This window comes from Pseudoalteromonas sp. 2CM39R (assembly GCF_023161845.1).
Map to the genome: position 1 here is coordinate 135,632 of NZ_JALNTM010000012.1, position 115,343 is coordinate 250,974.

The window sequence follows — 115,343 nt, forward strand, 5'->3', positions numbered from 1 at the left end:
TATATTTAACCCTGCAGTAGCCACAGCGCCAGTTGCCGTAGCAAGTGGCGCTGTTTGTGTTGCAACAGCACCCAGTAAAGTACTGTTTCCTTTTACTTCATATGCACCAATAGCATTGGCAGCAACATTACGTAAGCTTACATTAATGGTTTCATTCGCATTTGCACCTACCTGAAACTGTTTAGTACCAAATGTACCGTCAAGTAAGCTGGTCCCACCAAATTTGGTGGTGTCTGCGATACGAGTAAGCTCTTGTTGCAGGGCTGCGACTTCTTTTTGTAGGGATGCACGGTCAACTGCACTGTTCGAACCATTCGCTGATTGCAGTGATAAGTCACGCATACGTTGCAGAATGTTTGCAGACTCTTGCATCGCACCTTCAGCAGTTTGCGCCATAGAAATACCATCATTGGCATTACGCTGAGCTACTGTTAGACCATTTACCTGAGACGTTAGTCGGTTGGCAATTTGTAAACCTGCAGCATCGTCTTTTGCGCTATTAATACGCAAACCAGATGATAGTCTCTGCATTGAGGTTTCAAGTGCCATGCTAGATTTAGATAGATTGCGTTGCCCATTAAGTGATGCAACATTTGTATTTACGCTTAAAGCCATTTTACCATCTCCTAGTTTCAATCAGAATGTGGTTCAAAATATTTAAGCAAAAACCACACTTTCTATGACTAGCTAAATGCATTAGTTGTGCCAACTAACAAAAAAAAGTTAAACCCCTGTTTTATAACAACTAAATCGGTTTTATTGCGGCTTTAAATTGAGGGCTAGCGTTTTTTTGACAGAAGAGAAAAAAGGGGTGACAGTTTTTTGCCGCCTTGTTAAGGCAAGTTATTACCTATTTTTGTTAAAGTAATAACCTGCCTTGGATGGTATTTATAAATAATCGAATAATGAAAGTTTAGCCAAGCGACCAAAAGTCGCCATCGATCTGTCTAAACCTGCCTCCTGTTTAGCGAGTTCACTAATGGCTGCAGCAGGATCAATTTCAATTAAGCTCGCTCTGTTGTCTTGATTATTAATATCTAAAGCACTGTTTGAATCGGTCACACGCTCCACCACGTTCATACGCCCACCAAGACCAGCCTGAGTAAACACAATTTGCTCACTGGCATTTTTAAGCTGAATTAACCCATCCGATAACGCTTGGTTAATTTGCGCTCCATCAAGTTGTTTGTTATTTAGACTAGTGATCAGATCTTCCAGCGTATTAAGTACATTTTCTTTACCTGGCTTTTCAAGGGTAAAATCAAGTTGGCCGGGGGCTACACCTTCAAGTTGAATTTCCATACCGGCAAATTCAATCGGCTCATCGGTTACTTCACCAGTAACAGGTGGTACTAGAGGATTACCATCGCGTAATATTTCATATTGATCAGGCGCTGAAGGCGTTGCACCAGGGATAACATTAACGTTATAGGTATTGATCGTTGGAGAAATAAGCGGATTTGGGTCTGAGTTATAATTATCTTTATGAAAGCGATCAAACTCGCCTTGGTTTTCAACATAAACAGTCCCTGCGGTAATGCCGCCTGATGGCGCTCCATCATTCGACACGACATCAAGACGTGCATCTACGCGTTCAAATACATTAAAACCATTATCACTTGACTTGATCTCAACCCCTTTTGCGATCGTCACTTCATGCTGGCCTTGATCGCCTTGGTATTCGTATTTGCCATTAGTGCTGTTAAATGTATAGGTTTGAATATCGTCTTGATAGCCAGAGAATAGGTATTTCCCCCCTTCTGATTGACTATTCATTAAGTTAAGCAGCGATTTTTGCAATTCTTTTAGTTCACTGGCAACTGAAGCCAAATCACTTTGACCTAACGAACCATTGCCCGCTCGTATGGTTAGCATTTGCGCCTCTAAAATAGTGTCGTTCATACCTTTAAGTATGCTTTCTTCGGTTGATAAGCGACCATTTAGCTGCTTTATATTTTTAGTTAACTGCTCATTGGTTTCTATTTTATTGGTGTACAACATCCCTTGCGATATAGCAGCTGGGTTTTCAGAGGTACTCAAATACTTTTGACCTGTGTTTGCTCGCTCTAAAGCGCCTGCAACGCCCTGTTGATTATCTAAAATTTTATTAATTTGACTTTGATACATTAAATTATTTGATAAACGCATAATTACCTCGCCGCACTCAATAAGGTGTCAAAAATAGCTCTCGCTGCAGTTAATACTTGAGCTGATGCAGCATAAGATTGCTGGAAACGCAGCAAATTAGCCGCCTCTTCATCTAAGTTTACGCCCGACAACGATTCGTACCAGGCTTCTGATTGTTGTGCTAAAGCGTCGAATGCAGCCCCGTTGGTTTTTGCTTGACTGGTTACTACACCAACATCGGTTACTAACCCAGCATAGGCTTGATTCAACGTTTTATGATTATCAGCTGAGGCGCTCGCCACTACATTTTGACGTACTAAATCGGTGTTTTGTAAGTCAGCAAGTTTTTGACCATTGCGGTTATCATCAAAACCGCCTTCATTAAATTCTAAATTAAAGGTATCGCCCGTTGCTGGTACGCCTTCAATATTAAAATCAAAGCCATAACCATCGTATGGTGGCCCGGCTTGAGCGAGTATATTGTTAGCAGGCGGTGTAACCGTAAACGTAGTTGTGCCATTACCATCAGTAAGTTGATATTCGTTAGCATTGGCTGTTTTAACAATGCTTATAGGGCCATTTGCTAAATCCAAAGGATTACTAAAACTGCCAGTAGTTACATCGCTCACATTACCCGGTGAAATACTGCCTGTGCCTGTATTATCAAGGCCGTCTGCTGTTCTAATTGGAGAGGCCAATGCAATGTCTTCGCCCCGACCTGTTGTCAGCGATATATTACCTGCCGCGCCACTATTAAGTTTTACCTGAAATTGGTCACCGACATTACCGGCTCCGGTTACGTTTAGCTCTAAACCAAACGACTCCCCGCTGGTGATAGCTGCTGAATCGATAATGCCACTGGGTGGGATAGTTGCTAAAGAGGCTGTGCCTAAAGGTTCACCTTTATTATCAATTGGCTGAATACTTACTTCGTTAGGATTACCTGTATATGTAATCACAAAGTCACTGGCTGGCAGTTCACTGCCTTTACCTGCCTCAACGGTTGCTGACATATTAGCTGTTCCGGTGTTTGCTTGATAAACAAAAGCACTGACCGTTGGGATATCAAAAATATCCCCTCCGAGCTCACCGTTTGCATCCATACCTAAACGGTTTTGCTGATTAAACGAATCAGCAAGCGCAATACCCATCTGGCCTATTTGATTTTGTGCAGGCACCAAAATATCGTCTCTAAATGCCAATAAACCGCCAATTTTACCTTTGAGTTTAGTAGGGTCTATATCTAATGGCACAGCCTTACCGCCATTTACATCTAAACGTAGCTCTTTAAAGTTAGCATCAGGATCGCCACTGATCGAAAATAAGTTAAATGACCCATTTTGCATAACAACCGCTTCACCTGTACCCATAAACACTTGTTTTTCACCATTAGGGCCATCAAGTGTTTCTATATCAATCAGCTCAGATAAATCACGTACTGCTTTATCACGCTCATTGTAAGCTGAGCTCGCATCGGCTTCGTTTTTAGTACCATGAACACCCGCAATTTCTTGATTTAACGAACTAATACTTTCGATTAACGTATTCGCCTCTTCTGAAAAAATCTCTAATTGCTCATTAACCACCGCTTTTTGCTCTGAAACAATACCTGCAAGCCTGTCCATTTGATCAATCAGGTTTTGCGCATCACTCATCACCAACGAACGAGCAACTGTTGATGAAGGTTGATTAAGAGCTTCTTGCACGTTATTAAACATTGAGTTGATACTAGTTGATAAGCTGTTTGATTTTTCTGAAAAAATTTGATCAACCCGACTCGCTTCACTAACAAATTGATCAAAAAAACTTTTATTTGAAGTATCTCGGTTTAATTGCTTTTGCGCAAACTCATTCAATAAACGATACGTTTGACCACGGCCTACCTGATTATCAATCATGGTGGTAAATTCGGTGCGCTCACGTACATACCCTTCGGTATTAACATTTGCAATGTTTTTACTTGTCGTTTGCAATAACTCAGAGTTTGCTCTTATTCCTGAATTAGCAATGTTTAATAAATTAAACGACATGTTACTCTACTCCCTGGCGGATCACGCTTGTGGCGATATTCTTCAATTCGTTACTGTTCAGCACTCTTTTTATTTTGTCTGCATAGTTAGGATCGGTTGCATAACCAGCTTGCTGTAAAGAGTCTAAAAATTTATGCGGCTTTGCCGTATTGTTTAATGCATCTTGATAGCGCGGGTTCTGTGTTAAAAAATCCACAAAATCATTCACGCTATCTTTTATCGAATCATACGCTCTAAAGCTTGCTTGCTTTTTAACAGCAGCACCTTGCTCAAACTCTAAAGTGACTTTACTGGCCTTTTCACCCTGCCAACTTTTATCTGACTTAATATTGAATAAATTGTTTGAGCTATTGCCATCACCTTTACTAATAATATGTTTACCCCAGCCAGTTTCTAATGCTGCTTGTGCGACCATAACCGCCGGATTTAAACCAATTTTTTTAGCCGCTGTTTTTGCGTGTTCCCACACGGTGCTTACAAATTCCTCAGCATTTTCAAATGTGCCAGACGCTATGTTTTGTTCACTTTTTTCAGCTGAATCAACGAGCGGTACTTTTTCAGTGACCTTTTGGTTTTCATGATGAGGTAAGGTGCTACCCGCACGTTGGTCACTAAAGAAATCTGACGTTGTGCGAAGAACAGAGCCTGGCATAAAGTTTTTTCCATCTGGCGATAGTTGCTGCACAATTAAATCTGCAAGACCTAAAGAGCCATTTGATGAAAGCTCTGTAGCCATCTGTTGGTCGTGCATTTCTTCAAAAAACTTAACGCCACTAGCATTAAACGGGCTTTCTTTATCTTCAAAAGCCTCGTTGGCTTTACGCATACTTTTAAGCAGCATTTGGGTGAAAATAGCTTCAAATTGTGCCGCCGCTTTTTTTAACGCCGCTTTAGATGCATCGGTTGATGCATCACCGCTGTTTAAAGCATCTCGACGCAAAGAGTCTAAGTTGCCTAAATCAAAAAAGTTTTGCTTATCTAGATGATTTGTTTCCATCAGCTTTTTGACACAATAATTAATAATACCTAAAGCAATGCAATAATTGAGCCAGCGAGACTTTCAAGGGTAGGAGTAAGAAGGAATAAAAAGTAAAAAACACCGCAATAAAATTTTAAACGGTGTTTTTTAAAAAGATTAAATTACAACAAGTTGACCATTAATTGCACCGGCTTCTTTGAGCGCTTCAAGAATCGCCATTAAATCACCCGGGGCAGCTCCTACTTCATTAATAGCACGTACTAAGTCATCAAGACTTACACCAGGGTCAAATACAAAAGCGCGTGAATCATCTTGATTAACGTCAATAATACTTTGCTGAGTAACCACGGTTTCACCCTCTGCTAAAGGATTTGGCTGCGCTACATTTTGTTGTTCCGCAATCGTTACTGTTAAACCACCATGGGTAATTGCCGCAGGTTGTAATTTTACATTTTTACCTATAACAATGGTGCCGGTACGTGAGTTAACAATTATTTTTGCCGAGGTATCCGCTGGTTTAAACTCTAAGTTTTCAAGGGTTGATAAGTACGATACGCGCTGAGAGGCATCACGTGGGGCAATAACGCGAATAGAGGCTGCATCGAGTGCTTGAGCACTATTTGGACCAATTAAATCATTAATGGTTTTCTCTAAACGTTTAGCAGTAGTAAAGTCAGGACGGTTTAAATTAAAAGTAATATAGTCGTTTTGCATAAATGGGCTTTTAACAGCACGTTCAACGGTTGCACCATTTGGTACGCGTCCTACCGTTGGCGTATTAATAACAACGCGACTGCCATCAAGCCCCTCAGCACCTAGGCCACCTACAATTAAACTGCCTTGAGCGATGGCGTAAACATTACCATCAACCCCTTTTAAGAATGTTTGTAGTAATGTGCCACCGCGCAAGCTGCCTGCACTGCCAATCGATGATACGGTTATATCTATGGTTTGCCCTGGCTTTCTAAATGGAGGGAGTTCAGCATGAACAGCAACCGCTGCAACATTTTTAATTTTTGGCTTTAAACTAGAAGGTAACGTAATACCAAAACTATTGAGCATGCCTTTAAAGCTTTGCTCGGTAAAACGGCTTTGCTCACCGGTACCCGGTAAACCAACAACTAAGCCATAGCCCACTAATTGGTTTGAGCGCACCCCTTCGACCATAGACACATCTTTAATTCGCTCAGCACTGGCAGTAAATTGCCAGCCTAGTAGCACCATAAAACAAAAAACTTTAAAACCATTCATGTCGAATGTCCTCTAAAAGGGAAACAATGAGCTGCTAAAGAAACGCGTTAACCAACCCGGGCTTTGTGCCTCTTGAGTTTGACCCTTACCTGAATATTGAATACGTGCATTCGCAATTCGATTAGACTCAACAGTATTATCGGCATTGACATCTTGCGGACGCACTAACCCTTCTAAGCGAATAAATTCTTCACCGGTGTTTAACGTTAGCCATTTTTCACCGCGAATTACTAAATTACCATTTGGTAGTACTCGCATCACGTTAACCGAAATATCGCCAACTAAGCTGTTTGATTGATTTGATTTTGAGTCACCTTTAAATGAGGAGTCACTACCAATACCAAATTGAATACTATCGCCACCAATATTTACCGGTAAACCACCTAAGCCAATAACAGGGTCGAGGCTGGCATCAGTTTCTTTATCTGTTTCAGTTTTAGCTGCTTTAGTCGCTTGGGTCGACTCTTGTAATTTAACAGTAATGATATCGCCTGTTCGCAGTGCTTTTTTATCGGCATATAGGTCATTCGATAATTGTGTGCTGAACAAAGAGCCGGTTGCGACTACTGGCTCCATATTAGGCTCTGGATACATAGGTGCATAATAGGGATCGTCTTGTACTACCTCATTATTTTGTGTAGCTACACAACCACTTAATAGTAAAGTCCCTACTGTAAATAACATAACATTACGCATACAACCCCCCAAAACTATAACTGTTGATTGATATAACTCATCATTTCATCAACGGCTGAGATCACTTTTGAGTTCATCTCATAAACGCGCTGCGTTTCAATCAAATTAACTAATTCTTCGGTCACATTTACATTTGATGTTTCCAGTGAACCTTGAATAATCGTGCCTAAACCTTCAACACCCGGGTTACCTTGAACAGGCGCACCGCTTACCGCGGTTTCGGTATATAAGTTTTGCCCTATAGGCTCAAGGCCCGACGGATTAATAAAATCACTAATCGTGATCTGACCAATAACCACGTTTTCGGCCTGACCTTTAACGCGAACTGACACTTCACCATCTTGAGATACGGTGATCGACTGTGCATCATCAGGTACATTCATTTCAGGCTGAACAACATAACCAGCGCCCGAGGTGACAACACGCCCGTCGCCGTCGGTAGTAAACTGGCCATTACGCGAATAAGCAATATTGCCATCTGGTTGCAATACTTCAAAAAAGCCAGGACCTGAAATCATCCAATCTAATGAATTTTCAGTGGTGAGCATATTACCTTGCGAAAAGTTTTTTTGGTTAGCCACCACCTTAGTACCCGCGCCAAGCATTAAGCCTGACGGCATTTCGGTGTCTTGCGATGAGCGACCGCCTGGTTGATTAATATTTTGGTAAAGCAAGTCTTCAAAAATAGCGCGGCTTTTTTTGTAACCCACTGTACTGGCATTCGCTAAGTTATTTGATATAACCGATATATCAGTTTGTTGAGCGTCAAGCCCTGTTTTACTTATCCATAATGCTGGATTCATAATAATATCCTCACGTTAAAGTTAAACGATGCGCATCAGCTGTTCTTGACGTTCGTCAATCTCTTCAGCTGTTTTCATCAGTTTTACTTGTAATTCAAATTGGCGTTGGTGACTGATCATATCGACCATTTCATGCACAGGGTTTACATTCGACTTTTCTAATGTGCCACCTAATACTTGTACATTGGCTGATGTTTCAACTATTTGGCCTGGTTTAGCTCTAAATAAGCCATCGTTACCCTTCTCGAGCGTGGCGTTGTTTGCATCAACCACTTTTAGCCGATCAACTTCTTCTAAAAAGTTAGCCGGTGCACCTTGAGGGCGTACTTGAATAGTGCCATCTTTGCTAAATTCAATTTTTTCAATCGGTACAGGTAATATGACAGGCCCACCTTCGCCAATAACTTGACGACCGTCGCTGGTAGTCAACATACCTTCAGCAGTGATATTTAACGAGCCCACTTTTGTATAGGCTTCATTACCAGAGGCATCCTGAACACTCAGCCAGGCGTTATCGCTCATAGCGATATCAAGGCTGCGACCTGTTTCCACAATACCGCCCGATGTCATGTTAGATCCTGGGCGCTCTTGCATAGCAAAAACACGAGTCGGCAAACCTTCACCGAAAGCCTGCATTGATCGCGCTTGCGCAAAATCAGATTTAAACCCAGTGGTATTCGCATTTGCCAAATTATTGGCTTTAAGAGCAAGCCCTTGCATGCTTTGTTTAGCGCCAGATGCCGCTATGTAGACCATTTTATCCATAACATCGACTCATTAAGAAATCTATATACGGGTAAATGCAATATAAGTGCCAGATTAAATTAAAGCATAAATAAGATTATAAGAGAGGAATAAAAAAGGCTGCATTAAGCAGCCTTTATAAATCAAAATATGATTATCGGATCTGTAAGATATTTTGTTGAAGTGTTGAATTCACTTCAAGCGCACGAGAGTTTGCTTGGAAGTTACGCTGCGCACTAATCAAATCAACCAGCTCTGTGGTTAAGTTTGTATTTGATTGCTCGAGCGCTGAAGAATTGACTTTGCCTAAAGTTCCTGTTCCCGGTTCTCCTGCTATAGGCTCACCTGAGGTTAAACTTTTTTTCCATGAAGTATCACCCACCTGTTGTAAACCTTGTGAGTTTGCAAATCTAACCATGGCTACTTGACCCAAATATGAAGTGTCGCCATTACTGTACGATGCAACGACTTTTCCATCAGTACCAATGTCAATACCCGCTAAGCGACCCACTGTCGCACCATCTTGCTCTAGTGCTTTTACTTCAAATCGATTTGCATATTGAGTAGGTATTTTACCTGCAGTACCTGCCTCGTCGCGCCACTGAATTGCAATGTCATTAAACTGTGCACCGTTGGTTAATAATCCTGAAAAGTTAGCAGTATTTAAATTTACATCATCAAAGGTACTTCCTGTAATAGGTGCGCCATTGGTTGTTTCTGGCGTACCGCTTGCGTTAAATCCAAACGTACTAAGTGGGCTTGGAGTTGCCGTTGCGGCACCGGTAGCATCAAATGGTTTTTGATCCAATGTACCATGCACTTGCCATTCGTTTGGTGCAGTTTTAACAAAATAAAACTGCATTACATGCGGCTCACCTAGTGAGTCGTAAACTGTGGTTGAAGTCGAAGAGTTATAAGTAGTGCCATCTGTTGCATCAAATGGCACAGCTATAACATCGTCACGCGAATCAACATTGAACGACGTATAAACGTTTGAAGTAGAGCGCGGAGAGCCTGATGAATCAGGTATTTGCAATGCAGAAGATGTACTTAAACTAACCGAAGTGGTACTGCCTGTAACCTCATTCACCGGAAAACTCTGTAAGAAGTTTCCTTTAGCATCAACTACAAAGTTGTCTTTATTAAGCTTAAACGCACCTGCGCGAGTATAACTAAAATCTAAAGAGCCTAAGTCATTACTTGTTGCAAAGTAACCCTCACCTGTGATCGCTAAATCCAGAGAGTTATTAGTAAACTGCAGCGACCCTTGATGAAACTGCTGGGCAACCATGGTGGTTTGCACACCATCACCATTTTTCGTTTTACCTGCGCTAAATACCGAAGATGCGTATACATCAGCAAATTCAGCGCGAGACTCTTTAAAGCCCGTGGTATTTACGTTGGCAATGTTATTGGCGGTAACATCTAAATCTTTTTGTGCGGCAGCAAGGCCTGTTAATGCAATATTGAAGCTCATAATTAACCTCTAACCTAAAAGTATTTAGCCCGATGGCTAAAAAATACATAAAATCTATTACGCGATTTCTGCGACATCAGTCAGCCTAACCGCACCTTCTTTTGTGTTAATAATAATGCCGCTTGAGCCATTAATATTAACACTTTCAATATTTTTGAATGTAGCTAATGGAAGGCTTGAAAATTCCCCATTTGTGCTACCTTCTGCTTTGATGTTGTATTCACCAGGTGGTAGCCGTTCACCCGCTTCATTTTTACCATCCCATGCAAAGCGAATGGCTCCTGCGGGCTGAGTGCCTAAATCTATAGTTTTAACCAACTGCCCGGATGCATCTTCAATGCGGATCATTAAACTATCGACTGGCTTTTCAGCTACAACAGAACCTCTTGATTCACCCGACTCATTAAGCTCAAGTGTATTCGATTCCAACAGCGCTTGTTTGCCAACCAGTGTTGATGCTTGCAATGCCGAATTTGATGTCATCGACGCAGCTAAAGACTCAAAATTAGAGTTTAAATTTGATATTCCTTCAGCCATGGTAAAGTTTGTCATTTGTGCAATCATCTGATCGTTATCAGCTGGTTTGCTGGGATCTTGATATGACAACTGCTGTGTTAACAACGAAAAGAAATCTTCTTGGGTTAACGCATCACTATCCTCTTTTTGTGGCACTTGCTTATCTTGCCAACGTAAAGAGTCCATGTAGGATGAAGAAGTACTAATATCGTTACTCATGAGCTACCCTCAGTTACCGCTGACCTAACAGCAGTGTTTTACTTAACATTTGCTTAGCTGCATCAGCAACTTGAACATTTGTCTGATAAGAGCGAGACGCAGAAATCATATTTGCCATCTCCTCAACAACATTCACGTTGGGTTTATAAATGTAACCATTTTCATCCGCACTCGGGTGGTTTGGGTTATATTCAATTTGTAGTGGTTTATCACTCTCAACCACTCCTAACACTTTCACACCAACGGCAGAGCCCTGTGGGTTGCTTGCTGACGCTGACGCTTTTGTTAGCTCCGCAGCAAATACAGGTTGTCGCGCTCGGTACGTTTCATTTTGTGAAGAGCTAATTGTATTGGCATTAGAGATATTACTTGCGGTGGTATTTAATCGCACGTTTTGCGCGCTCATACCCGAACCTGCAATATCAAACACATTATATAAACTCATAATTAGGCTCCTTGACTACCGAGGGCTTTTTTCAGGCCTTTAAATTTACCATTAAGAAACTGGACACTGGCCTGATACTCCATAGCATTCTGTGTATACAAGTTCCGTTCCACTTGTATATCAACAGAGTTACCATCACCTGTATCTGTTTGATTTGGCGTACGAAATAGTTCATTTCCACCTACACTACGAGTACCACCGGCAATGTGTTTTTCGTTGGTTCTTACCATCGTATTGCCGCTTAGTTGGTTAGACTTTGCCGTTTTTAATGCTGAGGCAAAGTCGATATCTTTTGCTTTATAGCCGGGCGTATCAGCATTTGCGATATTAGTAGCGAGCATTTCTGCTCTTTGCGAACGGATTAACATCGCATGCGGATGCACGCCTAATGCTTTATCAAAACTGATAGCCATAACTATCTCCAAAAAATTGACTTAGTACCAATAAAGCAATAAGTAAGCCAGCAATGAAAATAGTGACGATAAAAACAAAAAACGACGCTATAGCGCCGTTTTTAGGAGGGGGGGGGGTGTAAACGGTAGTTATTTTTTTTGATAAATAATCCCGGGGTTACAACGCACCATATCAAATTCGGTACTCAAACCAGACATAGATTCCGACGCACCTAAAAATAAATACCCCTTAGGGTTAAGTGCTTGAGAAAATTGTGCAATTATTTTGGCTTTCACCTCAGGTGAAAAATAAATTAAAACATTACGGCAAAATATAATATCGAACTTACCCATCAAAGCGTACGAGTCGAGTAAATTTAAATGCCTAAAGCTCACTTGCTTTTTCAATGAGTCAACCACTTGTGCCATACCATTGCCGCTATCTTTAAAAAACTTCTTACGACGCTCAGCAGATAGCCCACGGGCCAGTGCCAATGCATCATATTCAGCGTGTTTACACATATCCAGCATGGTATTTGAGATGTCAGTACCCACTATTTGTGCACCCATTTTTAAAACACCAGGACTACTTGATTGAAACTCAGCAACCGACATAGCAATTGAATAAGGTTCTTGCCCTGAAGAGCTCGCAGCAGACCATATTTTTAATGGCCTATTTAACGCTTTAAATTCAGGGAATAATCTGGTTTTGAGCAACTCAAATGGGTATTGATCTCTAAACCACAATGTTTCGTTGGTTGTCATGGCATCAACAACAGCAGCGCGCAATTGACGCTCATGCACGCCAAGTGTTTTGCTAACCAGTTCAGATAACGATTCAACATTAAATCGAGACATTAATGGTGCCAAGCGACTTTTAACCAAATACTGCTTATTTTCACCTAAAACAATACCGCACTGTTGTTCTAAAAATAAGCGAAATTGATCGTATTCTGTTTGCTGCAAATCTTTATTAGTCAAATCAATAACACCTATGTTTATTAATCACAATGAACCCACTTATTAACGGCTGTAGCAAGCTCGTCTGGATTAAATTTTGCAATAAAATCGTCAGCCCCTACTTTTTCAATCATTGCTTGGTTGAACACACCACTTAACGATGTGTGTAAAATCACATGCAATGGTGCAAGTTTGGGATCTGCTTTAATTTCTGCAGTGAGTGTATAACCATCCATTTCTGGCATTTCTACATCTGAAATAAGTAACCCTACTCGCTCTGTAATATCGTTAACACAATCAAGCTCTGCAATTTCTTTTAGTCTTATTAAAGCTTCTTTACCATTTTTAGCAAGTTCAGTAGTTACACCTAAAGGTTCTAACGCTCGTTTAACCTGATTTCGTGCCACGGCCGAATCATCGGCAATAAATACAATTCTTTCGCCTAAATCTTTTTGTATATTACCTTGCGAGGCAACATCATCACTCACGGTAGTATTGACAGGACAAATTTCGTTTAGGATCTTTTCTACGTCGAGTATTTCAACCAGCTCATTTTCAATTTCAGTTACGGCAGTTAAATAAGAATAGCGGCCCGCTCCTGATGGCGGTGGCATTATTTTTTCCCAGTTCATATTAACAATCCGCTCAACACCACCAACTAAAAAGCCCTGCACTGTACGGTTATATTCTGCAATAATAATAAAGCCATCTTCTATGCTTTTAATAGGACGACCACCTACTGCCATTGATAAGTCAATTACCGAGATTGTTTGGCCACGGATATGTGCTACACCACGAATGTAAGCGTTAGATTTTGGCATGCTGGTTAATGGCGGGCATTGAAGAACTTCTCTTACCTTAAACACATTAATGCCAAAGCGCTGACGTCCGTTAAGCTTAAATAACAATAACTCTAAGCGGTTTTGCCCAACCAACTGAGTACGTTGGTTTACTGAGTCTAAAATACCGGCCATTTAAATCTCCTAAGAAAACAAATATAAGGAACGATAATTGCTTTCAATTAATAAAGCGTCATAACACAACGGGGGCGTCTAAATTCTGACGCAAAATATTTATACCCTGTTTGCAACCATAAGCATAGTCGAAACATTATGAGTTTGTTAAAAAAAACCAGAAGATACAGTGTTTTTTATTTTCTTGCTAGCCTCTGCTTCACTTTGCCACTGAAGGCTCAAGTATTTAGTAAAGAATCACTACAGGAAATGGCTGTATCTTATGTTGCTCAAAAAGCAGTAACTACAAATGACAACAAAATACAGTTTAGCGCGTTACCGCTAGATACCCGCATACCCGATCGCCAGTGTAACTCTGAGCTAGAGCTAGTAACGCCAAGTGAGCCCCCATTTAATCGTCAGGTCACCATTCAAATAAAATGTAACGATAGTGACAACTGGGCACAATACGTTCATGTGAGAATCACTGAATCAGCACCTGTTGTAGTTGCTACTACCAATTTAGCACGAGGTGAAGTGATTACTCCATCCCATTTAAGTATTGATATGCGCCCTGCGCACTTTATACGTGTTCAGTATCTTGATGATCCTGCGCAACTTATTGGTAGCCGCAGTAAACGTAATATTCGTGAAGGTATGCCTGTACTACTCAATCAAATTTGTATGGTTTGCAAAGGCGACTCTGTCAATATTTTTGCCAATATTAAAGGGTTAAGAGTAAAAACCACGGGTGTTGCATTAGAGGATGGAACCTTAGGTGAACAAGTACGAGTTGAAAACAAAAAAACAGGTAAAGTTTTAAATGCGCGAGTAGATGGTGTAGAGTCTGTGCAGGTAAATATTTAATGTAAATTTATGCTAAAGTATCTTTAGTAAATGCCGATATAAAGGCATCAGTTGGGTAATAAACGGGTTTTTATCATGGTCGGTCAAGTAAACAAATCAAATCAACAGCCTGGTGTTTTAACAAACACTCAACAGCAAAAAGTTGATTTAAAAAGAGATAATGCAAATACGCAGGCTGCGCAAACGCCTTCGCCTAAAGCTGCAAGCGATTCGGTGAGCCTAACACCGCAAGCCAAGCAATTAAAATCTTTACAAGAAAAAGCAGAGCAGTCTTCTGGTTTTGACAGCAACAAAGTTGCTGAGCTTAAAAAAGCAATTACCGAAGGCAAGTATCAAATAGACAGTGAGAAACTTGCCAAAAATTTAGCAGACTTCGAGTTTAATGTTTATGGCTGATCACAATAGTTTAATTACGATTAAACTAAACGAACAAATAAATTGTTTAACAACCTTGAGTGAGCTTCTTACTCAAGAACTTGATGCTATTGCCTCACGAAGAGGCGAAGGTTTAAAAGAAATTGCCCAACAAAAAATGTCTTTTTTAACCAGCATAAGCACCCTAGATAAAGAACTCAGTAAACTGATTGCCAGTAATGATCAGCAAACAGATGAAAACGCTGACTTAATAAAGCTAACTCGAGAAAAGCTTGAGCAGTGTCAAAAACAAAATGAAGTTAACGCTCATGCAGCGCACCAGGCGCAGTTAAGTGTAAAGCAATTAAAGGGTATTTTAATTGGCGCACCTTCGTCTATGACCTACGATCAAGCCGGTAGCGTAGTTAATACTGACAACAGCATTGTGCGTAACCTAAAAGCCTAAAGAATACTCATAAAAAAACGCCTAAACGATTATTCGTTTAGGCGTTTTTTTATGAGTAATAATTTGTCGGTTAGTAATAACTTGTCGCTTAGTAATAAGTGACTTTTTTCACTTCCCGTGGTTTTATCTCACCGATGTACAAGTCGTGTACGCGCTTCATATTAAGCTCAAGCTCAGTAATATACATATCATTAACGGCATAGGTTTTTATAATTTGCGCGCCTTTTATAATACCTTGCACTTTACTCTGTAAATAATCATCTTGGGCAACAGAGCCTGCGACGGTTGTGCCTGCGGTAATTTTTTGCCCGTACACTTGTTCCGTTAGTTCGCGGTATGCTTCTAGCTTGGAGGCTTTAATTGCCATAAGCTGTTTTTGAGTGTCATTACTTCCCGACTGCAAACTAATGGGCGCGTACCCTATTGCTTTTAATACAGGGTAATTATTTGGCTCAACATATTTATATTCAACGTGCTTATCAAATATATTGCTACAACCGCTTAACGTTAAGCAGCCTAATGTGATCATTAATGGCATTACTCGCATCATACAGGGCCTTTAAAAACTAATTAAACTCAGTTATGCACGTTTAATGCCAGTGATACCTATATTCTGTAACAACAAATAATAGTGGTACATTACTTGCTGAGACTCATTAACGCTAACGTTTAATTGGAGTAAGAGTATGAAGTCGTTTTTAAAAGCAGTATTGGCAGGATTAAGCACCACTGCTGTATTAACGTTTTCACCTTTTACCCACGCTCAGTGGTATGAGTCTACAGGCCATGCGGTTATTCAAAATAGCGACATTCCCGGTGCAAAGGCCGCTGCAATAAAAGATGCGATTACCCAAGCCCTTGTATTCTCTGGTGCGCGGGTGAGCTCGGTGCAAACACTTGTTGATGGTGTTTTAACCCAAGATCAGCTAAAAATAAGTAGCCAAGGCGAAATTCAAAAAATAGAGCTCGTTAGCGAAAACCGCAGCAATGATGAATTTGCGATTACCTTACGCCTAGATATTTTTGCACAAACCGAGCAATGCCCGCAAAGCAACTTCAATAAATTTATAGCTGTGACGCAAAGTCAATTAACAAATCGCGAACACGCTAGAATGGGTCAAATATTTGACATTAATAAAGCAGTAAGCAAAAACATCTACACGTCACTGCAAAAATCAAAAATGAGTGCTATACCGGTTGCCTATTTCAATAAAGCGATAAAAGTCGATACCTATTTTAATCAACAACATGACTACTCTAACAGCCAGTTAGAGGAAATTTCATCGCGCAGTAACGCACAATATGTGCTACTGAGCCAAATTACCAGTTTATCCACCAGCGATAAACTCAATAGCGACTATGCATTTTGGCAAGATGAAAGCTATCAGCGTCACTACCGAATAGAGTTTAGTTTATTTAATGGCACTACTTATGAGCCCTTGTGGCAACAAAGCTATCAAAGCCAAGCTATCTGGCCATTTGAAAAAACAGCTATTATTGATGTAAACAGTAATCGTTTTTGGCAGTCACCTTTTGGTCAAAGTATTAGTGAGATAAACCAAACCCTAAGTTACGATTTGCAAGCAGCCATGGCGTGCCTACCCACCCAAGGCAAAATTTTGCACATGGAAAATAATAAACTCGTCATTAACTTAGGAAAGGCACATGGCTTAGAAAAAGGCCAACAACTGAGTATTGCTCATCATAATTATTTAACAGACGCGCAAGGCAACACCATGCCGCATACTATAACCACTTTGAACCGTATTCGTGTAGAGCAGCTATATCAGCATAGCGCCATTGCCGTCAGTATTAATGATCAGCCTTTACCGGGCGTACAAATTAACGATATTGTGGAAGTTGCAACGCCCTAAAGTACTTGGGTTAGCTTAACTTTTAAATTATTGTGAGCGCTTAACCAATCTGCTAACTGCTCAACTCCAGATAAATGCGGGTAGTGCTTTCGACAGGCCAATACAATATTACGTTGCTGATTAGGAAAAATAGGCAAATAATGAATTCCCTCTCGGGGGATTGCAGCAAGTTTTGGCACAAACGTAACCCCATCGTCCATCGCCACCAGCGCTAATAAGGTTTCTAAGCTATTACCTTGATACTGGCTAGAAACATCCACTCCTGCCGAAAAACAAAACTGCTGGGCTTGATCTTTAAAGCAATGACCATCACTTAACATTAATAGGTTACTACCTTGAAGATCTTGCAGTGCTACCTTTTTATTTACAGCTAAAGCGTTATCAGCAGATACCGCAACTAAAAAGTCTTCTTTATATACATTAATAGTATGGTAATTTTTTAGCTCAGGCACATCCGCTAAAATTGCAAAATCCACCTCGCCACTGTCTAGCGCAGCTAAAATGGTAGAAGTTTGCATTTCAATAAACGAAAACTGACTTTGAGTAAATGCCGCTTTCATTGATGTAAGCAGTGTAGGTAGTAAATACGGGGCAATAGTAGGAATAATACCAATACTTAGTTTGCCCTGTAACGGCTGGTTAGAAGTAGCAGCCAGTTCTTTTAATATTTGAGTTTGCTCTAATATAAGGGTGATTTGTGTCAACAAACGTTCACCTTGGGTTGTTAAGGTAACGTGCTTAGTTGAACGGTCAAATAAGATAACCCCTAATTCTTGCTCCAGCTTTTTAATTTGCCCACTTAAGGTAGGCTGGCTTACAAAGCAGGCATCAGCCGCTTTACGAAAATGTTTAAAATGTGCAACGGCTTTTACATATTCTAAATCTTTTAAGTTCATATTCACACCCAACCTGATAGCTTATACCTATCAGTTTAATACAAACAAACGATTGGAACTATATTTAATTGTTCGCCATAATGGCTATCAACAAATCAAGAGGAACTAAAAACATGTTAAACAATATTGAAGGTCAAACAATCCCTAACGTTACATTTGCAACGCGTCAAAACGACGAATGGAAATCAGTAACTACTGATGACATTTTTAAAGGCAAAACAGTCGTTGTGTTTTCACTACCTGGTGCATTTACACCAACGTGTTCATCAACTCACCTACCACGCTACAACGAGTTAGCTGGTGTACTTAAACAAAATGGCGTTGACGACATTGTTTGTGTATCAGTAAACGATACCTTTGTAATGAACGCATGGGCTGAACATCAAGAAGCGCAAAACATTACCTTACTACCAGATGGTAACGGCGAATTTACTGACGGCATGGGTATGCTAGTTGATAAAAACGATTTAGGTTTTGGTAAGCGCAGCTGGAGATACTCTATGCTGGTTAAAGATGGCGTAGTAGAGAAGATGTTCATCGAACCAGATTTACCAGGCGACCCGTTTGAAGTATCAGACGCTGACACTATGCTTGATTACATCAACCCAACTCAAGTAAAACCAGAGGCGGTTACTCTATTTACTAAGCCTGGCTGCCCTTTCTGTAAAAAAGCAAAAGAGCTACTTACAGCTAAAGGCTTTGCTTTTGAAGAAATCGTAATGGGTGCTGGCGCATCACTTACCAGCCTTAAAGCGGTATCGGGCCGTGAAACCGTACCACAAGTATTTATTGGCGGTAAGCACATTGGCGGCTCAGACGATTTAGAAAAATACTTTGCTTAATTAAGTAAATAAGACAGGGGCTGCAACGCCCCTGTTTATTAAAGGAAAAACACTATGAAAGAACTGCAAACCGACGTTGTTGTTATAGGTGCAGGTACTGCTGGTTTAAGTGCCTACCGTAATGCAAAACAATTTACTCAAAACGTACTTATGATTGAATCAGGCCCATACGGTACAACCTGCGCACGTGTTGGTTGCATGCCAAGTAAGTTATTGATTGCTGCAGCAGAAGCCGCGCACTCAATAGAAATGGCACCTGCCTTTGGAGTTCACAGCTCAAAACCTGTTATTGACGGTAAAGCCGTTATGGCACGAGTTAAAAGTGAGCGCGATCGCTTTGCAGGATTCGTAGTAGAAGCCGTAGATGAAATACCTAGCGAAGATAAAATTCGTGGCTATGCACAGTTTTTAGACGCCAACCGCGTGCAAATAGATGAGCACACCATTATCACTGCTAAACGCTTTGTAATAGCAACAGGTTCACGCCCATCTTACCCTGGCGTATTTAATAACTTTGGCGACCGACTGATTATTAATGACGATGTATTCGACTGGGATGATTTACCAGAATCAGTAGCCGTATTTGGCCCAGGCGTTATAGGCCTTGAAATTGGCCAAGCGTTGCATAGATTAGGGGTAAAGGTAAAACTCTTTGGTGTAGGTGGTGCCATAGGCCCATTAACCGACCCAGTAGTTAAAGATTACGCTAATACTGTATTCGCAGAAGAATTTTGTGTTGATACCGACTCAAACGTTTCAGATATGAAACAAGTAGGTAATAAAGCAGAGCTAACCTATACCGACAAACAAGGTGTTAAACACACCGAGCAGTTTGACTATGTTCTGGCTGCAACCGGGCGAGTACCTAACACCGATAAACTAGGGTTAGAAAACACCGGCATAGAGCTTGATGAACGTGGCGTACCACTCGCTGATGCCCACACTATGCAATGTGGCAACTCCCACATATTTATTGCTGGCGATGCTAGTAACATGATCCCTTTGCTTCACGAAGCATCCGATCAAGGAACAATCGCAGGGCAAAACGCAGGCCGCTACCCTCATGTACGTGCGGGTTTACGCCGCGCTAAAATTGCCGCTGTGTTTAGCGACCCACAAATAGCCATGGTTGGTGAAAGCTTTAAAGAAATTAGCCAACGATTAGGCAGCTGTGAGTGCTTTGAAATAGGCGAAGTCAGCTTTGAAAACCAAGGCCGTAGCCGCGTTATGCTAAAAAACAAAGGCCACATGCGTGTGTATGCCGAGCACGGCACAGGCTTATTTTTAGGTGCTGAATTTATTGGCCCTCAAGCAGAGCACATTGCTCATTTATTAGCATGGGCTGTACAAAACAAAATGACTGTACCACAAATGCTTGATATGCCTTTTTATCACCCTGTTATTGAAGAAGGCCTACGCACTGCACTACGTGATTTAAACGCTAAATTAAAATTTGGCCCAGACATTATTAACCATTGTATGGAATGTGGCCCAGGCGCATAACACATCACTAATACACACTTGCAACTCAAAGCCAAAACCATTGTTTTGGCTTTTTTTATGTTAAAAACTGGTATATAAAATGGAGTTTAAACTGCTACACTCAGATTAATAAACAAACAAAAATGGACCGAAAATGAGCAATAATAAATATAGACTTGTCACTCGAAGCGATTTTGACGGCCTAGTGTGTGCCGTATTACTTAAAGATTTAGATTTAATCGACGATATTTTATTTGTGCATCCAAAAGACATGCAAGACGGTAAAATAGCCATTACCAGCAACGACATTACCACTAACCTCCCCTATGTTGCCGGTTGTCATATTGCATTTGATCACCACTTGAGTGAAACCGTTCGTAACGAAAGCGATATTAAAAACCACATTATTGACCCAGGTGCGCCCTCTGCAGCACGCGTTGTATACGGCTATTATGGCGGTGCAGAGAAATTCCCTAATATTTCAACTGACATGATGGAAGCGGTCGATAAAGGGGATTCTGCACAATTTTCAAAAGACGAAATTTTAAACCCAACAGACTGGGTACTGATGAACTTTATTATGGATGCGCGCACAGGACTTGGCCGTTTTCGTGAATTCAAAATTTCTAATTACCAGTTAATGATGAAGTTAATTGACGCCTGTAAAGATCACAGCATAGAACAAATACTAGCAATGGAAGATGTTGCCGAGCGTGTTGCGTTATACCACGAGCACAACGCACAAGCTAAAGAGCAAATAGACCGCTGCTCATCAGTACACGACAACTTAGTGGTACTCAATTTAACCGAAGAAGAAACCATTTACGCTACTAACCGCTTCGTTATTTACGCCATGTTCCCCGAATGTAATATCTCAATACATAAAATGTGGGGGCTTAAAAAGCAAAACGTGGTGTACGCCATTGGTAAATCAATCACCAACCGCAGCTCCAATACTAATGTTGGCGAGTTATGCCTTAAGTACGGTGGCGGCGGCCATTTAAGTGCCGGTACTTGCCAAGTAGAAACTGACAAAGCTGAGCAGGTATTGAGCGAGCTGATTGCTACGATCACTAGTGATGGCTGAGTTATAGCCTCGGGGTTCGGGGTTCGGGGTTCGGGGTTCGGGGTTCGGGGTTCGGGGTTCGGGGTTCGGGGTTCGACAAAGTACTTTATAAAGCGGGTTAATTGATAGCTCGCTTTTTTATTATGCAGAATTTAATGGAGGGCTTCTTTGAGCGATAACCGGACATTGAGGTGAGTTGTCATTTACTTAGTAAGAAAGAAGAAAACTTTCCTCTTTTTTATACGCTCAGATAAGCTAAAATAATAATAGAAGCTCATGAGATATGGACGTTTTCGCGCTAGAATAGGGAAAATGTCCTCTGATAAAGTTGTTATATGAATAGGAGCTTTCAATGGACGAGGTAGTCAAAAATCGCTTCGAAGAATATCCCGAAACAGTTCGGCTACGACTTGAGGAGTTACGAACTTTAATCCTCAAGCTTGCATCCGATTTGGAGCTAGGTGAAGTCGAAGAGTCACTGAAATGGGGTGAGCATAGTTATAGTGTAAAAACAGGCAGCCCAATTAGAACTGATTGGAAGTTGAAATCGCCAAACCAATACTACTTGTTCTTCAACTGCCAAACTAAGTTAATCGATACATTTAGAGAGCTGCACAATGACACACTCGAATTTCAAGGTAATAGAGCAATCGTATTAAGTTTATCGAGTTCGTTGCCTGAGGCGGAAATCAAGAACTGCTTAGAGCTAGCTTTAACCTATCAGCAGCGAAAGCATTTGCCACTTTTAGGCGCGTAATAGGTAATCACATATAAGGTACTAAACCCGCACCTTTCGGTCACTACCCGTTAGCTTAGCGTTACTAATGTCCGCAATTAGCACTCAGCCGATAGTCGGTATAGAGTGGTTTAACTTACAGTGTAAGGCAGTTGTCTCTGGTAAATTTATCATTTTTGTCGGATGGCGTGGCTCCGCCACTTATCCGACCTACGCCAAAATGTAGGTTGGTTAAGCCGAAGGCGCCACCCAACAAGCTTTCAAATTCACTTTTTATCCGAACGGCACAAAGCTGACATTGCTACAAATATACTACATAGAGTTGATATAGAAACAAAGAAAGAACATAACTCATTGATTTTATTGGTAGCCCCTGCAGGAATCGAACCTGCAACTGCCCCTTAGGAGGGGGCCGTTATATCCATTTAACTAAGAGGCCACGTTGGGTGCTAAGTACCAAGTGTTTGGAAATTATAACGGCATCTGGTTTTTTATATCAAGTATCAAATTAAGTTAATTGCTTGATAAATATATATCTTCTTTATTTAATACATAAAGCGGTATAAATGTTCGGCTGCTGGCTGCAAGGCGTTTATTTTCAATATTTATTACGCGAGCGTTAATAACAACCCCATCTGCACGGTATATTAATGTACCCGATAAAACATGGCTAGCTATATTCGTACCTGCAAGTTTACGAGTGTTGCGGGTGAATGCAAAGTCGCCTTGTTCATTAACGGTAATTAAATTGGCTGTTTTAAAATCAACCGCGCTATAACCAAATTTTTGCAGCTGATGTATAAAGGTTTCTGATAACTGATTACCTAACTGGCTTGCTGTAGTTAAACTTGCGTCTAAATCAACGAACGACGTGACTGCAATCGCTGCATCTTGCGGGGCTACTTGCATGGTGTCGGTTAAATCAAGTGCCATTTGCTCTACGTAGTTAACTAAGCTTTTATGATGCTTGTTTGGGTTAAACTGCGTTGTATCGGCGTATTGTTCTTGCTCGTCATTTTGCTGCATTTGCGCCATGATCTGGTTAAAATCAAGATTGCTTACCACTGTTTGTTCTGGCTCAGATTTTACGGGTTCAGCCATGTTAGATTCACCAAGTAAATTACAGCCTGAAAGTAATAGTGATAATGCACTTATGCTAATTAAAGCTGAGCGCTTAGCTAAGTTAGCCATGATAAACCTCACTTACTCGCTTGTTTAAGCATAATGCCATCAGCACTGTTACTGCTATTTAGCGCATCAATAACTGATTGCGGAATAAAGCCCTGTGCAGAGCCTACAACCGCTTTGCTTGCTAAGCCAACAATTCGTGCATTTACTAATATGCCACCTTGGTGGTTTACTAGCGTGCCTGCTAATACGTAACTAAAGTTTTGTTCTTGGTTAAGCTCTAAGTAGTCGCGGCTAAAAACAAAATCGCCACCAGGGGTTACGCGCATATAATCGGTGGTTTTAAAATCAATGACCGGCACACCAAAATTATGCAGCTCATGCATAAAGCTCTCTGCTATTTGGTTACCCACTAAGTCAGCATTATTGTAGTCACGGTCTAAAAAAACAAAGCTTGATACCGCCAATGGTGTTTTAGTATTTACGTACTGTAAGTTTTCAGCCATGTCTTGCATGATGCCACGCACATAATGATTAATATTTTTACGGGTTGGCGTATTTACTTGTTTGTTTTTATTCATCACTGCGGCTTTATTTTGATAAAGCGAATCAGTATTTGTTGGTGCAGCTACAGGGCGTTGCTCAAAAAACATAGGCGCATCGTCGGTAATTTGCGTGTCACTATGGTTTGTCATTTGTGAACAACCAAAGCCCAGTGGCAAACATAAAGTTAATAGTAGGCGTTTCATGTGTGCTCCTAATTAATATTCACTGCGGTAAATATAGTCACCGCGCTGCTGTATTTTTTCATTACTCCACATCACATTGATGGGAATTTCAGTACTTGCGGCAGATACAATCTGATTAGTTTGCATATTTACCATGCGAGCATTAACAATATAAGCATGTTCTTGACGGGTTAAAGTGCCGGTGATCACAAAGTCAATAATCTGACGCTGCTTTAAGTTACTCGTACTGCGGCTTAACACTGAATCAGCGCTCGCTGATAAGTTAAGCTGGTTTTCAAGCCGGTATTCAACTGTGTTGTACCCTAACTGAGTAAATTGGGTTATTAAGCTTTCTTGAACTTGCTGACTAAGCCCTGCTCCCTGCCCTTGAGCAATTTGTGAATCCAAAGCATTGGCTAAATAAAAGCTGCTGACCGCGATTGAAGCGGTGCTTTTAAAAGGCTCTTTGATATGGCTAAGCTGGGCACTCAAGCTATTTACGTACTGATTGAGCGTATAGGGTGCCATGACCGCTTTAGGCGCATCAGTGCTTATACTTGGCTTTGGCTGGGGTGTTAAGCTACAGCCCGCTAAATTTAATAATAGTAAGGGTAACAAAAGGCGCATAGTTGCCATCCTCTAAAAACATAATAGTTACAAAGCAATTATTATGCCTAATACCCTAGATGCATATTTATTTTAATGGCTGTTGGGTGTAATGGCTCACAATGCAGTTGATTTGGCGCTGTTTAAGTCTATCGCAATCAGCAGCCGCATTCGCTTGATTTTGATAAGCTCCAAGCTTTAAACGGTAGTAAGTCATGCCACTCACGTAAATAGTTTCTACATTCGCCACGAATTCGCCCTGAAATAACGAAGATGCGCTGGCTTTTATTTGATTTAAACTTTGGCTAAGTCGCTCTTTGTCGGTAACAGCTGCAACTTGTAAGGCAAATAAGGCTTTAACGGCTTGTTTTTCATCAGCTGTATTCGCTGCTACTTTAGCTTTTTGTGCAACTTTTGGTGCTACCGTTTCAGCCGAAGCTTTAGCTGTTGGTACTTCAGGCGTATTTGTTGATGCAGAACCTTGTTTTGCTACCGCATTTAATTGGCTTATTAATAGCTTTAGATCTTGTTCAATCACTAATAAACGCTCAACACCTGCTTTGGCTGCTTGCCACTGCTGAGACGATGCTTTGAGCTGCGCCAACTCCTCCTCAGAAAGATTGGCACTCGCTTGCATTGGCTGAGGAGATTCTGCAGTTTTGGTGGTGCTGCATCCTGATATAAAAAGAGCAGCAATACAGGCAATTAGTATTGAGTAGCGTTTATATAAATTAGCATGTTGCATGGTTAAACCTTATTGTTATTAGTGGCTAATAAGTTGCGCTTGGACTTGGCAGTTCAAGCCTTTTACTTTTAATTCTGCACATACTTGTTCAAGTTCCCCTTGCGCAGACTCGGCATAAGCGACGGCTAAAATATACCGTTTTTGTTTTTCATCTTTAATATAAAAAGCATCACGCTTTGATTGCTCATTTAAATGACGTTTAATTAATTGATAATACGCTTTCATAATTGGCAATGATGAAAACCCACCCGCATTAGCAATATACGCTGGCGTTTGTGTTTTTTCTTTAAGCTCAAAGTCAACGCCCATTACTACTTCACCTTGCGCTGGTAATTTAACCACCACCTGTTGCGTATCTTTTAAGGATTTACGTTGCTTAAATTCATCATCTATAACCGCTTTATATTCGCCAGGACGTAAATCGGTAAACAAATAATAACCATCATAAGCAGCCTGTGTTTGCGCCACTTGCTTGCCTTGTTTGTCGAGTAATTTTACGGTAGCAAAAGGCTGTACTTCACTGCTGCCTTGCTCATCTTGTTTGTAAACAGTTCCCTCTAATTCACTACTGTTATTAAGCGGGACTTCCATATATTCAACAAAGCCGGCACGCGGTGTAATAGAAAAGCCATCATTGGCGGCAACTAAAAAAGGCTCACTAATACTACCAGAATCAATCACTATATCGGTGGTTCTATTTGCTGGCATTCCTTTAAGTATTGCTAAACCATTTTCGTTAGTTACCGCTCGGCGATAGTTTTGAACTCCTTTTACCTTAACACCTTCAATTCCCTTTTCTCCGTCATCTTGAATATTGTTATTATTTGAATCAAGAAAGACTCTAACCATTAAAGTGCCAGAGTTTGCGAGGCTTCTTTTACTTAAAAAGTACTCGTCAGTGTTCGTATCAAAACCAATACTAAAACGACTAAATAAACCTAGTCTCCAGTTATCATCATCATCGTAACTCATTGTGCTATTTAAGCTAAAACTATCGCTTTGCCAATTTAGACCCAACTCCATAGAAACTAAATCATTTATACGGGAGTTTCTCAGTGTGAATTCAGATTGCAAATTCTGAGATAAACTACGGCTTAATTCAGCTTGGTAACCCAGTATAGTTGAACCAGAGTCTGCGCTATAGTCAACACTAAAACGAGTGTATGTTTTACCAAATCGATGTTGAAGACGCATGCTGCCAAGTGTTGTTGCATCATCTAAAGAATCAAACTTTCGCCAAATTAAGTTGTTACTAATAACGGTACCGCCTAAATTATACGATAAGGTATTATCAACACTTAAATATGAGTCGCTAAACTCTCTGTTGTTATAGGCGAGCGTATTTTGATAGCTCAAGCTTCCAAACGATTTATCAAACAACTTTCCTGCCGCATATAATCGATAACTTTCAGTTTTCGCTGTTTCTGTATCACCAACTATTTTCTCATTGTTTTGAGACAGGCTTAAACGTACCGATTGACCAATTAACTCACCTCTAGCAGCTACCTCTAGCTTGTCTTCATCGTTATTATTTTTTTCATAATCTAGATTAAGTAATACTTTATCAAATATACTTAGGTTCGAACCAAAAGCATAATTGTTAACATTATCACCCGAATTACTATTTAATATTGATGTACCAGCATAAACCGATAAATAATCAGTTAACCCCGTTTCATAACGGCCTGCTAGCTGCCAACCTTTGCCCTCTGTCGAATAAAGTGATTGATTAAATAACTGCTCACCTTGCTCAGTAATTGACAACTCATAGAACGACTCATCTGCTGACAAACTATTACCATCTATAAAGTATTGCTCTGTTTTTCGCTCTACTTGCCCTTGTGGGCCATAAAAAATTAGCTCAAAATTATTAGCACCAAACAATAAATCAATATCTTCAAATAAATAACGCCCATCAGCTAAACTAAACTGCTGCGCTAGCAGTACATCATTACGGTATAACTCAACATCCCACCCTGGTTGAATAGCACCCGTTAAATTAATTTGATTACTATTAACCTGTTTAAAAAGTGGTTTGTTATCAACTTTTACTCCTCTGGCGTAACTACTATTAAATTGTTTACCGACTTGAGTTGCTAATACATCTCCAAATTGAACAGTTGTCGCATTTAAAGGACCTAATAACCGTGCATCTTTACTTTGACGGCTAAATGATAATCTTGAATCTGATAGTAAATCTTGTTTTCGCCCTGCAAAAAAATACTGAGCATTAAAATAGGCTAAGTCATTTGACCCTAATACAGAGTACCCTATCGCTGAATCCGTATTACTCTTGGTTGCACTAAGCTGCACATCAGCAAGAGGAGATGAAATTGCACTGTATGGACTGGCCTTCCACGGTAGTATTGCTTGACGTGACTCTCTATTAGTTACAGTTTCTCGCTGCTCTCTTTCGCGTTTTAATTCTATAGGTAATTTGGTAGGGGAGCTTACATATAGCTCAAGTGCTGAATATTCAATATCAATATCTAACGAAAACCACTGCGCTAGCAAGTTACTATCAACAAACATATCGCCGTTATCAGCATAAGCTTGTTGGCTGTTAAATGAATATCTAGCGCCGTTAATTTGTGCTGTGTTTGTATTTAGGTCTAGATAAAACTGATTATCTTCACGAATAAACCACCCTTGAGCAATAAGGTCATCGCTATTTATATCGATAGCAAAATCCAGGCTTTCTGAAAAACTTAATAAATCTATTAATACACCTGTTTTACTTTTCACCCCGAGCATTTCGCCCAAGTAATTTTTTTTCACGAACGATGAAAAAAATAATAACTCCCCTTCGGGGATGCCCTCACCTTGCTGCACATTAAGCTCAGGCTCTGTTCTTTCATTTACAGCTTGTTCAGTGTTGTATTGCTGCCATTTTTTATCTATTTTTTTTATGCTAGCAAGAATGGCCTGAGTGTCAGGCTCTGCTGCTAATAATGGATCAATTGATAAAAAAATGATCAACAACCACTTTAAGCGCTTAAAGTAATACATCGCCTATTTCAAATTACCGATAATTGCATTATTAATTGACGCAAACTTTTCACTAAAAATAGTATCGCGATATTCTTTAAGCCCTGTATAAATTAAGCGAATTTGACCATCTTTCGGGATATTTTGATCTGCAAAAATTGGTATCGTCGCCGTTGTTGTTTTTAGCTCAGGGTAAATACTAAAATCGTTTAACATGGCGATCTTTTTCTCTGTATCCGCTCCTTTTTGCTTAAAGAAAACTTCTAACTTGCCAAAAGAACTAAAGTCACCCTCTCGCTTAATTTCAATCTCAAGCGCCTTTTTTTCTGGGCTGTGTATAAGCTGTAAATTACTGATATTTACATTGGGTTTTTCAGCACCTTTTCGCAAAATAACGGGAATAGTGTAGCTTAAGAGTAAGTTTACCTTGATGCCTAGTCTCTGTTGCTGACTTTGAGCTTCATTAGGGAGTGCTTTAAAGGCTAGATGAGAGCGGTATTCCTGCTCTGCTAAACCTTTCGGCTTCCGAATAGCAAGCTTAACTATTTGCCTTTCTCCTGGCGCTAATCTAACTTGCGATGGGCTGATCCTAACCATATTTTTAAGTGAAGATGAACTTTCTTGATCAGCCGCTAAATTAGCATACCCTCCGCCAGCTAGTGCAACTTTGTCTTGCCACTCCAACCTATAAGTTTTGGGTTCATTAGAGTTATTAACAACAATGACTTTAGCAACACGTTGGCGCTCATCAAAATTGATTCTTGTTGGAGAAATAAGTAAGTTTGCATAAGAATGAAAGCTAATTAAAATAAAGCTTACTAAGATAAAAAAAGTTTTTATTATTGTCATTTAATCAACATCTCTAGTTGTCTAATAATTTAGCGTCACTTCAATTGTAGTATCAAAGATGCCATCTTTATAAGTATTGCCGTCACCTGAGGTACTCAATTGCCCCCCAACTCTCAATAACGCAGTCCCTGTGGTATCGGTTGTAATGGTCGCATTGTATATGAGTTGATTTAAAATCAGTGATGCACCACCAAAAATGTTATTTAAAGGTTGGTTGCTTACAAAGTCACTCACATTTACTTGAATACGTGCAGGGTATCCTTCGAGCAGCAATTCAGCTGCATGGCCTTTTTCAAGTAAATATATCTTATTGGTTAAGGTATTTGTATTACTAGGCAACAAAGTTATAGAGCTAATGCTTTGATTATCACTTATAACAATTTTACCAAAACTCAATGGCTCAAGCGGTGTTACCTGCGCGCACAAACCTGGAGTTAAGGAAGCTGCTAGTATGAATAAAATTAATTTCATAAAATAGCCTGCTTTATAATAAAGCAGGCTTTGCTCATTAATAGTTTAATTCTAATGTGAATGAGCCACTGTAAGTGCCATCAATGTAATCACTCGTAGGAGTTGTGGCATCTGTCGTTAATGTGGCACCAACATTAAATGTCGCTTCACCATTTGCGTCTACCTGAATGGTCGTTGTAGCAGCACTGTTAGGCGTCGCGCCAGTTAGCACATAATACGTTGGAGTACCCAAAGTAAATGCTGCAGTACCAGCAGGTGCTGCATCAGGTGAAATTGCAGTTTCTGTCGGATTTGTAATTGTCAGTGAACCGAAAGGAGACACGCCAGAAACAGAAAAAGAAGCTGGTGCACCTGGTACTAAAATTGCGATTTCAGCATCTGCAATCGATGTAGAAGCCGTTGTAGGTGAGGTCGCTGGATTTGCGGCTAAAACAAGAGTAGCCGTCTCAGCTGCTGCTAAATCCGCTGAGGCACGAATTGTTCCAAAATCTAGTGCAGAATCGTTAGTCAAGGTAAAAGCATTTTGAACTGTAACACCTGCTTGAAACGAAACTGATTCAGCTGCAGCGCCGAAAGAAAGTACAGCCATTGATGCAGCTAATGCTGCTTTAGTAAATATTTTGTTCATAGTTTTCCCTTAGATATAAAGTATAAACCTGTTAGTCAGGTTATGTTAAGTATCGGCCAAAATCACTAAAAAGTTAGAAAAATATTTACTTTATTTTGATTTATAATAACAGGATGCAAAAATAAGCGTAAAAAAACCTTAAACATCCTCTGAAAATGTCGCTAAGGTACACTTATTACCTATTTTGTAAAAAAACAAACACAACTGCGCCGCTTGCTGTTGATTTTTCAGCGGGCCTGCTACAACACTATAAAACGTTGTTGATTCCTTTTGTTGCTCATTAATGCGGTATTGTAAAATACTGTTTAACTGAGGGTATTGCTCTTTTAGTCGCTGTACTTGCCTTTTGGCTCCGTTAGAAACTAAATAACGTCCAATTTGTACACCGTAAATTGCTTTGTTTGTACTGATAGTGTTATCGGCTAAGGCAGTTTCTGAGGAGAGTTGTAAAGATTGCTTAGAGCCATATTCAACACGTTTTACCTTCTCTTTCAACGGCTCAGGTACGGTATCAATATCTGTTTGTGCAGAAAGAGCTTGAATCAGTAATGATAAGTCCTCTTCCATGGTGCTTAAACGCGCTATCTGCTCTTTGTTGTTATCCCATTGCTCTAAGTAAGGTTTTATATCTTTTTCACGCACAAGCTTGTCGCTTTGTGAGTCGGCGGGCATTAGCTGGTTGCTACAACCAGCTAATGCAAATGGTATTAGTAATATTATTAAACGAAGTTTCACTTTAAAGCACCTATTACAAAAAACTAGCTCTAGCTATTATGCAATAAAAGCGCCAAATAAATAATTTATAATCTAATTGGTTTGTCAGTGTAGTTACTCACAAAGCAATCAACTTTATAGAATTTAAATACCTCACAATCATCCTCAGCACTTTTAAAGTTAAAATACTCACCTAACTTTAGTCGATAATAGGTTTTGTTATTAACTTTTGCTTTTTCAATGTTTGTGGTGATTTTATCCTTAAACAAAGGCGCTGCTTTTTTGTTAATGTGCTTCCACTCTTTAGCAACACTTTCTTCTGAATCAAGCGACGCTACCTGTAAGGCAAATACTTTTTTGTTTTTATCTACCATTGCCACTTTTGTTGCCATCGATATTTTAGAGGCAACCTTTTTGTTCACCCTAGAACTAATGGCTTTCACTGGCGAGCGAACAGTTCGTTTACTGTAGCTTTTTGAAGGAGCTGTAATTATTTTTGTAGGAACACTAGCATAGCGGCTGCTATATCGCTGATTTTTTAGAACGTCCCTACCAGTCGGTTTTACATAACGGTTACTATATCTTTGTCTCGGTCGTTCAACGTTATCTGAGGTGCTTGCGTAGTTATTACCATACCTGAGGTTTGGCGAGGCATTAGTCTTAATTGATGAGCGAGCATAGCGATTGCTAATAGCCTGATTAGATTGCGCTATTGCTTTACTGTTAATAATATCTAAATTATCAACTAAATATGTAAGCTCACGTTCTAACTTTAATAGTCGCTCTATACCAGAACGTGCTTGTTGCCATTGCAAGGCTGCATCTTTTAGCTGTGCTAGCTCAAGTGCGGTGATAGTTACATATTCAGGAGAATCTTTAACTTGTTCATTTAACGTAGTTTTATCTGGCGATATAGTACAGCCACTCCCAATTAACATGAGTAACGCTATAACTAAATATCGGTGATACTTTATGCTGCATTCACACATTGATTGTTTCTCTTTCAACAGTTTAGATCGCTAAATTGAGCCAATTTACAATTGGCCTAATAAAGAACGTTAACTACAAAACAACTTTAGTTAACATAAAGATTACATTACAAACCCAGATCTGTCTGTATAACTGCAAAAATAGTTATAATTAAAGTCCTGAAAAAGCGACTTTACAATCAAAAAAAAGCGCCATATAGGCGCTTTAAATAAATAAAGAACTGATTAGATTAACGTTTTAATAAAGGTCTTAAGCTCATCAGCAAATTCATCGCGGCGTAAGGCAAATTCAATCGTCGCCTTCAAATAACCAATTTTACTACCACAATCATGGCTTCGGCCTTTGATAGCATAAGCGTCTACTTTTTCGTTTTGCATAAGCATCGCAATTGCATCTGTTAGCTGAATCTCATCACCAGCACCTTGTGGTGTTTTAGCTAATAATGGCCAAATATTTTTGCTCAACACGTAACGACCAACCACAGCAAGGTTTGAAGGTGCCTCGTCAACGGGTGGCTTTTCTACCATACTTTTAATGGGTGAGCTTTCACCTTGGTTTAACTCAACATCACCTAAATCAACAACACCAAATTTATCTACGTCATCTTTAGGAACTGGTTCAACCATAATTTGACTGTGTTTACTTTGCTCAAAGCGAGTGATCATTTCCGCTAAATTATCTTTTGTTAAATCACTTTCCACTTCATCGATAATAACGTCGGGTAAAATAACCACAAAAGGTTCATCCCCTATAATAGGAGCAGCACAGTTAATAGCGTGACCTAACCCTTTTGCCTCACCTTGACGCACATGAATAATCGTCACGTCGTTAGGGCAAATAGACTGTATTTCGGCAAGTAATTGCCGCTTTACACGTTTCTCTAACGTAGCCTCTAATTCAAAGCTAGTATCGAAATGGTTTTCAATTGAGTTTTTACTCGAATGCGTTACTAACACTATCTCTTTAATGCCAGCGGCAACGGCTTCGCTAACAACGTATTGAATTAGTGGACGGTCTACAACTGGCAGCATTTCTTTTGGAATTGCTTTAGTGGCCGGTAACATACGTGTTCCAAGGCCCGCTACAGGGATCACTGCTTTCATTATGCTCTCCTTATTTTTTAAACTGAAAATGGGTACTGAATCGCTTCATGGCATTGATAGCCAACCACCTCAAAGTCATCACGTGTTACCCATGTTTCTATATCTTCGAGTGATTTAATCTCTGGGTTGATTTTTAATTGGGGAGAAGCAAATGGCTCACGCTTTAACTGCACATCTCGCATTAAATCGAGCTGGTTTTCATAAATATGAGCATTGGTAATTTTATGATATGCCTTACCCGCTTTATGGCCGGTAATTTGGGCAACTAATGCAAGCAATACAAAACATTGAATTTGATTAAAATTAAGCCCCAGTGGAACATCACAACTGCGTTGATATGAGGTTAAATACAGGGTGTCGCCCAATAATGAAAAGGTATGTGTGTGCATACATGGGCGCAAGCAACCAAGTTCAAATTCACCAGGGTTGTAAAATGTAATAATTTCGCCCCGATCATCTATGCCATTTTTTAAATTATTAATGACCTTTGCCAGTTGATCCAGTGTTGAACCATCAGGGCGTTGCCAGCCACGTCCTTGAACGCCATAAACGCGCCCCATATCATCCTCACCTTTACGGTTAGGATTATTGAGCCAGGCACTATTTTCATTGGCGTTAGCATCCCAGGTTTTACAGCCTATACTACGAAACTGCTCAGCACTGTCATAGCCTCTTAAATAACCTAACAATTCAGCAATAGCCGCTTTGTAATAGCTCTTTCGAGTGGTGATCATAGGGAACTGATTATTCGCCACATCGTATTCTAAATCAGCGTTTATAACCGTTAAACAACGTGTACCGGTACGTTTATTTTCAACCCATTGTCCTTGGTCAACAATGCGCTGACATAATTCTAAATATTGTTTCATCTAACTTCTTCTTTTAAACTTTTGCCGCTGTTTGCGATTGTGGTTGTTTATAGGCCCAAATAAGTAAGCCTAACCCGCCAATGATCATAGGTAACGATAGAATTTGCCCCATTGAAATGAAGTCGGCAAATAACCCCAATTGCGCATCGGGTTGGCGAAAATACTCAATACCAAACCTAAATACGCCGTAACCCAGTAAGAACAAACCTGACACACTTCCCGCAGGACGAGGACGTTTAATAAACCACAATAATATGACAAACAATACCAGCCCTTCAAAAAAAGCTTCGTAAAGTTGTGATGGGTGGCGTGCAAGCGGGCCTCCAGTTGGAAATACCATTGCCCATGGAACATCGGTAGTGCGGCCCCATAATTCGCCGTTAATAAAGTTACCTATACGCCCGGCAAGTAAACCAACTGGCACTAAAGGCGCTACAAAGTCACCGACTTGCAATAAGGACTTTTTACGCTTGTAAGCAAAAATAGCAATCGCAGTGATCACCCCAAGTGTGCCGCCATGAAACGACATACCACCTTGATCGATTCTAAATAAATATAAGGGGTTTTCGATAAAATAACTAAATTGATAAAACAGAACATATCCAACACGACCACCTAATATAACGCCCAGCATGCCGTAAAAGAGTAAATCACTGACTTCGTCTTTAGTCCAACCCGACCCTGGTTTTTTAGCTTGACGATTAGCAAACCACATCGCAAACGCAAAACCAATTAAGTACATTAACCCATACCAACGAACGCTAAGTGGTCCAACAGAAAATATTATTGGATCAATTTGAGGAAACTCCAGTGCCATAAAAATAAACCTTTAGCTAAAAACCATTTTAATAGCGATGAAAACCAGTAACATCGCGAAAACTTTCTTAATTGTATTCACAGGTAAGTAATGTGTTGCCTTAGCCCCAATAGGCGCTATAAACCATGAGGTAACAACAATCCCAAATAAAGCAGGTAAATATACAAACCCCATAAAACCATGCGCTAAGTCCGTTACATGCCACCCAGCGCTGATGTAACCGATAGACCCAAAAAAGGCAATTACAATACCACATGCAGCAGCGCAACCAATTGCCTTTTTAATATCAACCGAAAAATAATGCAACATAGGCACAAGTAATGCACCGCCACCAATGCCAATTAATCCAGACAAAGCCCCCATTACCGAACTAATACTAGCTAGCACGGGGCCTGCGGGCAAAGGGTGTTCTGCGCTCACTTTATTACGAGCAGAAAGTACCATTCTCATTGCAATAAAAACTACACTGACGGCAAACACCGTTCTTAACATTTTCTCAGGGATAAAGCTGGCAGCAAAGCCACTTACCAATGCACCAATGGCCACGCCCGACATAACCCAAGGAGCAATTTTCCAAGGCACATTATCATTTTTATGATGAGCCAACGCTGAAGAGGTAGAAGTAAATAAAATAGAGGCTAAAGATGTTGCAATGGCGATAACTAACACATGATCGGCAGCGGCAACGTCAAAACTAAGTAGCAAACTACTTAGCACTGGCACAATGATTAAACCACCGCCTATGCCTAGTAACCCTGCTAAAAAACCAACAATGCAGCCTAACAGCGCACAACTTGCAACTAGAAGTCCTAGTTCATACATAGTTATCTCTAATACATTTAATTATAAGTATATTTTAATTGATTATATAAACAATTACAGTTCTATCATTTTGGTGTATAAAATAAATTACCTAGCTGATGCTCTATCATAAAACTACGAGTTAACCGCAGTACTTGTTTAGCGTTGGGCTGTGCCAAACATTCGCTCAGTAATTGTTCCATGTCGCTTACATTTAAGCGCCTTAGCACCCACTTCACTTTGTTTAGTGACGATAAGTTCATGCTTAAACGCCTATAACCCATAGCAATCAGTAATATTGCGCCCTCGGGGTCGCCACCAAGCTCCCCACATAAACTAAAGGGCAATTCATAGTGCTCACACTCGCTGGCAATATTATTTAATACACGCAACACGGCTGGATGATAGGGGTTAAATAAATCGGCTACGCGTGCATTTGCTCTGTCTACGGCTAATAAATACTGAGTTAAGTCGTTACTACCCACTGAACAAAAATCGACTTTTCTAGACCACTCTGGCAGCATAAATACACTTGAAGGTACCTCAAGCATAATACCAATATCGGGCCTTTCTATTAGTTGCTCAGGAAATGCTTCACTTAACTCATAATAAGCTTGGTTAAACAATGCCAGTGACTCTTCAACCTCATCGGTGCCACTGATCATCGGCAGCATTATTTTTAAATTACCTAAGCCAATATTCGCTTTTAGCATCGCTTTGAGTTGATCTAAAAAAAGCTCAGGATGATCTAAGCTAATTCTAATACCTCGCCATCCTAAAAACGGGTTTTCTTCGGTAATGTTAAAATAATCTAAAACTTTGTCGCCACCTATATCTAACGTTCGCATAACAACGGGGTTAGGGTAATAGCTACTTAGTACTTCTCGGTACCACTTTTCTTGTTCTTGTTGCGATGGAAACTGCCCCTTTTGCATAAACCATGCTTCGGTTCTGTAAAGGCCAACACCATCACAAATATGGGCACTATTTTGTTGGGTATTAAGCTCAAGCCCTGCATTAAGTAATAAACTAATATGCTCACCGTCTAAAGTGATTGCAGGCAGTGCTTGTTCTTCTAAAAACCGATTATTGAGTAAGTTATCTTGGTGTTGTAATTCGGTATACTCATCAATAAGCATTTGCGAAGGCGAAATATATAAACGCCCAGCAAAAGCATCTAAAATCATTTCTTTACTATCAAACTGCAATAGCGGTAAATCTTCAATACCCCAAATCGCAGGCACGCCCATAGCACGGGTTAAAATAGAGGCATGACTATTGGCTGAACCATTAATACTCACAACCCCCGCTAAACGCTCATTGGGCACCTCTGCTAACATAGCTGGCGTTAGTGTGTGCGCTATTAAAATGGTGTTTTCAGGGTAGTCTTTTATTGCGTGTTCGGTATTCACTAAGTGATGCAGCACTCGTAAGCCAATGTCTTTAACATCAACCGCACGCTCTTTAATGTAAGGGTCTTGCATTTCGTTAAACTGTGCAACTAAACGTTCAATCACAATTTTTAATGCACTTTTTGCACACCACCCTTCTTGTAATTGTGTCTCTACATTATGACCTAAACTTTTAGCATCTAGTAATTGCTGATATACATCAAATACAGCCAACGCCTCTTGCGGTATGCTGTCACTTAACGTCATCGATAAGGTGCTAAATTCTTTGCGCGTAGCAGCAACCGCTTGGGTGAATAAACGGCGCTGTTCAATGACATCATTATTCTTAGTAAGTTCTATGGACTTAAAATTAAGTTTAGGAATAACAACAAAAGCTTTACCAATACTTATACCAGGTGCGCTAGAAACCCCTTTTAATACCGATGTTTGATGAGACGACTCGTCTTGGCGTAATACTTCTTTTATTTCAGCATGGGCTAATTGCGAAGCTAACTGAGCAGAAAGCGTAATTAAAAACGACTCCTCATCTTGAGAAAATACCCGCGCCATTTTCTGTTGAACAACAATAACACCTAACACTTTTTTTTGATGAACAACAGGCACAGACAAAAAGGCGTTATAACCTTCTTCGTTAACTTCTGGGGAGAGTTTAAAACGAGGATGCGACTTGGCAAAGGCAATGTTAATTGCTTCTTCACGCTGAGCAACAAGCCCAACTAAACCCTCGGTAAAGCCAATTCTAAATTTGCCCACCGCATCAGGGTTTAACCCTTCGGTAGCCATCAGTACAAAATTATCTTGGCTGTAATCTGCAAAATAAATGGAGCAGCACTGGGTATTCATGGCATCTTTTACCATTTTCACAAAGCACACTAACGCATCGTCTAAATTCGCTTGTTGCGAAACAGACTCAGCTATCGCTCTGAGTGTTGCCAGCATACACTGCTCCTTTTTATGTAAAACTACCTTTTATTTCGCCAGTGATCTTTTTGTTGCTCTCGCTTATTAAAGGGCATAGCAAAGGGAGCAAACTCTTTCATAACACGTCGATAAACGTCCCGTTTAAACGACACAACCTGTCTAACCGGATACCAATAACTTACCCATCGCCAATCATCAAATTCCGGATGATGGGTTTTCAGTAAGTTAACATCTTCATCTTTACAGCGCAGTTTTAGTAAAAACCATTTTTGTTTTTGCCCAATACACACCGGACTTGAATCTCGGCGGATTAATCGTTTGGGTAATTTATAGCGTAACCAATGTTTTGAGCTTGCAACTATTTCTACATCTTCTGGTCGCAAACCTACTTCTTCGTGTAATTCACGGTACATAGTTTGTTCTGGTGTTTCACCATCATCAACACCACCTTGGGGAAATTGCCAAGAATGTTGACCATAGCGTCTGGCCCAAAACACTTGCCCCTGATTATTGCAAATTACAATTCCGACATTGGCACGAAAACCTTCGGCATCAATCACCTTAGTGCCTCATTTGTAAGTCGATTTTTTATGATTGTTCCACATTAGCTGCAATACGGCAAATACTATTACGTGCAAGCCTCGTTAACACCTTCGCTTAAGGCAAATTAATGGCGAAATCCATTGCATGTGAATAACAAACAACACTGCCATACGTAAATACATAAAAACCACACTGTTTGTGCTGGTTACTCACAGCTTGTGCATAACTTTTGTAAAACACGCTCATTTAGCAAACAAATCCACAATACAAGATCAAAAAAGTGATGTTCTCCACAGAATCTGTGGATAAACATGTTTATACATCTGTATTTATCCTTACAACAATTATAGACCTTAATTAAAACTGAACACCAAAAACAAAAAAAACAATGTAGTTCAGTTACTTAGTTAATTTTAGCGTTTTAAAGCAGTGCATAAAATTGCACCAACCACGGCACGTATAAAAATCAACCAACCGCTAAAGATATCCACTATCAAGCTAATTTGCTATCATGGCGTTGGTATTTATTCAACTAAATTAACAATATGCAACCTTTAAAACCTCATTCAATTAATCAACTAATGCAACGTGTCAATAATATTGCAGGGCTCACACTTGGACAACTAGCACAGCAGTACCACTTTAAAACGCCAGATGATTTATTGCGTGAAAAAGGCTGGACAGGTCAACTGATTGAGTATGTATTAGGCGCAACCGCTGGTTCAAAACCGCTCCCCGACTTTGAAGATTTAGGCATAGAGCTTAAAACATTGCCTATTTCATATAAAGGTAAACCGCTAGAAACCACCTTTGTGTCGGTCACCCCGCTAATGAATGTAACTGGCATGACGTGGCACACAAGTAGCGTACGTAAAAAGTTGAATCATGTTTTATGGTTACCTATTTTAAGTGAGCGCGATATCGCTCCTTTTGATAGAACCATAGGCAGTGGCTTTTTGTGGCAACCTTCCCCCGCGCAAGATGCACAATTGCAGCGAGACTGGGAAGAACAAATAGAGCTTATAGCTCTTGGTAGAATTGATGAAATCTCAGGTCATTTAGGGGATGTAATGCAAATACGACCAAAAGCAGCCAATAGCCATATTGTTACCGATGCAATAGGCCCAAACGGACAAATTATAAAAACTCTGCCACGTGGCTTTTACTTAAAAACCAGTTTTACGGGTGATATTTTAAAAAAGCAATTTCAGCTTTAATTGATGAAAAGTAACTAACGATAGGCTTGTTTAACCTAGATATTCGCACTGCTTGCTTAACGCCCGTAGCTCGATGCTCGTAGCCCGTTTCTTTGTCCCTTTTTTGCTATTTTTTACAAAAAATCCCCGCATAAGCGAGGATTTTTATAATCTTAAATATCAGATTCTGATTAGAGAATTACTGACCTTTAACTTCTTTTAAACCATTGTACGGTGCTTTAGCGCCTAATTGCTCTTCAATACGTAGCAATTGGTTGTACTTAGCAACACGATCTGAACGGCTTAATGAACCCGTTTTAATTTGACCTGCAGCAGTACCTACCGCTAAATCAGCAATAGTTGCATCTTCAGTTTCACCAGAGCGGTGAGAAATAACCACTGTAAAACCTGCATCTTTTGCCATTTTGATTGCTGCTAACGTCTCTGTTAGTGAACCAATTTGGTTAAATTTAATTAAGATTGAATTGGCAATACCGTTATCAATACCGCGTTTTAAAATCTTAGTATTGGTTACAAATAAGTCATCACCCACTAATTGAACTTTATTGCCCATTAGTTTGGTTTGGTGTGCAAAGCCATCCCAATCAGACTCATCTAAACCATCTTCAATTGATACAATTGGGTATTGCTCAGTTAAATCTTTTAAGAAGTGGTTAAACTCTTCAGATGTAAATTGCTTACCTTCACCTTTAAGGTCATAGATATTTGCTTCTTTGTTATAAAACTCAGAGGCCGCACAATCAAGTGCAAGGGTAATATCTTTACCAAGCTCATAACCGGCATTTGCAACAGCCACTTTAATAGCTGCAAGCGCAGCTTCGTTTGATGCAAGGTTTGGTGCAAAACCACCTTCGTCACCAACAGCTGTTGAATGTCCATCTGCTTTAAGTACTTTAGCTAGACTATGGAATACTTCAGCCCCCATACGTAATGCTTCACGGAAGTTAGTAGCACCTACTGGCTGAACCATAAATTCTTGAATATCTACTGAGTTATCAGCGTGCTCACCACCGTTGATGATGTTCATCATTGGTAGTGGCATAGAGTAAACACCTGGCGTGCCATTTAAGTCAGCAATGTGCTCGTATAGCTCTACTTTTTTAGATTGTGCAGCCGCTTTTGCGTTAGCAAGTGAAACCGCTAAAATAGCATTAGCACCTAGTTTTTCTTTGTTTTCAGTACCATCTAAATCAAGCATTACTTGGTCTACATCACTTTGAGCAAGTGCGTTTTGACCTTTTAGCGCTTCTGCAATTTCATTATTAATGAAGCCAACCGCTTTTAATACGCCTTTACCTAAGTAACGCGCTTTATCACCATCACGTAATTCTAATGCTTCGCGAGTTCCTGTAGATGCACCTGAAGGTGCAGCAGCACGGCCCCATGAACCATCAGCTAAATATACCTCAGCTTCAACAGTTGGGTTACCACGCGAGTCCATAATTTCACGACCGATTACTTTTACGATTTCTGACATCTTGATTCCTCTATATTCCCAAAATGGTGAGTGCGGCTAACCTGAGTTTGGCTAGCCTTAGAAACAAAAAAGGCCGCGCATCATGCACAGCCTTTTTATATTACGAAGACGCTTTTTGATAGGTATGAGCCGCAGCTACAAACCCTTCAAATAGCGGGTGACCATCACGTGGTGTTGAAGTGAATTCCGGGTGGAATTGCGCTGCAATAAACCAAGGGTGATCTTTATTCTCAATAATCTCTACTAGTTTTTTATCTTCAGATAAACCTGTAAAGCTTAAACCAGCTTGCTCAAGTTGTGCTACAAAGTTGTTGTTAACTTCATAACGGTGACGATGGCGTTCAACAATTTCGTCGCTACCATACACATCATGTACTTTAGAGCCTGGTGTTAAATGACATTTTTGTGCGCCTAAACGCATAGTGCCACCTAAATCAGATTTTTCGTCACGTAATTCAACATTACCTTCAGCATCTAACCACTCAGTGATTAAACCAACCACTGGCGAGTCTGAGTTTGCGTTAAATTCAGTTGAGTTTGCATCAACTAAACCGGCAACATTTCGTGCGTATTCAATAAGTGCAACCTGCATACCTAAACAAATACCTAAGTAAGGTACTTTGTTTTCACGAGCATATTTAGCCGCTAAAATCTTACCTTCAACACCACGACCACCAAAACCACCTGGCACTAAAATAGCATCTAAGCGAGAAAGAACATCCGTTCCTTTGGTTTCTAAGTCTTGTGAATCAACGTATTGGATATTAATAGTTAAACGATTCTTCAGTCCCGCATGCTTTAATGCTTCGTTTACTGATTTGTATGCATCTGGTAATTCAATGTATTTACCTACCATACCAATTGTCACTTCACCCGTTGGGTTAGACTCTTGATACAATACTTGTTCCCACTCAGCTAAATCGGCTTCAGGCGCGTCTAAATGAAAACGACGACATACAAAGTTATCTAACTCTTGCGATTTTAATAACGCAGGGATTTTATAAATACTGTCTACATCAGGCAGTGAAATAACTGCTTTTTCTTCAACGTTTGTGAACAATGCAATTTTTGCACGCTCGTTATTTGGCAGCTTACGGTCTGAGCGACAAATAAGAATATCTGGTTGAATACCTACCGAGCGTAACTCTTTAACTGAGTGCTGAGTTGGTTTTGTTTTCACTTCACCGGCAGGGCCTAAGAATGGCACTAAGGTTAAGTGAATAAAAAGTGCGCGTTCACGACCAATTTCTGTACCCATTTGACGAATTGCTTCGATAAATGGTTGTGATTCAATATCGCCTACCGTACCACCAATTTCAACGATTGCTATATCATGGCCTTCTGCGCCATCATAAACACGTTGCTTAATGTCATTGGTAATATGAGGAATAACCTGAATAGTTGCGCCAAGATATTCACCACGTCTTTCACGACGTAGTACATCTTCATATACGCGCCCCTGCGTAAAGTTATTACGGCTGGTCATTTTGGTGCGAATAAAACGTTCGTAGTGACCTAAATCAAGGTCCGTTTCTGCGCCGTCTTCGGTAACGTATACTTCACCGTGTTGAATTGGGCTCATTGTGCCTGGGTCAACGTTGATGTAAGGATCCAGCTTTAGAATGGTAACATCTAAGCCACGGGCTTCTAAAATAGCGGCCAATGATGCTGCTGCAATACCTTTACCCAACGAAGAAACAACTCCGCCAGTAACGAAGATAAATTTTGTACTCATGCGAACCCTAGAATATCAGGAATTAAAAGGAATATAATACCCAAACAAGTGATTTTGGAATATAAACAAGACGGGGCGAAATTGTACCAAAACATAGCTAAGCAATCCAGCTATAAATAGCAAATCTGTGCACAAAAAACAGACATTTTTTATGTCCCTATTTATTTAATTTTTTTATTGCATCCCATGCCGCATCCATTTCCTCTAAAGACGCTGACTCAATACATTTACCCTGGGCAATTAAGTAATTTTGCACCTTTTCAAATCGTGCAGAAAACTTATCGTTGGCACTACGAAGCAATTGCTCTGGATCACGTTTAACATGGCGCGCTACATTCACGGTAGCAAACAACAAATCACCTAGTTCTTCTGCTGTATGCGCTGAGTACGGGTTATGAGCTAAGGCTTCTTTGACTTCCTCAACTTCCTCACTCACTTTATCTATAGCTCCATGATAAGTCGGCCAGTCAAAGCCTAAAGCGGCTACACGTTGTTGAATTTTTTTAGCTTTTGTTAAGCTAGGTAAACTGTTTGGTATATCTTGCCAAAGTGTTGAGCTTTCATCTTGGGGTCTAGTAGCACGCTCTTGTGCTTTTATTGCTTGCCATTGCGCGGCTAATTCGGCATCAGTTGTGGGGGTGTCTTGCGATGAAAATACATGTGGATGACGACGTATCAGCTTCTCATTTAATTGAGCCACTACATCATTAAAATCAAATAATTGTTGCTCTTGCGCTAGTTGCGCATAAAACACGATTTGAAATAACAGATCACCTAGTTCACCTTTAAGTTCACTTAAATCGTCGCGCTCAATACAGTCAGCCACTTCATAGGCTTCTTCAAGAGTGTGAGGTACGATTGACGCAAACGTTTGCTTGAGATCCCAAGGGCATCCGCCCTCAGGGTTTCTCAGTGTTTGCATTATTTCCAGCAGTTGGCTTAAAGCCTCATTGTTAGCCTGATTACTGCCCTCGTTTTGCACTGTGTACCCCTTCGATCTGATGTAGCTTAGACAGCACTTTGTTTGTGCCTTGTAAGTCATGCACTTCAATTTGCATCACAAAAATAGCAGTTTGAGTGCTATCAACCGTGTTTACGTTCATATTGAGCACATTAACTTTTTCATTGGCAAGTGCAGAACTGATGTCACGAATTAAGCCAGAACGATCACTGGCTTCAATACGAATAGTTAAGGCGTAAGAGCTACTAATATCGTCTGACCAACTCACTGAAATAACACGCTCGGGGTGCTTGTTTTTTAAATTACTAAACGAATCACAATCCTCTCGGTGCACCGCAATACCGCGCCCTTGAGTAATATACCCAATAATTTCATCCCCAGGTACTGGGCGACAACAACGAGCAACATGGCTCATTAAACTACCGACCCCATCCACCACAATACCGTTTTTGTCACCAGTCACTTTACTAGGCGATTTGAAACGAATTACCGGCTCATGCTCTGTTCTGTCGGTAATAAAGTTAAGCATTTGGTTAAGACGAATATCGCCTGCGCCAATGGCGACCATTAAGTCATCAAGTTCTCTAAAATTAAAACGCTTTATAGCAGGGTCTAAATCTTTATAAGTTAGCTCTAATTTTTGTAATTCGTTATCAAGGATTTCTTTACCCGCACTTAAATTTTTATCGCGGTCGAGCTGTTTAAACCAATGGTGGATTTTGGCCCTTGCGCGAGACGATTTAATATATCCCAGCGACGGGTTTAACCAATCACGGCTTGGGTTTGGCTGCTTTTGGGTTAGTATTTCAACTTGATCACCAGTGCTTAACTGATGAGTAAATGGCACTATTTTGCCAAATATTTTTGCGCCAATACATCGATGCCCTACATTGGAGTGAATGTAGTAAGCAAAATCAAGAGGCGTTGCCCCCAGTGGCAAGTCAAAAATGTCTCCACGAGGAGTAAATACATACACACGATCTTCTACAACTTGGTTTTTAAGCTCTTGTGCTAAGTCGCTGCCATCAACCACTTCTTCTTGCCATTGCAGTAATTTACGCAACCAGCTAATTTTTTGCTCATAGCCTGAACCACGCCCTGGTAATGCGCCTTCTTTGTACATCCAATGCGCGGCGACACCCAGCTCTGCATCTTGATGCATGTCGTGCGTTCGTATTTGAATTTCAACGGTTTTACCCTCAGGACCAAACACAACCGTATGAATAGATTGATAGCCATTTTGTTTTGGGGTCGCAACGTAATCGTCAAACTCTTTATTTAAATGACGCCAATTAGTGTGCACTATACCTAGGGCGCCGTAGCAATCTTGTAATCGTTCAACCACAATTCGCATGGCGCGTATATCAAATAGCTGATCAAACTCGTAGTTCTTTTTCGCCATTTTTTTATAAATGCTGTAGATATGTTTTGGCCTGCCGTACACCTCAGCTTTAATACCCGCTTCATGGAGGCGTTGTTTGACCTGTTCAACCATATCAACCATATATGCTTCACGGGCAAGGCGCTTATCATCAAGTTGCTTAGCAATGTTTTTATAAATATCGGGGTGCAAATAACGAAAAGCTAAATCCTCAAGCTCCCATTTTAATTGACCAATACCAAGACGATTGGCAAGCGGTGCAAATATATCAGCGGTCTCTTTGGCGGCAACTACTCGCTCTTCTTCTGCGGCATCTTTGACATTGCGTAAATGGCAAACCTGTTCGGCTAATTTAATCACCACAGCGCGCACATCTTCCACCATAGCAAGCAGCATCCGGCGAATATTATCGACTTGCACAGTGCCGTTGCCTTGATGAGCTAAGGTACTTATGGTAGCCATTTGTGACACACCTGTAAGCAGCACTGCAACATGATTGCCTAAATGCTCTTCTACCGCATCAATGCTCACTACATCATTTAAATAATAAGGGGTTAAATAGGCTGTGGCTAAAGAGTCAGCATCTAAATTTAACTCAACTAAAATCTCCACCATTTCTATAGCGGTATTTTGTCGCTCGCTGTTATCGCACGTTTGGCAAAGCTGCTGCGCTTTGTTGAGTAAGCTGATTTTTTCTTGAGACAAATCAAGAGATTCTACGCGTGAAAAAAAGTCACCCGCTTTATCATGTTGATGAGATTGACGTGTCGCTACCATAATGCGCTTTACCTCCGTTGAAATAACGCCATAGTTTCGATATGCCCCGTGTGAGGAAACATATTCATTAGCCCTATCTTGTTCAGCTCAAAGCCGGCTTGCGAAATAATAGCGCTGTCACGGGCTAAAGTAACAGGGTCGCAAGAAACGTATAAAATCGCTTTAAACTGCGTTAATGGAAGCTGTTCTAAAACTGCCATCGCACCAGTGCGTGAGGGGTCGAGTACTAAAACATCTAATTCTTTATTAAACCACGGCGCTTTTTTAATACTCGTGGTTAAATCAAAACAATGAAACTGGGTATTAGTAATAGAGTTAGTGTGCGCATTTTGCGTTGCTAATGCAACCGCCGAAGTTACGCCCTCAATTCCTGTTACAGTTTTAGCTTGTTTGGCTAACACTAAAGAGAAGTTACCAATACCACAAAATAAATCCAGAACATTTTCATCGCCTTGAAGTGCTAACCAGTTTGCAGCTTGGATCAGCATCGCTTGATTTACACTCGCGTTAACCTGAATAAAGTTACTGAGCCCAAACTCAAACGTTATATTTAACTGTTCAAGTTTATAAAATGGCATAGCTAAATGTGAATGATCAATAGTATCACTGTCACTTTGCCACACTAACTGCCAATTATGAGCTGCCACACTTTGCTCAACAAACGCCTTATCATGAGGTGAAATCGCTTTGGTATGGCGGATAACAATAAAAGATTGTTCATCAGCGGCACATAATTGTAAATGACTAATACTGTGTAGCGTCTTGTTTTGATTAATGACTTTATCAAATACATTAAATACATCGGCAAATACATCACTTAAAACTGGGCACTGATTAATGCTAACAATGCTTTTAGAGCCACGTGCTCTGTAGCCTACCCGCATTTTTTTTGCAGCCTTGTCGAACATAACAGCAATTCGAGCACTGCGTCGATAATGAGTTGCTTGGCTTTGCAGCGGGGCTTGCCAGTTTAAATCGGTTAATTTTGCAAACTTGGCAAATAATTGATTCACCGCAGCTTGCTTTTCAATTACCTGTTGTGTGGTATCTAAATGCTGTAGCTGGCAACCACCACACTGACTGTAATGCTCACAAATAGGCGCTGTGCGATATTCACTGGTTTTAATTATTTTAAGCGTATCAGCTTGGCTGTAACGTGCTTTATCATCAACCAACTTGGCTTTTACTCGCTCACCAGGTAATGCTCCACTAACAAAACACACTTTATTATTGTACTTAGCAATACCACGGCCATGGTGATCCATTGCTGTAATATCGAGTTCTAGCGATTGCTGTTGTAGTGGTTTTTTCTTTGCTTTAAATATTTGTGCCATGAGGCATTACCTTAAAGGTTGATGAATTACGTCTCTACTTTGAGAATAGCTATGAGTATGTATATACTCACATTTAATAAAAATGATAATATTGCTCAGATTATGACCAAACTAGGCTTGCGCGATTCTGTTTTAACACTCACCCTGATCCCCACAGTGATCATTGGGCTATTACTAGGTGGTTATTTTACAATAAATCGTTACATTGAGCTTGATGAAATTTTATATCAACAAGGCACAACAATTTCTGAGCCTTTAGCGATTGCTCTTGAACAACCTTTACTGGAAAAAAATAAAAAACTACTTAATCGCGTGATTCGTTATACACATAACAAACACTCACCGGCGATTAAATCAATTGCTATTTTTAATGATAACAACCAACTTATTATAACTAGTAACTATCATCGCTCGTTCGATACCTTAATTGAGCAAACACAAATAGACAGTTTTAAAGCCACACATGTTCAGCAAACTGAAGAGTTAGTAACTTTTTTTACCCCTATTATTAATCACACAACACCTAATAGCGATTGGAATACCTCTGAGTTTCAGACCACATTAGGTACCGTAGTGATCCAACTTAATCGCGACAAAGCTGTTATTGGTCAGCAACGCGCATTATTAGTCAGCGGTATTATTATTATTCTTGCCTTAGTATTAGCAGCTATTTTAGCACTAAAACTTAGCCGTATGTTTATGACACCGCTAAATAAGTTAGTACTTGCTACCGACAGGTTGATTGAAGGGAAAAGACAAACAGGGTTAACTGAGCCCATGAATGGTGAGTTTGAACTATTGCGTGAAGGACTCAATACCATATCCCACTCTATGGTGATGCAAAAAGACGAAATGCAAAAAAATATTGATCAAGCAACTAGTGATTACCGCGAAACGCTTGAGCAATACGAAACACAAAATATACAGCTCACTATGGCTAAAAAAGAAGCCCAAGATGCTAACCGCGTTAAGTCTGACTTTTTAGCAAAAATGAGTCATGAATTGCGCACACCACTTAATGGGGTTATTGGCTTTACTCGCCAGCTTTATAAAACACCGCTAAATAAAAACCAAAAAGATTACCTTGATACCATTGAGCTTTCAGCAAACAGCTTACTGACCATTATTAGCGATATATTAGACTTCTCCAAATTAGAAGCAGGTGCTATGGAGCTTGAATCGATTCAATTTCAATTACGCGATAGCGTAAACGAAGTGATGACATTACTGGCACCTAGCGCTCACGACAAACAACTTGAGCTCTCTATTTATATAAACCCTCAGGTGCCCGATCACTTAACCGGCGACCCCACTCGATTTAAACAAGTACTTATTAACCTATTAAGTAACGCTATAAAATTTACTGAAAAAGGCGCCATTAAAGTCGATATTAGCCATCGTTTGTTGGATGAGGAGCGTACTTCCATTTTAGTGTCGGTGGCTGACACCGGGGTGGGTATTCCTGCCGATAAACAAGACGCGTTATTTACCGCCTTTGGCCAAGCCGACTCCAGTATCACCCGTAAATTTGGTGGCACTGGCTTAGGGCTTATTATTACTAAACATATTGTTGAAGCAATGAATGGCCGTATTACCTTAAATTCAGCTCCAGGTAGTGGCACATGCTTTACTTTTAATGGCGTATTTAGATTACCAAATCATGTATTTATCAACGATTTGCCTACCCAGTCATTAATTGGTAAACGTGTTCTTTATCTAGAGCCACATAAGCATACTCATCATGCCGTTGTTTCATTATTACAAGAGTGGAAAATTAGCGTCACTCGATGTCATAGCGAAAGTGAATTTTTAGAGTGTATCGAGAAATCAGAGATTAATTTTGATATATGCCTTATTGGTCACATGGCATCGGTTGATGATATGCAGCGCTTAAAAAGCTATGTAAAAGCGGTTAGAGAATCAACCGATTATTTATATTTAATGCTTAATACTGTATCACACAATATGCGTGAAGCCTTTATAGGCAGCGGTGCAGATGCCTGTTTAAGTAAACCGCTCAACCATCGTAAATTATGTGAGTTATTAGCCGCACCATATCGACTTGATCACCCGGCGCATAACATAGATCAGCATGAACAAACTCTACTGCCATTAAAAGTATTAGTGGTAGATGATAACGACGCTAATTTAAAATTAATATACACCCTACTCAATGAACAGGTGGAATTGATTGATACTGCCCATAATGGTTCACAAGCTTACAGCTTAAGTAAAAGTCATAAATATGATGTGATTTTTATGGATATTCAAATGCCGATAATGGATGGCATTACAGCCTGTAAACTCATTAAAGAGTCATCTTTGAATGAAGACACACCTATTATTGCCGTAACTGCGCATGCACTTAATAGTGAAAAAGAGCAATTATTAAAAGATGGCTTTGAAGGCTATTTAACCAAGCCAATTGACGAAGATATGCTCAATCAAATTATTTGCGATCATAGTCCGCAGTTACCTGTAAGCCGTGATAAGTCAAAAAGCACATTTGAACATAGCACCGCGCCTTTTGATAGCACTCGGCTTGATTGGACTTTGGCACTGCAACGTGCAGGCGGTAAGCCTGAATTAGCCAATGAAATGCTTAACATGTTGTTATTAAGCGTGCCTGAAACCCTAAACTTATTAAATCAAGCAATAGTCAGCAATGATTGCCCTCAAGTACTCAGCGTGATCCACAAATTTCATGGAGCGTGTTGCTATACAGGTGTACCAAAACTTAAAACCTTAGCTGAAACGATCGAAACATCACTTAAAAATGAGTGCGTACTTGATAATATAGAGCCCGAACTGTTTGAACTTCAAGACGAGCTGGAAAACTTACTTGTTGATGCCAACATTGATAACAACAATAAAAAAGACGAGCTATAGCTCGTCTTGTCTATTGTTATTTATGATTCTAAGCGCGAGCTTCAAGCATTAAGCGTTTCATATCACGCACTGCTTTATCTAAACCATCAATCGCTGCACGGGCAATAATAGCGTGACCAATATTAAGCTCGTAAATCTCTGGCATCGCTGCAATTGGCTTCACGTTGTGATAATGCAAACCATGGCCGGCATTAACAATTAAGCCAATACTCGCTGCATACTTAACGCCTTGGCGGATGTGTTCAAGCTCTTTCGCGGTGTCTTCATCATTAGTTGCATCTGCATAGGCACCAGTATGAATTTCAACATAAGGCGCACCACAGGCTTTTGCAGCGTCTAACTGCGCTTTATCGGCATCTATAAACAGTGACACTTTAATACCGGCTTGCGTTAGAGTTTTAGTCGCTGCGGCTATTTTATCAATATTACCCGCTACATCTAAGCCGCCTTCGGTAGTAAGCTCTTCACGTTTTTCAGGTACTAAGCAAACATATTCAGGTTTAACCTCAAGTGCAATCGCAATCATTTCATCGGTTACTGCGGTTTCAAGGTTCATGCGTGTTTGAATGGTTTTAGCCATCACATACACATCGCGGTCTTGAATGTGTCTGCGGTCTTCGCGTAAATGAATCGTAATGCCATCAGCACCGGCATGCTCTGCAACACTGGCTGCATGGGCTGGATCAGGGTAAGAAGTACCTCGAGCTTGGCGAAGCGTTGCAATATGATCTACATTCACGCCTAGAAGAATATCTTTCATGTTTGTACCTGTGAAATTTGTTTATTGAGAGCTAATAAATAACTCACGACTTTTTAATGGCTTATTGCCCAATAATGGCTTTAATAAATAACGACTTAATTGCTTTGCCATATATAACACATCCGCTTGGCTAAAGTCATGATTTGCTATGGCATTAAGTTGTGAACCGGTAAATCCAGAACGCGTGTCATGTTGCACCGAAAACCCTACTTCTGCAAAGTAGCTATACGTTTGTGTATCGTCAATTGGCTCACCGTCCGCATCAAAACTAAAATCAACTCCATATCCTAGCAGCTCTAACAATTGAAATTCATAAGAGCGCAGTACCGCTTGCATGTCAGTACCGCTATTAAGGTTTTCTAGGTGTGTTTTATAAAGTTGAAAAACTTGATCAATGGGCTCATTAATCGGCACAATGCGATTAGTTAGCTCATTTAAATAAAAGCCACAATAAAGCTTATCACCAGTTAGAAATAACGGGTTGCCGTAGAGCTCAAATTTATTAATATATTTTAAATCGTATTTGCCATTGTAATGGACGAGTAAGGATTGAAATGGTTGCAATTGGGCTTTATGTTTAGTGGCCTGGCGGCCACTAACTCGTGCGAGCATTCTAAGCTGGCCAACGCCTTCTACCAGCATATCTAACATTACTTGCGAGTCACTATAGGGACGTCGATGTAATAAATAGGCTTTGTAAAAGTCGCTGTCCATATTAGGCTATTCGATACTTATTAATCTTCACCGTAGCCTAAGCTTCTTAAGGCACGTTCATCGTCAGCCCAGCCCGATTTTACTTTAACCCATAGTTCTAAAAATACTTTATTTTCAAGCATTTCTTCTAGGTCTTTACGCGCTTCACGGCCGATCACTTTTAGCTTTTCGCCTTTGTTACCGATAACCATGCGCTTTTGCGTTTCACGCTCAACTAAAATAAGGCCATTGATATGCCAAACACCGTTTTCTTGCCATTTAAACTGCTCTATTTCCACAGTCACTGAGTAAGGTAGTTCCTCACCCATAAAGCGCATAAGCTTTTCACGGATCACTTCAGCAGCCATAAAGCGCATTGAGCGGTCAGTAACGTAGTCATCCGGAAAATAAAATTCGCACGGCGGTAAACGTTTAGTCACTTCTTCTTTGATCAGGTTAATGTTTTTACCCTGAGTCGCAGATACAGGCATAATGCCTATAAAGTCAAACTTATCGCCTAAAAACTTCATGTGTGGCAGGACAAGGTCGCGATCTTTCACTTGGTCAATTTTGTTAATAACTAACAATACCGGCTTGCCACTTTGGCTCACTTTGTTTAGTACCATCTCGTCATCGGCATTCCAATGGGTGCCTTCAACAACAAAAATAATCAGTTCAACATCGCCAATTGAGCTCGACGCTGCGCGGTTCATTAAACGGTTAATGGCGCGCTTTTCTTCAACATGCAGACCTGGGGTATCTACGTACACCGCTTGGTGTTTACCCTCAGTATGAATACCCATAATACGATGGCGCGTGGTTTGTGGCTTACGTGAGGTAATACTGACTTTTTGCTCAATAATTTCATTAAGCAAGGTTGATTTACCCACATTAGGACGGCCAACAATCGCAACCATGCCACAAAATGTGTCTATTTCGCCTTCATGAGGCTGTATTAAGGTATCAAGATTCATTTTTAAGTATCTTCAATGCTTTTTCGGCCGCTTTTTGTTCGGCTTTACGCCTTGAGCTGCCAACAGAAATAATGCTATCCATTCCATCAACGATACATTCAACCGTGAATGTTTGATTGTGTGCCTGACCTTTAGTGTCTACTACAGTATAGCCAGGTAATGATAGCTTACGAGCTTGCAAATACTCTTGCAGCAGGGTCTTAGGATCTTTTTGGTTAAGCCCTGGTGAAATAGCATCTAAACGTGATTCATACCACGCTAAAATAAGCTCGCCGCAACGATCAATGTCTGAATCTAAAAATACAGCGCCAATTATAGCTTCCACTGCATCTGCTAGGGTCGACTCGCGTCTAAACCCGCCACTTTTTAGCTCGCCAGGGCCTAAACGCAGGTAATCACCTAGCTCAAACTCAAGACCAAATTCAGCTAACGTCTGGCCGCGAACTAAAGTCGAACGCATGCGGCTTAAATCGCCTTCACGTGCTTTAGGAAATTTAGCGTACAAGGCATTGGCAATTACAAAACTCAAAATCGAGTCGCCCAAAAATTCGAGTCGCTCGTTGTGTTGACCTTTGTGGCTGCGGTGCGTCATTGCTTGCTCAAGTAGGCCTTGATCAGCAAATGTGTAGCCAATTCTTTTGTATAACTCTGTTACATTTTTTTTCATTGTTACTGAATATTACCTAGGCGTTCAAAACGAACACCAGTTGGAACCCATCCTGGTAAAATGTCATCTGGGCCATTATCAAATTCAAAACTCATCCATATAAAGACAGCTTTACCCACCAAGTTTTCTTTTGGTACAAAGCCCCAAAAGCGACTATCTTGGCTGTTATCGCGATTGTCACCCATCATAAAGTAATGATCAGCAGGCACCACCCATTCATCTGCAGGAGTGCCCAATTGCTGGTAGTAACGCCCTTTACGTTCAGGCGATTTTGGGTTGATTAAAATATCATGGCTAGAGGTCGTTAAATCTTCATTTAAACGCGCTAAAGCCATTGGGCCTTGCATAAATTCATTATCATTAATTAATTTAAAATCAATTTTATTGAATTCGTTGCAAAGAAGCGCGCCTTTTTTAACGTCACCCTCTTCACATTTTGGTTGAATATATAAACGCTTGTCGCGATAAACAATTTTATCGCCAGGTAAGCCTATAGCGCGTTTAATATAATCAACTCTCTCATCTAATGGGTATTTAAAAACAACAATATCGCCACGCTCTGGTTCGCTCACATCCACTAACTGGCTGCGCCATACAGGGTCTTTAATTCCATAAGAATACTTTTGCACTAAAATAAAATCGCCTACTAATAAAGTTGGCATCATTGAACCCGATGGGATCTGAAACGGCTCAAAAATAAACGATCTAAAAATAGTGATAGCAGCAATCATCGGAAAAATCGACTTTGCTGTTTCAGTAATGACTGGCTCAGGCGCAATCAATGCTGCAGTTTCTTCATCAAGTTGGCCACCGGCAGAAGTTTGTGCAATTGCCAAACGCTCTTGCCTTTTAGGGGCAAACATTAAGTGATCTATTAACCATATTAAGCCTGAGCCTAAGGTTAATAACACCAATAAAACTGAAAAGTAGCCAGCCATTTATTATCCCTTTATTTTTTATTTACCAACTTTTAAAATGGCTAAGAACGCTTCTTGAGGCACTTCAACGTTACCAAGTTGCTTCATTCGCTTTTTACCATCTTTTTGTTTTTGAAGTAATTTTTTCTTACGACTTACATCACCGCCGTAACACTTAGCGATTACGTTTTTACGAAGTTGCTTCACGGTTGTACGCGCGATTACATGCTGACCAATTGCTGCTTGAATCGCAATATCAAACATTTGACGTGGTATAAGCTCTTTTAACGCATCAGCAAGCTGACGACCACGAGACTGCGCGCTTTCACGGTGTACAATAATAGCAAGGGCATCAACACGCTCGCCATTAATGAGTATATCTACACGTACCATGTCTGAGGTTTGGAAGTGCTTAAAGTTATAATCAAGCGACGCAAAACCACGACTGGTTGATTTTAACTTATCAAAGAAGTCCATTACCACTTCGGCCATAGGCAGTTCGTACGTTACTGCAACTTGCTTACCATGGTAGCTCATTTTAGTTTGCATACCGCGCTTATCAACACATAAAGTGATTACGCTACCTAAGTACTCTTGCGGTACTAAAATGTTAGCCTCTACTACTGGCTCACGTATTTCTAAAATATCGTTTACGGCTGGTAAGTCAGATGGATTATCAATTTGTGTAGTGCCCTCTTTAGTCACTACCTCATAAATAACCGTTGGTGCTGTGGTTATTAAGTCAATGTTGTATTCACGCTCTAAACGCTCTTGAATAATTTCCATGTGCAGCATACCTAAGAAGCCACAACGGAAACCAAACCCTAATGCGGTTGAATTTTCTGGTTCAAAGAATAACGACGCATCGTTTAAGCTTAGTTTGTTAAGTGCATCGCGGAACGACTCGTAATCATCTGACGCAATTGGGAACATGCCCGCGTAGACTTGTGGTTTAATTTTTTGAAAACCAGGTAAGCGTTCAGGTGCCGCATTTTTTTGATGAGTAATAGTATCGCCCACCGGTGCACCGTGTATTTCTTTAATACCGGCAATAACAAACCCTACTTCACCTGTACGTAAAATACCGGTATTAGTTTGTTTAGGTGTGAAAATACCTACATGATCTGCAGTATGAATATGCTCATTCGACATAATTTTAATTTTGTCGCCCGCGCGAAGTTCACCATGCTTAATACGCACTAGCGATACAACGCCTTGGTACGGGTCAAACCAAGAATCGATAATTAGCGCTTGTAATGGCTCGTCTTTATCACCAACTGGTGGCGGTACATCTTTAACGATCATTTCAAGTACTTCGGCAATACCCACACCTGTTTTAGCACTACATTGCACAGCATCAAGGGCATCAATACCAATGATGTCTTCAATTTCTTCGGCTACACGTAATGGGTCAGCTTGTGGTAAATCAATTTTATTTAGAACCGGTATAACTTCTAAGTCCATTTCGATGGCGGTATAACAGTTAGCCAATGTTTGTGCTTCAACACCTTGGCCAGCATCAACAACCAATAATGCACCTTCACACGCGGCTAATGAACGTGATACTTCATAAGTAAAGTCAACGTGACCTGGAGTGTCGATAAAGTTGAGCTGGTAGGTTTCACCATCGTTTGCTTTGTAGTTTAACGTTACACTTTGCGCCTTGATGGTAATGCCACGCTCACGTTCAATATCCATTGAATCCAGAACCTGCTTCTGCATTTCACGGTCGGTTAAACCACCACAAACTTGGATCAAACGGTCAGAAAGGGTCGATTTACCATGGTCAATGTGGGCGATGATCGAAAAATTACGGATATGCTTCATAAACTGGATTCTAAACTTCTATTTTAAGGGACTAAGGTCGCATGCCTAAATAACTTGAAAATACTTGCTGTGCATTTTCAAGTTACTGTGGCATAAAAACGCAATTTTACATTTAATTGGCGTCAATCACCATCTATTTGAGTTAAAGGAAGACTAATTGGATGAATTTTTATCACTTTAATCTCATGCCTAAGTGATTTTACCCACGTTTTAGCAATTAAGTAGCCGGTGATGCCACCCAATATCGCTGCTAAAATTTGCCAACCTTCAGCCAATAGTATTAATTCACTGGTTATTAAGGCAAAGATTAAACTCAAAAATAAGGGGAGCATGTAAACGGCAAAAGCATGTTTTACAACATGGCTGTCATCCAGTGACATAGTCACTTTTTGTCCAACTTCTAATTGCGTTTCGAATTTATAGGGTAAGGTTTTCTTTGCTGTACCAAATAACTTACTAAACACTTGAGAGCCACAACGACCATTACAGCCTTCGCAGGCCTGCTTTTGTTGGGCTTCTAAATGCGCAACGTGGCCACTAAGGGCCACGACGGTTAACGTTTGTTCTATCATTTATAATGCCCGTGAAACAGACTCAGCAATCGCTTTGGCGCTCATGGTTGGAATGTTCCCCACCACAGACACATCAAAATTTCCGCCGTTGTGCACATAAATAGTGGTTGCTCCTGAGGTGAGAGCTCCGCTTAAGCGCTTACCAGGTAGTGGCCGTTGCACAAATACTGATACCTCAACAAACCCATCAGAGAATAAATAGTAATCTGTTAATTCATTGTTTAAGTCGAGCTTATGTCTATCGGACTTAAGTAATTCAAACCCTTCAGGTAGCCATCCAATAGTCCAATTCATAGCATTCGCTTTGCTTTGTTCATCAATTGAATTAGCGGGTAATGGTGTTGGAAAATTACGATTAAGTACTTCTAATAATAAGCTTGCCGGTTGCTCAGTTACGCTAATGTGGGTAAGTTGTAATTGCTCAAGCGCTTCGCCTTGGTGATTCACATAGGCGGCTTTCAACAATAAAGACGACTCAGTATCAATCCAAATCCAATAGTTATATTTGTCATCGTTTTTAGATTCAATTCGAACCAGCTGAGCAGGACGCCCCGCAATACGGCCTTTACCACCAAGCACAAAGTCATAATGTGCACTTAAGCGGTTAATATCTTTAAATAAGACTTCTGGGATGGGGCCTGCAATCGAGTCAGTTGTTAACGAGTAAGGTTCTGATTGTGGCTCAAAGTAGGTAACTTGATCGTCAATGCGGATCATTTCAAGGCCTGCACCATTAAGCAAACTTAAATGTTCAAGCTCTATATCACCTTGTTTAGCATGCACCCAACGGTAGGGCTCCATACTTTTACCCTTAACAACAACAAAAGAGGCGTCGAAATTACGAGTGTGAACTGCACTGGCCATTTCAAGCAGTAAATCTTTAGCAGGGTTTGTGTCATTGGCAAAAGTATTAAAACTCAGCACCAATGACATAATAAAAGTAATTACTTTCATCTAATTAGTTTTTTTCCTCTGGGGATGTTTCATCTGTTTTAGCTGTTTTTAACGAATGAGCTACACGCGCTTGACGTTGATGTTCAAGTACTAATGCGCCAATGCGTTGCTGCTGAAGCTCTCGCAAACCTTGCTCTGCGTTATCAAGTGCAGGTGCCGATGAGTAGCTTACTGGCGACGCCATGCCGGTTAACGGCGTGGTTTGCAGTAAAGGAATTTCATTTTGTGGAGCATCTTCACCTTGCGGTAAGGTGTTCACGCCAACAATAGTAAACATTGCTACACTTGCTGCAATTGCCAATTGGGCAACCGGTTTACGCCAATTAAACGCCACTACTTTGTTGTCTGTTTCGGTATTTGAAGGGGTTGCCACACTGTCAGACTGGCTAAAGTCTGCATAAACGGGCTCACTCTCAAGTGCTAACGAAATGCGATCGCTAATATCAAAGTCCATATTATTGTTATTTTCTTTAGCTCGCATTGCATCACCGATTAACGCGTAACGGCCAAACGTAGCAACATCATCTGATGCAATAGCGGCATCATTTAAAGTTTGCTCACCGTCAAGTAATGCTGATAACGATTCGTTATCTAAGCGGTTAACGTGTGCTTTTGTCATACTAAGACTCGCCTATCAATGGGTTTAATTTATTATCAATTGCTTCACGGGCACGAAAAATACGCGAACGTACCGTCCCGACTGGGCAATCCATCACCACGGCTATTTCTTCATAGCTCATACCCTCAATTTCTCTAAGAGTAATCGCGGTTTTAAGATCTTCAGGCAAACTATCAATCGTATTAAAAATAACAGCGCGTACTTCTTCGCTTAATAGTAAATTTTCAGGTGACGCGTTAGAACGCATTGAATCTGCACCTTCATAAAACTCGGCATCGTCAGCATCTATATCATTTGCTGGCGGTTTACGCCCTTGAGCCACTAAATAATTTTTAGCACAATTAACGGCGATACGGTAAAGCCAAGTATAAAAAGCACTGTCACCACGAAAGTTTGGAAGGGCACGGTACGCTTTAATAAACGCTTCTTGTGCTACATCAGCAATGTCACCTTGATTTGATACATAACGTGAGATCAAACCGGCAATCTTGTTCTGATACTTCTTAACTAATAGGTTAAAGGCGTTTTTATCTCCCTGCTGAACCCTTTTCACTAACGCTAAATCTAATTCCTGCTCGCTCATTCGAGCCGGTACTCCTCTGATTGATTCTTGCTTATTATTCATAGTGTCGCCATTGTTCACACCTACTCTGACCCTTAGATGAATAAAAAGTTCTGACTCATATTGTTTTTTTATAAAATAGCTACAAATTACGTGTTTATACGCTAAAACCACTTAGTAGTAGTTCAACAAATATGGTACAACTATAAGTATTAAAAATAAATATTGCTCTATCTGAGCATTGTAACCGCAAAGTACCTCACAGATGAACCAAAATAAACATCACATTACCGATGTCGCTATTATTGGTAGCGGCGCAGCAGGCTTATCACTTGCTTTATCTTTGGCTAATTACTGTAACGTTACCGTGATCAGTAAAGGTGAATTAACCGAAGGTTCTACTCTTTATGCCCAAGGCGGAATTGCCGCTGTTTTTGATAAAAAAAATGACAGTATAGAGTCTCACGTTGAAGATACCTTAGATGCAGGTGGCGGTTTGTGTGACAGAGAAGCTGTACATTACACTGCCAGTAATGCGCATGACTGCCTACAATGGTTGATTGATCAAGGCGTGCCTTTTGATATGGAATTTGATAGTAAAGGTAAAGAGCGCTTTCATTTAACCCGTGAAGGGGGTCATAGCCATCGACGCATTTTGCATGCTGCCGATGCCACTGGCAAAGCAGTGCAAACAACGCTGATTAGCCAAGTTCAAGCGCACAGTAATATCACCTTGTTAGAGCATTATAATGCGATTGATTTAATTACTGATAAAAATATCGGTAAAACGGGGTCACATGTTCACGGTATGCATGTGTGGAATAAAAAAGCCAAAAAAGTAGAAACCATTGGCGCAAAATTTGTTGCCTTAGCAACCGGTGGCGCAAGTAAAGTGTACCTTTACACCTCTAACCCTGATGTTTCTAGCGGTGATGGCATAGCAATGGCTTGGCGTGCAGGGTGTCGCGTTGCTAACATGGAATTTAATCAATTTCATCCAACCAGTCTTTACCACCCAGAATTACAAAACTTTTTAATTACTGAAGCAATGCGTGGTGAAGGGGCCTATTTAAAACGCCCTGATGGCACTCGCTTTATGAAAGAGTTTGATGAACGAGAAGAACTCGCTCCTCGCGATATTGTAGCGCGCGCTATCGACTTTGAAATGAAACGCCTTGGCGCAAATTGCGTATATTTAGATATTAGCCATAAAGACAAAGATTTTATTATTGAACACTTCCCTACTATTTACGCTAAATGCTTGAGCGTAGGGCTTGATATAACCAAAGAGGCAATTCCGGTTGTTCCTGCGGCACATTACACCTGTGGTGGCGTAATGACCGACTTTAACGGCAAAACGGATTTAGCAAATTTATACGCTGTGGGTGAAGTGGCTTATACCGGCTTACATGGAGCTAACCGCATGGCAAGTAACTCATTATTAGAGTGCATTGTATTTGCCCATGCAGCAGCAAAAGACATTTTAAGTAAAATAGAGACCGCACCCGCGCTGGTAGATTTACCTAGTTGGGATGAAAGCCGTGTATCTAATTCAGATGAAGAAATCGTGATCACCCATAACTGGCATGAGCTACGATTATTTATGTGGGATTATGTGGGGATTGTACGCTCAACAAAACGCCTTGAACGTGCGCTGCATCGTGTTGAACTGCTACAACAGGAAATACACGATTATTACGCAAACTTTAGAGTGAGTAATAACTTACTTGAGTTACGTAATTTGGTGCAAGTTGCCGAGCTTATAATTAGAAGCGCTATGGAACGTAAAGAAAGTCGTGGACTACACTTTACTATTGATTATCCAGAGCAAAATGAGAACCCAACGCCCACTATTTTGACTCCGCTACGTAATTAATTGCTTCAAGTGTTGCCCGTTTTAAGCGCGCATAGCTTTGCTCATCAACACTATTGGCTGAGATAATCAGCCAATAGTTTTTACTAAAGCCATTAATATACAGCCACACACTCTGACCAAGTAACCGGCTTTGCTTACTAATTACCCCTTGAATTTGCCTGCCTGATCCTTCAAAACGAAATTGATTCGGCTCTAAGAGTATAATGCCTTGCTGTGGTTGAGCAGCCACGATTTTTCGCCAAACAATAATGCCAGCAAGTGTATTAAGTGCAATACAAAAAAGAGTTGCCACCACCGAGTTCATAAATAAGCACAACACTAGAGTCAGCACACAAAAAAAGACCACAATCGGTTTGTGGTCTGTTTTATTATCTGTAACGGTAAATCTATACACGAACTCGGTCTAAAATTAGCTGAACCATGCTGTTTAGCTCTGCGTCTTTACATTCTTCATGGCCCATAAACCAAGCGAATAAATCTGGGTCTTCTTGGGTTAATAGACGCTGAAAAATCGCTTGCTGTTTAGCATCTAACGAATCATAAGCTTCTTCAACAAACGGCATAAACAAAACATCTAGCTCTAACATGCCACGGCGACAAGCCCAACGGATACGTGCTTTACTATGTATTTCAACCATTTTAAACCTCATATTTAATTAACTCGAGTTTACCAAATACGCGTTAATTTAACAGCACTAAGTTATAAAAACATCGTCTGTTAGTCGCTGTACCATACGCTTTAACTACGTTATTATGTGACCTCATTTGTTATTGCAAAGAAGGTGTTTATGTCTCAGGTTTATGCATGTCCTTTATCACATCAGGTTATTAGCCTCTCAGGCGCAGATAAATTATCGTACCTCCACGGACAAATCACTCAAGATCTAAATAAACTTAACAACGATAACTTTTTGTGGGCAGGTCACTGCAGTGCAAAAGGTAAGTTATGGGGTGTATTTAAGCTATTTTCTTATCAACAAAGTTACTTTTTAGCTGGTTCAAGTGCAGAAGTCGAACGTTCACTAGCTGAATTAAAAAAATACGCTGTATTTGCAAAAGTTGAAATTAATAAAGCATCAGAGCGATTAATTGGTCTACTTGGCGATAACTTAACAGACATACTCGTACAACTCGATATTCACTTCAGCGATGACGCAACGGCTTGTGACTTCGCTCACGGTAAAGCCCTTAAACTTGCATCAAACCGCGTTTTATTGATGGTTGATAGCCAATTTTGCCTACCTGACGACGTATCGACCCTCGACAACGATGCCCTATGGCAACAAGCGTCTATACTCGCTGGTGAACCGCAATTAAGTGTCGATGCGATTGATGAATACGTACCGCAAATGGTTAATCTGCAAGCCATTAACGGCATTAGCTTTAAAAAGGGTTGCTACACAGGCCAAGAAACCGTTGCACGTATGAAGTACCTAGGCAAAAACAAACGTGCTATGTATATCGTTTCTGGGCAAAGTGAAGGGTTACTCGAAGCACCCGACATTGAAACTCAATTAGGTGAAAACTGGCGCCGCGCAGGTAAACTTATTGCGCAAAGCTATAATGAACAAACACAGACTTTAACTGGTTTGGTCGTGTTGCCAAACGATACTGATATCGATCAGACTCTTCGTGCAAAACACACCCCTTCGGTAGAGCTAAACATTCTGCCTCTACCTTACTCTCTTGAAGATGAATAATAGGAATGACTATGATCGTTGCAGCAAATAAAGTGGTAAAAATGCATTACTCTGTTTTAGATAATGACGGCAATACCATTGATAACTCATTTGGCGGTGAGCCATTAATTTTTATCGTTGGTACAGGTTACCTGATCTCAGGGCTTGAAAACGCGCTGCAAGGCAAGCAAGCTGGCGATACACTAAGCGTAAAAGTAGAGCCTGAAGAAGGTTACGGTGAGCGTCATGATCACTTAATGCAAGCTGTACCTAAATCAATGTTTGAAGGTATGGAAATTGAAGTGGGCATGCAATTTCGTGCAACCACAGATGACGGTGACCAATCAGTAATGATCATCGATATTCAAGACGAAGAAGTGATTGTTGATGGTAATAATCCACTTGCCGGCATTACACTTAACTTTGATGTAGAAATTTTAGAAGTACGCGATGCAACAGCCGAAGAGCTTGAGCATGGCCACGTACATGGTGAAGGCGGCTGTGGCCACGAGCACTAAAACCCGCTAAATAATAAAATTGCTATAAGTTTATAAAAAAAGCGCCTAAGGCGCTTTTTTTATAGCATATTATTCTGTGTTCGTAATTTGGCTTGAGGCTCTGCTGCTGGCATTTCAACTGGGGTTATTTTATCTTCAAGCGCAGCAACTAATCCAGCTTGATCATTCGTGCCTAAGCGATACTGAGTGCCATCTTTAAGCGTTAATTGCACCGCACTAAAGCCTGATACCGAATAAATCCACCCATCGTGTGTAATGCGAATACCAATACCATGGCGGTATGAATTTTGTACTGCCTTTACATCCACTATGTCTTCTAATGCTAATTTTTGGCCTGCAACACCAGGGCCAAATGCCCAGCTAACATGAGTTTCGTCAACTTTAATGGTTAAACCGTGGAACAAAAAGCCCACCAGCACTAAAATACCGGCAAATACGATTAACGGGGCATCGGCACCAATTAAATTCCATGCAAGCGCAACAAAACCGCTGATCCACGCTAATACTACAAATATAAATACCGCATACTGCTTATGCTGATACATAACACTCTCTATTAAAAAGTTAAAAAATTAAAAACTGTAAACTAAGGTTGCACTGAGCTCTGAATCGTATTTAAGCTTATCTTCTTCAGGCTTAGAATTATAACGATACATATAAGCAAACTTTAACGATACCGCGCCAACCACTTGGCTAATTAATGCCGTTTCTGACTTTAACCGAGAGTTAAGCCCAGACAAAGACTGTTCTATACTGATATCTTGATTAAATCGGGTACGCTTAGATACCAACCTCTCCCACTGCATTGCAATACGAAGTAAATAACCCATTTTGTCTTTGTCGTCTTCAAGTGCTGTTGACTCATCATCAGCAACTGAGCGGTATAGACCTGGGCCAATATCTATATCTACCTTATTTTTAACCCCTTGATAAACACGTGCGCCATAACCGGTTGCTACCGTACTTTTAAAATCAAGGCCGCTAAATTGATCTTCTTCATAATCCCCGTAAATAAAGAAAGACGAGTTTTTAACACCTATTTTATAGTTACCCTGTGCAGAGAAAAACACGCGATTAGCAGTCACATCCGACTCACCCGTTTCTTCGTTTTCGTCACGTTTGTACAAAGAGTCTATTTTGAATTGATTTCGCCAGTTTTCAAAATCTTGATAAAGGTTCCCTTTAAGCTTAAAACTGGTTGAATTAGTGTTACCTTTACTTAAAATAAAACCAAATTCGGTATCACCATACAATACTTCGCCTTTGTGTAACTCATGAATTTCTTCATCAGAGAGCTCCCCATACTCATGAAAATCTTCAAAGGGATCAACTGCCCAGCTAAAGCAGCTAAATAATAAAAGCAGTAATACAAAGGAGTTTCGCAAAATACGTTCTCTTACATATGGCAATAACAAAAAAGCAGAGAAATGGTTATTCACTTTCTTTCCACAAAATATGACAAAAAGGCGCGTCTTTATCACGGCTAATTAAAATTTTCGCAAATAATACGTCTTCGTTATCAAACTCAAGGCCAACTAATACTTGAATAAAATGCTCAGGTTCAATTTCTAGGGCAACAAAGTCTTGCCACTGTTCATCGGGCTCATCTTCTTCAATAAAGCCTAGTTCTTCACGGTGTAGGTTAAATTCTTCAATATCTTTGTCGCTTAAATTATTGGGAGCCAGCTCTAAAAAAATATCATAAGCTTGATGAGTTGCTTCTTCTACCGTAAATAAACGTGGACCTGACATGAATGGTTAACCTCTGAGCTTTTAAGTTGGCGCCATAATATCAAAAGTTGCTAGGGTTTTGATAAAAAAAACACGTTAAATACTGGCTTTTTTACTTTTACCTAATACTTATAGATATTGTTGGATGGGTTTGTATTAAGGTCTGCTGACCTTTTAAATTAAATTTTCCTTTAAAGGGAATAGACCCAACTTACATTAAAAAATTCACTTTGTTTTTATTCATCTTCATCCACTTTACTTAACATCAATAAAAACATAAGCTCAAATAACAGGTCAGAGGAGTGCATAATGATAAAATTAGAGAAAAAACAGGGTATTGCCACTGTTACATTAAATCGTGTAGAAAAACAAAATGCCTTAAGCTTTGCTATGTTTGTTGAGCTTAACAAGGTGATTAAAAATATAAAAAGAGATGCCAGTATTCGTGCGGTTGTATTAACCGGTGAAGGCGAACACTTTTGTGCGGGACTCGATATTAACGCGGTTATGGCCTCACCATTCAATATCATAAAGCTCCTATTCAAATGGCTACCTGGTAATCAAAACCTAGCGCAAAAGGTCGTACTGGGCTGGCAGTCATTGAGTGTGCCTGTAATTGCTAAAATAAACGGAAACTGTCTTGGTGGAGGGTTGCAAATAGCACTGGGTGCCGATTACCGAATTGTTCACCACGACGCCAAACTCGCCATTATGGAAGCGCGCTGGGGGTTATGCCCAGACATGGGCGCTAATGTTATGCTTTCAGGCTTAGTAAAACGCGACCAAGCACTTTGGCTAGCAAGCCATGCTGAACCAATAAACGCACAAGACGCTTTTGAACTCGGTTTAGTAACAAAAACAACCGACGATACCGATAAAGCAACTAAAGAAATGCTTGAAACATTACAAGCGCGTTCACCTGACACATTGGCGGCAATAAAACGAGTAACTCAACAAAGCTATAAAGCCCAAGCTCGAAAAATACTCGCTAAAGAAACATGGAGCCAAATTCGCTTATTAAGCAACCCCAATACTAAAAAAGCCATTGCTAAAGCAAAAGGTAAAACTGGTATTGAGTTTTCAAACGCCAAGCACTGGTAACATTGATGGTAATACTAAGGCACAATGCACAAAACAGCGTTATTTGTTAAAGTGATAATCCTCTATTGTATTGAGTCATCGCCATGAAATACTTTTTAAGTAGCGCTATCATTTTGCTTTGCTTAGCAGCAGGTAAACTTATTATGCACTTTATTGATGCCAGTTTTCCTGCGCCACTATTAGCAATGGTTATTTTACTGGTACTACTTTTATCAGGCATTGTTAAAGAGCAGCAACTTACTCCATGCGCCTCGCCTATTTTAAATGTAATGCCTATTTTCTTTATTCCTGCAGGCGTTGGTTTTATTGAACACTTGGGACTTATAAAAACACATTGGCCATTTTTAACCACCGTGATGATTATAGTGCCCTTGAGTAGCTTAATTTTAGTAGCCAGTGTGGTTGGCCACTTTAAGGGCACTGAAAACAATGAATGAGCAAATCAGTGCAATAACGCCAAGCCTTTGGTGGTTGACCATCCCTTTTATAATTACTCTTTTTTTTGGACTAAAAATGCTCAATGTGAGAGTAAGTCACAGCATTTTAAAATCCCTCACGAACCCCGTATTTTTAAGTATCGGCATTATTGCCTTATTACTCGTTAACCTTAAATTACCTTATTCACAATTTGCATCGCATAGTCGGTTGTTAACGTGGTTATTAGAGCCGGCCATAGTCGCGTTAGCCCTCCCCTTGTATCAGCAGTTTATGCATATTCGAAAAAACTTTTTACTCATTTTAGTCACCTGCAGTATTGGCATTATTAACGCCACACTGGTGGCTTTTGTATTAAGTGTTTTATTTGCTGTCCCATCGCAGCTCAGCGCTTCAGTTGCGGCACTTAGCGTTACTACACCTATTGCATTACTTGTCACCGATTCACTTGGCGGGATCAGCTCGCTAGCCGCTGCTATGGTTATTTTTATTGGTTTGCTTGGGGCTTTGTTTGGCTTTTTGTTACTAAAATTAATTAAAATATTTAACTTTGAGGCACAAGGCATTGCAATGGGAACGGCCTGTCACGCTATAGGTACAGCGGCTGCAATTGCCGAACATCCAAAAATAGGGGCGTTTTCATCGGTGGCTATGGCATTGAGTGCGCTATTAACTGCTGTGATAGTACCACTATTATATCCAATTTTAGTGAGCACTTTGTTATAGTAAGTTGATACCAATATAACTAAAACTAGAGCTCACCATGATCAGTTCCGAAATTCAACAATTTGAAAAGTACTACGCCCTACTTACCGAGTATTTAGTCACCTATAGTATGCAAATAGTCGGTGCTGTTTTTATTCTACTGGTTGGTCTTTGGGTGGCGAAAAAACTTGCCGAAGTAGTTGCCAATTTGATGACTCGACATAACGTTGATATCACCTTAACTAACTTTGTTAGTAATGTAGTTAAAGTACTGCTGATCATTATGGTGATCATAATTGCGCTTGGTAAAATTGGCATTAGTGTTACCCCGTTTGTTGCTGCAATAGGTGCCGCTTCTTTAGGTGCTGGCTTAGCATTACAAGGCATGCTTTCTAATTATGGCGCGGGACTTGCTATTATTGCCACGCGGCCATTTGTGGTAGGCGATACCATAGAAGTAAAAGGGGTTAGTGGCCAAGTAAAAGTAATTGAACTGGGTCACACCGTGTTAATTAATGAAGAAAAAGTAGAAATAACCATTCCCAATAAGCATATCGTTGGCGAAATCCTGCATAACTCATTTAACTACTCTTTAGTAAAAGGTGAAATAGACATAGCCTACAGCGCCTCTAGTGATACTGCGATCAGCCTTATTGAAAACGCATTAGCTAATCACGAACTGGTTGCTAAGCAACCCAATGCACAAGTTGGCATAGAACGCTTTGCTGATAGCGGCGTTACTATTAGCTATCGATACTGGGTTCCTACCACTAAAATTATTGAAACTAAGCTCGCTATTAACGCCAGCGTGTATAAAGCAATTAACGATGCAAATATCGAAATTCCGTTTCCACAGCGCATTGTTACACTTAATAAAAATAACTAGCATGAGTCATGTAATTAAAGCAAAAAGCTAAATGCACTTATAACTATAAAAATGAGCCAATTATGCATCAACCGCCCTTTTATTTAGGTGAATGGCAAATAACTCCTGCCAGTAACACCATTCAACGCGCTGAAGAACAAAAACAGCTAGAACCCAAAGCTATGGATGTGTTGCTGTACTTGTGTCAAAACCAAGCAGAGATTGTGAGTAGCGACGCGTTATTAACTCACTGCTGGGCAAACACAGAAACCGGCGATAACCCTCTGCATAAAACTATCACTCAGTTACGAAAAGCTCTGGGTGATAAGGCAAGCGCCCCGCAATACATAGAAACCATACGTAAACGTGGTTATAGGGTTATTGCAACGGTTGAGTTTCCATTGGCTGATGAACTCCCCAGCCAAGTTAACACCTGGCAAGGCGGCTCTCCTTTTTTAGGTTTGAGTGCATACAACCCAACCGATACCCACTTATTTTTTGGTCGTAATCATGCCATCAGCACGTTATTAGAGAGCGTATCAAACCAAGTAACATTACAGCGCGCATTTTGTTTAATCCTTGGCCCTAGTGGCACGGGTAAATCATCATTAGTTAATGCGGGTATATTGCCAAAACTACTCGACGAGCGAGGCTATAACGGCATTAGAGTAATGTCGTACACCCAACTCGACTTTGCAGATGTAGCTCAAAATAGGCTGTATTTAGATCTCGCCTCAGCTATGCTCGATTGGGATATTAACGACATTCCAGTATTTACAGGGCTAAGCGCACAAACGCTGGCACAGCAACTAGAACATGACATAGACAATGTTATTAGTTGCTTAAAAAATACAATTGCAAATACCCAAACAGCAGCAAAAACGCCGCAATTGTTTTTGTTTATAGACCGCTTAGAAGTGCTACTTTCCTCACCGCTATTTAGTAACGACACCCGAAGTCATTTTTTATCTGTTATTGAGCGTTTAGCGACCTCTAAAGCGGTGATTGTATTTAGTGCCTGTCGTAACGATTTTTACCCTTTAGTGGTTGAGCAACCAAGCCTTATGGTGGGCAAAGCTCATGGCGCGCATTACGATTTAACCCCGCCAAATCGCCATGAGCTACAACAAATTATTCGCTTGCCAGCGTTAACCGCTAATTTAACGTTTTCACAAGACCCAAACACCAAAACCCCGCTGGATGAAATACTTTGCGCAGATACCGCCAACAACCCTGATGCCCTGCCCATGTTGCAATACACACTGCAAGAGCTGTATTTACAGCGCAGTAATAATAATGAGTTATTGCACAGTGTGTATGAAAAACTCGGCGGTATTGAGGGTGCCATTGGTAAAAAAGCCGAAGAGGTATTTATAGGGCTTTCTAAAGCGCAACAACAGCAACTAAAAAGCGTGTTATCGCAATTAGTAACGCTAAACCCAGATGGTAAAACCATTACTAGCCGCGCAGCCCGCTTGCAAGCGTTAACCAACACCAGCCAAAAAGAGCTGGTTCAAGCCATGGTCGATAGCCGCTTATTTGTATCGCATTTACAAAACCAAGAAGCCTACTTTAGCCTTGCCCACGAGGCATTATTACGCCAATGGCCACGTGCCAAACAGTGGATTAATGACCATAAAGATGCCCTTGCTATAAAAAGCCGCTTACACCACCACACGCAGCAATGGCTTAATGAGCACAAAAGTAACGCCTACCTGTTAGCACCGGGTAAACCATTGCAAGAGGCCGTTACCTTATTAAACGACAACATATTTAAACTAGACGATGACGAACGCGCGCTTATAACCAGCTCTCTTAAACACAGTAAAACAAAAACAACCATAAAACGCGGCACCGTCGCTCTGCTTTGTTTACTTACCTGTGTTGCCCTATTTATGAGTGTTACCAGCTTTCAAGCGCAGCAACTTGCACAGCAAAAGCGCCAAGAGGCCGAAAGCTTACTAGGGTTTATGGTTGGTGATTTTGCCGATAAATTACGCAGCGTAAAGCGTATGGACTTACTTGATGGCATTAGTAATAAAGCACTTGAATATTTTACTAATCAAGTTGATAAACCAAGCTCGCTATTTAACTTTAGCAGTCAACAAGGAGAATTTAAAAGTCGCTTTCAGTACGCACAAACCCTTGAGGCCATGGGTGAAGTCGCCTATTCACGGGGTAAAACCGATGAAGCCTTTACCGCCTTTGAAAACGCCCGCATTCGCCTTGAGGCATTATTAAAAATCCAGCCAAACAACTTAGAGTTACTAACGCTTGCCGGTGCCAATGCCTTTTGGCTCGGTCAGCTTCATTATGATAAAAGCGATTACGCCGCCACTGAGCCATTATTTAAAAAATATCATGCCTACAGCGAAACCATGTATGCATTAGCACCCAATGACTTTAATGCCATTATGGAGTTGTCGTATTCACATAATTCGCTGGGGTCTTTATACACAGAGAAATTTGACTACACAGCCGCGAAAGAACGCTTTACAAAATCGCTGGTTCTTAAAAACAAAGCCCTTGAGCTTAAACCCAGCAACAAAAACTTATTACGCGATAAGGCCGATACCCTTAGTTGGCTTGCAAAAACTGAAGGTAACTTAGGTAACTTTAATCTCGCAATAGATATGTTAGAAAAGGCGGTAACTGTAGTCAAAAAAATGGCTTCTAACCACCCCAATGACGCAAGTCTTCTTTACATGAATGCAAATATACACATGCAACAAAGTTTCTTACTGAGTTATTTAACCGATAAACGAATAGCCTATCAAAAAGCACTTCTTGCTAACAAAATTATAAGCAAGGCTTTAGAACAAGACCCCAAAGACAATAAGTTCCAGCTTATGTATTACCACTCTTTAGTGTACTTATTGATACTGTCTAATGACAGAAATATTGATCCAAGGGTAGAAGAAACTATTACGTTCTTAAAGTCACAAAGCTTTAATAATATCAGACCTATCAATATACAAATTAGTTTGATTCACTATTTCATTGACAGAAACCTCTCACTTAAAGCACAAGAGTTATTAACGATCCTCGAGAGTGATGTCGAATATAAAAGATACATAACTAATAAAATGAAAAATAAAGATAACTTAGCCCCTATAAATATAAACCTACTCAAAGCTAAATTAGCAACAACCAGCGAACAACGAGAGCAATTTTGCTTAAATGCCTTTAACGCCATTATTCAAACAGTAAAAATAAACCAAAGCATTCACGTAAAGTACCCTCAAGTGCAAACATACACTTGCTTAAACCGAGCAAACGAAATACCCAAGATAAAAGCAAGCCTAGTAAAACTAGGCATTACTAATTTTACATTATGACTATGAATAAAAAAGGAAATAATATGAATAACACTCAAGAACAAATTCACTTTACAGTTAACATTGTACTAGACAGTGACGACAAAGCTAACTTTACATACTCTATGAATGACAAAAAGGCTACAGGCGGCGGAGTTGTAAGAACCGAAACCGCGGGCATTTATAGTTTAGATCAAGCCACGCTTGCTAAAGGCTTTTTATTTACTGGCGCAACTATTACTGATGTCGATAAAGAAACACCTTGCGCCCAAGACTTCAGCTTTAAAGTGAGCGATAACGGCCGCACAATTACCATTATCGACACCGATGAAAACCCTGGCACTGCCTGTTTAGTATTTAATGTTGAGTGCAATGGCAAAGCCTATGAAAGTGCCGATCCACAAGTTATAAATGAAAAAAAATTACTCAGCAACGATTAATTATTGATTTTCACCTTGCACAGGTTACTTGAAACCTGTGCAAGCATGGTTTTTTGTCATTAAATATCAAACAGTTAAAATCAGAAGATTACCGAAAGGTTTAATTGCACTTTTTTAAGTAAATTTGTAGACATCAAAAACGTCTGTACCACGCTAAGGCTAAAACGTGTCGAAACAAATTAACAATAAAGAGACTGCAGCAACTGATAACGATAAGGCATTGCCCTTCGATAGCGCTTTATCATCCTCTTTTTCGCATACTCAATTTGATGCATTAATAGAATTATTTAATGGAACCGCCGAAGGTATTTTTGTCCTTAATGAACAGGGTGGTTTTGAATTTGCCAACCCAAAAGCTGCTCAATTACTTGGTTACTCTCAACAGTCGCTGATAGGCGAAAATTTACTGTCTTTTTTACACGGTTCAGACCTTGATAAATATAAACAGACCTTATTAAATTGGATTGGTATTAAGGACACCCCTCTTAGCATTGGCCCAAATGAAGTTGCTATAAACAAAGCCAATGGCGATGTGATTGAAGCTGACTTATCAATATCAAGCATGCCAAAAAGTATCACATCGGCGCAAAAGTTGTACGTGTGTATACTTCACGATCTTAGTACTCATAAAGCCATGTATAACCGTTTAAAAATACAGGCCTCAACCGATCATTTAACTGGGCTTGCTAACCGTTTAGCTTTAGATGAGTCGTTAAAAAAATACTGGCAAGAGAGTATTCAAAGCCAACAACCTTTAACCAGTATATTAATTGATGTTGACCACTTTAAAAAATTCAACGATACCTACGGGCATATTAAAGGCGATAAATGCTTACAGAAAATAGCAAAAATGCTATTACAGTGCATTCCATCTAGAGAGTGTTTAGCTGCTAGGTATGGCGGTGAAGAGTTTGCAATTATTTTACCCCGTTGCGATATAAAAACCGCCACCGTTGTGGCCAACCATATACAACAACAAATTGCACAAATGAGCTTTACCGACTTAGGTTTGCCGCCAGAGGTTAAAATTACGGTAAGCCAAGGAATTGCCTGTGAAAATAATAACCAGTACCGCACCTACGAGGCGCTGTTATATGCCGCAGACACGGCTTTATACCGGGCAAAAACGGAAGGCAGAAATAAAATAAGTACGATTGTTTAAAGTTTAAATTAAAGGCCTTTTCATGACGCTATATCCATATTAAACGCCACTTCATGGAGGTGGCGTTTAGTTAAATAACAGCTGATTAAACTAGGGTCTGTTGACCTTTACGGATTAAGATTCGTTCACACTAGGGGCTATTTAATCGCGGCGCGAGGTTTGTAACCTAGTGGGCTAAGTAAAAACCGAGCAACAAAGAGTAAATCGCCCTTAGGCAGAACCCTTCGGGCAGCGCCTGTTTGGCATTGATGCTGTGTTATCGCCTATTTATGGGGAATAACCACACCACATAGGCTCTGCCTTGCCTTAATACCAAACAGACTGCTGCAAATTTAACCTTGAAAGATCAACAGACCCTAAAGTAACAATAAACTGCCTAACCCTAAAAAGGTCACAAAGCCGACAATATCAGTTACTGTGGTTAAAATAACTGAGCCTGATAATGCAGGGTCAATTTTCATTTTATCTAAAATAGACGGGATCACTACGCCCGCCAACGATGCAGCCACTAAATTCAGCAATATTGCCACGGTAATGGTTATACTAAGCATAATATCGTTAAACCACAGGTAAGTTAGCAAACCAATTACTAAAGCCCACACCAAGCCATTTACCGCCCCTACTCGCAGCTCTTTTTTGAGTAGAGCGTTACGGTTTGAGTCGGTAACTTGACCAAGCGCAAGACCGCGTACTATAACCGTTAAGGTTTGACTACCGGCAATTCCGCCCATTGACGCCACTACTGGCATTAATACCGCAAGAGCCACCACTTGTTCTATGGTGGCGCCAAACAAACCTATAAACCAAGAGGCTAAAAATGCGGTTGCTAAGTTTATACCTAACCAAATACCACGGTTTTTAGCACTTTTGCGAACACTGGCAAATAAATCTTCGTCTTCACGTAAACCACCGGCTTTTGCTGCTGCTTCGTCAGCGATTTCTTGACGTAACTCGTAAGCCGATGCAATGGTTAAACGTCCTATTAGTTTGTTATCTGCATTAACCACAGGCATAGCCATTTGCTCGCTGTGAATAACCACCTCGGCGGCTTCATATAAATCATGGTCTGCGTGCAGTGAAGTAAAGTCATGATTAGCAAGAGTCATTAAGCTCTCGTTATCATTTGCTTTTATTAGGTCATTAACTGCCACTTCGCCGATTAAGCTACCTTTACGGCTCACTAAATAAATCACTTCGCTGTACTGCGGTAACCCTTTATGTAGCAGCTTTTTAGCGCCACCAGCAGTGAGCTTGTCAGACACCTTTAGAAAGTCAAAGCCAATCCAGTGACCTAACTGCTCAGGTGTATATTGTTGCGCCAGCTCGTATTGTTTGGTTTGTGCTTCATCTAGCTGCTTTTTTGCATAATCAGTAAAGCGTTGTGGAATGACTTCTTCTAATTCAAGCAACTCTTCAACATTAACTTCGTCCAACAATTTAAAACCGTCGCTGTCATCTAAAGTCTGCAATAACCACAAACAGCTATCTTCACTTAAATTAACGAAAATTTCGTGTTGTGTGTCTTCATCTAATAAATGCCAAATTTCAAGGCGCTGCTCTTTAGGAATAGCTTCAAACAACAAAGATAAGTGTTCGGTTGATAAGGTTTGTTGAGCATCTATAAGTAATTTATTTTTGCGCTCTGTGGTATCACACTGCAATAAGTCGTTTATGAGTTGTGGTAACTGATCAACCGGATACTCTATCATTTCAAAACCCTAAAATAGTCTTTCACTATAAATTTACTGTAATAAGTAAGCACTTATTAATAAGAATAGCTAATAGTGTACATTAGAGACGAATAAAAATATTAAAAAATCTCTGTGTCGTTAGATATTTATAGCTGCTATCTCCCACTCAGCGCTAACCAATAAAAAAGCCGTAACAAATAATGTTACGGCTTAGCGTAGTTAGCAATTTAAATCACGCTATCTATATTTTAAATTGTCCTACTAGGTCACCCAAGTTTTCACCTCGCCCTGCTAGGTGCTGACTTACTGAAGAAGTGGTTTTACTCGACTGTGTTAATTCATTAACTATTTCTTGAATCGCATACACGTTACGGTTTATTTCTTCTGTCACACTGCTTTGCTCTGTTGCCGCTGTAGCAATTTGTGTGCTCATATCATTAATGGTGGTCACGGACGTGGTTACCGCACCTAAGCTTTCAGAAATAGCGCGAGAAGACTCAACTGAACGATTACAGCTTTGTTGACTCGCATGCATAGCATCAACAGCTGCCGTTACTAAATTATGTAACTCGCTTAGCATTTCGTTAATTTCTAATGTGCTGTCTTGGGTTCTGCTCGCTAAGCTTCTAACTTCATCAGCCACCACCGCAAAACCACGACCTTGCTCACCTGCGCGTGCCGCTTCAATTGCCGCATTTAATGCCAATAAGTTTGTTTGTTCAGCAATGCCACCAATTACACTCAATACGCTGTTAATTTTTTTAGATTGCTCACTTAACGAGTTAACCTGCTCTGCTGCTTGATTAATTTCGCCCATTAAGTTTGATACTTCGCTCAGTGAAACATCCACACAATCTTGCGCGTTAGCCACTTCTTTTGTTGCCGCCTGCGTTGACACTGCAACTTGTGTGGTATTTTGCGCAACTTCATGCGAGGTTGCTGACATTTCGGTAATCGCCGTTGCCACTAAATCGGTTTCATGGTTATGCTTTAATAACTTATCTTCTATGAGTAATGTTTGCGTATTAATATCTGAAGAGGCTGTTTTAACGTCACTTGTTACATCAACCACACCGGCAATAATGCTGTGTAGCTTGCTCACAAATACATTGAAAGATTCACCTAACTGACCAATTTCATCATGAGTATCTATTTCTAAGCGTCGGGTTAAATCCCCCTCCCCTTTAGCAATATCATCTAAGCTTTGCACCATACGTTTAATCGGTTTTAGCATATTATTAGAAGCATACAACGCACCGGCTGCTGCTAAACCAAGAAGCAGAAATGATATTAAAACCAAAGTGGTCATTTTTTCACTTAAATGGCGCTCCATGGTCGCTTGATACTTTACCAGCTCAGCTTCAATATCATCCATATATGTGCCAGTGCCTATCATCCAATTAGTACCTGGGATCATGGCTGCATAGCCAATCTTTTCGACTAAGCCTGTGGTATTGGGCTTTTGAAAATGATAGGTAAACGAGCCACCGCCCTTACGAGCTTGTTCAAGTAGGCCAACCACTATTTTTTTACCGTTTGGGTCGGTCATCCCTATTTTATTTTGACCTTCTATTGCATCACCCAGTAATGCATGAAAAACACTAATACCATCGGTATCATAAATAAAGTAGTAACCATCTTCGCCAAAGGTTAAATCTCGCAACGCATTTTTAGCGTCTTGTTCATTTCCTTGTGCTAATTGGTATTGCACTACTTTAGAGCCGATTTCTATTTCTGTTCTTAATAGAGTCTGTTTATCAGCAATTAATTTAGTTTTGAACTCATTAAAGTTTTGCTGTTGATTCTGCTTCTCTAAATAATAAGAGCCCGCCATAAAACTGATTAGTAATACTATCAATGGTAAAACAGCCAACAGTAGCAACTTGTTTTTTAAGCTTAAATTACCCATTATTTCTCCAATTAACATTATAAGCCATTAAGCTTTTTATTTTTCAGCCGCTTAGCAGCTAAGTTTCCATTGTTTATATTACTTACAATAGCGCCACACTTGTATACAAATTAAGCACAAACAGAGTTAATTCGCAATTTAATATACTCGTATGCTAGTAAAGCACACTAAAAACAACTTTTTAACTAGACAATAGTATAAACATAGTAATAAACAACTGATTTAGTTCCTTGTTTTAAATCCTTACTAGAACACAATTTGTTAAACTTACTTAAAGCTAAATTAACCTTACTAACGCTATCTTAGCGTAAATTAAAATTAAACATTGGCTATCACACAAAGGTCTTGCTTTCTAAATTAAAACACAAATAATGAAGCAACTAACCACTGGGTAAGAATGAGGAAAATGAGTTATATACTAACCACCCAATGCGCAGACGATATAGGCTTAATCGCCAAAATTACCGGACTGTGTGATCAGCATAATTTAAATATTATTCGTAACAACGAATTTGTTGATAAAGATGCACAACGCTTTTTTATGCGCACAGAGCTTACAGGCGAACCACATGCTGAGTTTTTGTCACAACTTCGCGACGTATTACCAGCTGGCGCAAAAGTGGCACTGCACGGTGAAGAAAAAACCAAAGTGGTACTATTAGCTACAAAAGAAGCTCATTGCTTGGGCGGCATGTTATTAAAGCAATTTGAACAAGCTCTAAACATAGAGATACTCGCCGTTATCGCTAACTACCCTACTCTAGAGCCTCTAGTGAAAGGGTTTAATATTCCTTTTCATGTGGTTTCTCATGAAGGACTTACGCGCAGTGAGCACGACGAAAAAGTCGGTGACTTAATTGCCAGCTATAACCCTGACATTATTGGCCTAGCTAAATACATGCGTATTTTAAGCCCTGAATTTGTGGGTCGTTTTGAGGGTAAAATAATTAATATTCATCACTCATTTTTACCTGCTTTTATTGGTGCAAAACCATATCACCAGGCATTTGAACGTGGTGTGAAAATTATTGGTGCCACGGCTCACTTTGTTAATAATGAGCTAGACGAAGGCCCTATTATTTTACAAGACGTGTCGAGTGTGACCCATGCGAATACAGCTGAGATGATGGCTAAAATGGGTAAAGATGTGGAGAAAACGGTGTTTTGTAAAGCACTGCAACTAGCATCAGAGCATAAGCTGTTTATTAATGGCAATAAAACCGTCGTATTTTCATAATTAGCTTTATATAGCTATTAAAAATGCCAGCTAATAAGCTGGCATTTGTTTATCCAATATAACTAAACCTGAACATTGATTAAGAGACTTTATTAAAACAAAGTAAATTTACGTATCAGCTGTTTTCTATTGCAAGTAAATTCAACCTAATAGAACCGAAAATAGAGCCTTTTGTTAGATTTATATCATTATTTTCCTCGGCCTTTACTATCAACTTCCACGGCCAAAATATGCAATTTTCCTCTTGGCAAAACCATTCACTTTATGGATTAGCTGAAATATCAGGTTATTTACTACACTCCCTTTTAAGCAATAACAACTTTTAAGAGATTTAACTTATCATATTCAAGTAACCTTAAGCTGAACAATATTATTGATATATAATCAGAAATTAAGCAATAATGTCTTAATGCATGCATTATTTTAGCTATGCTGATATTCCCTTTTTAGGGTTTACTATTTATAAGGAGCATTTGATGGCTTTTGATTATGGATCAATCGATCTTGGACTAAAAAACCCTTTCAAACTGGAAGGTAAAGTAAAAGCAATAAGAGGGCTTATTGAATCTGTTGTTGGCGTCAGCTTGCTTGTTATCGCGTCTAGCTCTGTAAAAGAAGATGCAACAGCAGGTTGGATCTTAATGATATTTGGCATGTTAATACTCGCCCTAGGCATTCGGACTTTATCGGGTGGTATTTATGCAACACTTAAGTACTTCGTAGGTAGAAACCACCCAACATCGCTGGCGTTTAATTTTAGCAAGTCGCAAACCTCAACTGCACAAGAAGAAAAAAACGAGGTAGCCTACACTGCGCAAACATTAGAAGAAATGCTTGTTGGTCGCAAAAACAGTACTTTTAAAGAGCCGAATGGCTTTTTATCGCGTTTGCTACATAGTTTAGTACCAAAACTATTATTTTTACCCTACCCAATACGTAATGTTGCCCAACGTTTATTTGGCTCATGGATAAGCACACTGGTTGCTCTTATCGCTTACGCATTGGTCGCCTTTGTGTCACTGTCTGGTTTTACCGGTGAAGCTGGCGAACTAGCTTTTCCAATATATAGTGCCATATTAATGTTTTATGTGCTGTTTTCTTGGCGCTCTTCTGGCAAACCTATTTCACGTAATGCAGAGAAAAATATTGAAGCCTTAGGTACTGGTGCTCTTGCTAAAATCATTTCTTTATCCTTTATATTGCCCATTGCTATAGGCCTGTCTATGTCGTGGATAATGCAGGAACAGCGCATAAGCAAACAACAAATAGACAATTGGCTTGAGCAATTACCCAACCTTAACGCGGGCCTCTATTTAACTGCCATTATTATTTTAGCTGCACTTAGTTGTGCACTTGTTTTTGTGATGATTAAAGCGCGTTTAAACGAAGTGACACCAAGCGCTGAAGTATCAGAACTACGAGAAAACTGGCAAGAGTCTGTTCATCCAGATGAAATTTTTATAAATCTTGATAACTTAGTAATGGCTAATCGCCGTTATAAAGAAGTACCTAATAGGGTTTATCGTGAGCTAGATCCTAAACTACAAGAGCAAATTGAAGGAAAAGGCGGGTTTAAAGGCGAAATGATTCAAGAGATTCAGCCTAAACTACACACAATGGATTTAGGTAAGCACTTTAACCTTTCTCGTTTAGTTGCGTTAATTAGTGGTAACTTACTCTACATTGTAGCGCTTACCTTTACTGTGTTGCTTGCTTACTCTTTTATTAATATTTACCACTATATTGACGCTGCTAATATAAATAGTATTGAACAAGCCTTTAATAATAAAAATATTATTGAGTTTAGCGAGCTGTTAATGGCAAGTGTTCATTTATTGCTTATCGGCATATTAGTTAAAGCATTTGCTCAGCTGCTGAGCAATAGTGCCCATTTATTTTTTGCTGAAATGCAATTTGAATCTTTACTCGTGTACTTCAAGTGCGAGGGCACATTTACTGAGTCAAAAATATCAACGGGTACCGGTATTCATGATAGCACACGCTCGGAAAATACCTTGGTACGTAGCAGCATAACGCCTTGGGTGATTGTTTCGCGCATTGTTTCTACAACCTTTGCAGCTACAGGCATGAAAAACCTCGAGCATCCTCGACATATTATGGAAATGCATAAAGATGAAGGTCAATTACAAGCAATCAAAAAAGATGTAATTGCCTTTTTGAAAGATCGAGAATCAATTGCCTCTATCACTAGCGAACGCGATTTAGGCAATGCATCGCAACTGCACCAGTTAAACCAGCAAACACGGGCTATGCCTATGCAGCCAGCTTTAACCAAAGATGATGAGGAAGCCGCTGGTTTTTTACGTCAGGAAGACGATTTAACGTCTGAGCCAAAAAACTAGCTTATCTATATATGCCACCTTATTACTAGGTGGCATCTTTCCAAACTAAAATCCCCCTCTCTACACTTTGATATAAATGTGATTCCCCCCCTACAAGCGCAGTAAAGACAGGGAGGGAAATGAGGAAAATAAGTAATACACTAACCAACTAATACGCAGACGATATAGGCTTAGCCAAAATTACCAAACTCTGTAATCAGCATAATTTAGATATTATTAGGCCTTGTTGATAAAGATGCACAACGCTTTTTATGAGAGCAGAACTCACAGGCTAATCCCGCAGCGATTTTTTATTATAACTTTGCGAAGGATTGCAAAAGTGGTACTGCACGGCGAAGAAAAAACCAAAGTTGTATTATTAGCTCCAAAAGAAGCCTATGTTTAGGCGGCATGTTATTAAACCAACTTAGTAATACTCTAGCTGTTTATTAATGGCAATAAAACCGTCGTATTTTCATAATTAGCTTTATATAGCTATTAAAAATGCCAGCTAATAAGCTGGCATTTTTATAAGTAAATAATAAACCTTACTTAACTAGGGTGTGTAATACGTTGGTGCCCCAGGGCCTACTGGCATACCTAAAACAAATACCCATAAGTAAAACAGTACCACCCAGCCAACAAAGAAGATTAAGCTGTATGGCAACATAGTGGCTACCAAAGTACCTATTCCCATGTCTTTTTTGTATTTAGTGGCAACCGCAAGGATTAAACCAAAGTAACTCATCATCGGGGTAATTAAGTTAGTTACTGAATCACCAATACGATAAGCCGCTTGAATTGTCTCGGGTGCATAACCTATAAGCATTAGCATAGGAACAAAGATAGGTGCCGTTACTGCCCACTGCGCTGACGATGAGCCTAGAGTTAAGTTAACTAAAGCACACATCAAAATAAACAGTACAAATACTTCCGGCCCAGTTAAGCTAAGAGCTTGTAGTAACGCGGCACCGTTAATCGCTAAAATGGTGCCTAAGTTAGTCCATTTAAAAAATGCCACAAACTGCGCAGCAAAAAACACCAATACAATGTACATGCCCATAGAGCTCATACTTTTGCTCATGGCATTGATCACGTCTTTATCATTTTTCATGGTGCCAACCACGCGACCATACACAAAACCCGGAATACCAAAGGTGACAAAAATAAAAACAACAATCCCTTTTAAAAACGGAGAGTGTGCAACTAGACCTGTTTCAGGGTTACGTAAAATACCGTCTGCTGGAACAATCGTCCAAGCGAGCAACAACGAAACAACAAGTAATGAAACTCCAGCCCATTTTAAACCTGATTTTTCTTTGTCAGTTAAACCGGCAATATTATTTTGAGCTAAATCTTCACTGGCTTCATCTGGGTTATATTTACCTAAACGTGGCTCAACAATTTTCTCAGTAACAAGCGTACCTAAAACAGCAATTAGCAATACTGAAATCATCATAAAATACCAGTTTGCTTCAGCGCCTACTTGGTAAGTTGGATCAATCATTTGTGCTGCAGGCGTCGTAATACCTGCTAATAACGGATCGATAGTACCCAGTAATAAGTTAGCGCTATAGCCACCCGATACACCAGCAAACGCTGCAGCAAGGCCTGCAAGCGGATGACGACCTAAACTATGAAATATCATTGCCGCTAGGGGAATCAATACGACATAACCCAGCTCAGATGCTGTGTTTGATAAAATAGCAGCGAATACCACCATAAAGGTAACTAAGCGTTTAGATGCACCCATAACCATGCCACGCATTGCCGCAGACAATAGCCCAGAATGTTCAGCAACACTAACACCTAATAGCGCCACTAACACCGTACCTAATGGGGCAAAGCTGGTAAAGTTAGTTACCAATCCCGTTACAATACGCTGTAAGCCCTCGGCACTGAGTAAGCTAACTACTTCAATTACACCATCTGGATCGCGCCCTGCAGAGCCCTCAGGGCGAGGATCGATAGCACTAAGTCCAAACCAATCAGCAACGCCACTAAATAAAATAATGGCAATACAAAACAGCGCGAATAAGGTAATTGGATGGGGAAGCATATTCCCTAAAAATTCTACCGTGGCTAAAAATCGATTAAACCAACCGCCCTTTGCGGCCTGATTTTCATCTTGGGATGTGTGTGGTGAGTCCATTGAGTCTGACATACCATGCTCTCTTAATTACAAAATGCCCGTAACCTAGCATTATTTTCTGAGCAGGTCATGTAATAAAGATGAATGACTTGTTATGTCATGGTAATTAAGTGATGGGTTTATTGTGATGGGGTTACAAAAAAGAGGCTCTCGCCTCTTATTTAGTCTGCTTAAGCTTGCTCTATCGGTTCTAGTTGTAGTTTTGCAGCAATTAAAACAGCTTGAGTTCGATTATAAACACCGAGTTTTCTAAATATGGCAGTGATGTGAGCTTTGACTGTGGCTTCTGAAATGTGAAGTTCGTACGCAATTTGTTTATTCAGTAAACCTTCGTGCAAATATTGTAATACACGGTATTGCTGTGGAGTAAGTGATGCTACTTGTGCAGCAATTTCTCTATCTGCGCCTTCTATTTCAGCCACTTTACTTTTTAGTTCGGTTGGCAGCCAAGTATCGCCTTCGAGTATTTGGTTAATTGCGTTGGCAATATCGTCAGATGATGATGACTTAGGAATAAACCCCATTGCCCCATAACCCATAACTTTCGAAACAATATTTACATCTTCACTACCCGACACTACCGCAATAGGTAGGCTTGGGTAATCTTCACGTATACGGATCAAGCCGTATAAGTCACCGTTACCTGGCATGTGTAAATCTAGTAGTAATATATCAAGATCTTCTTGTTCGCTTAACACCTGCAATGTGCTATCAAAATCCGCTGATTCAAATACTTCTAAACCTGCAAACTTTGCACTCAAAGCGCCCTTTAGTGCTTCACGAAATAACGGATGATCGTCCGCTATTAAAAACTGACTCATTGTTCACTCCCAAAAATTCGGCTGCTATCCAATAGACAACAGCCGATATACTACGTTTAGAATCAACTTCTAATCAAGCTTTTAACGCGAAATTAACGATTTAATCGATTTTCTACTAGCTCATCAACCACTGACGGATCCGCAAGTGTTGAAGTATCACCAAGCTGTTGGTGCTCATTTGCCGCGATTTTACGTAAAATACGACGCATAATTTTGCCAGAACGTGTTTTTGGTAAACCTGGAGACCACTGAATCATATCTGGTGATGCTATTGGGCTTAGCTCTTTACGTACCCAATTACGGATCTCTTTTGTTAGCTCATCACTTACCGTTACACCCTCGTTAGGAGTTATGTAAACGTAAATACCTTGGCCTTTAATATCATGCGGGTAGCCTACTACTGCCGCTTCAGCTACAGCTTCATGAGCAACTAACGCACTTTCAATTTCCGCAGTACCTAAACGGTGCCCAGACACATTAAGTACGTCATCAACGCGTCCTGTGATCCAATAATCACCGCCTTCATCACGACGACAACCGTCACCAGTAAAGTACACACCAGGATAAGCGCTAAAGTAGGTTTGTTCAAAGCGCTCATGGTCGCCATAAACGGTTCGTGCTTGTGAAGGCCAGCTATCTAAAATCACAAGGTTACCATCAACCGCACCTTCCAATGTATTACCTTCAGCATCAAATAATGCAGGTGCAATACCAAAGAATGGACGTGTTGCAGAGCCAGGTTTCATATCGGTTGCACCTGGTAATGGCGCAATCATGATGCCACCGGTTTCGGTTTGCCACCAAGTATCTACAATTGGACAATTCGACTTACCAATTTTTTCATAGTACCAGGTCCATGCTTCTGGATTGATCGGCTCCCCCACAGAACCTAAAATGCGTAAGCTGTCACGATGTGAGCTTGCAATCGGCTCTTCGCCTTTAGCCATCAATGCACGAATGGCAGTAGGTGCTGTGTATAAAATTGTCACGTTATGTTTATCAACCACTTCACCCATACGACCAGCAGTTGGGTAAGTTGGCACGCCTTCAAATACGACTTGCGTACACCCATTAACGAGCGGCCCATAAGCAATATAACTGTGACCTGTGATCCAGCCAACATCAGCACTACACCAAAAAATATCATCGTCTTTTAAATCAAAAATGTATTCGTGGGTCATAGATGAATACACTAAATAGCCACCAGTGGTGTGTACCACCCCCTTGGGCTGACCGGTAGAACCTGAGGTGTATAAAATAAACAGCGGGTCTTCAGCATTCATGTGTTCAGGTTCGCAATCTGGCGCTTGGTCTGCAACTAAGTCATGCCACCAAATATCATGGTCGTGCCAATCAACATCGCCTGAAGTTAGTTTATGTACCACTACATGCTCAACGGTGGTGACTGAATCTTGTAATACGGCTTCATCTACATTGGCTTTTAGCGGTACACAATTACCTGCACGTCGGCCTTCATCTGAGGTGATCACCACTTTAGCACCCGAATCATTAATACGATCCGCAATAGCTGACGGTGAAAAGCCACCGAATATAACTGAATGAATAGCACCTATACGGGCACAAGCTTGCATTGCGTATATAGCTTGCGGGCTCATTGGCATATAAATGGCTACACGGTCACCTTTTTTAACACCTAATTTTTTTAAACCATTGGCAAACTTTGCCACTTCATCATGTAGCTGTTGGTAGGTAATATTTTCGCTTTGTGAAGGATCATCACCTTCCCAAATTAATGCTACTTTATCCGCTTTTGTTTTTAAGTGACGATCAATACAGTTATAAGAGGCATTCAAGTAGCCATCTTCATACCATTTAATATTGATGTGGCCTTTGTCAAATGAAGTGTTTTTTACTTTTGAATATGGAGTAAACCAGTCAAGACGCTTACCGTGCTCAGCCCAAAACCCTTCAGGGTCTTCGATAGACTGTTTATACATCGTATTATATTTTTCATTATCGACGAGCGCTGCGTTTTTTATCTGCGCAGGAACTGGATAGATACTTTGTGACATATTAGTCTCCAATTTATATTACTTGCCTTAGGCTTTTCATCAAGGATTACTCAGCAGTGCACTATTAAATATTAGACATTAGTTGTATCTGAGTTCAAATAACTAGGGTCTGTTGACCTTTCAAGGTTAATTTTGCAGCAGTCTGTTTGGTATTTAGGCAAGGCAGAGCCTATGTGGTGTGGTTATTCCCCATAAATAGGCGATAACGCAGCATCAATGCCAAACAGGCGCTGCCCGATGGGTTCTGCCTAGGGGCGATTTACTCTTTATTGCTCGGTTTTTACTTAGCCCACTAGGTTACAAACCTCGCGCCGTGATTTAATCGCCCCTAGTTTGAACAAATTTTAATCCGCAAAGGTCAACAGACCCCAATATCTTATCTATAATCCTCATGGCTACACCTTATTTATATAAAAAACATACTATTAAATAAAAGTATATGAGCCTTCAATAAGTATTAAACCTTAGTCTAATAGACTAATAGTTGATTGAGTAAATTGTGTACATATACAACAGTAGCTTAAATATATAAAAACCTTGATTGTTTATTAATAACTCGTATTTATTAACAAATTAAATTAAAGATAATTAAATTCAATCTGTTAGTACTATATAAGTAACACACATTAATGCATATCATAAGCAAACAACATACAACAAGTAGCCTATAAAAGGACGCAACAATGAAATTTACTCCAATTAAAACACTGGCAGCGACTGCTGTACTATGTGCACTTTCTAGCACAGCTTATGCTGCTACAGCTGCAAAAATAGGTGATACAGAATTCACCTATGGTGGATACATTAAACTCGACGCAATGTGGAGTGACTACTCAGCAGGCGCTCCTGCAGGCAGCAGTGTTGGCCGTGACTTTTATGTACCAAGTACATTAACAGTCGGTAGCGATGATAGTTCAGACGCTGTATTTGATATGCACGCTCGTGAGTCACGTTTCAATTTTGGAACTGCTACCTTACTAGATAACGGTAAAACGGTTAAAACTAAAATAGAGCTAGACTTTTTAGCTTCTGCCCCAGGCGGTAACGAGCGTGTGTCTAATTCATATTCGCCGCGTATTCGCCATGCATTTATCTCATATGATGGATGGTTATTTGGTCAAACGTGGTCAAACTTTCAAAACGTCGGTGCATTACCAGAAGCGCTTGATTTTGTTGGCCCTGCAGAAGGCACTGTGTTTGTTCGTCAATCACAAATTAAATACACCACCGGTGCATGGTCTTTCTCTTTAGAGAACCCAGAAAGCACAATAACTACAGCCGGTGGTGGCATGGCAGTGACTGATGACGCCTCATTACCTGACTTTACAGCACGCTATACCCACAATGCTGATTGGGGTAACTTTGTAGTAACAGCTCTTGCTCGTCAACTAACTTACAAAGTAGCCGGTGTTGATGCAGATGAAACCTCATTTGGTGTTAGTGCATCAGGTATGGTGAAGTTTGGTCAAGACAATCTGAAATTTATGCTTACGCAAGGTAAAGGACTAGGTCGTTATGTTGGTCTAAACGTAGCTCGTGGTGCGGTTCTCAATGGTGATGACCTAGATGCGATTGATTCAACATCAGGTTTTATTGCATATCAACATAAGTGGAATAGCCAGTGGCGCTCTACTTTCCTATATTCGTTCTTATCTGCTGATAACGATGAAAACCTACTTGCAATGTATGGCGATCCTACAGAATCAAGCCAAAGCTACAGTGCAAATATTTTATACTCACCGGTTAAACGTCTAACCTTTGGTGCGGAATTTAAACATGCAGAACGAGAGCTTGAAAGTGGCGTAGATGGCGACCTAGATCGTTTACAATTTTCTGTAAAGTATGCGTTTTAATTTCCTAACCAATTAAAATACTGATTTACTTCCTGAGCGGCTTCGGCCGCTTTTTTTGTTTTTAACCAGAGCTCAAGTTAACCAAATCCATGCGCTTTACTTAAAAAATGTCAAAGACGTGTAAAATACCGCGCAAACGTAATTGCAAATCACTCTCATTTAGATTAAATTACCAACCAAATTTAATCTTATGGGAAACAAGATGCTGCACAAACATAAAAACTCTGCATTTAAACTGAGTCTACTTACTTCACTGGTTTTATCTGGATATGCTGTTGCAAACGACACGCAAGACAACCTGCCTCTAGAAAAAATAGCCGTTTATGGGCAACATCATAAAAACTATATCACCGAAGAAGCACAGTCTGCGACTAAGCTAGGTCTAACAATTAAAGAGACCCCACAGTCAATTTCTGTTGTTTCACGCGCGCTGATGGATGATTTTTCACTTGATGATATTAACGCAGTATTAGAAAGCACACCTGGGGTAACAGTAGAGCAAATAGAAACTGACCGTACTTACTTTAAAGCGCGTGGTTTTGAAATAACTAACTTTTTAATTGATGGCTTAGGGACACCGCAAAATTCCGGTTCAATTCAAGGTACACTAGATACTGCAATTTATGATCGCGTTGAAATTGTACGTGGTGCCAATGGCATGATGACCGGTGCAGGTAACCCATCTGCGACTATTAATATGGTGCTAAAAAAGCCAACCTACACAACGCAAGCTAATGCATCGGCTTCTTATGGTTCATGGAATAACAAACGTGTAGATATTGATGTTTCCGCACCGATTAACGATGAACACGCTGTTCGTGCTGTATTTACTAAGCAAGATAAAGAGTCGTACCTAGATCGTTACGAAACCGATAAGACCATTGCCTACCTTGCCTATGAGGGTAAGCTAACTGACGATACATTACTAAGCATTAACTATGTAAACCAGCAAAAAGATGCCGATAGCCCTCTATGGGGCGCGTTACCGCTTTATTACACTGATGGTTCACCAACTGATTATGATGAGTCAACTAGTACAGCTGCAGATTGGTCGTATTGGGATAATAGCGCTGAACGTATTTATGTAACACTTGAGCAAAACTTATCAGCGACTTGGGTTGCTAAAGCCCGTTATGCCCATATAAAAAATGAACAAAATTCTGAGTTATTTTATGTATATGGTACCCCAGATAAAGATACTGGTTTAGGTTTAACCGGCTATGCGAGTCGTTATGATTACAAAGACACACAAGATTTGTTTGATTTATATGCCAGCGGTAAGTTTGAGCTATTTTCTTTAGAGCACGACTTATCATTCGGCATTAGCCAAGCAAACATGGACTTTAATGACCAATCTCTTTATGACTACAGCACAGGAAATGGTTTCCCTGCGATGCCTGATTTAGCGACTTGGGATGGGATAGCACCAGAAGCAACACTGGTTGATAAACCTGACGGCAGTGATGTACGAAATACACAAAGATCGGCCTATGTTTCAACTCGTATAAAACTAGCAGAGCCATTAAGCATTTTGGCTGGCGTACGCTATACCGACTGGGAAACTAAAGGTACTGCTTATAGTGTAGTGCAAACCCGCGATGACTCAGAGGTTATTCCTTACATTGGTACTGTGTACGATTTTACCGAGTCATTATCAGCTTACGCTAGCTACACAGAGACGTTTGTGCCGCAAAAAGAATTAGACATTAACGCTGAACAACTGGCTCCTGTTATTGGTAAAAGTGCTGAAGTTGGTTTAAAAGCACAACTTTTAGATGAGCAAGTATTTGTAACACTGGCCTATTTTGATGCTAAGCAAGATGGACTTGCTGTTGCACTTCCGGGCTCCCTTCCAAGCGATACGCGTTATTACGCTGCAGATGGTATTAACAGTGATGGTTTCGAAATTGAATTAAGCGGTCGCTTAACTGATGATTTAAGTGCCAGCATCAGCTTTAGTAATTTAAGTATTGATGGTGATGAACTCGTTAAAGATTACACCCCAGAAAACCAATTAAAAATGGCAGCCACTTATCAAGTGCCATTTATTGATGGTTTAACCTTAGGTGCTAATTACCGCTGGCAAGATTCTATTAGCCGTGTGCAAGTGAAAGATCCAGCAGGCAACGCATTGGCAACTACAAAACAAGATGCTTATGGCTTATTAGATTTAATGGCCACCTACGAAATTACTCAAAACGTCGGTGTTACCTTTAATGTTAATAACAGTACTGATGAAAAGTACATAAACAGCCTTTATTGGGAGCAAGGTTACTACGGGGCACCGCGTAACTACTCATTGTCAGTTAACTGGCAGCTATAAAGCTAACTAGGCTTTAAGTCACTTTATAGCAAACAATAAAAAAGCGCTAACCTAATGGTTAGCGCTTTTTTTAAGCTCGGGTCAAATCAAGCTTTAAAACAAATGGGCTTAAAGGTCGCCTTCATCACCTAATACGTCTTCGCCATCTTCTGGCTCAACCGTTGCTTTTAGCAATAGCATCTCTCGTAATTTACCTTCAATTTCATCTGCAATTTCAGGATTTTCTTTAAGGAACTTAATCGAATTAGACTTACCTTGGCCAACTTTGTTGCCATTGTAACTGTACCAAGCACCCGCTTTTTCAACAATTTTGTGCTTAACACCTAAATCAATCAGCTCACCCTGCTTAGAAATACCTTCGCCATACATAATGATAAATTCAGCTTGTTTGAACGGCGGTGCTACTTTGTTCTTCACAACTTTAACACGCGTTTCATTACCAACAACTTCATCACCTTCTTTTACTGAACCAATACGACGAATATCAATACGTACAGAGGCGTAAAATTTCAGGGCATTACCACCAGTTGTTGTTTCAGGATTACCAAACATTACACCAATTTTCATACGGATTTGGTTAATGAAAATACATAGCGTGTTTGAGCGCTTAATGTTACCTGTAAGCTTACGTAGTGCTTGTGACATTAAACGTGCTTGTAGACCCATGTGTGAATCACCCATGTCGCCTTCAATCTCAGCTTTAGGTGTTAATGCAGCAACAGAATCGACAATCACTACATCAACCGCGCTTGAGCGCACTAACATGTCACAAATTTCCAGTGCTTGTTCACCCGTATCTGGTTGAGATACCAGTAACTCATCAATATTAACGCCTAACTTTTGTGCGTAAACTGGATCAAGAGCATGCTCAGCATCAACAAAGGCACACGTTTTACCTTCTTTTTGAGCTTGTGCGATAACTTGTAATGTTAGCGTTGTTTTACCTGATGACTCTGGGCCATATACTTCAACAATACGCCCCATTGGCAAGCCGCCTATGCCTAAAGCAATATCAATACCTAGCGAGCCTGTTGATACAGCGTCAATGTTTAACGCCTTATTGTCACCCAATTTCATGATTGAACCTTTACCAAATTGACGTTCAATTTGTGATAAAGCTGCGTCCAACGCTTTTTGTTTGTTATCGTTCATTTTCTTCTCCAAATCCAGCTAATGCACACAAGTATACTGTATGAAATCACAGTATCAAGCTAATTTTATTATTTTATCTTCTCTATTATAGTTTTTAAAGAAAATACAATGGCTTGCAGCCTAACTTGCGCCCTATCACCATTAAATACTTGTTCAAACGTCCAGTGTTTACCGTTAATTTGTAGCCCAAACCACACTAGCCCTACCGGTTTGTCCTCAGTAGCGCCACCGGGCCCTGCAATCCCTGAAATAGCAATGGCAATGTCAGCACTGGCTGCCTTGCAGGCACCTGCTGCCATCTCAATAACTGTTTGTTCGCTCACTGCGCCAAATTGCTCGAGGGTATCATGCTTCACATTGAGTAATTCATGCTTTGCGTTATTGCTATAAGTAACAAATGCACGATCAATATATGCAGAGCTTCCTGGGGTATCGGTAAGCGAATAACTCACTCCACCACCAGTACATGATTCAGCGGTAGTGATCCATAAGCGTTTATCCGTTAAAATAGCGCCTAATTGCGCAGCAAGTGTCTTAATCTCTTGATGTAATTCCATATTCAGCCTTTGGGTAAATACATGTCGTTTGATCTTTATGCACCGCACACTATAAAACAACAAACCCCTATGATGCAGCAGTATCTAAAAATAAAATCAGAGCATCGCGATATTTTATTGTTTTATCGGATGGGGGATTTTTACGAACTCTTTTTTGATGACGCAAAACGCGCCGCGCAGTTGCTTGATATTTCACAAACACACCGTGGCAAAGCAGGGGGCGATCCTATTCCTATGGCGGGCGTGCCTTATCATGCGGTAGAAAACTACTTAGCCCGCTTAGTACAAATGGGCGAGTCGGTGGCTATTTGTGAACAAGTGGGTGACCCTGCCACCAGCAAAGGCCCTGTTGAACGCAAAGTAGTGCGTATTGTAACCCCAGGTACTATTTCTGACGAAGCCTTACTACAAGAGCGCCAAGACAACTTACTAACCAGTGTTTGGCAAAATAAAAAAGGTCAATACGGTGTTGCGTATCTTGATATCAACTCTGGGCGCTTCAATGTTGTTGAAGTTAGTACCGATGAAGCATTTAGCTCAACCCTACAACGCTTAGCGCCTGCTGAATTACTATATAGTGAACACTTTGAAAACACTCATTTAATTGAACATATTAAGGGAGCGCGTCGTCGCCCTGATTGGGAGTTTGATCTTGATACCGCGCAACACTTACTGTGCGAGCAGTTTGGCACCAAAGATTTAGTCGGTTTTGGCGTCGACAAAGCGCATAGCGCCTTGGTAGCGGCAGGCTGTTTAATGCAATACGTAAAAGATACCCAACGTATTGCATTACCGCACATTCGTGCAATTACCCTTGAGCATAATGAACACGCGGTAATTTTAGATGCGCCAACTCGCAAAAACCTTGAGCTTACCGTTAATCTATCAGGTGGCTTTGAAAATACCCTTGCCCAAGTGCTTGATAAAACAGCCACAGCTATGGGCTCACGATTACTTAAGCGCCGTATTCATACTCCTATTCGTAATAAAGACGAGTTAAATTCTCGTCTAAATGCCATTAGTGCTATTTTAGATGTGCAATTATGCAGTGAGCTGCATGACGCTCTCAGAGATATTGGTGATATAGAACGTGTAATTGCTCGCTTGGCATTACATACCGCTCGCCCACGTGATTTAACACGGCTTCGCAGTGCGCTTCAAGCATTGGCGCCGCTGCATAGCTTATTAAACGATGCCACAGATGCGCGTATTTCGCATATAATTACGCATTCTAAAGAACTTCCTGAGCTACAAGCATTACTTGAGCGTGCAGTGATTGATAACCCACCAGTGTTAATTCGTGATGGCGGTGTTATTGCGCCAGGGTATAACAGCGAACTTGATGAGTGGCGTAATTTAAGCCAAGGTGCCACCGATGTGCTTGAACAGCTAGAGCAGCGCGAACGTGAACGCACGGGTATTAGTACACTTAAAATTGGTTATAACAGAGTGCATGGCTTTTTTATTGAGGTGAGCCGCGCCAACTCGCACTTAGTGCCTGCAGATTATATTCGTCGTCAAACGTTAAAAAATAACGAACGTTATATAATTCCAGAACTTAAAGAACATGAAGATAAAGTCCTCGGCAGCCAATCAAAAGCGCTGGCACTTGAAAAGCAGCTATACGAACAGTTATTTGAATTTATAGCGCCGCATATTGAGCAGCTACAAATAATGGCCTCGGTCATTGCCGATTTAGATGTACTTAACAATTTAGCAGAGCGTGCCCAAACGCTAAATTATGCCAAGCCTGAGCTTTGCGATAACGATAATATCAGCATCAAACAAGGCCGCCACCCTGTGGTTGAGCAAGTAATGAAAGACCCGTTTATTGCCAACCCTGTAGAACTCAATAGCCAACGTAAAATGCTGATAATTACTGGCCCTAACATGGGCGGTAAATCTACCTACATGCGCCAAACAGCACTGATAGTACTCATGGCGCATATTGGCTGTTACGTTCCTGCCGATAGCGCTAAAATTGGTAATATCGATAGAATATTTACCCGCATTGGTGCCAGTGACGACTTAGCATCTGGGCGCTCTACTTTTATGGTTGAAATGACAGAAACTGCGGCAATTTTAAATAATGCCACCGCACAATCATTAGTATTAATGGATGAAATAGGCCGAGGAACCAGTACTTACGATGGTTTATCACTGGCATACGCGACAGCTGATCATCTTGCTTCAAAAATAGCAGCTAAAACTCTGTTCGCAACCCATTACTTTGAACTCACAGAGCTTGCAGAACAAACACCTGGATTGGTTAATGTGCACTTAGATGCCATTGAACACAACGATACCATTGCCTTTATGCACACGGTATTAGATGGTGCCGCAAGTAAAAGTTTTGGTTTGCAAGTGGCAGCTCTGGCTGGCGTACCTAAAGCGGTTATTGCCCAAGCAAAACAAAAGCTAAGCTTGCTTGAAAATCATCAAAGTGTCACAACAGTCACCACAGAGCAACAGGTTTTACCGTTTGATAGTGAACCGCAAATAATTCAGCCTAATGAGCTTGAGCAACAAATGAGCGCAATAGACCCTGATAACCTATCTCCGCGTCAGGCGCATGAACTGCTTTATAAATTAAAAGCACTGCTTTAAACGCAAACAGCCCGACTAAAGAGTCGGGCTGTATTCATTTTTTTGTGTGTTTAGATTAAGCGAACTGTTCAAATAAGCTTTCGGTACTTAATCCTTCTTGCTGCAAGATATCTTTTAACCGACGTAGCGCCTCAACCTGTATTTGGCGAACTCGCTCACGGGTTAACCCAATTTCACGGCCCACATCTTCAAGTGTTGAAGGCTCATAACCGAGTAAACCAAACCGGCGTGCCAGTACTTCGCGCTGCTTAGGGTTCAATTCACCTAACCAGTCAATAATATGCGTATTCATATCATTGTTTTGCACTTCACCTTCAGGACCTACATTTTTTTCGTCGGCAATCACATCTAACAATGCACTGTCATTTTCGCCACCAATAGGCATATCTACAGACGCTATTTTTTCGTTTAGGCGAAGCATTTTTGTTACATCTTCGACCGGTCTGTCTAAGCTTTCTGCAATTTCTTCTGCGGTTGGCTCATGATCAAGCTTTTGAGTTAGCTCACGTGCTGTACGTAAATAAACGTTAAGCTCTTTAACAACATGAATAGGCAAACGAATTGTACGGGTTTGATTCATTATTGCCCGTTCAATGGTTTGGCGTATCCACCATGTGGCATAAGTAGAAAATCGAAAACCACGTTCAGGATCAAACTTTTCAACAGCTCGGATCAGCCCTAGATTACCTTCTTCAATTAAATCAAGTAGAGCAAGCCCACGATTGTTGTACCTACGCGCAATTTTCACAACTAAGCGTAAGTTACTTTCGATCATGCGTTTTCGGGAGGCTTCGCAGCCTTTAAGCGATTTTCGTGCAAAAAACACTTCTTCTTCTGCACTTAATAGAGGGGAAAAACCAATCTCGCCTAAGTATAATTGGGTGGCGTCGAGGTTTTTAGTGACTTCTTCTTTTACAAATACATCTTCATCTTCCACGTCATCAAGTAACTTCGTTGTCTCCTCTATTTTAGAGTCGTCAAACTTATCATCAGTGGGGGTTTTCTCAGCTTTTGCTACATCAGCCATAAGACTTCTCCTGAGCAAGCTATCAATAACTTTATGATTAAGGTCTGTAGTCGTTTTATTAGCTTTTGCTGTATTAGCCATGAGCCTTCTCCAGAACAGTCAATCAACACCTTCAGTTCAGGGTAGGTACTTAGCAGGGTTAACAGCTTTTCCTCGATAACGAATTTCAAAACGAAGTGCCGTTACTGAAGACTCTGAATTACCAATTTCTGCTATTTTTTGTCCCGCCTTCACTATTTGCTTTTCTTTCACAAGTAACGTTGAGTTATGTGCATAAGCACTTAGGTAATCATCATTATGTTTCAATATAATTAAATTACCGTAACCTCTAAGTGCACTACCCGCGTAAACTACTGTTCCTTTTGCAGCGGCGAGTACGGCAGTACCCTTTCTATTAGCAATCTGTAGGCCTTTATAACCATTTTCCTTGTTAGAAAAGCGTTTTGTTATTTTACCTTTAGCAGGCCAAAACCAACTCAACTTTTTAGTTGAAGAACCTTGAGACTGACTAATTTTTTGGTTAGCTTGTTTTTGAACATACCTACGTTTTTTCGGCTTATCAAGCTCTTTCTTTAATTTTCTGTTGCTTTTTTGTAAATGGGGTGGCTTTTTAACAGCTTTCTTTTTATACTTTTTTTGTGTAACCCTTGACCTACTTGGTTCTAAAAGGGATACAACCTGACCAGGAACAATAGTGTAAGGTGATGGAATTGAATTATTTTTTGCAAGTTCTCTGAAATCTTTTCCAGCACTAAAAGCAATCGAATAAAGTGTATCGCCTTTTTGTACCGTGTACTTACCACCGTTAATATTAATCCGTGAAGGATAGTCATTAATATTATTATTTAAACTACTTACAGGAGCGGGAACATGGCGAGACGAGCATGCACAAAGCAAAACACTAATAAATAAAGCAACATAACAGCGTATTTGTTTATTCAATGTGTTTTGCCCTCTGTTTTAATATCATTATATTATGGCGATTATCGCAACAATAGGTACGCAACAGCAATTAAAGCAACCACTGCCCAGCCAAGTACTTCAATATATTGGCGTAATTTTTGTTCCATTTTAACTCCGCCCCATTTCATTAAAGCAGATACTAAAAAGAAACGCGCGCCACGCCCAATACCTGAGGCAATAATAAAAGGTAAAAACGCCATTTGTAATACACCAGCGCCAATGGTAAATACTTTATAAGGAATAGGCGAAAACCCCGCTATAAATACCACCCAAACACCGTAATTTTTGAACCATGCAAGCGCCGTATTAAATTTATCTTGCCATTGCATTTGCGCAATAAAGGGCTCTACAACCGGTTCAAACAACCAAAATCCAAGTAAGTAACCCAGCACGCCGCCAAGCACAGACGCAACCGTAGCAAAGCTTGCAAATCGCCATGCCTTACTTGGTTGCGCTAGCGACATCGGCGCTAACATTACATCGGGCGGGACCGGGAAAAAAACCGATTCGGCAAAGCTCATTCCTGCTAAATAACGTTCTGCGTGGCGGTGTTTAGCCCACACTAGCGCCATATCGTATAACTTGGTAAACAACTTCAAAATGAATTCCTATTCAATATCACCAGGGACTAAAGGTACAAATCTTACTGGCGCAATTACATGCTCTGTAAAGCTATCGCCTTGGCGAATAACCATGGTTAAATTTTGTTCTGCCTCACCAATAGGGGCCAGTAATACGCCTCCATCTGCAAGTTGTGCGAGTAACTCGGGGGGAATGGTGGTTGCCGCAGCGGTCACGATAATGCCATCAAATGGCGCTTGTGACTGCCAGCCTTGCCAACCATCGCCATGTTTCATGGTGACATTGTACAAATCGAGCTGGTGTAATCGGCGTTTAGCTTGCCATTGCAAAGCTTTAATACGCTCTACCGAATATACCTTATCAAAGGTTTTAGCTAAAACCGCAGTTTGATAGCCCGACCCGGTGCCTATTTCTAACACCTTATGTTGAACACCGGCTAATCGCATTAGCTCGGTCATGCGCGCAACAATATAAGGCTGAGAAATAGTTTGCCCTTGCCCTATAGGTAGCGCGGTATTTTGATACGCTTTGTGTTTGAGTACATCATCAATAAAAATATGCCGAGGAATTTGCGCTATTGCTTTTAAAACCTCTTTATCTTCTACGCCATCTCGCTGTAATAAGTCTGAAAGCGCTTGTGCACTGCGAGTATAATTAGCCAGCACGATTAATCTCCAACTCGGCTAACCACTCTCCCACGGCTTTAATACTGTCTTTGGCAGTCATATCAACGCTTAACGGGGTCACTGATGCATAGCCATTATTAACCGCATAAAAGTCAGTGCCTTCACCTGCGTCGCTTTCAAGCCCTAGCGATCCATACCAAAAAATATCGCGCCCCCATGGATCGGTTTGTTTGGTCATGGTTTCTGCTTTGTGACGAGCCCCTAAACGAGTTACCTGAACGCCTTTGAGCTCAGAGAGCGGAATATCGGGAACATTAATATTAATGATCTGATCTTTCGGCAGCGGATGTGAAGCAAGCCCTTTAATAATATTTACAGTAACGGCGGCCGCTGTTTCAAAATGCTCACCATGATGAGAGCACAAAGATACCGCAATTGCTGGTAAGCCCAAATGACGACCTTCAGTCGCCGCAGCAACTGTACCAGAGTAAAGTGTATCGTCGCCTAAATTACCGCCATGATTGATACCGGCAACAACCAAATCGGGTTTTTCATCCACTAATTGATTAACACCTAAGTGCACACAATCAGTGGGTGTACCGTTTACCGACATAAAGCCGTTGTCGAGCGTTGTGGCACGCAGCGGGTTCATTAGCGTTAGTGAATTACTAGCACCACTACAATTTCTATCTGGAGCAACCAGCGTTACCTCAGCGATTTGTATTAATGCTTGATATAAAACAGCAATACCTTTGGCATTAACACCATCATCATTACTTAATAGAATCTTCATCTGCGGTATCCTTTTCTTTTCGCTCGCGAGGGCTGGCATCAGTATAATTAACCAGTTCGCGCAGTAAAGCCGTTGCAAAACAGCCTTTGGGTAAACCAAAGCTGAGTTTTAATGTGCGTTCATCAAGTGTTTCTATGCTTAGCTCTTGGGGTATTAAACGCAGCATTCTACGCTCGTTTTTAAGCCCTAAATCCCCTAAGCCATCACACCATGCTTGATACGGTGCCAACCATGTTTTTTCTTGTTCGGTTAAGCCTTTTTCACTTTTGCCCACCATGGGCGCCGACATCATAATATCGCCAGAGGCAAGCCGTGCAATATTTTCATCACTTATCGCATCTTCAAAAAATGCATTACTGCCACTGAGCATAAATACTTCGCGGTGCATGGTTTTAGCAAGGCCATGCTCAGCCACGCGTAAACTAACAATTTGATTAAACACATGTGAACGCGCAGCAGAAATAATAATGCCTCGCAGCTTTTTATCGCGAATACGCTCACCGGCAAACATTTTTTCGGCCATCACTAGGTTGTGCCCATCACGACCAAAGCGCTGTTCACCAAAATAATTAGGCACACCTGCGCGTACCGCGTTTATACGGCATAAAATATCAAGCGGCTCGGTTACATTGCGCAAGGTAATAGTAAATCTATTTCCTTTATGGCAACCAGTGCGCAATTTTCGCTCATGGCGCTGCTGCGATACCACAAACACGCTTTCACTGTTCAGCTCAGTAAAATCAATATGCTTTTTAATCGGTACTTTTACGCTAAACCACTGCGAGCATACTCCATGGCGGTCTTTCATACCGGCATAACTTACATCACGTGGCGATACACCCGCTTTTTGTGCAATAAGCTTGGCAACATATTGGGTGTTTTCACCCTTTTTAACCACTTGCAAACACACGTGTTCACCACTGCCGGTAAACTCTATACCGAGATCCTCATCAACCATAAAGTCTTCTGCGGTGGTTTTAAAGTCGGCTTTGGAAAGCGGCGCGCCATATAAATAATTTAATTCGCTCATGCGTTTTGTTTGCTCATAATGACCACGGCATGGCTGGAAATGCCTTCTTTACGCCCCTCAAAACCGAGTTTTTCGGTAGTGGTAGCTTTTACATTTACCTGAGAAAGCTCGGCATTTAAATCACTGGCAAGGTTGCCACGCATCGCTTGAATGTGCGGCAGCATTTTTGGTGCTTGTGCCACAATAGTGACATCCGCATTGCCCAATACATAACCTTGTTGCTTGGCTAGGTTCACTACATGGCGAAGTAAAATACGGCTATCAATATTTTCATATTCACTGGCCGTATCCGGAAAGTGCTTACCAATATCGCCCAGCGCTAATGATCCTAAAATAGCGTCACATAAGGCATGAATAGCTACATCACCATCTGAGTGTGCTAAAAAGCCTTGTGGATAATCAATTTTTTCGCCGCAGATAGTTAAAGGCCCTTGGCCTCCAAATTTATGTACGTCAAAACCATGGCCTATTCGTATCATTTTGCACTCTCATTATTTTGTTTTTGCAGTAAAAAGCCTGCTAAATCTAAATCTTCTGGGGTGGTGATTTTAATATTATCACTACGCCCTGCTACCAGCTTTACCGGCTTATTTGCCCACTCCATTGCACTGGCTTCATCAGTAATGGTAACGCCGCTGTTAAGCGCACTTTGCAATGCCGTTTTAAGCTCGTCGTATTTAAACAGTTGCGGGGTAAGCGCTTGCCATAAATCATCACGAGGCACTGTTTGCTGCGCATGGCTTTGCCCCCGTTTTATAGTATCTTTTACTTTACTGGCTAAAATGCCGCCTTCATCATCCTGCATACACTGTGCTATCAAGCGCTCTATATCAGCAATATCCACTAAAGGTCTTGCAGCGTCATGCACCAAAACCCAAGTAGGTGGGTTAGCGGCTAAAAATAATAAACTGTTTAACACTGAATCTGCGCGCTCTTTACCGCCAATAGCACGCACAATGCGAGGGTCAGCTAGCGTAAGGTCGTCAAAGTAGGGGTCGGTTTCGCTCAGTGCCACCACTACAGAATTTAACTGCGGTAACTGCGATAACTTAGCGAGCGTATGCTCTAGAATGGTTTTCCCTGCTAAGGAAATATATTGCTTTGGTGTTGTGTGTTGCATTCGACTGCCAACACCTGCGGCAGGAACAATAGCAGCAATAGTTTGTTTATTTGTCATGGTGTTGAGCCGGTAAAACACGAATAAAGGTTTCGTCCGGTTTAATCATTCCTAATTCGTTGCGGGCACGCTCTTCAATGCCTTCGTGGCCGAGCTTTAAATCTTCTATATCCGCTTTTAATACTTTATTACGCTTTATTAGTTTTTCGTTAGTTTGTTGATGCGATGCCACCGCATTTTTTAAACGGGTATAGTCTTGCACCCCATTATGACCAAACCAAAGGCGATACTGGATAAAAAGTGCTAAGCACAACAAGCCAAATTGAAAAAATCGCATTAAACACTCCTTATTTTAATTTTTAATTATCTACTTATGCTAACGGCCGCTTAACATTGCGCCAATTAATATTGGCAGCAAGTAACATTTCCCGTAATGACAAAACCCGTGGTGTGCTGCGCTTTGAAAACTGCCACTGGTGGCCACAACACGCCGCTGCAAGGCTCGTTTTACTGGGTTTAAGCAATTGCGCACTTTGTTGCTCAAGTCCTTGGCCTAAAAAATCAAACCAACCAAGTTCATTACAATGCAGTTGCGTATCAGCTACTTGATCAATGCTATCTATTCTAACCCGAATTTGACCGTGACTTTGTAATAATACCGGAATTATTAGCCCTACTTTGGCATGCGCTTGATAAAAAAGTTCATTCGCTGCAGGATTAGCCTCTGGCGGTGTAGGTTTTTGTTTTTCAAGCCAGCCTCCATTTTGCGCATCAAGCGTAAAAGGCAATGGTGCATTAGCTACACGTGTTGCGGCACGTTCAATATAATAAGGCAGGCTTTTTAATTGCCTGCGTAAACGGTCACCATTAGGTTCAGCCACTAAGCGCTGAACTTCACGCTGATAAAAAGCATTGCATAATTGTGCGTAAAGCACTTTTTGTGCATCAGTTTGCCACATTTCAACTTGCTGGCTTGTGTTAAACTGCTTATTTTTAGCAACCAATCGCTGTACTCAAAAAAACATTTTAATACTGTTTTATAACACAGTAATGCACAGTTTTTAAGCACTTGTAGTAATTTAAGCGCTTGGCTTTTCACCTAATTTTGCGATACCTGATTCTAAAAATTGCACCATAGTACTTCGCTTTTTACCTATTAATAAGCTGCCATCAGCCAAAAACATAAAGTTTTGCCAGTTACGTTTAAACACATCAAATGTCGTTTCGATAATATTGTCGCGTGCCATGCAAAAATACACTGTGGTATTAGCCTGCCAATCTAAGTGGTTCAAAATAGCATCTGGAAATTGGGGTTCTTCGCTTTCCCACGCATCTTCCCAATTAATTTCTTGGCTAAAGTTTTGCTCTTGCGCGCACCAATCGGTTTTATCAAAAAAGTCTGGATGATCATGTTCGCGACTCACCATGGTTGTCCATAGTACGGCGGCACGCTCGCTGGTCATAGGTTTAATATTGGCTGCATCAATATCTGAAACCGGAATATCTTTGTGGCGAAATACCCAGGCTTTTTTGTAATCATCAAGAGAAATATAATTCATAGTATTGCTGTATTCTTTGGCATAATAAAAAGCGAAGGCAAATTATACAAGATAACAGACTATGACTACAGCACTAAAACTGGGTTTATATCAACACTACAAAGGCCCACAATATAAAGTTATGCATGTGGCGACCCACAGCGAAACCAACGAGCAATTGGTTATTTACCAAGCCTTATACGGTGAATACGGCATATGGGCACGCCCACTAAGTATGTTTACTGAAACCGTAGAAAAAGACGGTAAAACTATCGCCCGTTTTGCCTACCTTGGTGAAGCCGATTAACTATGGCATTATAACGCATAATAATTACTGCTCAGACCAGATAAAGGATAACCCGTGCAATTTAATTCTACTGATAATTACATCGCAAGCTCAGCATTAAAACAGGCAGTAAACGCCGCTATTATGCTGCAAAAACCGCTTTTAATTAAAGGCGAGCCTGGCACAGGTAAAACCATGCTGGCCGAGGAATTAGCGAAAAGTTTAGATACTGAGCTTATTCAGTGGCATATAAAATCAACCACTAAAGCGCAGCAAGGTTTGTACGAGTACGATGCGGTATCGCGTTTGCGCGACAGCCAGCTAGGTGATGAGCGCGTTCACAATATTAGCAACTACATAGTTAAAGGTAAGCTGTGGCAAGCCTTCATATACGCTGAATTAAACGGCAAACGCCCAGTACTGCTTATTGACGAAATAGACAAAGCCGATATTGAGTTTCCAAACGATTTACTGCTCGAACTCGATAAAATGGAATTTCATGTATACGAGACCGGTGAGCGCATTGTGGCTAAAGAGCGCCCTATTGTGATCATCACATCAAACAATGAAAAAGAGCTGCCTGATGCGTTTTTACGTCGCTGTTTTTTCCATTATATTGATTTTCCAAATAGCGACGAAATGCAGCAAATTATTGATGTGCACTACCCGCATGTTAAACAAGATTTAGTTCGCCAAGCGCTAGAAGTATTTTTTAACTTACGCGAAGCCAATGGCCTTAAAAAGAAGCCATCCACCAGCGAGTTACTGGATTGGTTAAAACTATTAATGGCTGAAGATATAGACGCAAAAATCCTGCACGACAAAGCGCAAAAAGGCGGTTTAATGCCGATGTTTGGTGCGCTGCTTAAAAACGAGCAAGACATAAGCCTAATCGAAAAGCTTGCGTTTATGAGCCGTCGCTAACATGTTGGTACAGTTTTTCTTCAAATTACGAGAATACCGCTTACCCGTGAGCCTGAGAGAGCTACTCGATTTAATTAACGCTTTAAAACAAGGCGTTATATTTGCTGATGTAGACGGGTTTTATCATTTAGCGCGCACTATTATGGTAAAAGACGAAACCCATTTTGACCGGTTCGATAAAGCCTTTAGCGATTACTTTAGCGGTATTGCCGACTTAGACCTACTCGAGAGCTTAAAACAGCAACACAACTTACCTGAAGATTGGTTGCGTAAAGAGTTTGAAAAGCACCTAAGTGATGAAGAAAAAGCCCAACTAAAAGCCATGGGCGGGCTCGACGAGCTAATGAAAACCCTAAAAGAGCGCCTAGAAGAACAGCAAAAACGCCACGCTGGCGGCAATAAGTGGGTAGGTACAGGCGGCACCTCGCCTTTTGGTGCATACGGCTATAACCCTGAGGGTGTGCGTATTGGTCAAGACGGCAACCGTAATCGCCAAGCAGTAAAAGTGTGGGATAAGCGCGAATACAAAAACTTAGATTCCGACCGTGAAATTGGCTCTCGTACCATAAAGCTGGCACTTAAAAAACTACGCAAATTTGCTCGTACTGGCGCAAGTGACACCCTTGATTTAAACGAAACCATACGCGCGACCGCCAAACAAGGCGGCATGCTCGATGTAAAAATGGCCCCCGAGCGCCACAACGCGGTAAAAGTATTGATGCTGTTTGATATTGGCGGTTCAATGGATGACTACATTCATACCTGTGAAGAGTTATTTAGCGCCGCCCACAGTGAGTTTAAACATTTAGAGTTTTACTACTTCCATAACTGTTTATACGAACACGTATGGCAAGATAACCAGCGCCGCCACTCAAACGTTATTGACACCATGACACTCATCAACAAGTTTACCAGCGACTACAAAGTTATATTTGTCGGTGATGCCACTATGGGCCCATATGAAATTGCCTACCCTGGCGGCTCAGTAGAGCATTGGAATGAAGAACCCGGCAGTGCATGGTTAAACCGAATCACCAATCACTTTGATAAAGTCGCGTGGCTCAACCCACAACCCGTTGAACACTGGCCGTATTATCAATCAATTGACTTTATAAAGCAGCTAATGAACAACCGCATGTATGCGCTGAGTTTAGATGGGATAAGTAGAGCAATAAAAGAGCTTAGTTAATATAAAACATTAGAGTCATATGAGGTTTACAATAACTTCCAAAAGTTCAAAGCGTTGCTTTGAACTTTCTAAATTATTAATTCAATTATTGTTCTTATCTTAGAGGTAAACTTGTAAAGTTCTGATCGATTTCAGTCTACTCATTGTATGCTTTGCACCTTACAGGGCTTAATGCAGCATGGTCTTACAAAGCCACATTACTTAATTAAAAAACTCTTGATTATAAGGTTATTCGATAGATCTCATTCTTACCTTTACACGATAACCTCTTTCACTTCAGCTTTTGATTAGCCACTATTACAGCCGACGAATTCAACTGCCGCATACACAGAAGCAACAGACTACTAGCCATACCAGCTTAAGCACTAAATGATTAGCTACTGACACATCAAACTTATATTCAGTATTAGTGAAATATAACATTAATCAATATATTTAACTTTTTGCTCTGATAAAAGCTTTTCAATACTAACTTTATCAAAGCCTATTATAGTCTGATTGTTATATGTAATAACCGGTATGGAGTTTATGTTATTATCTTTGAGAAAAATATTTTTATCGGGACTTAATTCAATATCTATATTTGTGTACTGAATGTTTTTCTCTTTAAAGTATTTCTTCGTTGCTTGGCAAGCCTTGCACCATTTTGCTGAGTATAAGGTTAATTGGTCAGTAGGATTTTTATGCCAATTTGTTTGAAGTGAATCATTTTTATTGCCCCCAACTGTTGCCTCATGAATAAAAAAATGTGTAGCCAAAATTGCTAATATGATGACTAGCAAATAAGATAAAAGATCTTTTATTTTCATATTAATCCTGTACCTCATAAACTTCATTAATAATAGTGATACTGTGAATTAATAATTTTTCTTTTGAAAGTTTGGTCTCTAACAAAGCTATTTTTTCTTCTTGTTGCCGACATGGCTTACATGGGCCAACGGCTTCTTCAATTGAAGTATAAAACAAAGTGTACTGATGTTCCGTAAAATCAACCTGCTCGCTTAACAGGTCAAATAAATCTTGCTTTATCTGCTCACTGTCTGTCAATACCACCTTTTTTCTAAAAATAGATAAAATATTTGGTAAGTAGCTGTTTGAATAATGAATAAGCTCGCCTTGATTATTAAATAAAAACAACTGTGGGGCTGAATTATCTATAGAGCTAGCTACAATTTGACGATGGGTAAACTCATAATTTTTTGCAACCACATCAGCTACAAAGAATAAGCTCAAAAATATTAGAGGGTGTAAATATTTCATCATTTTCCTTAACTAAGACTATTCCAAGATGTATTTATTATCTTTTTAGTTTCTAAAACAAATACCATTATTACTAATGATAAAGTGACTAGGTGAACCGTAATAATTACAATTACATTAATTAAATCAACACCAAAAAGAAATGGTTTCAATCTATCTATGCTTACATAATAAACCGTTAAAACAATAAAGTGAGTAATTAAAAAAATAAATAGAAAATACTTACATAGTGACCATATAATTACTTTAGTACGAGCACCAATCGCTCTTTTTAAAGCAATTTCAGTCGCAGACTTACTAGCAAGTTGCTTGATACTATAAATACAATATAATAAAGCACTGAATATCAAGACCAACGAGCAAGTTATCGTTACAATCAGAATTGCAACCCTAGGCTGGTTTTCTTTTTTGACCAGCTTAGACAACTCTACAATAGTTAAATTTTTTAGGTAAGGGCTTATTTTGTAAGTGATTGCCTTCATTTCTTGTACAATATTAATTGCCGCTAACTTATCGTATTTAAGGACAATACTTTCAAAGCCGGTTATAACGCTAATCAGTGTATAAATGGTAGGCTGAACAGGTGTATCACTTCCTTTTATGTGAATATTTTCAACAACACCAACCACTTTATACTTTACTTTTTTCTCACCAAAGCCTGCAAGTAGGTAGGCTTGCCCTAGCTCTTCTTCTCTAAAGTAGCGTTCCCATAAAGCTTTATTAATTACTATATTGGTATATTCCCCCCAATTCAGACTCTCCCCTATAATTATGCGAGTACCAATTGTATTAAAGTAATTAGGGCTTACTCTATGATTGGAAGTCTGTGAATTCTTACTGGACGTTATCGGTTGACCCGATACTGTATACCAGTGACTAAATGCGCTGCGCTCACTTAATGGGGGTACATTAGTCAATGCAACTGAATCTAAGTATGGCAATGCACTGAGTTGCAGTATTAGTTGCTGTGCTGAATCATCTGCCATAAAACTATTTTTTGGTGTAGAGGGAAAATCAAATGTAGCGATTGAGATATCTTTATGTTTAAAACCTATATTGTGATTATTCAAGTTTAACTGGCTGTAAATAATTAAATAACTGATATAAATACTCAACATAGCCAAACTGATTAAGAATGAAAGCAGCGTAAACACTTGTACCTTTTCGCTTAAAGATGCACTGCTGCCACGACCCGTGTGAGTTATCGTAGTTTTGTCTTGTAAATAGTTTAACCCTAGCAAAAGAGTAATAAAGCCTAGTAGCAGAAGCACTAACACAATAACGTTATTTTTGGCATTAAAAGTATCAATTGTAGGCACAATTAAAAAAGCTAGTTTATTTGTTAAGGGTGTAAAAATTATTAGCATAATAAGTAAGTAGCAAGCAAGCAAGACTACTTCAATATAGTTTTGCATAATTATATGCTTTTCATTTGCACCACATAACTTACGAATAGCAATCTCTTTTTTTTTGTTGATGCACTGTGTGGTATAAAAAGCAGAAAATGACACCAAACTAAAGATTAGTAAAACACTAAATAAGATACTTAATAAATCAACCCTTCTAGATATTCTTTGGAATTTATCAGGTATAACTCCAATGGAATTACTAAGAACTAGATTTGTATTATCAAAAACAAATAGCTCTTCTTTTAAATGTTTATCTAATCTAGCTATAAAATCGTTTACGTTACCAACATCACCAATCAAATATGAGAAAGTATCTGGTGTAAGTGCTTGCTCGCTAGGAACAAATTCACTAAGTTGGTGATAAGGTAATAATAAGTCGGTAGAACTATCGCGCCTCAAGGAAATAAAACCTTTATTTAGTACCGCGATCACTTTTGCGCTTTTACCATTAACTATAATCTGTTGATTAACGATGGAAGGATCACTGTTTAAATTATTTTTCCAATAATTAAAACTAACAGCAGCAATTGGGTTGGCACCTGTTGTTGCTAAGCCAAAGGCTTGGAGTGATCCTAAATGTGTGTCTATATCTAATTTAGTTAACGTACTTGATGCAAAGCTTACTGTTACATCTTGATCTGGTCCCGCAATCACTTTTTTTGCTGATAGCTCTAGTGTTCTTTCAAACATTCCCACTAAATACGGATATCGAGCATGTATCTCATCAAATATAAACTTATCAACAGGAGAGTTACTTGAATTGTCAAATATCGATATTTGCTTAATAACCTCAGTATTTTTAATGGAAGTAAAATCTATTGATAAAAAATGTGTTTCTATAGCTTTTAGATTTAAAATTAAGCTTATTGGTACAATTAATAGCACACCACTTAAAAGCATCTTCCAAGATAGAAACTGATATTTCAACCAGTTGAAAGTGAAGTCTATGAATAATTTTTCCATCTTAATCTATCAACTTGCCATCGTGTATATGTAATCGACGTTTAGCTTTTTTTGCATAGTTTTCATCATGGGTAATTAAACAAATAGTATTACCATGTAGTATATTTAATTTCTCTAAAAGTTCATAAACAAGTTGGCTGTTATTAGAGTCTAAATTTCCTGTCGGCTCATCTGCTAGTATCAATGAAGGTTTATTTATAAGTGCTCGAGCAATGGCCACTCGTTGTTGTTGCCCCCCAGAAAGTTGATTTGGTTTTTTATTTATAAAACCTTCCATTGAAACTTGCTTGAGTACAGCTTGTACTTTTGCCTTGTATTCATTACGCTTAACTGAGTTATTATAAGTTAAAGGAAGCGCTACGTTATCAAACACTGTTAAGTGGCTTAACAAGTTAAAGTTTTGAAATATAAAACCAATTTCACGATTTTTTATTGCAGCAAGAGAATTATTTGTTAGGTTTTGAGTGTCAATACCTGAGATCGAATAATTTCCTTGTGACGGCTTGTTCATAAGTCCCAGTATAGATAGCAAAGTACTTTTGCCACTACCTGAAGTGCCCGTAATGGATATATACTCACCATCATCAATAGTAAAATTAATATCTTCTAAAGTATTTTTAGTATTACTAGCGTACCTAAATACAACATTTTCGAATTTAATAAGGGGTTCAGTCATTGAAGTAACCTAATTCAAAATTTATTTTATCTTTTTTCGTATACTCGCTAGGTATTAATAACACATAGTTACTGCCTAACTTTTCTTTAAAACTTAGCTGTTGCTCTTGAGTTTCATGAAAACTGATACGTGTTAACACAGCCTGATCATCAGCATTAACTTCAAAAATACTCCAATGCTCAAACTTTTCAAAATCAGCCGGTTTTTCTACACTGTAAGTCGCTTGTTGCTCTGAGGTATAAATATGCGCCTCAATGGCTTGATCACTTCTCAACCAGTTTGGAGTACCTGAATTGATAGTTAAAAACACATTTATCGAGCCGCTCCTAATAACGGTGTCTATATAATCTACTTCAGCCTCGATATTACCTGAAGGAGTAATTATTTTGGCCTTTTGGCCTTTTTCTAATTGCTCTGAGGAGTATTGAGGAACCTGTACTTTGGCTAATAAGTCATTAGTTTCTATCAATTCAAATAATGGCTGACCTTGCTTAACTATTTGCCCAAGTTTGCTGGTATTTTGACTTACAACCCCATCAAACTTAGCAGTTAAGGTAAGTTGCGATTGCTTTGCGACTAAATACTCAATTTGATTTTCTGCGAGTTGAACCTTATTCTTATAAGCAATTAATTGTTGCTCATAAGCTTCTTTGAAAAGAACTAGCTCTGTTTTCTTTGCCTCAAGGGCTAATTTACTTTGTTCGAATTGCATGCGACTTTGTTTAAAGCGAATAGATGAAATAATGCCATCTTCAGCCAGGATTTTATTAGCATTTAATTCAAGCTGTTGCTGCTTAAGTTGCATTGAAGCATTCCCTAATTCAGACTTAACTTTCGATAACCGTATCGCCAAATTACTTTTATCAATAGCGACTTGAGAAACTGTATTTAATAGTTCAAATTGGGCTGTATGTATTTTTTGCTCCAACTCATAATTACTGAGTTCTGCTAATATATCACCTCGACTTATTGTTTGCCCCTCACGTATTTTTAATGCTTTTATGGTGCCATCGGAAGGTGCTGACATAAGCTCTCTTTGAGTTGGCTGTATCGTTCCAATACCTTTTAAGATTCCATTTTTTATTATAGAGTTGACTTTAATTGGCTTAAGATATTGTTTAGGAATAGAGTCCCTACTTAACCAGTAAGCAACTGAAGCAATGGATGCCAAAACAATGGCGATCATAATTACATTATTTTTAAATACTTTTGATTTCTTTATCACTAAATGCTGTTTCATAACTGCCCGCGTTGAAATTATATTATGGCAATATAACTATAGGTTCTGGGAATGAATAACAAACTGTTATAGTAGAACAACTTCCACCTGAGCATTCCGTATGTGTCATACAAGTTTTGGCATATGCATATGATGCAGTACCAGCTAGAACAATTGCAAAAATAGTTTTCTTCAATGAATTTTTCATATATGTATCCTTCTTATGAGTTTTTGTATTATATTCCAGCACAGGCAGTATTGACCAGCGTACCCAAAAAAAACACAAATGCAAGATAAAAAAACATTTTATCTACAATTTCAATCAAAAAAACAACATATCATTAACCAACCCTTTAGCTTTTAAGTTACTTTTTTAATAAAATACAGCGGCTACCCCTAATCGAAAATACAATATATACTTCGCAAATTATGCTCAATAAATCAATTACTTAATCACCTTACACACTACAAACGCCATAGCAAAACCAACCAAGTACACCAAGCCTAACCAGGTTAAGCTACGCAAAAATAGGCTGTGTTTAATCGCAGGCTCTGAGCGAACTAGGCTGAAGTTAAGCCATGCAAAAACGGGTGTAGTTACAAACGCAAGCGTCATGGCAAAGGTAAGCATGGGGCCAAGGGCTGATTTAAAAAATAAAATAACGGCCATACCGGCCAATGCTTGTAATATAAGCCACGTATTTAAGCTGTGTTTTGATTGCTTAAATCCTAGAAGTTTATGCGATTCGTTAAGTGTGCGGGCGTAACCGTCAAGCACGGTGAGTGTGGTGCCAAACATACACAAAAACGCGATGGCAGATACCAAAGGCCTTGCCCACTCGCCAATAGTAAGTGCATACATATCAATCAGCTGTTTAGCAAAGGCTACACCGCCAAGCTCTATATTACTGCTTTGTCCATATTGCACTAACGCACCTAAACTAAAAAATACCAGCGCAAGCCCGGCGGTTAACCAATAACCTACATTAAAGTCGAATAAGCCTTGGCTTTTAGTCACACTTTGCTGAGCTTGTTTTTCTTTAAGCCACAACGAGCTCAGAGCCGAAATTTCAATAGGCGCTGGCATCCAGCCCATTAAGGCAACCATAAAGCCTAACATGGCAAGTTCATATGGTGAAGGGCCAACATAGTTTACAGGAGCTACAGGGCCGTTATTTATAGCAATAACTAATGCGGTTATGGTTGCTATAGTAAGTAGCCCCATAATAGCTTTTGCAACGTTATCGAGCGCTTTAAAGTGCCCTAGTAATAATATAATTAAACACACAGCCAATACTAACCAGCACAATAAGGTAACAGGAATACTAATAGGTAATGCGTAGTGTAATAAGCTCGCAGTAAGCAACAATACGCCCGCGGTATTTACCACAGCGGCAATAATATTGAGGGCAATAAAACTGTAAAAATAGCCAGGCCCTTGGTTTTTATACCCTTCGACTAAACTATTTTTAGTAGCGAGTGTGTACTCCATACCAAAACGAAAAAACGGGTACTTTAAAACGTTAACCACCACAATAAGCCAAAATAGCTGCCAGCCAAATAATGCGCCAGCTTGGGTCGATGCAACTAAGTGTGAGCCACCAATGGCAGCGGTTGCCATTAAAATACCTGGGCCGAGCGCCCCTAACCGAGACTTCCATGTGTTTTGTGTGTACTGCATTAACTTCTCAAATTTGGTGTGTTATGTGCTTTTATTATTAATTTTTATCATTAATAAACTGTGTGAGTGCATAACTTACCTAATTTACAGGCAATAAAAAAGAGCCCTTAGGCTCTTTTTAAAAATAACACATTGTTAGTTATTAATTTAAATCCATCTCTTGGATGATTTCGTGTGCTATTTCAGGTGTGGTACTTACAGGCTTTTCATGTAAGTTCGCTTTTATTTGCCCTTTACGATGCTTTAGTGCGGCATCGAGTTTTTTAGCTGCGCTGGAAATGGCTGGGTACATAACCTCGTTTTCCCCTTTAACTGATATTCGCGCACCTTCATAATTTGTACTAATTTCTGCTTGGAACTTGTGATGCTCTTTTGAAAGAATAATGTCGAGCGCTATCAATGATGGAAAATGACTCTCAATTTTAGAAAACTTTTCGTTAATGTGTTCTTTAATAGAATCAGTAACGTCAACATGGTGACCAGAAAGATTAATTTTCATAGGGTATCCTTTTTTATGTTACCTCACTGTTAGTATTGGGGGCTAAACGAATTAACACAAGAGAAAATAGCTAAATTTAGCAATTATTTATTACCCCACCTGATTTAGATCATTCATTTAGCATTAAGTATGCAAAAAGCCGCGTGATAGCGGCCTTTCAGAGGTGCTGATAATTTAACCATTCATGTAATTAATCTGTGTATGAACAGCAATAATCAGCAAAATCACTTACTTTTACATGGAAGCTGACATTAGCATCAACATTAAATGACTCACCCGCATTAAATGTTTTCCACTCGCTTTCACCTGGTAATAACACATCCCACTGCCCTGCTAACAACTCCATGCACTCTTTTTGGTTGGTATTAAACTCAAATTCACCGGGTTGCATAAAACCCAAGGTTTTCGCTTCACCATTTCCTAAAAGCACAGTTCGGCTTGATACTTTGCCATCAAAATATACATTGGCTTTTTTAACCACACTAACGTTATCGAACTTTGGCATGTTAACTCCTGTTATTAATTTATAATTTTGCTACCTCCACAGTGCCTGATACACAAAAACCTTGCAAGTTAAGTGCTGTGAAAATTACTCATTTAGAAGCCAAAAGATTCAAAATTAACGACTTTATAGAGAGATATGCCGAGCAACGAGCTGCGAGTTTCAAACAGATCTTTTAGTAATTTATGCATAAAGAGGGCGATGAGACGCTGCGCTTTAGAGAGGTGATAAAAGTACAACTCATAAAAAAGCCCGCCCTGTTTTACACTGGGCGGGCTTTTAAATGTTAAAGCAGTTGCTTAAAACAATGCATTAGCTTTGTTAACGATGTTTTCTACGGTGAAGCCGAAGAATTCAAATAGCTCGTTAGCTGGAGCCGACTCACCAAAGGTGGTCATACCGACTACGGCGCCATTTAGACCTACGTACTTGTACCAGTAATCAGCAATACCCGCTTCAATCGCTACGCGACGTGAAACGCTTGCTGGTAATACGCTTTCTTTGTACTCAGGCGATTGATCTTCAAACGCATCAGTACACGGCATAGATACAACACGTACCTTTTTACCCTGCGCACGTAGCTCTTTCGCAGAGTCTTGCGCAAGTTGTACTTCAGAGCCGGTAGCAATAAGAATAAGCTCTGGGTTGCCGTCACAACTTAGGATGTAACCACCCTTTTTAACGTCGCTTAATTGCTGTGCATCACGTGCTTGTTGCTCTAAGCCTTGGCGAGTAAAGATTAATGATGTAGGACCGTCTTTACGTTCAATAGCTTGTTGCCATGCAATTGCCGACTCAACTTGGTCACATGGGCGCCAGTTGTAAAGGTTAGGCGTTAAACGCATGCTGGCAATTTGCTCTACTGGTTGGTGAGTAGGACCATCTTCACCTAAACCAATTGAATCGTGCGTGTATACAAAAATGCTTGGTTGCTTCATTAATGCAGCCATACGAACCGCGTTGCGTGCGTATTCCATAAACATTAAGAACGTTGCACCGTAAGGGATAAAGCCTTTATGAAGTGCAATACCATTCATAATTGCCGACATACCAAACTCACGCACACCGTAGTAAACGTAGTTACCACTTGCATCGTCTGCCGTTAAGCCTTTAGAGCCATCCCAAATTGTTAAGTTTGAACCTGCTAAATCAGCAGAGCCACCCATAAACTCAGGTAGTAACGGACCAAATGCGTTTAATGCATTTTGCGATGCTTTACGTGATGCTGGATTTGCTGGGTTTGCTTGTAACTGCTCAATATACGCTTGTGACTTTTCAGCCCAATCAGCGGGTAAATCTGAATTTGTACGGCGTTTGTATTCTGCTGCTAGCTCTGGGAATGCTTGCTCGTATGCGGCAAATTTTTCGTCCCAGCTTGCTTCAAGCTGTTGGCCTTTTTCTTTGTTATCCCACTGTGCGTAAATGTCAGCAGGGATTTCAAATGCATCACCCGTCCAACCTAAGAACTCACGAGATGCTTTAATTTCGTCATCACCTAGTGGTGCGCCATGACAGTCGTGGCTGCCTGATTTATTAGGTGAGCCATATCCAATTACTGTTTTACAACAAATTAGCGTTGGTTTGTCGGTCACGCTTTTGGCTTCGCTAATTGCGGCACTTACAGCATCGCTATCGTGGCCATCAACGTCGCTAATTACATGCCAGCCGTATGCTTTAAAACGTGCTGGTGTGTCATCGCTAAACCAGCCTTCAACTTCACCGTCGATTGAAATGCCGTTGTCATCCCAAAATGCCACTAACTTGCCTAGGCCTAATGTACCAGCAAGCGAACAGGCTTCATGAGAAATACCTTCCATTAAACAACCATCACCCATAAATGCGTAAGTGTGGTGATCAACAATGTCATGGCCTTCACGGTTAAATTGAGCGGCTAATGCTTTTTCAGCAATTGCCATACCTACGGCATTTGTGATCCCTTGACCTAATGGACCCGTAGTGGTCTCAATTCCTGGCGCGTATCCATATTCTGGATGGCCTGGTGTTTTAGAGTGCATTTGGCGGAAGTTTTTAATTTCGTCCAGTGGTAAATCATAACCACTTAAATGCAATAGAGAATAAATTAGCATTGAACCGTGACCATTTGAGAGTATAAATCGATCTCGGTCAGCCCACTCTGGATTTGTTGGGTTATGTTTTAGATAATCGCGCCATAATACTTCTGCGATATCAGCCATGCCCATAGGGGCTCCAGGGTGACCAGATTTGGCCTTTTGTACTGCGTCCATTGACAAGACGCGAATAGCATTTGCAAGTTCTTTGCGAGATGGCATGAATTCTCCTACCTTTATATGTATTTGCGCGGGTATTTATATACCTCCATTCTTACTTATTGTAGGGGCTGTGTGCAATTAAAAACCCATAAAAATAGGACATTATGAATATTTTTTAAGAACCATTTACTATTATATATTTTATTTAGACGTCTAGGCGTAAAAAAACTATGCAAGTTCGCTTGTTTTAGATAAAATACGCGCCTTAATTTTTTAGCGCTAATACCGACGTTTGTGAAGCGCAATATTTGTGAGCATAATTACAATGGCAAAACATTTATTTACTTCTGAATCTGTTTCTGAAGGTCATCCGGATAAAATCGCCGATCAAATTTCTGATGCGGTACTTGATGCTATCCTAGAGCAAGACTCTCATGCCCGTGTAGCGTGTGAAACTTACGTTAAAACCGGTATGGTTATGGTTGGTGGTGAAATCACGACTAGCGCATGGGTTGATATCGAAGAAATTACACGTAAAACAGTACGTGAAATTGGTTACACACACTCAGATATGGGCTTTGATGCCGATTCGTGTGCAATTTTAAACACTATTGGTAAACAGTCTCCAGACATTAACCAAGGTGTTGACCGTACAAGCCCTGAAGAGCAAGGCGCTGGCGACCAAGGCTTAATGTTTGGTTACGCATGTAACGAAACTGAAGTATTAATGCCTGCTCCAATTACTTATTCTCACCGTTTAGTACAGCGCCAAGCTGAGGTTCGTAAAAGCGGCGAGCTTAACTGGTTACGTCCAGATGCAAAATCACAAGTTACATTTGCATACGAAAATGGCAAGCCAGTAGGTATTGATGCCGTTGTACTTTCTACTCAGCACAGCGAAGATGTATCACAAAATGACTTAGTAGAAGCGGTAATGGAAACAATTATTAAGCCAGTACTTCCTGCTGAGCTTATTACTAGCGCAACTAAGTTTTTCATTAACCCAACAGGTCGTTTTGTTATTGGTGGCCCAATGGGTGACTGTGGTTTAACTGGTCGTAAAATCATTGTAGATACATACGGTGGTATGGCTCGTCACGGTGGTGGTGCTTTCTCTGGTAAAGATCCATCAAAAGTTGACCGCTCAGCGGCTTATGCTGCACGTTACGTTGCTAAAAACATTGTTGCTGCAGGCCTTGCTGATAAGTGTGAACTTCAAGTGTCTTACGCTATTGGTGTTGCAGAGCCTACTTCTATCAGTGTTGAAACATTTGGCACAGGTAAATTAGAAGAAGCGCGTTTAATTGAACTTATTCGTGAACACTTTGACTTACGCCCTTACGGTCTAATTCAAATGCTTGACCTTGAGCGCCCTATTTATCTTCCAACAGCGGCTTATGGCCACTTTGGTCGTGACGAATTCCCATGGGAACGCACAGATAAAGCAGACGCACTTCGCGCAGCAGCTGGTCTATAAGCCACTTAGCTAATATTAAACGGCCCTTTTTAGGGCCGTTT

At 40.2% G+C, this 115,343-nt stretch carries 108 protein-coding genes and 1 tRNA gene (1 of these 109 cut by a window edge); 29 read left to right on the forward strand and 80 right to left on the reverse strand.

Translation table 11 applies throughout. The annotated features are described in order from the left end of the window. The 14 genes from MTF66_RS24350 to MTF66_RS24415 form a co-directional block, all read right to left on the reverse strand. Window positions 1-615: the 5' end (the start) of a flagellin gene (locus tag MTF66_RS24350; protein ID WP_138622166.1), read on the reverse strand. It extends 837 nt beyond the left edge of the window; 615 of the gene's 1,452 nt are visible here — the first part of the coding sequence; its start codon is at window positions 613-615; its stop codon lies beyond the left edge, outside the window. Window positions 616-888: 273 nt separating this feature from the next. Beyond that, on the reverse strand, window positions 889-2,148 hold the full coding sequence (gene flgL / locus MTF66_RS24355) for a flagellar hook-associated protein FlgL (protein ID WP_138622168.1): 1,260 nt from the start codon (window positions 2,146-2,148) through the stop codon (window positions 889-891). 2 nt (window positions 2,149-2,150) lie between these two features. Continuing rightward, window positions 2,151-4,157 (reverse strand): flagellar hook-associated protein FlgK, encoded by a 2,007-nt coding sequence (gene flgK, locus MTF66_RS24360; protein WP_248528963.1) that lies wholly within the window; start codon window positions 4,155-4,157, stop codon window positions 2,151-2,153. A gap of 1 nt (window position 4,158) precedes the next feature. Continuing rightward, window positions 4,159-5,154, reverse strand: a complete 996-nt coding sequence (gene flgJ / locus MTF66_RS24365; protein ID WP_248528965.1) for a flagellar assembly peptidoglycan hydrolase FlgJ — start codon at window positions 5,152-5,154, stop codon at window positions 4,159-4,161. 138 nt (window positions 5,155-5,292) lie between these two features. Further along, entirely contained in the window at window positions 5,293-6,387 is a 1,095-nt protein-coding gene (locus tag MTF66_RS24370; RefSeq protein WP_036953616.1) for a flagellar basal body P-ring protein FlgI, read from the reverse strand. 12 nt (window positions 6,388-6,399) lie between these two features. Next, window positions 6,400-7,083 carry a flagellar basal body L-ring protein FlgH gene (flgH, locus tag MTF66_RS24375; protein WP_054201734.1) on the reverse strand — a complete coding sequence of 228 codons (684 nt, stop codon included), beginning with the start codon at window positions 7,081-7,083 and terminating at the stop codon, window positions 6,400-6,402. A 14-nt stretch (window positions 7,084-7,097) separates the two neighbouring features. Then, on the reverse strand, window positions 7,098-7,886 hold the full coding sequence (gene flgG, locus MTF66_RS24380; protein WP_010387879.1) for a flagellar basal-body rod protein FlgG: 789 nt from the start codon (window positions 7,884-7,886) through the stop codon (window positions 7,098-7,100). 21 nt (window positions 7,887-7,907) lie between these two features. Further along, the gene (locus tag MTF66_RS24385) at window positions 7,908-8,651 is read right to left on the reverse strand and encodes a flagellar basal body rod protein FlgF (protein ID WP_010387878.1); all 744 of its coding nucleotides are present in this window, start codon (window positions 8,649-8,651) and stop codon (window positions 7,908-7,910) included. Between the two features lie 133 nt (window positions 8,652-8,784). Continuing rightward, window positions 8,785-10,107: a flagellar hook protein FlgE gene (gene flgE / locus MTF66_RS24390; protein WP_010387877.1), complete on the reverse strand. Its 1,323-nt coding sequence runs from the start codon at window positions 10,105-10,107 to the stop codon at window positions 8,785-8,787. A 57-nt stretch (window positions 10,108-10,164) separates the two neighbouring features. Further along, a complete protein-coding gene (locus MTF66_RS24395; protein WP_021033157.1) occupies window positions 10,165-10,842 on the reverse strand; it encodes a flagellar hook assembly protein FlgD in 678 nt (225 codons plus the stop codon). A gap of 13 nt (window positions 10,843-10,855) precedes the next feature. Further along, window positions 10,856-11,287 carry a flagellar basal body rod protein FlgC gene (flgC, locus tag MTF66_RS24400; protein WP_008113068.1) on the reverse strand — a complete coding sequence of 144 codons (432 nt, stop codon included), beginning with the start codon at window positions 11,285-11,287 and terminating at the stop codon, window positions 10,856-10,858. Between the two features lie 2 nt (window positions 11,288-11,289). Then, on the reverse strand, window positions 11,290-11,700 hold the full coding sequence (flgB, locus tag MTF66_RS24405) for a flagellar basal body rod protein FlgB (RefSeq protein ID WP_010387869.1): 411 nt from the start codon (window positions 11,698-11,700) through the stop codon (window positions 11,290-11,292). 129 nt (window positions 11,701-11,829) lie between these two features. After that, a complete protein-coding gene (locus MTF66_RS24410; protein ID WP_054201737.1) occupies window positions 11,830-12,660 on the reverse strand; it encodes a protein-glutamate O-methyltransferase CheR in 831 nt (276 codons plus the stop codon). Between the two features lie 20 nt (window positions 12,661-12,680). Continuing rightward, window positions 12,681-13,613: a chemotaxis protein gene (locus MTF66_RS24415; protein WP_010387865.1), complete on the reverse strand. Its 933-nt coding sequence runs from the start codon at window positions 13,611-13,613 to the stop codon at window positions 12,681-12,683. Window positions 13,614-13,751: 138 nt separating this feature from the next. Between MTF66_RS24415 and flgA the strand changes: the two genes are divergently transcribed. The 3 genes from flgA (at window position 13,752) to flgN (ending at window position 15,279) form a co-directional block, all read left to right on the forward strand. Then, a complete protein-coding gene (gene flgA, locus MTF66_RS24420) occupies window positions 13,752-14,459 on the forward strand; it encodes a flagellar basal body P-ring formation chaperone FlgA (protein WP_075169689.1) in 708 nt (235 codons plus the stop codon). Between the two features lie 75 nt (window positions 14,460-14,534). Then, window positions 14,535-14,855 carry a flagellar biosynthesis anti-sigma factor FlgM gene (gene flgM, locus MTF66_RS24425; protein WP_010387860.1) on the forward strand — a complete coding sequence of 107 codons (321 nt, stop codon included), beginning with the start codon at window positions 14,535-14,537 and terminating at the stop codon, window positions 14,853-14,855. After that, window positions 14,848-15,279, forward strand: a complete 432-nt coding sequence (gene flgN / locus MTF66_RS24430; RefSeq protein ID WP_033104122.1) for a flagellar export chaperone FlgN — start codon at window positions 14,848-14,850, stop codon at window positions 15,277-15,279. The genes flgM and flgN overlap by 8 nt, the downstream gene beginning before the upstream one ends. An 88-nt stretch (window positions 15,280-15,367) precedes the next feature. Here the strand turns inward: flgN and MTF66_RS24435 are convergent, their stop codons facing one another. Further along, window positions 15,368-15,826, reverse strand: a complete 459-nt coding sequence (locus MTF66_RS24435; RefSeq protein ID WP_010387855.1) for an LPP20 family lipoprotein — start codon at window positions 15,824-15,826, stop codon at window positions 15,368-15,370. Between the two features lie 139 nt (window positions 15,827-15,965). Here MTF66_RS24435 and MTF66_RS24440 point away from each other — a divergent pair, with 139 nt between their 5' ends. Further along, window positions 15,966-17,153, forward strand: coding sequence for a flagellar assembly protein T N-terminal domain-containing protein (locus MTF66_RS24440; RefSeq protein WP_138622174.1), 1,188 nt, complete (start codon window positions 15,966-15,968; stop codon window positions 17,151-17,153). Here MTF66_RS24440 and MTF66_RS24445 read toward each other — a convergent pair. Continuing rightward, complete coding sequence (locus MTF66_RS24445) at window positions 17,150-18,049, reverse strand: LysR substrate-binding domain-containing protein (protein ID WP_138622176.1); 900 nt, start codon at window positions 18,047-18,049, stop codon at window positions 17,150-17,152. The two genes, MTF66_RS24440 and MTF66_RS24445, sit on opposite strands and share 4 nt — an antisense overlap. 113 nt (window positions 18,050-18,162) lie before the next feature. On the opposite strand from MTF66_RS24445, the gene MTF66_RS24450 reads away from it, so the two are divergent. The 4 genes from MTF66_RS24450 (at window position 18,163) to MTF66_RS24465 (ending at window position 22,196) form a co-directional block, all read left to right on the forward strand. Continuing rightward, entirely contained in the window at window positions 18,163-18,891 is a 729-nt protein-coding gene (locus tag MTF66_RS24450) for a glutathione peroxidase (RefSeq protein ID WP_008466566.1), read from the forward strand. 54 nt (window positions 18,892-18,945) lie between these two features. Beyond that, complete coding sequence (locus tag MTF66_RS24455) at window positions 18,946-20,394, forward strand: dihydrolipoyl dehydrogenase (RefSeq protein ID WP_138622178.1); 1,449 nt, start codon at window positions 18,946-18,948, stop codon at window positions 20,392-20,394. Between the two features lie 133 nt (window positions 20,395-20,527). After that, window positions 20,528-21,460 (forward strand): exopolyphosphatase, encoded by a 933-nt coding sequence (locus tag MTF66_RS24460; RefSeq protein WP_248528968.1) that lies wholly within the window; start codon window positions 20,528-20,530, stop codon window positions 21,458-21,460. Between the two features lie 331 nt (window positions 21,461-21,791). Next, window positions 21,792-22,196: a DUF1801 domain-containing protein gene (locus MTF66_RS24465; protein WP_138622557.1), complete on the forward strand. Its 405-nt coding sequence runs from the start codon at window positions 21,792-21,794 to the stop codon at window positions 22,194-22,196. 343 nt (window positions 22,197-22,539) lie between these two features. Here MTF66_RS24465 and MTF66_RS24470 read toward each other — a convergent pair. From MTF66_RS24470 to rppH, 17 genes are all read right to left on the reverse strand, one after another. Beyond that, window positions 22,540-22,614: transfer RNA gene (locus MTF66_RS24470), tRNA-Arg, on the reverse strand. A 74-nt stretch (window positions 22,615-22,688) separates the two neighbouring features. After that, entirely contained in the window at window positions 22,689-23,366 is a 678-nt protein-coding gene (locus MTF66_RS24475; protein WP_138622559.1) for a FlgO family outer membrane protein, read from the reverse strand. 8 nt (window positions 23,367-23,374) lie between these two features. After that, window positions 23,375-24,052 (reverse strand): FlgO family outer membrane protein, encoded by a 678-nt coding sequence (locus tag MTF66_RS24480; protein ID WP_008466541.1) that lies wholly within the window; start codon window positions 24,050-24,052, stop codon window positions 23,375-23,377. Between the two features lie 12 nt (window positions 24,053-24,064). Beyond that, window positions 24,065-24,658, reverse strand: a complete 594-nt coding sequence (locus MTF66_RS24485; RefSeq protein ID WP_054201743.1) for a FlgO family outer membrane protein — start codon at window positions 24,656-24,658, stop codon at window positions 24,065-24,067. 67 nt (window positions 24,659-24,725) lie between these two features. After that, entirely contained in the window at window positions 24,726-25,382 is a 657-nt protein-coding gene (locus tag MTF66_RS24490; RefSeq protein ID WP_138622561.1) for an SPOR domain-containing protein, read from the reverse strand. Between the two features lie 18 nt (window positions 25,383-25,400). Beyond that, window positions 25,401-28,361: an MSCRAMM family adhesin SdrC gene (locus MTF66_RS24495; protein ID WP_248528970.1), complete on the reverse strand. Its 2,961-nt coding sequence runs from the start codon at window positions 28,359-28,361 to the stop codon at window positions 25,401-25,403. A 33-nt stretch (window positions 28,362-28,394) separates the two neighbouring features. Further along, complete coding sequence (locus MTF66_RS24500; protein ID WP_138622565.1) at window positions 28,395-29,219, reverse strand: molecular chaperone; 825 nt, start codon at window positions 29,217-29,219, stop codon at window positions 28,395-28,397. Between the two features lie 21 nt (window positions 29,220-29,240). After that, the gene (locus MTF66_RS24505) at window positions 29,241-29,690 is read right to left on the reverse strand and encodes a DUF4402 domain-containing protein (protein WP_010387823.1); all 450 of its coding nucleotides are present in this window, start codon (window positions 29,688-29,690) and stop codon (window positions 29,241-29,243) included. Window positions 29,691-29,727: 37 nt separating this feature from the next. Further along, window positions 29,728-30,318, reverse strand: a complete 591-nt coding sequence (locus MTF66_RS24510; protein ID WP_010387820.1) for a DUF4402 domain-containing protein — start codon at window positions 30,316-30,318, stop codon at window positions 29,728-29,730. 138 nt (window positions 30,319-30,456) lie between these two features. Beyond that, window positions 30,457-31,053 (reverse strand): SPOR domain-containing protein, encoded by a 597-nt coding sequence (locus MTF66_RS24515; protein WP_054201749.1) that lies wholly within the window; start codon window positions 31,051-31,053, stop codon window positions 30,457-30,459. Window positions 31,054-31,118: 65 nt separating this feature from the next. Continuing rightward, window positions 31,119-31,970 carry an SPOR domain-containing protein gene (locus tag MTF66_RS24520; RefSeq protein WP_138622567.1) on the reverse strand — a complete coding sequence of 284 codons (852 nt, stop codon included), beginning with the start codon at window positions 31,968-31,970 and terminating at the stop codon, window positions 31,119-31,121. A 276-nt stretch (window positions 31,971-32,246) separates the two neighbouring features. Continuing rightward, window positions 32,247-33,125 (reverse strand): UTP--glucose-1-phosphate uridylyltransferase GalU, encoded by an 879-nt coding sequence (gene galU / locus MTF66_RS24525; RefSeq protein ID WP_010387817.1) that lies wholly within the window; start codon window positions 33,123-33,125, stop codon window positions 32,247-32,249. A gap of 17 nt (window positions 33,126-33,142) precedes the next feature. Next, window positions 33,143-33,994: a thymidylate synthase gene (locus tag MTF66_RS24530; RefSeq protein ID WP_010387816.1), complete on the reverse strand. Its 852-nt coding sequence runs from the start codon at window positions 33,992-33,994 to the stop codon at window positions 33,143-33,145. A 13-nt stretch (window positions 33,995-34,007) separates the two neighbouring features. Next, the gene (lgt, locus tag MTF66_RS24535) at window positions 34,008-34,811 is read right to left on the reverse strand and encodes a prolipoprotein diacylglyceryl transferase (protein WP_055013228.1); all 804 of its coding nucleotides are present in this window, start codon (window positions 34,809-34,811) and stop codon (window positions 34,008-34,010) included. A 12-nt stretch (window positions 34,812-34,823) separates the two neighbouring features. Continuing rightward, window positions 34,824-35,633 (reverse strand): sulfite exporter TauE/SafE family protein, encoded by an 810-nt coding sequence (locus tag MTF66_RS24540; protein ID WP_054201752.1) that lies wholly within the window; start codon window positions 35,631-35,633, stop codon window positions 34,824-34,826. A gap of 65 nt (window positions 35,634-35,698) precedes the next feature. Beyond that, a complete protein-coding gene (gene ptsP, locus MTF66_RS24545; RefSeq protein WP_109874245.1) occupies window positions 35,699-37,963 on the reverse strand; it encodes a phosphoenolpyruvate--protein phosphotransferase in 2,265 nt (754 codons plus the stop codon). 23 nt (window positions 37,964-37,986) lie between these two features. Continuing rightward, entirely contained in the window at window positions 37,987-38,505 is a 519-nt protein-coding gene (gene rppH, locus MTF66_RS24550; protein ID WP_008111786.1) for an RNA pyrophosphohydrolase, read from the reverse strand. Window positions 38,506-39,033: 528 nt separating this feature from the next. On the opposite strand from rppH, the gene mutH reads away from it, so the two are divergent. After that, window positions 39,034-39,705 carry a DNA mismatch repair endonuclease MutH gene (gene mutH / locus MTF66_RS24555; protein WP_193049031.1) on the forward strand — a complete coding sequence of 224 codons (672 nt, stop codon included), beginning with the start codon at window positions 39,034-39,036 and terminating at the stop codon, window positions 39,703-39,705. A gap of 178 nt (window positions 39,706-39,883) precedes the next feature. Here mutH and eno read toward each other — a convergent pair whose 3' ends face one another. From eno to rlmD, 5 genes are all read right to left on the reverse strand, one after another. Next, window positions 39,884-41,182, reverse strand: coding sequence for a phosphopyruvate hydratase (eno, locus tag MTF66_RS24560; protein WP_248528972.1), 1,299 nt, complete (start codon window positions 41,180-41,182; stop codon window positions 39,884-39,886). Window positions 41,183-41,282: 100 nt separating this feature from the next. Continuing rightward, entirely contained in the window at window positions 41,283-42,917 is a 1,635-nt protein-coding gene (locus MTF66_RS24565) for a CTP synthase (protein ID WP_008111779.1), read from the reverse strand. A 157-nt stretch (window positions 42,918-43,074) separates the two neighbouring features. Next, the gene (mazG, locus tag MTF66_RS24570; RefSeq protein ID WP_248528974.1) at window positions 43,075-43,899 is read right to left on the reverse strand and encodes a nucleoside triphosphate pyrophosphohydrolase; all 825 of its coding nucleotides are present in this window, start codon (window positions 43,897-43,899) and stop codon (window positions 43,075-43,077) included. Continuing rightward, window positions 43,880-46,036, reverse strand: a complete 2,157-nt coding sequence (gene relA / locus MTF66_RS24575) for a GTP diphosphokinase (RefSeq protein ID WP_010387807.1) — start codon at window positions 46,034-46,036, stop codon at window positions 43,880-43,882. The genes mazG and relA overlap by 20 nt, the downstream gene beginning before the upstream one ends. 8 nt (window positions 46,037-46,044) lie before the next feature. Further along, window positions 46,045-47,370 (reverse strand): 23S rRNA (uracil(1939)-C(5))-methyltransferase RlmD, encoded by a 1,326-nt coding sequence (gene rlmD, locus MTF66_RS24580; protein WP_248528976.1) that lies wholly within the window; start codon window positions 47,368-47,370, stop codon window positions 46,045-46,047. A 102-nt stretch (window positions 47,371-47,472) separates the two neighbouring features. On the opposite strand from rlmD, the gene barA reads away from it, so the two are divergent. After that, complete coding sequence (gene barA, locus MTF66_RS24585) at window positions 47,473-50,259, forward strand: two-component sensor histidine kinase BarA (protein ID WP_171039095.1); 2,787 nt, start codon at window positions 47,473-47,475, stop codon at window positions 50,257-50,259. Window positions 50,260-50,287: 28 nt separating this feature from the next. Here the strand turns inward: barA and pdxJ are convergent, their stop codons facing one another. The 10 genes from pdxJ to rpoE form a co-directional block, all read right to left on the reverse strand. Next, the gene (gene pdxJ, locus MTF66_RS24590) at window positions 50,288-51,019 is read right to left on the reverse strand and encodes a pyridoxine 5'-phosphate synthase (protein WP_010387803.1); all 732 of its coding nucleotides are present in this window, start codon (window positions 51,017-51,019) and stop codon (window positions 50,288-50,290) included. A 21-nt stretch (window positions 51,020-51,040) separates the two neighbouring features. Next, window positions 51,041-51,733: a DNA repair protein RecO gene (recO, locus tag MTF66_RS24595; protein WP_055013221.1), complete on the reverse strand. Its 693-nt coding sequence runs from the start codon at window positions 51,731-51,733 to the stop codon at window positions 51,041-51,043. Window positions 51,734-51,753: 20 nt separating this feature from the next. Continuing rightward, window positions 51,754-52,686 (reverse strand): GTPase Era, encoded by a 933-nt coding sequence (gene era, locus MTF66_RS24600; RefSeq protein WP_138596050.1) that lies wholly within the window; start codon window positions 52,684-52,686, stop codon window positions 51,754-51,756. After that, entirely contained in the window at window positions 52,676-53,353 is a 678-nt protein-coding gene (gene rnc / locus MTF66_RS24605) for a ribonuclease III (protein ID WP_008466504.1), read from the reverse strand. The genes era and rnc overlap by 11 nt, the downstream gene beginning before the upstream one ends. A 2-nt stretch (window positions 53,354-53,355) precedes the next feature. After that, window positions 53,356-54,291, reverse strand: a complete 936-nt coding sequence (gene lepB, locus MTF66_RS24610) for a signal peptidase I (protein ID WP_248528978.1) — start codon at window positions 54,289-54,291, stop codon at window positions 53,356-53,358. A gap of 18 nt (window positions 54,292-54,309) precedes the next feature. Next, on the reverse strand, window positions 54,310-56,097 hold the full coding sequence (lepA, locus tag MTF66_RS24615) for a translation elongation factor 4 (RefSeq protein WP_010387797.1): 1,788 nt from the start codon (window positions 56,095-56,097) through the stop codon (window positions 54,310-54,312). Between the two features lie 122 nt (window positions 56,098-56,219). After that, the gene (locus MTF66_RS24620) at window positions 56,220-56,669 is read right to left on the reverse strand and encodes a SoxR reducing system RseC family protein (RefSeq protein WP_075169710.1); all 450 of its coding nucleotides are present in this window, start codon (window positions 56,667-56,669) and stop codon (window positions 56,220-56,222) included. After that, window positions 56,670-57,623 (reverse strand): MucB/RseB C-terminal domain-containing protein, encoded by a 954-nt coding sequence (locus MTF66_RS24625; RefSeq protein ID WP_010387795.1) that lies wholly within the window; start codon window positions 57,621-57,623, stop codon window positions 56,670-56,672. A gap of 4 nt (window positions 57,624-57,627) precedes the next feature. After that, window positions 57,628-58,242, reverse strand: a complete 615-nt coding sequence (locus tag MTF66_RS24630) for a sigma-E factor negative regulatory protein (protein WP_248528980.1) — start codon at window positions 58,240-58,242, stop codon at window positions 57,628-57,630. Window position 58,243: 1 nt separating this feature from the next. Continuing rightward, the gene (gene rpoE, locus MTF66_RS24635) at window positions 58,244-58,825 is read right to left on the reverse strand and encodes an RNA polymerase sigma factor RpoE (protein ID WP_010387792.1); all 582 of its coding nucleotides are present in this window, start codon (window positions 58,823-58,825) and stop codon (window positions 58,244-58,246) included. 244 nt (window positions 58,826-59,069) lie between these two features. Between rpoE and nadB the strand changes: the two genes are divergently transcribed. Beyond that, on the forward strand, window positions 59,070-60,680 hold the full coding sequence (gene nadB / locus MTF66_RS24640; RefSeq protein WP_010387791.1) for an L-aspartate oxidase: 1,611 nt from the start codon (window positions 59,070-59,072) through the stop codon (window positions 60,678-60,680). Here the strand turns inward: nadB and MTF66_RS24645 are convergent. Continuing rightward, entirely contained in the window at window positions 60,655-61,011 is a 357-nt protein-coding gene (locus MTF66_RS24645; RefSeq protein ID WP_041709681.1) for a hypothetical protein, read from the reverse strand. The two genes, nadB and MTF66_RS24645, sit on opposite strands and share 26 nt — an antisense overlap. A 55-nt stretch (window positions 61,012-61,066) precedes the next feature. Continuing rightward, entirely contained in the window at window positions 61,067-61,318 is a 252-nt protein-coding gene (locus tag MTF66_RS24650; protein WP_010387788.1) for a succinate dehydrogenase assembly factor 2, read from the reverse strand. A gap of 150 nt (window positions 61,319-61,468) precedes the next feature. On the opposite strand from MTF66_RS24650, the gene ygfZ reads away from it, so the two are divergent. Together ygfZ and MTF66_RS24660 are read left to right on the forward strand one after the other, a co-directional pair. Beyond that, window positions 61,469-62,380 carry a tRNA-modifying protein YgfZ gene (gene ygfZ, locus MTF66_RS24655; protein WP_010387787.1) on the forward strand — a complete coding sequence of 304 codons (912 nt, stop codon included), beginning with the start codon at window positions 61,469-61,471 and terminating at the stop codon, window positions 62,378-62,380. A gap of 11 nt (window positions 62,381-62,391) precedes the next feature. Next, entirely contained in the window at window positions 62,392-62,877 is a 486-nt protein-coding gene (locus MTF66_RS24660) for a peptidylprolyl isomerase (RefSeq protein ID WP_008111743.1), read from the forward strand. 59 nt (window positions 62,878-62,936) lie between these two features. Here MTF66_RS24660 and MTF66_RS24665 read toward each other — a convergent pair whose 3' ends face one another. From MTF66_RS24665 to MTF66_RS24675, 3 genes are read right to left on the reverse strand one after another with little or no spacing between them, the layout of a single operon-like run. After that, complete coding sequence (locus MTF66_RS24665; protein ID WP_054201768.1) at window positions 62,937-63,422, reverse strand: hypothetical protein; 486 nt, start codon at window positions 63,420-63,422, stop codon at window positions 62,937-62,939. A 27-nt stretch (window positions 63,423-63,449) separates the two neighbouring features. Then, window positions 63,450-64,262, reverse strand: a complete 813-nt coding sequence (locus tag MTF66_RS24670; RefSeq protein ID WP_054201958.1) for a DUF481 domain-containing protein — start codon at window positions 64,260-64,262, stop codon at window positions 63,450-63,452. Between the two features lie 46 nt (window positions 64,263-64,308). Beyond that, window positions 64,309-64,629 (reverse strand): HI1450 family dsDNA-mimic protein, encoded by a 321-nt coding sequence (locus tag MTF66_RS24675; RefSeq protein WP_055013217.1) that lies wholly within the window; start codon window positions 64,627-64,629, stop codon window positions 64,309-64,311. A 288-nt stretch (window positions 64,630-64,917) separates the two neighbouring features. Here MTF66_RS24675 and MTF66_RS24680 point away from each other — a divergent pair, with 288 nt between their 5' ends. The 7 genes from MTF66_RS24680 (at window position 64,918) to MTF66_RS24710 (ending at window position 72,633) form a co-directional block, all read left to right on the forward strand. Further along, window positions 64,918-65,709, forward strand: a complete 792-nt coding sequence (locus tag MTF66_RS24680) for a crotonase/enoyl-CoA hydratase family protein (protein WP_248528982.1) — start codon at window positions 64,918-64,920, stop codon at window positions 65,707-65,709. 83 nt (window positions 65,710-65,792) lie between these two features. After that, on the forward strand, window positions 65,793-66,146 hold the full coding sequence (locus MTF66_RS24685) for a CidA/LrgA family protein (protein ID WP_054201771.1): 354 nt from the start codon (window positions 65,793-65,795) through the stop codon (window positions 66,144-66,146). Next, window positions 66,139-66,870, forward strand: coding sequence for an LrgB family protein (locus MTF66_RS24690; RefSeq protein WP_075169714.1), 732 nt, complete (start codon window positions 66,139-66,141; stop codon window positions 66,868-66,870). The genes MTF66_RS24685 and MTF66_RS24690 overlap by 8 nt, the downstream gene beginning before the upstream one ends. 37 nt (window positions 66,871-66,907) lie before the next feature. Then, complete coding sequence (locus MTF66_RS24695; protein ID WP_248528984.1) at window positions 66,908-67,735, forward strand: mechanosensitive ion channel family protein; 828 nt, start codon at window positions 66,908-66,910, stop codon at window positions 67,733-67,735. A gap of 62 nt (window positions 67,736-67,797) precedes the next feature. Then, on the forward strand, window positions 67,798-71,052 hold the full coding sequence (locus tag MTF66_RS24700; RefSeq protein ID WP_248528986.1) for a winged helix-turn-helix domain-containing protein: 3,255 nt from the start codon (window positions 67,798-67,800) through the stop codon (window positions 71,050-71,052). A 23-nt stretch (window positions 71,053-71,075) separates the two neighbouring features. After that, entirely contained in the window at window positions 71,076-71,471 is a 396-nt protein-coding gene (locus MTF66_RS24705; protein ID WP_055013212.1) for a DP-EP family protein, read from the forward strand. Between the two features lie 166 nt (window positions 71,472-71,637). Continuing rightward, window positions 71,638-72,633 carry a GGDEF domain-containing protein gene (locus tag MTF66_RS24710; protein ID WP_248528988.1) on the forward strand — a complete coding sequence of 332 codons (996 nt, stop codon included), beginning with the start codon at window positions 71,638-71,640 and terminating at the stop codon, window positions 72,631-72,633. Window positions 72,634-72,989: 356 nt separating this feature from the next. Here MTF66_RS24710 and MTF66_RS24715 read toward each other — a convergent pair whose 3' ends face one another. Beyond that, window positions 72,990-74,342, reverse strand: a complete 1,353-nt coding sequence (locus tag MTF66_RS24715; protein WP_248528990.1) for a magnesium transporter — start codon at window positions 74,340-74,342, stop codon at window positions 72,990-72,992. 223 nt (window positions 74,343-74,565) lie between these two features. Then, a complete protein-coding gene (locus MTF66_RS24720; protein WP_248528992.1) occupies window positions 74,566-76,233 on the reverse strand; it encodes a methyl-accepting chemotaxis protein in 1,668 nt (555 codons plus the stop codon). Between the two features lie 406 nt (window positions 76,234-76,639). Between MTF66_RS24720 and purU the strand changes: the two genes are divergently transcribed. Further along, on the forward strand, window positions 76,640-77,470 hold the full coding sequence (gene purU / locus MTF66_RS24725) for a formyltetrahydrofolate deformylase (protein WP_248528993.1): 831 nt from the start codon (window positions 76,640-76,642) through the stop codon (window positions 77,468-77,470). A gap of 476 nt (window positions 77,471-77,946) precedes the next feature. Next, a complete protein-coding gene (locus MTF66_RS24730) occupies window positions 77,947-79,833 on the forward strand; it encodes a hypothetical protein (RefSeq protein ID WP_248528994.1) in 1,887 nt (628 codons plus the stop codon). 535 nt (window positions 79,834-80,368) lie between these two features. Here the strand turns inward: MTF66_RS24730 and MTF66_RS24735 are convergent. The 3 genes from MTF66_RS24735 to acs form a co-directional block, all read right to left on the reverse strand. After that, on the reverse strand, window positions 80,369-81,976 hold the full coding sequence (locus MTF66_RS24735; RefSeq protein ID WP_055013049.1) for an AbgT family transporter: 1,608 nt from the start codon (window positions 81,974-81,976) through the stop codon (window positions 80,369-80,371). 158 nt (window positions 81,977-82,134) lie between these two features. Further along, on the reverse strand, window positions 82,135-82,785 hold the full coding sequence (locus MTF66_RS24740; protein ID WP_008111545.1) for a response regulator transcription factor: 651 nt from the start codon (window positions 82,783-82,785) through the stop codon (window positions 82,135-82,137). 92 nt (window positions 82,786-82,877) lie between these two features. Next, the gene (gene acs, locus MTF66_RS24745; protein ID WP_248528996.1) at window positions 82,878-84,818 is read right to left on the reverse strand and encodes an acetate--CoA ligase; all 1,941 of its coding nucleotides are present in this window, start codon (window positions 84,816-84,818) and stop codon (window positions 82,878-82,880) included. Window positions 84,819-85,501: 683 nt separating this feature from the next. On the opposite strand from acs, the gene MTF66_RS24750 reads away from it, so the two are divergent. Both MTF66_RS24750 and MTF66_RS24755 read left to right on the forward strand, forming a co-directional pair. Then, a complete protein-coding gene (locus MTF66_RS24750; protein ID WP_138570850.1) occupies window positions 85,502-86,671 on the forward strand; it encodes a DcaP family trimeric outer membrane transporter in 1,170 nt (389 codons plus the stop codon). A 202-nt stretch (window positions 86,672-86,873) separates the two neighbouring features. After that, window positions 86,874-88,994, forward strand: coding sequence for a TonB-dependent siderophore receptor (locus tag MTF66_RS24755; protein ID WP_248528998.1), 2,121 nt, complete (start codon window positions 86,874-86,876; stop codon window positions 88,992-88,994). A gap of 108 nt (window positions 88,995-89,102) precedes the next feature. On the opposite strand, the gene recA is transcribed toward MTF66_RS24755, so the two are convergent. Then, complete coding sequence (gene recA, locus MTF66_RS24760) at window positions 89,103-90,146, reverse strand: recombinase RecA (protein ID WP_058155138.1); 1,044 nt, start codon at window positions 90,144-90,146, stop codon at window positions 89,103-89,105. Window positions 90,147-90,214: 68 nt separating this feature from the next. Then, a complete protein-coding gene (locus MTF66_RS24765; protein WP_138609349.1) occupies window positions 90,215-90,703 on the reverse strand; it encodes a CinA family protein in 489 nt (162 codons plus the stop codon). 21 nt (window positions 90,704-90,724) lie between these two features. Between MTF66_RS24765 and mutS the strand changes: the two genes are divergently transcribed. Further along, entirely contained in the window at window positions 90,725-93,310 is a 2,586-nt protein-coding gene (mutS, locus tag MTF66_RS24770; RefSeq protein WP_138623320.1) for a DNA mismatch repair protein MutS, read from the forward strand. Window positions 93,311-93,365: 55 nt separating this feature from the next. Here mutS and rpoS read toward each other — a convergent pair whose 3' ends face one another. From rpoS to MTF66_RS24825, 11 genes are all read right to left on the reverse strand, one after another. Continuing rightward, window positions 93,366-94,337 (reverse strand): RNA polymerase sigma factor RpoS, encoded by a 972-nt coding sequence (rpoS, locus tag MTF66_RS24775; RefSeq protein WP_054201960.1) that lies wholly within the window; start codon window positions 94,335-94,337, stop codon window positions 93,366-93,368. A 117-nt stretch (window positions 94,338-94,454) separates the two neighbouring features. Continuing rightward, window positions 94,455-95,279 carry a peptidoglycan DD-metalloendopeptidase family protein gene (locus MTF66_RS24780; protein ID WP_248529000.1) on the reverse strand — a complete coding sequence of 275 codons (825 nt, stop codon included), beginning with the start codon at window positions 95,277-95,279 and terminating at the stop codon, window positions 94,455-94,457. Window positions 95,280-95,320: 41 nt separating this feature from the next. Further along, window positions 95,321-95,899, reverse strand: a complete 579-nt coding sequence (locus MTF66_RS24785; RefSeq protein WP_109874227.1) for a YqaA family protein — start codon at window positions 95,897-95,899, stop codon at window positions 95,321-95,323. A 9-nt stretch (window positions 95,900-95,908) separates the two neighbouring features. Further along, on the reverse strand, window positions 95,909-96,547 hold the full coding sequence (locus MTF66_RS24790; protein WP_010387750.1) for a protein-L-isoaspartate(D-aspartate) O-methyltransferase: 639 nt from the start codon (window positions 96,545-96,547) through the stop codon (window positions 95,909-95,911). Continuing rightward, window positions 96,537-97,301, reverse strand: a complete 765-nt coding sequence (gene surE, locus MTF66_RS24795; protein ID WP_054201786.1) for a 5'/3'-nucleotidase SurE — start codon at window positions 97,299-97,301, stop codon at window positions 96,537-96,539. Before surE ends, MTF66_RS24790 begins: the two co-directional genes overlap by 11 nt. Next, window positions 97,282-98,331, reverse strand: coding sequence for a tRNA pseudouridine(13) synthase TruD (truD, locus tag MTF66_RS24800; RefSeq protein WP_010387747.1), 1,050 nt, complete (start codon window positions 98,329-98,331; stop codon window positions 97,282-97,284). The genes surE and truD overlap by 20 nt, the downstream gene beginning before the upstream one ends. Beyond that, window positions 98,328-98,810, reverse strand: coding sequence for a 2-C-methyl-D-erythritol 2,4-cyclodiphosphate synthase (gene ispF, locus MTF66_RS24805; RefSeq protein ID WP_008464226.1), 483 nt, complete (start codon window positions 98,808-98,810; stop codon window positions 98,328-98,330). Before ispF ends, truD begins: the two co-directional genes overlap by 4 nt. Next, the gene (gene ispD, locus MTF66_RS24810) at window positions 98,807-99,508 is read right to left on the reverse strand and encodes a 2-C-methyl-D-erythritol 4-phosphate cytidylyltransferase (RefSeq protein ID WP_138623322.1); all 702 of its coding nucleotides are present in this window, start codon (window positions 99,506-99,508) and stop codon (window positions 98,807-98,809) included. Before ispD ends, ispF begins: the two co-directional genes overlap by 4 nt. Further along, window positions 99,498-99,785: a cell division protein FtsB gene (gene ftsB / locus MTF66_RS24815; RefSeq protein ID WP_008110330.1), complete on the reverse strand. Its 288-nt coding sequence runs from the start codon at window positions 99,783-99,785 to the stop codon at window positions 99,498-99,500. Before ftsB ends, ispD begins: the two co-directional genes overlap by 11 nt. 34 nt (window positions 99,786-99,819) lie before the next feature. Beyond that, entirely contained in the window at window positions 99,820-100,452 is a 633-nt protein-coding gene (locus MTF66_RS24820) for a hypothetical protein (protein ID WP_008464230.1), read from the reverse strand. A 75-nt stretch (window positions 100,453-100,527) separates the two neighbouring features. Continuing rightward, window positions 100,528-101,007, reverse strand: a complete 480-nt coding sequence (locus MTF66_RS24825; RefSeq protein ID WP_008464232.1) for a DUF2947 domain-containing protein — start codon at window positions 101,005-101,007, stop codon at window positions 100,528-100,530. A 61-nt stretch (window positions 101,008-101,068) separates the two neighbouring features. On the opposite strand from MTF66_RS24825, the gene MTF66_RS24830 reads away from it, so the two are divergent. Genes MTF66_RS24830 through MTF66_RS24840 form a run of 3 tightly spaced genes read left to right on the forward strand, consistent with a single transcriptional unit; the run spans window position 101,069 to window position 103,385 of the window. Beyond that, a complete protein-coding gene (locus MTF66_RS24830) occupies window positions 101,069-101,293 on the forward strand; it encodes a DUF1653 domain-containing protein (RefSeq protein WP_008110327.1) in 225 nt (74 codons plus the stop codon). Window positions 101,294-101,347: 54 nt separating this feature from the next. Beyond that, on the forward strand, window positions 101,348-102,196 hold the full coding sequence (locus tag MTF66_RS24835) for a MoxR family ATPase (RefSeq protein ID WP_138623324.1): 849 nt from the start codon (window positions 101,348-101,350) through the stop codon (window positions 102,194-102,196). Window position 102,197: 1 nt separating this feature from the next. Then, a complete protein-coding gene (locus MTF66_RS24840; RefSeq protein ID WP_138623326.1) occupies window positions 102,198-103,385 on the forward strand; it encodes a VWA domain-containing protein in 1,188 nt (395 codons plus the stop codon). A 422-nt stretch (window positions 103,386-103,807) separates the two neighbouring features. On the opposite strand, the gene MTF66_RS24845 is transcribed toward MTF66_RS24840, so the two are convergent. From MTF66_RS24845 to tkt, 9 genes are all read right to left on the reverse strand, one after another. After that, window positions 103,808-104,194, reverse strand: coding sequence for a glutaredoxin domain-containing protein (locus MTF66_RS24845; protein WP_171043279.1), 387 nt, complete (start codon window positions 104,192-104,194; stop codon window positions 103,808-103,810). A gap of 1 nt (window position 104,195) precedes the next feature. After that, on the reverse strand, window positions 104,196-104,645 hold the full coding sequence (locus MTF66_RS24850) for a hypothetical protein (protein ID WP_248529003.1): 450 nt from the start codon (window positions 104,643-104,645) through the stop codon (window positions 104,196-104,198). An 8-nt stretch (window positions 104,646-104,653) separates the two neighbouring features. Continuing rightward, window positions 104,654-107,017 carry an ABC transporter permease gene (locus MTF66_RS24855; protein WP_138623330.1) on the reverse strand — a complete coding sequence of 788 codons (2,364 nt, stop codon included), beginning with the start codon at window positions 107,015-107,017 and terminating at the stop codon, window positions 104,654-104,656. 1 nt (window position 107,018) lies between these two features. Further along, complete coding sequence (locus tag MTF66_RS24860; RefSeq protein ID WP_138623332.1) at window positions 107,019-107,693, reverse strand: ABC transporter ATP-binding protein; 675 nt, start codon at window positions 107,691-107,693, stop codon at window positions 107,019-107,021. Then, window positions 107,686-108,933, reverse strand: a complete 1,248-nt coding sequence (locus MTF66_RS24865) for an HlyD family secretion protein (RefSeq protein ID WP_138623334.1) — start codon at window positions 108,931-108,933, stop codon at window positions 107,686-107,688. Before MTF66_RS24865 ends, MTF66_RS24860 begins: the two co-directional genes overlap by 8 nt. 424 nt (window positions 108,934-109,357) lie before the next feature. Further along, entirely contained in the window at window positions 109,358-110,593 is a 1,236-nt protein-coding gene (locus tag MTF66_RS24870; RefSeq protein ID WP_138623336.1) for an NRAMP family divalent metal transporter, read from the reverse strand. A gap of 142 nt (window positions 110,594-110,735) precedes the next feature. Next, window positions 110,736-111,092 carry a ribosome hibernation-promoting factor, HPF/YfiA family gene (gene hpf / locus MTF66_RS24875; protein ID WP_008110321.1) on the reverse strand — a complete coding sequence of 119 codons (357 nt, stop codon included), beginning with the start codon at window positions 111,090-111,092 and terminating at the stop codon, window positions 110,736-110,738. Window positions 111,093-111,282: 190 nt separating this feature from the next. Next, window positions 111,283-111,597 (reverse strand): pyrimidine/purine nucleoside phosphorylase, encoded by a 315-nt coding sequence (locus MTF66_RS24880; RefSeq protein ID WP_010387728.1) that lies wholly within the window; start codon window positions 111,595-111,597, stop codon window positions 111,283-111,285. A 296-nt stretch (window positions 111,598-111,893) separates the two neighbouring features. Beyond that, entirely contained in the window at window positions 111,894-113,885 is a 1,992-nt protein-coding gene (gene tkt, locus MTF66_RS24885; protein ID WP_010387727.1) for a transketolase, read from the reverse strand. Window positions 113,886-114,150: 265 nt separating this feature from the next. On the opposite strand from tkt, the gene metK reads away from it, so the two are divergent. After that, the gene (metK, locus tag MTF66_RS24890) at window positions 114,151-115,302 is read left to right on the forward strand and encodes a methionine adenosyltransferase (protein WP_008110316.1); all 1,152 of its coding nucleotides are present in this window, start codon (window positions 114,151-114,153) and stop codon (window positions 115,300-115,302) included. Window positions 115,303-115,343 lie beyond the last annotated feature (41 nt).

Bases quoted from the DNA above. Each gene is read 5' to 3' on its own strand.
- MTF66_RS24620 (WP_075169710.1), bottom strand. From the start codon at position 56,669: ATGATAGAACAAACGTTAACCGTCGTGGCCCTTAGTGGCCACGTTGCG.
- MTF66_RS24855 (WP_138623330.1), bottom strand. From the start codon at position 107,017: ATGGAAAAATTATTCATAGACTTCACTTTCAACTGGTTGAAATATCAG.
- MTF66_RS24865 (WP_138623334.1), bottom strand. From the start codon at position 108,933: ATGAAACAGCATTTAGTGATAAAGAAATCAAAAGTATTTAAAAATAAT.
- MTF66_RS24465 (WP_138622557.1), top strand. From the start codon at position 21,792: ATGGACGAGGTAGTCAAAAATCGCTTCGAAGAATATCCCGAAACAGTT.
- MTF66_RS24650 (WP_010387788.1), bottom strand. From the start codon at position 61,318: ATGGTTGAAATACATAGTAAAGCACGTATCCGTTGGGCTTGTCGCCGT.
- metK (WP_008110316.1), top strand. From the start codon at position 114,151: ATGGCAAAACATTTATTTACTTCTGAATCTGTTTCTGAAGGTCATCCG.
- MTF66_RS24475 (WP_138622559.1), bottom strand. From the start codon at position 23,366: ATGGCTAACTTAGCTAAGCGCTCAGCTTTAATTAGCATAAGTGCATTA.
- lepA (WP_010387797.1), bottom strand. From the start codon at position 56,097: ATGAAGCATATCCGTAATTTTTCGATCATCGCCCACATTGACCATGGT.
- flgG (WP_010387879.1), bottom strand. From the start codon at position 7,886: ATGAATCCAGCATTATGGATAAGTAAAACAGGGCTTGACGCTCAACAA.
- pdxJ (WP_010387803.1), bottom strand. From the start codon at position 51,019: ATGAAAGATATTCTTCTAGGCGTGAATGTAGATCATATTGCAACGCTT.
- ygfZ (WP_010387787.1), top strand. From the start codon at position 61,469: ATGTCTCAGGTTTATGCATGTCCTTTATCACATCAGGTTATTAGCCTC.
- MTF66_RS24435 (WP_010387855.1), bottom strand. From the start codon at position 15,826: ATGCGAGTAATGCCATTAATGATCACATTAGGCTGCTTAACGTTAAGC.
- lgt (WP_055013228.1), bottom strand. From the start codon at position 34,811: ATGGCACTGGAGTTTCCTCAAATTGATCCAATAATATTTTCTGTTGGA.
- MTF66_RS24850 (WP_248529003.1), bottom strand. From the start codon at position 104,645: ATGAAATATTTACACCCTCTAATATTTTTGAGCTTATTCTTTGTAGCT.
- flgK (WP_248528963.1), bottom strand. From the start codon at position 4,157: ATGTCGTTTAATTTATTAAACATTGCTAATTCAGGAATAAGAGCAAAC.
- MTF66_RS24690 (WP_075169714.1), top strand. From the start codon at position 66,139: ATGAATGAGCAAATCAGTGCAATAACGCCAAGCCTTTGGTGGTTGACC.
- rnc (WP_008466504.1), bottom strand. From the start codon at position 53,353: ATGAAAAAAAATGTAACAGAGTTATACAAAAGAATTGGCTACACATTT.
- flgN (WP_033104122.1), top strand. From the start codon at position 14,848: ATGGCTGATCACAATAGTTTAATTACGATTAAACTAAACGAACAAATA.
- MTF66_RS24665 (WP_054201768.1), bottom strand. From the start codon at position 63,422: ATGTATCAGCATAAGCAGTATGCGGTATTTATATTTGTAGTATTAGCG.
- barA (WP_171039095.1), top strand. From the start codon at position 47,473: ATGACCAAACTAGGCTTGCGCGATTCTGTTTTAACACTCACCCTGATC.
- MTF66_RS24660 (WP_008111743.1), top strand. From the start codon at position 62,392: ATGATCGTTGCAGCAAATAAAGTGGTAAAAATGCATTACTCTGTTTTA.
- MTF66_RS24765 (WP_138609349.1), bottom strand. From the start codon at position 90,703: ATGGAATTACATCAAGAGATTAAGACACTTGCTGCGCAATTAGGCGCT.
- MTF66_RS24510 (WP_010387820.1), bottom strand. From the start codon at position 30,318: ATGAACAAAATATTTACTAAAGCAGCATTAGCTGCATCAATGGCTGTA.
- MTF66_RS24460 (WP_248528968.1), top strand. From the start codon at position 20,528: ATGAGCAATAATAAATATAGACTTGTCACTCGAAGCGATTTTGACGGC.
- MTF66_RS24450 (WP_008466566.1), top strand. From the start codon at position 18,163: ATGTTAAACAATATTGAAGGTCAAACAATCCCTAACGTTACATTTGCA.
- MTF66_RS24415 (WP_010387865.1), bottom strand. From the start codon at position 13,613: ATGGCCGGTATTTTAGACTCAGTAAACCAACGTACTCAGTTGGTTGGG.
- flgM (WP_010387860.1), top strand. From the start codon at position 14,535: ATGGTCGGTCAAGTAAACAAATCAAATCAACAGCCTGGTGTTTTAACA.
- MTF66_RS24870 (WP_138623336.1), bottom strand. From the start codon at position 110,593: ATGCAGTACACACAAAACACATGGAAGTCTCGGTTAGGGGCGCTCGGC.
- ftsB (WP_008110330.1), bottom strand. From the start codon at position 99,785: ATGCGATTTTTTCAATTTGGCTTGTTGTGCTTAGCACTTTTTATCCAG.
- MTF66_RS24630 (WP_248528980.1), bottom strand. From the start codon at position 58,242: ATGACAAAAGCACACGTTAACCGCTTAGATAACGAATCGTTATCAGCA.
- truD (WP_010387747.1), bottom strand. From the start codon at position 98,331: ATGAGCGAATTAAATTATTTATATGGCGCGCCGCTTTCCAAAGCCGAC.
- surE (WP_054201786.1), bottom strand. From the start codon at position 97,301: ATGAAGATTCTATTAAGTAATGATGATGGTGTTAATGCCAAAGGTATT.
- purU (WP_248528993.1), top strand. From the start codon at position 76,640: ATGAGTTATATACTAACCACCCAATGCGCAGACGATATAGGCTTAATC.
- MTF66_RS24880 (WP_010387728.1), bottom strand. From the start codon at position 111,597: ATGCCAAAGTTCGATAACGTTAGTGTGGTTAAAAAAGCCAATGTATAT.
- flgL (WP_138622168.1), bottom strand. From the start codon at position 2,148: ATGCGTTTATCAAATAATTTAATGTATCAAAGTCAAATTAATAAAATT.
- MTF66_RS24700 (WP_248528986.1), top strand. From the start codon at position 67,798: ATGCATCAACCGCCCTTTTATTTAGGTGAATGGCAAATAACTCCTGCC.
- MTF66_RS24385 (WP_010387878.1), bottom strand. From the start codon at position 8,651: ATGGATAAAATGGTCTACATAGCGGCATCTGGCGCTAAACAAAGCATG.
- MTF66_RS24485 (WP_054201743.1), bottom strand. From the start codon at position 24,658: ATGCGCCTTTTGTTACCCTTACTATTATTAAATTTAGCGGGCTGTAGC.
- MTF66_RS24675 (WP_055013217.1), bottom strand. From the start codon at position 64,629: ATGTCAGGTCCACGTTTATTTACGGTAGAAGAAGCAACTCATCAAGCT.
- MTF66_RS24750 (WP_138570850.1), top strand. From the start codon at position 85,502: ATGAAATTTACTCCAATTAAAACACTGGCAGCGACTGCTGTACTATGT.
- MTF66_RS24625 (WP_010387795.1), bottom strand. From the start codon at position 57,623: ATGAAAGTAATTACTTTTATTATGTCATTGGTGCTGAGTTTTAATACT.
- MTF66_RS24680 (WP_248528982.1), top strand. From the start codon at position 64,918: ATGATAAAATTAGAGAAAAAACAGGGTATTGCCACTGTTACATTAAAT.
- flgJ (WP_248528965.1), bottom strand. From the start codon at position 5,154: ATGGAAACAAATCATCTAGATAAGCAAAACTTTTTTGATTTAGGCAAC.
- MTF66_RS24505 (WP_010387823.1), bottom strand. From the start codon at position 29,690: ATGAAATTAATTTTATTCATACTAGCAGCTTCCTTAACTCCAGGTTTG.
- MTF66_RS24840 (WP_138623326.1), top strand. From the start codon at position 102,198: ATGTTGGTACAGTTTTTCTTCAAATTACGAGAATACCGCTTACCCGTG.
- MTF66_RS24695 (WP_248528984.1), top strand. From the start codon at position 66,908: ATGATCAGTTCCGAAATTCAACAATTTGAAAAGTACTACGCCCTACTT.
- lepB (WP_248528978.1), bottom strand. From the start codon at position 54,291: ATGGCTGGCTACTTTTCAGTTTTATTGGTGTTATTAACCTTAGGCTCA.
- MTF66_RS24685 (WP_054201771.1), top strand. From the start codon at position 65,793: ATGAAATACTTTTTAAGTAGCGCTATCATTTTGCTTTGCTTAGCAGCA.
- ptsP (WP_109874245.1), bottom strand. From the start codon at position 37,963: ATGCTGGCAACACTCAGAGCGATAGCTGAGTCTGTTTCGCAACAAGCG.
- rlmD (WP_248528976.1), bottom strand. From the start codon at position 47,370: ATGGCACAAATATTTAAAGCAAAGAAAAAACCACTACAACAGCAATCG.
- MTF66_RS24825 (WP_008464232.1), bottom strand. From the start codon at position 101,007: ATGAATTATATTTCTCTTGATGATTACAAAAAAGCCTGGGTATTTCGC.
- MTF66_RS24445 (WP_138622176.1), bottom strand. From the start codon at position 18,049: ATGAACTTAAAAGATTTAGAATATGTAAAAGCCGTTGCACATTTTAAA.
- MTF66_RS24755 (WP_248528998.1), top strand. From the start codon at position 86,874: ATGCTGCACAAACATAAAAACTCTGCATTTAAACTGAGTCTACTTACT.
- MTF66_RS24730 (WP_248528994.1), top strand. From the start codon at position 77,947: ATGGCTTTTGATTATGGATCAATCGATCTTGGACTAAAAAACCCTTTC.
- MTF66_RS24455 (WP_138622178.1), top strand. From the start codon at position 18,946: ATGAAAGAACTGCAAACCGACGTTGTTGTTATAGGTGCAGGTACTGCT.
- rpoS (WP_054201960.1), bottom strand. From the start codon at position 94,337: ATGGCTGATGTAGCAAAAGCTGAGAAAACCCCCACTGATGATAAGTTT.
- MTF66_RS24370 (WP_036953616.1), bottom strand. From the start codon at position 6,387: ATGAATGGTTTTAAAGTTTTTTGTTTTATGGTGCTACTAGGCTGGCAA.
- eno (WP_248528972.1), bottom strand. From the start codon at position 41,182: ATGTCAGAAATCGTAAAAGTAATCGGTCGTGAAATTATGGACTCGCGT.
- era (WP_138596050.1), bottom strand. From the start codon at position 52,686: ATGAATCTTGATACCTTAATACAGCCTCATGAAGGCGAAATAGACACA.
- MTF66_RS24715 (WP_248528990.1), bottom strand. From the start codon at position 74,342: ATGATAGAGTATCCGGTTGATCAGTTACCACAACTCATAAACGACTTA.
- MTF66_RS24565 (WP_008111779.1), bottom strand. From the start codon at position 42,917: ATGAGTACAAAATTTATCTTCGTTACTGGCGGAGTTGTTTCTTCGTTG.
- MTF66_RS24395 (WP_021033157.1), bottom strand. From the start codon at position 10,842: ATGAGTAACGATATTAGTACTTCTTCATCCTACATGGACTCTTTACGT.
- mutS (WP_138623320.1), top strand. From the start codon at position 90,725: ATGTCGTTTGATCTTTATGCACCGCACACTATAAAACAACAAACCCCT.
- flgH (WP_054201734.1), bottom strand. From the start codon at position 7,083: ATGCGTAATGTTATGTTATTTACAGTAGGGACTTTACTATTAAGTGGT.
- MTF66_RS24520 (WP_138622567.1), bottom strand. From the start codon at position 31,970: ATGTTAATTGGGAGTGGCTGTACTATATCGCCAGATAAAACTACGTTA.
- flgA (WP_075169689.1), top strand. From the start codon at position 13,752: ATGAGTTTGTTAAAAAAAACCAGAAGATACAGTGTTTTTTATTTTCTT.
- nadB (WP_010387791.1), top strand. From the start codon at position 59,070: ATGAACCAAAATAAACATCACATTACCGATGTCGCTATTATTGGTAGC.
- MTF66_RS24440 (WP_138622174.1), top strand. From the start codon at position 15,966: ATGAAGTCGTTTTTAAAAGCAGTATTGGCAGGATTAAGCACCACTGCT.
- ispD (WP_138623322.1), bottom strand. From the start codon at position 99,508: ATGACAAATAAACAAACTATTGCTGCTATTGTTCCTGCCGCAGGTGTT.
- MTF66_RS24530 (WP_010387816.1), bottom strand. From the start codon at position 33,994: ATGAAACAATATTTAGAATTATGTCAGCGCATTGTTGACCAAGGACAA.
- mutH (WP_193049031.1), top strand. From the start codon at position 39,034: ATGCAACCTTTAAAACCTCATTCAATTAATCAACTAATGCAACGTGTC.
- flgC (WP_008113068.1), bottom strand. From the start codon at position 11,287: ATGAGTTTATATAATGTGTTTGATATTGCAGGTTCGGGTATGAGCGCG.
- galU (WP_010387817.1), bottom strand. From the start codon at position 33,125: ATGAAAGCAGTGATCCCTGTAGCGGGCCTTGGAACACGTATGTTACCG.
- MTF66_RS24490 (WP_138622561.1), bottom strand. From the start codon at position 25,382: ATGCAACATGCTAATTTATATAAACGCTACTCAATACTAATTGCCTGT.
- flgE (WP_010387877.1), bottom strand. From the start codon at position 10,107: ATGAGCTTCAATATTGCATTAACAGGCCTTGCTGCCGCACAAAAAGAT.
- tkt (WP_010387727.1), bottom strand. From the start codon at position 113,885: ATGCCATCTCGCAAAGAACTTGCAAATGCTATTCGCGTCTTGTCAATG.
- MTF66_RS24720 (WP_248528992.1), bottom strand. From the start codon at position 76,233: ATGGGTAATTTAAGCTTAAAAAACAAGTTGCTACTGTTGGCTGTTTTA.
- ispF (WP_008464226.1), bottom strand. From the start codon at position 98,810: ATGATACGAATAGGCCATGGTTTTGACGTACATAAATTTGGAGGCCAA.
- MTF66_RS24735 (WP_055013049.1), bottom strand. From the start codon at position 81,976: ATGTCAGACTCAATGGACTCACCACACACATCCCAAGATGAAAATCAG.
- recO (WP_055013221.1), bottom strand. From the start codon at position 51,733: ATGGACAGCGACTTTTACAAAGCCTATTTATTACATCGACGTCCCTAT.
- MTF66_RS24830 (WP_008110327.1), top strand. From the start codon at position 101,069: ATGACTACAGCACTAAAACTGGGTTTATATCAACACTACAAAGGCCCA.
- MTF66_RS24540 (WP_054201752.1), bottom strand. From the start codon at position 35,633: ATGTATGAACTAGGACTTCTAGTTGCAAGTTGTGCGCTGTTAGGCTGC.
- rpoE (WP_010387792.1), bottom strand. From the start codon at position 58,825: ATGAGCGAGCAGGAATTAGATTTAGCGTTAGTGAAAAGGGTTCAGCAG.
- flgB (WP_010387869.1), bottom strand. From the start codon at position 11,700: ATGGCTATCAGTTTTGATAAAGCATTAGGCGTGCATCCGCATGCGATG.
- acs (WP_248528996.1), bottom strand. From the start codon at position 84,818: ATGTCACAAAGTATCTATCCAGTTCCTGCGCAGATAAAAAACGCAGCG.
- MTF66_RS24480 (WP_008466541.1), bottom strand. From the start codon at position 24,052: ATGAAACGCCTACTATTAACTTTATGTTTGCCACTGGGCTTTGGTTGT.
- MTF66_RS24860 (WP_138623332.1), bottom strand. From the start codon at position 107,693: ATGACTGAACCCCTTATTAAATTCGAAAATGTTGTATTTAGGTACGCT.
- hpf (WP_008110321.1), bottom strand. From the start codon at position 111,092: ATGAAAATTAATCTTTCTGGTCACCATGTTGACGTTACTGATTCTATT.
- recA (WP_058155138.1), bottom strand. From the start codon at position 90,146: ATGAACGATAACAAACAAAAAGCGTTGGACGCAGCTTTATCACAAATT.
- MTF66_RS24845 (WP_171043279.1), bottom strand. From the start codon at position 104,194: ATGAAAATAAAAGATCTTTTATCTTATTTGCTAGTCATCATATTAGCA.
- relA (WP_010387807.1), bottom strand. From the start codon at position 46,036: ATGGTAGCGACACGTCAATCTCATCAACATGATAAAGCGGGTGACTTT.
- MTF66_RS24500 (WP_138622565.1), bottom strand. From the start codon at position 29,219: ATGACAATAATAAAAACTTTTTTTATCTTAGTAAGCTTTATTTTAATT.
- MTF66_RS24740 (WP_008111545.1), bottom strand. From the start codon at position 82,785: ATGAGTCAGTTTTTAATAGCGGACGATCATCCGTTATTTCGTGAAGCA.
- MTF66_RS24705 (WP_055013212.1), top strand. From the start codon at position 71,076: ATGAATAACACTCAAGAACAAATTCACTTTACAGTTAACATTGTACTA.